The sequence below is a fragment of the Pedobacter sp. KACC 23697 genome, from assembly GCF_045348445.1.
GTDB lineage: Bacteria > Bacteroidota > Bacteroidia > Sphingobacteriales > Sphingobacteriaceae > Pedobacter.
The window spans coordinates 3,921,661-4,037,003 of record NZ_CP157485.1; the positions used below are offsets into that span (position 1 = coordinate 3,921,661).

Here is a 115,343-nt window from a genome sequence, read left to right on the forward strand (position 1 = left end):
GCCTGTTTATAAATGCCGGACGGTAATCATACAGATTATCATTGGCAACAATCATGGTTTTTACTGTATTATCCTGATAAAAATTAAGGGTAATGGTACTGAATTTTACCCGGCTATCGATCTGCATGTTCTCGATTTTCTTATCCACATAATCGTCTTTGATGTAAAGAGATGATTCTACGTTGGCACTTTTCTTAGACGCTACTTTATTGATCTTCTCTACCGCATCAACTCTATTCTGCGCCTTTAGTTTATTGGCCAAATAAGCAATGCTTTGATCGTCCAGCTTCATCGATTGGTGATCGACAAAGACCGCTATTTTTGCAATGGTATTGGTAAATTCATCTAGTTTTTCAGATGGAATCTTCGCCACCAGATAACCTTCAGTGCGATAGGCTGTAATTTCTTTTAAAGAATCTGTAGATTGTTTTACTTTATCCGTTTCCTGGACAGTGCTTTCGATAGAAAACTCCGCAACAGTTCCTCCTTCCGCTTTAATCGTTTTGCTCAGCTGCTCTTTGGTATTTTGGACATTCTTAACCCTAAACCGCATATCAGCAGTTTTGATGATTTTTTCAGCAACAGTACTATCTGTAGGCACTCTTAATTCGTTTGCAACGATGAGGTCGGAGCTGGCATACTTTTCATTCGATTTTTGGCAGCCAAAAATTGTTAAAACTATGGCTATAGCAATAATATTCCTTTTCATGATTGAGTGTTTCTAAATAAATAATCATTTTAAATATTTGCTTCAAATGGCCATGAGAAGTTTTGCGTTTTGGGTTATTTTGTAACCTTCTTTTTCATTTAATACTACAAAGCGTTTTAGGTAACCCAAAAAACAAAATGTTTATATAACGATGTGATATAACCTGCATTTCCATAAAGTAAAAAACGAAAATAAATAATTACCTTATAATCAGAATACTATAAAAAACCTATTTTGTTGAGTGTAGAAAAATCTGCCCAGGAAATTTAAACCTGACAGGAGCAGGCACCGAACAAAGAGCAGTAAAACGGATGGCAGGGATTTCGGGACCGATAGCCACAGGAACCTGCTTTTCAAAAAAGAAAGATCGCATTTTCAACAACACAACTATGCATACCTGAATCTATGTTGTTATTTTTAGGAAAGCAAATGCAGAAGCAGTTGGGTTACTGCAGTCCCGCCTTTTGCTTTAGCCCTGATGAAAAATCAGGGGCTGCCGCTGCAAGTCGGGTTTAGCATAGAAAGGTGTACTTAAGCAATTTAAACCTGACAGGAGCGGGCACGAACGCAGTGAAGTAAAGCGGATGGCAGGGCTTTCGGAACCGATAGCCACAGGAACATGCTTTTCAAAAAAGAAGATTGCATTTTCAACAATACTACTCTTGATACTTGAATCTATGTTGTTATTTTTAGGAAAGCAAATGCAGAAGCAGTTGGGTTACAGCAGTCCCGCCTTTTGCTTTAGCCCTGATGAAAAATCAGGGCTGCCGCTGCAAGTCGGGTTTAGCATAGAAAGGTGTACCTAAGCAATTTAAACCTGCCAGGAGCGGACACGAACGCAGTGAAGTAAAGCGGATGGCAGGGCTTTCGGAACCGATAGCCACAGGATCCTGCTTTTCAAAAAAAGAACACTAAATTTATCTAAGCTATTTTCTTTTGAAATCTGACGGATTTATACCTTAAAACAAAAAAGCCGGTCATGAATAAACATAACCGGCTTTATATTTTGATAGCAGATTGCTTATGCGTCTAATATTTTGAATACACCTTTAATGGCAATAATTGCACCGATGAACAAAACAATCCATGATGCCAATGATACCTGCCAAGAATCGTAAGCGAAACGTGCGTAAGTACCCACCATGCAAACCAGTACACCAAAAATCATTAATTTATAAATTCCTGGCTGGTTAGCCGTTTTCATACTTTCAGTATTGTGCTTTAATTCGTTGTTCTCCATAATGTTTATTTTTATGATGCAGCAAAAGTAATACTTATTGCTGAATAATGATAAAAACTTAGTAACTTTTTAATCGTTCTAACCTTTGTTTCGCTTTATCTTTATCACTAAGTTTTTCGCCCTGATACAAAGGCTTTTCCCAATCCCCGTACATGGGGTTTGGCAATACAATATACTTTGTTCCAAATAAGTTCTGACTGGCATTTACCTGCCCGAAGGTATTTTTATTTTCGCGGTAAAAAATGTTACTGAAATCGCTTAAATTATCGCCACATAACAGTAGAATATTGTGTGTATCGCTAATTTTCTGGCGGCGCGGCTCCTTATTTGAGGTTCCTTTCGAAACGACTAAATGTGCATCATCTGCATAAGGGAAACCAAAATGTTGCAGATTTTTTAACGTAGCCGTATAATCCTTTTCATCACGATTACTTACATAAAAAGTTTCGATATTTTTTGAAGCCGCAAATTTTAAAAATGCCAAAGCGCCGGGAACGGTATCGGCCTGAGCCAAACTGGTCCATTCTGTCCAATCAGCAGGCACATAACTTCGTCCTTTTTTAATTTCATGTCCCTGAAAAGCAGAGTTATCCAAAACGGTTTCATCAATATCAACAATTACGCAGTTTGGCTTTTTACTCGTATCAGCCCACAAAGTTTCTTTTAAAGATAAGCGTGCAAAATTGTAGGCCTGAAAACATAACGCTCGGTACTCGCCCGAAGTTTGCTGCCAAAGTACGGCATTGGTATAATCTCTTGCCGGATTTTGGGCTGTGGCAAAAAACGGAATAAGCGATAGGATGATGAGGATGTATTTTTTCATGTATTAATATTATACTGCAAAGATAAGTTTAACCGTTCAAAAAAGTTCCCCTGTCAGCTTTTGATATCAATAATGTTTCTGCATCGGGATAAGCCTGCGTAAAAGTTGTGGGAATTTTATTTTTGCCTCTTTCGTTCCATTTAAACTCCACAGCTAAAAACCGCTGCTTTGTTTTTTCAATATAATCTATTTCCTGCTGTTGTGTAGTACGCCAAAAAAAACATTCGGCCTCTAACTGGTGCTGATGTAAATATTTCATGCGCTCACCAATCATATAATTTTCGAAAAGAGCGCCTACATCGTTCCTGTTTGCTATCTGGTTAAAATTCCGTGTAATGGCATTTACAATACCCGTATCGTAAAAATAGATTTTCTTATTCTTTTTGATCTCGTTGCGTACATTACCCGAAAATGCTGGCAGGGTAAAAACAACAAAAGATTTTTCGAGCAGGCTAATGTATTTATCAACTGTTTTCTGATCTGCTTTTACCAGTTGTGCCAGTTCAGAAAAGTTAACTTCGCTACCAATCTGTAGTGCCAAAGCCTTCACAATTTTTTCGAACAATAAAGGTTTTTTAACATCTTCTAAAGTGAAAAGATCCTTATAGAGATAACTGTCTGCAAGTAACTTTAAATGTTCTTCTGCATGTTGTGGATCGTTGATGATTTCGGGATAGGAACCATAAATTAAACGTTGTTCCAATGACCTTTCTTCAGTAATAAAATCAGTATCATGTACCAGTTCGGCATAAGAGAAGGGCAAAAGCATCATTTCATACTTACGCCCTGTTAAAGGCTCATTTATTTTTCCTGAAAGCTCAAAAGCTGATGAACCTGTTGCAATCACCTGAACATTTTTAAACCGATCTACAATGATTTTAATCAGTAACCCTACATCATTTATCCTTTGTGCCTCATCAATAAACAGAACTTCATAATCACCAAGCATTTGGCTAATTTGTATAGCATTCGGTTTAGCTAATGTTTCTCTTACATCAGCATCATCTCCATTGAGGTACAGGGTCTTTTTATCAACCTTTGCCAATAACTGTTCAACAAAAGTAGTTTTTCCGGTCTGCCTTGGACCAAAGATGATAAAGGCTTTTCCTTTAAAAAGCCTGGCAAACGCATAATCCAACTGTTTACGAACAATCATAATAAAAAATCCAACACAAAAGTATAATAATTTTGGATTACAATCCATAGAAAACATAATAATTTTGGATTACAATCCATAAAAATTATAATAATTCTGGATTAGAAGTTTAAAAAGCATTAAAAAAGCCCATTTCAATTAAGAAATAGGCTTTATAATTTTTTGGCTGAGGACTAAAGACTTCCGACTTTAGACTGACTTATCCGTTCAATGCTGCTGCACCGCTTACAATCTCAGTTAACTCTGTTGTAATGGCTGCCTGACGTGCCTGGTTATATGAAAGTTTTAATGCTTTCAATAACTCACCTGCATTTTCAGTCGCTTTATCCATTGATGTCATACGTGCGCCATGCTCAGAAGCATGAGAATCTAACACGGCTTTGTACAACTGAATTTTGATTGATTTAGGGATTAGTTGTTCTACAATTTCTTCTTGCGAAGGCTCTAAAATATAATCAACGTTTGTTGTTTTCTTATCCGTTTTTAGATCTGCCGGTGTTTCTTCTGCTTTAGGCAAAGGTAACAACTGTTCAGTTGTAATAAATTGCACTGCTGCGTTTCTAAAACGATTATACACCACTTCTACTTTATCAAACTCGCCTTTAACAAAACCAGCCATGATCGCATCTGTAATTTTGGTTACATTTTCGAAAGTTAAGGCCGAGAATATTTCGTTATTGTTACCGATAACGTTGTATTTGCGTTTCTCGTAAAAATCCTGAGTTTTCTTACCGATAGAAATAATGCTCACATTACCGTTTTTCAACTGTTCGCTATACTTCTCAGCAATTAAGTTATTGGCCGCTTTAATTACGTTCATGTTAAAAGCACCAGCCAAACCACGGTTGGACGATACAGTAACAATTAAAACCTTATTGGGCTCACGCTCCTGGATAAAAGGCGATGACGATCCCTCTAAACTTGCTGATAGATTACCTAAAATCTCCTTGAGTTTAGTTGCATAAGGACGTAAAGCGATAATTGCATTGGTAGCACGCTTCAACTTAGCTGCCGAAACCATTTTCATAGCTTTGGTAATCTGCTGTGTTGACTGTACCGATGCAATCCGGTTTCTTACTTCTTTTAAATTAGCCATTCTTTATTTAGATGTGAGATGTGAGATGTAAGATGTGAGACGTTTCCGGCCCAATCTCAAATCTCAAATCTCATGTCTCAAATCTTATTAATATTTACTTGAAATCTCTTTTGCTACGGTATCTAAAACACCCGTAATGGTATCATCAAATTTACCAGCTTTTAAAGCCGCTAAAGTTTCCGGATGACGTAATTCCAATTGGGTTAAAAATTCCGTTTCAAATTCTTTTACCTTGTTAACCGGAACGCTACGCATTAAGTTTTTAGTACCAGCGTACACAATTGCAACTTGTTTCTCAACAGTAAACGGAGAGAACTGTGCTTGTTTCAGCATTTCTACGTTACGTGCACCTTTATCTAATACCGATTTAGTTGCAGCATCTAAGTCAGAACCGAATTTAGAGAAAGCCTCTAACTCACGGTATTGAGCCTGATCTAACTTTAAAGTACCGGCTACTTTCTTCATCGATTTAATCTGCGCATTACCACCCACACGTGATACCGAGATACCTACGTTAATTGCCGGACGGATACCTGAGTTGAATAAGTTCGACTCTAAGAAAATCTGACCATCAGTAATTGAAATTACGTTGGTTGGGATATAGGCAGAAACGTCACCCGCTTGTGTTTCGATAATTGGTAAAGCTGTTAATGAACCACCACCTTTAACGATGTGTTTAATCGACTCAGGTAAATCGTTCATTGCTTTAGCGATATCATCGTTAGCGTTGATTTTCGCTGCTCTTTCCAATAAACGGCTGTGTAAGTAGAAAACGTCACCTGGATAAGCCTCACGGCCCGGTGGACGACGAAGTAATAGAGATACCTCACGGTAAGCTACAGCTTGTTTAGATAAATCATCATAAACAATTAAAGCTGGTTTACCGGTATCACGGAAAAACTCACCAATTGCAGCACCTGCAAACGGAGCATAAAACTGCATTGGAGCAGGATCTGCAGCCGAAGCAGCAACAACAACGGTATATGGTAAAGCGCCATTTTCTTCTAGCGTACGTACAATGTTGGCAACGGTAGAGTTTTTCTGACCGATAGCTACATAAATACAGAACACAGGCTGGCCTGCTTCATAAAATTCTTTTTGGTTGATGATAGTATCAATACAAACAGCAGTTTTACCAATCTGACGGTCGCCAATAACCAACTCACGCTGACCACGACCGATTGGAATCATTGCATCGATTGCTTTAATACCAGTTTGTAAAGGCTCGTTTACCGGCTGACGGTAAATTACACCTGGTGCTTTACGCTCTAAAGGCATTTCGTATGTTTCACCCAAGATCGGGCCTTTACCATCTAAAGGTTCACCTAAAGTGTTCACTACGCGGCCAAGCATACCTTCACCAACTTTAATAGAGGCAATTTTTTTGGTACGTTTAATGGTATCACCTTCTTTGATCTCGTCTGAAGCACCCAAAAGTACTACACCAACGTTATCTTCTTCAAGGTTTAATACAATACCTTGTAAGCCGTTTGCAAATTCAACTAACTCTCCCGATTGAACTTTAGTTAAACCGTAAACACGGGCAATACCGTCGCCCACTTGCAACACGGTACCAACTTCTTCCAGTTCGGTTTCTGATTTGAAGCCCGCCAATTGCTGTCTGATAATTGCCGATACTTCGTCTGGTCTTACCTCTACCATAATTTTACTTTATATCTTTTTGTAAATGTTTAGTGCTTAGCGCATGGCGCCTGGCATTTATTCGCCATCCGCTTATCGCAATATTTTTGTTTGGCGCCACGCGTTTGGCGTTCTATCGCCTTACACTCACGCTTCACTATTATTTTTTGGGCATTTTGCAAATTAACGCTAAACGCCCTACGCAAAACGCTATCCGCTATTGCGCAAATTCTTTTTTAAGTTTACTTAAACCACTGGCAATACTGGCATCAAATTGCTTATCGCCTACTTTTAATATAAAACCACCGATTAGTTTCTCGTTAACTTTTTCGTTAACAATCACCTGATTGGCGCCTAATTCTTTTTTTACAATTGCTATAATCTGCTCTTTGGCCTCAGGACTTAAAGTAGATGCAGTAGTTACATCAGCAGTAACAATACCTTTAATTAAATTATATTGCTGTATAAACTGTTTTGCTGTTGCAAATAAAATCGCCGAACGACCTTTGCTTACCACAATCTTGAAAAAAGAAATGGTTAGTTTGCTTACCTTATCCGCAAAAATCCCGTTTAAAATACCAGTTTTCTTATCTAAAGGTACAATTGGATTATTTAATATCGCTTCTAGCTCAGGGGTTTCGTCAACCACCTTATCAAACAGAACCATATCATTATAAGCTGATTCTAACGCGTTGTTTTCAACGGCTAGGTCTATTAACGATTTGGCATATCTGCCTGCAACTTTAATTTCTGACATATCTTTTGGGTTGGCGCTCAGCGTTTGGCGTTTGGCACGCTTGCCGCTTTACGCAATACGCTTAGTTTAATTCAACGTCTTTTAACAAGTTAGCTACTAAAGCTTCCTGTTTGGTTTTATCATCCAACTGCGTACGCAATACACGCTCAGCAATTTCTAACGATAAAGTAGAAACCTGGTCTTTAACTTCTGCTAAAGCTGCTTTCTTTTGGTTTTCGATCTCGATTTTAGCTTTCTCGATCAATTTAGCACCTTCAACCTGAGCTTGTTTTTTAGCTTCGTTTAAGATACCATCTTTCAAGGTTTTAGCTTCCTTTAAAATCTCATCACGTTCAGCACGCGCCTGTTGCATCAAATCCTGATTCTGGCTGGTTAAACGTGCCATTTCCTGCTTCGCTAATTCAGCTTTATTAAGGGCCTCATCAATGCTTTGCTCACGTTCGTGAATAGCGCCTAAAATAGGTTTCCATGCAAATTTTCTAAGTAAGATCAATAAGCAGATGAATGCTAAAGCGGTCCAAAAAACCAAACCTATACTTGGGGTTACTAATTCCATTTTATCTAATTTTTTATTCTTTATACTTTAATAAGGCAGGGTAAATAACCAATCGTTAAATACCCTGCCAGAATTTTTCAGTTTGAATTATTGAGGATTGTTACCTAATAATGCAACTACCACACCGAATAAAGCAGCACCCTCGATAAGGGCGGCAGCGATAATCATTGCAGTCTGAATTTTTGATGCAGCTTCTGGTTGACGAGCAATACCTTCCATTGCTTTACCACCTACTTGACCGATACCGATACCTGCACCGATTACTGCTAAACCGGCACCGATTGCCGCGATTGAACCTACCATAACTAATTTAATTTATATTAATTTGTAAAAAATAGTTTTCTGTTAATGATGTTCTTCTACTGCCATACCAATAAATAAGGCAGTTAATAAGGTGAAAATAAAGGCCTGTAAAAATGCCACCAGCAATTCTAACACATCCATAAACAATACGAACGCAACTGAAACCGGAGCAATAGCCAATGTTTCGAAAATAAAGATTAAGGAAATTAAGCTTAATACGATAATGTGACCAGCTGTGATGTTCGCAAATAAACGGATCATTAAAGCGAAAGGCTTAGAAATAATACCAATCAACTCTACAGGGATCATAATTGGATATAACCACCAAGGAACATCTGGTCTGAAAATATGTTTCCAATAATATTTGTTACCATTAACATTAACGATAATCATGGTACCAAAAGCCATTACAAAGGTTAAAGCTATATTACCGGTTACGTTAGCACCTCCTGGAAAAATTGGAACAAGCCCCAATAAGTTGTTAAACCAGATAAAGAAAAACACGGTTAATAAATAAGGCATAAATTTAGCGTACTTATGACCAATGTTTGGCTTAGCAATATCATCTCTAACAAAAACTATAATTGGCTCAATTAAAGATTGTAAACCTTTTGGCGCTTTGCCAACACGTTTTTTATAAGCCCCGGCTACGGAAATAAACACGATTAAGATTACCAAAATCGCTACAAACATTGCCGCAACGTTTTTAGTGATCGAAAAATCTAAAACAGATTTACTTGCTTCTTCATCGATTTTTCCGTCAGCACCAACCACTTTCACATGATCTTCTTCTAAACGGTAGTTATTGTATTTACCGTTATAATCATGTTCGCCGTGGTGAAAATTAGCAGATGAGAAAACCTCTAAACCATTAGGCGTATACAAAATTACCGGAAGAGGCAATGAAGTATGCCCCCAAAGATGCCACATGTGCGAATCGGCAATATGCTCCATGATGACTTTGGTTGGCTCGAATTTTTCTTTGCCATGTCCAGCCGCTTCTCCGTGTTCTCCGGAAGCTGCGTGAGCAGATTCGGCAACGACACTATCAACAGGTACAACAGCGCTATCAACCTGAGCGAAAGTATCAATTTTGATAGATAAAAACGCGATTAAAAGCGTAAAAACAATAGTTAGCCTTTTAACTTTAGACACAAAAACTCGGTTACAATCCATTTATTGGCAGTTTTTTACTTTAAATTTTGGTGGCGCAAGTTACGTAACAAACAGTAAACTTCAAAGGCTGTAAACAATAAATATAAAGAAAAAAAATTAAGCAGAAATACAGGCCCGATTCCCTTCACTTTTATACTGTAAATCAGCACAAAAGCCATACAAAAAATCATTTTCACGGCAATTGATCCCATAATGGCCATAATACCTACTTCCGGATCGCGTTTTACTCCAATATCTACTAACATGTAAGCGATATAGGTGATACCGGCCAAAAAGCCAAACATCAACCAAAAATTGTTCACAAAAAGCAGTGTATTGGGAAATAATAAAGGTAAAACGGCAACAACGCCTATTAATAAGCCTACGAAAATCAAATAGATACTGGTAAATTTGGCTAGAGTCAATGTATAATTTCTTAGCAGATAAAACTTTTTGCAAAGATAAGGTTTTTAGTATCAAGTAAGTACTACAGATTAGAAATATTATGAAGGTTGGCATTGGTTAACCGTTTCAACTGGTTAATCGGTAATTGAAAAATCGTTATGTTGTTAGTTGGGTTAACCGAAAACTGCCAACTGAAAATTGCCAACTGATAACTAACTCCTGGTAGCCTGCCTGATGGCCTGATAAAGGGCAATGCCCACCCCTGCCAAAGCAAAAGCCGCTGTAATGAGATTGGTTTTGCTGTTTCGGTGTTCATCAATTTTATAACCGATAAAAGTAAGCAGACCTATGGTGGCGATCATCTGGAAGCCGATAGCAGAATATTTAGCAGCTGCATTTACCTTTTTCTTTGTATTTTCTTCTTTCGGATTTTCCATTTTTTAATGCAATAATTAAATTAACTTTGAATAATTAAAATTTGTTGCCAAATAAAATATTTTTCTACATATATTGTTTATTGTACATCCACTAAAGAGATTGATCATACTTGAAAAATTACGCTAACAAAAACTTAAATCCCTTCTTCATCTTCATAAGTGTCTTTATTTATGGATGTGTCGCAAATAAAGATACAGCGGTAGATCGTCGGTTTCAAAACTTAACAGCAAAATACAACTATATCTATAACGCCAATGTTTTACTAAGCGAGTACAATGAGAGTCTGTTACAAAGCTATAGCGATAATTACGAAAAGGTTCTGCCTGTATACCTCGATCCGGAGCCACAGATCAATCTGGTACTTACACCGGGTGCTGCCAATAAACAGCTTGATGAGGTGATCACCAAAGGACAAACCATTATCAACGATAAAAGTTTCAGCAACTATATTGATGATGCCTATATGCTTCTGGGCAAGGCAAATTACCTTAAAGGGAATTATTTTATTGCATCAGAATACTTTGATTACACGGCAAAAACCTACAACAGCGACCTGAAGACCTTTATTATGGCCATGAACTGGAAAGCACGTAGCCAAATGGAACTCAATAATATGGTACTGGCCGATAAAATTATCGATACCATGCTGCGCGCTTCCGATCAGTTAAAAAAGGACCTTGCCGAACCCCTGGCTACAGCTGGCCAGATGCGCATTTATCAAAACCGTAATAAAGAAGCCATCTTATTTTTAGAATCGGCCATTGCATTGCCTGCAGAAAAACAGTTGCGCATCCGTTGGCGCTTTATATTGGCACAATTACAGGAAAAGGAGAAAAACATCCAGGATGCTTATGTCAATTTCACCAAAGTTGAAAAAAGCAATGCACCTTTCGAAATGTATTTTCATGCCAATTTAAACCGGATTAAGCTGAGAGCACTACTAAATGGAGAAAAACTTAACAAGGAACAACAACTTTTAGCTTTATTAAAAGATGATAAGAATACTGACTACACCGATCAGATTTATTACCAGGTAGGAGAGCTTTTCTCTGCAGAGGGAAACTTTGTAAAAGCTGAAGAGAACTACCACAAGTCGGTTTTAAACAGCACCAGAAATCAAACACAAAAGGCATTATCTTATTTAAGAATTGCCGATTTAAACTTTAAAGAGTTTAACAACTACATTAAAGCAAAACTGTACTACGATAGTACCGTGATGATATTACCGAAAAACTTTCCTGATTATGGCAACATTGTTAAAAAAGCAGATAACCTGCAATATCTAACCGACAGATATACCATTATCTCCAAAGAAGACACTGCCCAGGCCTTTGCCAAACTCCCGGCTGCCGAGCGTGAAGCTAAAGTAAAAGCTTATTTAACACCAAAGGTTGAAGTGAGCAATACAGGAGGCGTAATGAACAACCAATTTTTAAATGATCCGGATTTTCCAAACAGGAGTTTAAATACACCAAATAATACTGCCGGAAATACCTTTTATTTCAATAATAATGCAGCGATTAGCAATGGCTTTGGCGACTTTAAAAAACGATGGGGAACCAGACAGCTGGAAGATAACTGGCGTCAGAGCATACGCTCATCTGCACAGGAAACCAACCAGGTTTTAGCCGGAGGAAAAGTAGCTACAGAAATTACACCTGCAAATGGCCAAACCAGCCCAACGGCTGCAGACCAGACATCGCTCGAAAAACAGTTTTTAGATGCCTTACCAACCACACCTGCACTTTTGGCGGCATCTGATCAAAAAATTATTGATGCTTATTTTGAAATTGCCAGTTTTTACCAGCAGGAATTGAATGACAAGCCTGAAGCAAATAAAATCTATCTGAAACTGATCAAAAGATATCCGGATAACAACCATCTGGTTGCCATTTATTACAGTTTATACCTGAACTATAAAGGTCTTGATGAGGTAAAATCAGATCAGTATAAACAATTGGTACTAACCAAATTCCCTCAATCCAATTTTGCCAAAAACATTTTAGATCCATCATACTCGGCCAAGCAAACGCAGATGGAAAATATGGCCATCAACAATTACAACACAACTTTTGATGCCTATGCAAAAAAAGATTATGCCAATGTGGTGAAACAGGCCGATGATAATATTACAGCTTTCCCTGAAAATGATCTTGCGCCGCAATATGCTTACTTAAAAGCCATTGCTGTTGGGCGTACCGCAAAGGTTGATCCGCTACTTACCGAATTTAACCTGATTATCAATCGCTACCCTAACGATAAAATTATTACGCCTTTGGTACGCGATCACCTAAAATATATTGAAGCCAACCTTGAAGAATTTAAACAGCGTCCGGTTGCACTGATCGATTTTGATGCAAACGCGCCCCGTTTTGTAAGCCAGGCTGCAACGGTTGCTGTACCCACAAAACCGCTCGTAGCTGAAAATCCTGTCGCAAAAAAGGCTGAACCAACACCTGTCGCGAAGCCTGTTGAGGTTAAACCGGTTGATCCAGTTAAACCTGCCAGCATTTTCAGTACGGCAAAATCAGAAGAATATTATTATGTAATCGACGTAGCCGATGCCACTTTAACCCTAAGCTCATCACGTTTCGGGATCGGTCAGTTTAACCGCGGAAATTACCCCGACAACGATTTGGAACATAAATTGGTAGAATTGGATAACGACCAGTTAATTTACATTACAAGTTTTATCGACCTTGAGGATGCCAAGCTTTACGAATCGAGCATTACAGGCCAGTTAAAGAACATCATGAAAGTTCCGGCAAACCTGTATAAAGGTTTTATCATCAGTAAAGAAAACTTTGAAAAACTGACAGACAGGACACGGATTAACGAATACCTGGAGTTTTTAAAAGACAATTATAAATAAGCTGAAAGTAAAAAGATCAAGGCATAAAACCAGAACAGAAAAATTAAGGTTAAAAACTTTGCTACCCTTAGCGATCTATATAGTAGAATGGCCAAAGTTTTGAGGCTGAAAGTTGATTCTATAAAAAATTAATAAATTTGCATCCGAAATCACCTATCCCGGTGTTTTTGGAAAATAACAACACAAAATGAATAAATCCCTTTCTCCACAGGATACAAAAAGATACAGTTTACTCATCTGGAAATTATTGATTGGTGGAATTGCCCTATTCGCTATTTTCATTTCCATGATTGGATTTGGGCTATTTGGCGCCCTACCTTCTTTCAGGGACATTGAGCACCCGAAAAGCAACCAGGCATCAGAAATTATTGCCGAAGATGGTCGCCCTCTAGGCACCTATTTTGTCCAAAACAGATCCAACGTTACTTATAAAGATATTTCTGAAAATGTAATCAATGGGTTGATTGCGACAGAAGATACCCGTTTTAAGGAACATTCAGGTATCGACTTTAAACGTACATTCTCTATCATCGGCTATAATCTGATCGGCAAAAAACAGGGAGCCAGTACCATTACCCAGCAATTGGCCAAAAATCTTTTCCCTCGCGAATCGAACCTTAATTTTTTCTCGCTGGTATTAACCAAATTTAAAGAGTGGATTGTTGCCGTCAAACTGGAGCGTAACTATACCAAAGAAGAAATTATTACCATGTATTTAAATACGGTCGATTTTGGTAACCAGGCTTATGGTATCAAATCGGCTGCAAGGGTTTATTTCAATACCACGCCCGATAAGTTAACTTTAACACAGGCGGCAACCTTGGTAGGTATGCAAAAAGGCATCACCATGTATTCGCCAACGCGCCATCCTGAGCGCTCCAGAGACCGTAGAAATACGGTAATGGCCTTAATGGTTAAAGCAGATCTCTTAACCCAGTCGGAATTTGATGAACAAAAAGAGAAACCTTTAAATCTGCATTTCAATGCTGCAACTGTTAATGATGGTATTGCACCATACTTCCGCTCCGTACTGAAAAATGATATTAAAAACATTTTCCAGGAGCAATCGATTACCAAACCTGATGGAACCCCCTACGATTTGGACCGTGATGGTTTGAAGATTTATACCACGTTGAACTATGATATGCAGGTGTATGCCGAAGAAGCGCAAAAAGAATACATGAAAGTGTTACAGGCGCAGTTTATTGCGAGTTGGAAGGGCAGAAACCCTTTTAAGGATAAAGCGCTGCAGATTGAGCAGGGTATTAAACGATCTGACCGTTATAAATCTTTAAAACTGGAAGGTAAATCGGACGATGAAATTAAAGATGATTTCAATACCAAAACAGAAATGACCATTTTTACCTGGAAAGGAAATATCGATACGGTAATGAAACCGATCGATTCGGTTCGGTATTATAAAATGCTGCTTAGGAATGCCATGATGACCATGGACCCGACCAACGGACATGTGAAAGCGTGGGTTGGCGGAATTAATTACGAGCACTTTAAATATGACCAGGTTAAAATGGGAACCCGCCAGGTGGGTTCAACAGCAAAACCATTTACTTACGCTGTAGCCATCGAAAATGGTTATTCACCTTGTTATACCGTGCCTAATGTCCCGGTAACGATTGAAGGTTATGGTGAACCGTGGACACCAAGAAACTCGGGTAAACCATTACCTGGCAGTATCACCTTACAAAAAGCATTGGCTTACTCCCAAAACTTTGTGACGGCTTATTTAATGAAACAGGTCGGTCCTGTGGCCGTATCTACACTGGCCACAAAAATGGGTATTCCAAATGTGCCGGCATTTCCATCTATTTGCCTGGGTACGTTCGATTCTTCTGTTTATAACATGGTGGGGGCTTATGGTGCTTTTGCCAATAAAGGCACGTATACCAAACCCATTTATTTATTGAGAATCGAAGATAAAAACGGGGTGGTATTGTTTTCTCAAAAGGAAATACCAAAACCAATTATGAGCGAGGAAGTGGCTTATGTAATGACACGGATGCTTAAAGGTGTGGTAACCAATGGGACCGGGTCCAGATTAAATTATAAATATAAGGTGAATGCACCGATCGGAGCCAAAACCGGTACCACCCAAAATAACTCCGACGGTTGGTTTATGGCCATAACCCCACAACTGGTAACGGGTATATGGACCGGTTGTGAAGACAGGGCTTTCCACTTTATCAGCACTAATCAGGGTGAAGGTGCAAATACTGCTTTACCAATTTTTGCAGGATTTATAAAAAGAGTTTATGCCAATCCGGCTTTAAAAATTAGTCATGCCGATTTCGAGGCGCCAAAATCAGGTGTTTCCATTACTTTTGATTGTAACCAGTATCAGCAACAGGAAGAAGGTACCAGTGAACTGGACGAGAAGTTGGGATTTTAATCCTCAACTCCTGCGTGAAGGATAGCAGTGGAAATCCTTTTGCTGCAACGTTGAGTGTAGCGAAAACGCAGCAAAAGATTGTAACGAATAGCCTGACCCTTTGCGCAGCTTAGGGGCACGCCCAAATTATAAATACATTAAATCGGGGCATTCAAACTAATTTTTCCACCCGAATCCTATTTTTGTAATCATGAGCAGTTTCGACCATAAAACAGCATTAACCGCAATTCCACATAAACCCGGCGTATACCAGTATTGGGATGCCGATGGAAAGCTCATGTACATTGGTAAAGCGAAAGACCTGCGCAACCGTGTAGGCTCGTATTTTAACAGTGACAGAAACCAGTTTAATGGCAAAACCAGGGTATTGGTATCCAAGATCCGCAAAATCACCTTTACTATTGTTGATACGGAAATTGATGCCTGGCTATTAGAAAACAGCCTGATCAAAAAACATCAGCCGAAATTTAACATCAATTTAAAAGATGATAAAACTTATCCATGGATTATCGTTAAAAATGAGAATTTCCCGCGCATTTACTGGACACGTAAAGTGATTAAGGATGGCTCAACCTATTTCGGTCCTTACGGTTCGATAGGCATGATGCATACCATTTTGGATCTGATTAAAGAAACCTATCCCTTGCGCACCTGTAGTTTGCCCCTAACAGAGAAAAATATAGATGAAGGCAAATTTAAAGTCTGCCTCGAATATCAGATTGGCAACTGCAAAGGACCTTGCCAAAACTACCAGACTGAAGCCGATTATGATAAAAATATTGGCGAGATCAAGGAAATCCTAAACGGTAAAATCGGAAATGTTATCCGCGATGTTAAAGGCGTTATTAAATCAGCATCAGAAAACCTGAACTTTGAACTTGCGCATCAATACGCGAGGAGATTAGAAGTACTGGAAAAATACCAGAGCAAATCTACCGTAGTAAACAGTGCCATTACCAATGTGGATGTGGTGAGCATTGCGTCAGACGAACGCTATGCCTTTGTGAACTATCTGAAGGTAATGAATGGAACCATTATCCAAACGCAGACCATTGAGGTTAAAAAGCAGCTGGATGAAAGCGACGATGAGATTTTAACACTGGCGATGTTAGAATTCAGAACTAAATTTAACAGCACCTCAAAAGAAATCATTGTTCCATTTGAGCTTTCACTCGAAGATGAGAATTTAAAATTTACCGTTCCAAAACTCGGTGAAAAGAAAAAACTTTTAGAGCTTTCGCAAAAGAATGTACTGTTCTTTAAAAAAGAGAAGCTTAACCAATACGAAAAGTTAAATCCCGATTTACGCACCGATCGGATTTTAACCACCATGCAAAAAGATCTGCGTTTAACGCAGCTTCCAAAACACATAGAATGTTTTGATAATTCTAACTTTCAGGGAAAATATCCGGTTTCAGCAATTGTGGTATTTAAAGATGCCAAACCTTCTAAAAAAGACTACCGCCATTTTAATGTGAAAACGGTTGAAGGTCCCAATGATTTTGCAACCATGGAAGAAGCTGTTTTCCGCCGTTACAGGAGAATGTTAGATGAAAACCAGGCTTTGCCTCAGCTCATCATCATTGATGGTGGTAAAGGTCAGCTTTCATCAGCGATGAAGAGTTTAAAGGTATTGGGCATTGAGAACAAGGTAACCGTAATTGGTATTGCCAAGCGATTAGAAGAATTGTTCTATCCCGGAGATTCCTTTCCACTATATTTAGACAAGAAATCCGAAACTTTAAAAGTGATACAGCAACTGCGTGATGAGGCCCACCGTTTCGGCATTACCTTTCACCGCAAGAAACGCGACCAGGGGACACTCAAAACCGAGCTTGAACAGATTGAAGGTATTGGCAAAACAACTGCAGATAAACTTCTAACGCATTTTAAATCGGTTAAAAAGATTAAAGAAGCTACAGAAAAAGAACTTTCAGCAGTACTCAACAAAAAACAGTTGCTTACCCTGCTTGCACATTTTAAAGAAGCTTAAATCGGTTATAAAAATAATAACAGATACATCTGTAAAAATGTTAATACTTTGTTAATCTTGATTGCACAATACTCAAATCCTTTTTCTCTAATTTAGGGCCGTTAATACCCGTAAAAAACATCCCTATCTACATGAATAACAACATCTTGGCCACCATAACCAAACTTTTATTGGGCGTGTGGTATTTTACCGAATCTGAAAGCGCCTTTAAAGCAGCAGATTGGGGCACAATTACGCCTTCAGCACTTTTGAAGAAAATTGCTATCCAATATAATGCTGATCCTTCCAATTTAAAACAAATCGATCAGGCGGCCTTTTTCGATAGTCTAATATCAAATGTTGATCAAGGCGATGCGCCAATGGTTGAAAATGCACATAAAATAGCTGCCTTTTATACCTTTTTAAAGCAAAACCTATCCGGTATAACGGTTGTCAGAGTAGAAGGCGCCAGCCGGATTCCCGTGCTTATTGCAGGTTACTTACCAGATGGCACCTGTATCGTGATCGAAACTTTCGCGATCGAAACCTAAAAATCTCCAACATCCATTAAATAATCCCTAAAACAATGAAAGCATTAAAAAAATTAAGCTTACTGGCCATTTTATGTCTGGGCCTGGCTTCCTGTAAAAAAGACAACCAAACCCAACCAGACAACAGCCTATTAGAACAGAAGTTAAATAGTAAAGCATCTACTGCATCTACGCAGGCTGTAGTTGCGGGTTTCCCCGAAACATTCGAATCGGGTACCAAAGGCAGTTACACCGCTGGATCGGTGACTTTAAGTAGCGGAAGCTGGAGCCTTGACGATGCACTAATCGGAAATCTCGCTGCAGACGCCAAAAATGGCAGTCAATCGATACGTATCCGTAACACAGGTACACTTAGCATGAATTTTAATATAAACGGAGCCGATGTGGTAACTGTTGCCCACGCCAAATATGGTAGCGATGCCAATAGTACATGGCAGCTTTGGTACTCTGCCGATAGCGGTTCGAGCTGGCAACAAACCGGCAGCACCATGACCACCAGCTCAACAACTTTAACAACTGCAACCTTTAATGTAGCCATTTCTGGAAATGTCCGCTTCCAGATCCGTAAAATCAGTGGGGGTAATGCCCGTATCAATATCGACGATTTCAGTATTTCAACTGGTGACGGTGGAACGACTCCTCCACCAACCAACCCTGGAGATGATAGCAACCTTTTACTGGGCAATCCAAGTAATGCTGTTTCAAGCACATCTTCTCCCGAAAATTATCTAATGGAACACACTTATTATACCAGTTCTTACAGCAGAAGCAGGGCTACGCCAAATTGGGTAAGCTGGCACATTGGATCGTCTGATTTAGGTTCAAATTCACGTCAGAACGATTTCAGAGCCGATAATACTTTACCTTCAGGTTGGTATCAGGTATCCAGCAGCAGCTATTCAGGTTCAGGTTTCGATCGTGGTCATAACTGTCCATCAGCTGACCGCACCGCTTCTGTAGCTTCAAACTCCTCCACATTTTTAATGAGCAACATGATGCCACAGGCACCTAACAACAATCAGGGTCCCTGGGCCGATCTTGAAAACTACACACGCTCATTGGTTACTGCAGGTAACGAAGTTTATATCATTTGTGGTTCTCATGGTTCTGGCGGTACCGGAAGCAACGGTGGCACGACATATACCATTGATAATGGCCGCATTAACGTACCTTCAAATACATGGAAAGTTATCGTGGTATTGCCGAACGGCAATAACGATTTAAGCAGGATTACATCTTCTACAAGGATAATTGCCGTAAATATGCCAAATACAAATGGTCTAAACACCAACTGGAAAACATTCCGCACTACGGTTAATTCAATTGAATCTGCAACAGGATATGATCTTTTATCGAATGTATCTACATCAATTCAAAATGTAATAGAGGCTGCTACTGATAACCAGTAACCAGCTGATTAATTAAAGTAAAGCGGTAATCCAAACCTATGGATTACCGCTTTTTGCATTATCTTATTATGTCATTCTGAACGCCGTGAAGAACCTTTTAATAAACTTGTTAAAAGAGCCTTCATTACACCTAGGATGACAATTTCTACATAAAGGGTCGTCTCCACAGGAACTCAGTGGAATGCCCGCCTATGCGAACAGGCGGGAAGAGATTATCTCGCATGAAAGACCCTGAAACAAGTTCAAGGGTGACGATATGCCGAAGAGACCTATCTCAAGATAGATTTAGCTTCGCTGAGCACTTCGTGGTTCTCGACTTTGCCCCAAAGACGGTGAGAAGAAAGGAATTCTCCGCAAACAAAAAAGCGCTGATTTTCATCAGCGCTTTTCATCAAATTAGTATTCCCAAAGACCCTGTTCGTAATCGAGAACAGATTTCTTAATCCTTTCTGATTCGTATAAACGCTCTTTAGGATTTGCAATAATATCCCTGATCTTGTTATCACCGGGATTCGATTCTTTTACAATATAGCTGCTAAACAAGCGGCGAATAAAGAAATCATCGAAACTTAATGACGAAGCATCATTGTTAGTATTGATCAAACGTTTCTTTGTTAAAATTTCCCTGGCTTCAGGATAGTATACCCAAAATACAGGCTGCCATTGTTTAGAAACTTCATTGTACTTTAAAGGCGCGATGCCCACAATACGTGGTTCGAAAATAGAACGTTTGGTATCAAAAATCCAATCTTCTTTTATTCTAAACTTCAAGAACAATTCCGGGTTAAAATCATTAACAACGGTAGTAACGGTTCCGGTTTTATTGTTCGAAACCTCTGCTGTTCCTAAAGCTGATTTTGCTGCAGAATCTGCAGACATTGGATTAAGGAAAGCATCATCTTCGTTTAAGGCACTATCAATTGGCGAGTATGCTGTTAGCTCATCTTTTTTAATTGCTGCAATCAGCACATCAATCAATCTCGATTTAGGTGATTTTAAGGCCGAATTAACCGTATCTCGCAAATCAATTTCTCTCCAGATCCGTTTTGCATAAAAAACATCTTCTTCCCTCACATCAGCCAAAGGAACCATTTCAGTACTGTCAATGTCCTTACGGGCATAGAAACCATCTTTAGGTGGTACCTTTAGTTTCTTTTTAGCTGTTTTAACAGGAGCTTTAACCGTATCTACTGCAGGAGCAGCCGCTACTGGTGCAGCTTTCTTCGGTGCTAACTTAGTTGGCTTTTTTTGGGCAAAAGCAAACGCGGTTAACAAAACTAAAATAGCAATACTTAAAATCCTTTTCATTTTCTTTTATTTTACACTAAATGCTAATGAAGGCAAAATTCTTTGACGACCATCAGGCCCCACAGAAACAATATCTTCAAAAAACACCCTTGTTCCGGGAGTAATTGAGCTTATAGCACCTTTAACTGCACCAGCGAAACTTCCACCACTACCTGCAATGGTAACAGCATCTGAACGTGGTTTAATAATGGTTAATTTATACCGTTGTATTTTAAATTTAACATCGAAAGGAAAATCATCCAGATCTGCTTCAATCTCACTTTCGCTCTTTAACTGTACCGAAGCGATATCACCTCCTGCACGTCCGCCAACCTTTGCTACCGGTGCCGGAATAGCTTTCACCCTGAATTTTTGTGAACCCAGGCTAACGGTTTTACCCGCATTATTTGCTGATACATTGATAGATACTTCCTGACCTACCATGCTGCCCGGAACATTTACATTATAATTCCCATTACTACCGGACATTGAACCGCCTGAAATGGAAGCACGCACGCTTTCTAATGGAAAACCTGCTGCCGAAACGGTAAACGGATTGGCAATACCAGCATAAATTACATTCAGTTTCGTTGAAGAAACAGATGCCGATGGTTTTGCTACCTGATAGGTTTGTGGCTGCGTTTTATACTCTTTTACCTGTCCATCAGTTTGGCGAACACGTACCGTACCCACCCAGGTAAACTGGCCAACACTACCGGTACCACCGGTATAAGTTCCTTTACCATCTTTAACCGATAATTTATTTCCGTTAACCGTAATATCAGGAGTTGATCGCGAATCGCTGGCTGTTAAAAATACTTCAGCAGTATAAGGCTGACCTTGAATTACATAAGAAGTAGGTGCTACTGCAACTGCCGCAAACTGATCCAGGTTAACCTGGGCTTTATCCATATTTCCGAACAGTTTCTTTACTACTTCAGCCTCAGCATTTTTGGTATCTGTTTGCAGCTTGGTTAAAATGGTCATCGCAGCCGTTAGTGGTGTTCCCTCACCAAAATAAGTTTCCTGCCAATTCCCTTTTCTTTTTCTTGCCGGATCTTTAGCTTCAAGAGAGAAAGAGACATTTGCCCGATCAGCAGGGTCTAATAAAGAGATTAATTTCTCTCTGGTTGCATTAATTCTCTTCTTTAACTCATCTGCTTTCTTCTGATTGATCATGATATTCTGTGCAATATCCTGATTAGATCTATTTACCAGATCTTCTGTTTCAGGGTCGATCCCGTCACCTGCCTGAGTAAATTCTTTTTTAATACTTTCAATATAATTATTTAAATCATCAGCCGCTTTTTGCGCTTGTTTGGCCTTATCATAAATAGGTTGGGCACGCGCTGGCTCTTCTTTCAACTTCGAATTTTCGAAGGCAGAAAACAACTGATTAATGCTGGTATTTACATTGTTTTTAGAAGTATCCAAACTATCATTGATATTTTTGAATGCATCTAAAATGGTATCTGATACGTTTAAGGCGAGCATGGCCAGCAATACCAAATACATGATATTGATCATCCGCTGCCTTGTTGTTTCTTTTCCGCCTGCCATGTTTGATGTAGCTTTTCTTTAAAAATTAAAAACTAAACAAATTATACACGAGGGCCGTTCATAGCCGATAACATATTGCCATAAATTGCATTTAGCGATGAGAGGTTTTTAGCTAGTTTGTTCACCTCTTCTTTAAACTGTTTCGAATCTTCCATTGATTCGTTAAAGTTTTGCATGGTTAACGATAAGTTTGAATAAAACTTATTCATCGATTTTAGATGCGCACTGGAATCCTGTAATTCCAATTCATAAACCGCGTTTAAAGCGGATAAATTCTTCGCTAAATTGTTAACCTGTTCGTGGTATGCCTGAGAATCTACATTACTTTCGCCCATCGCTTTTAAATTAGCGGTAGCTTTTTCGAATGATGCGCTGAGGTTATCAAAACCAGCAGATGCGGTTTTAATCTTGCCTGTTAACTCATTTGTTGCTGTAGATGCATCTGCAACATTCGAAATGGCCGCAACCTTATCACCAAACGTGCGTAAACCAGTACCTAAACTTTCGATCAATTCCGGACCAATTTTAGCATCAGATAACATTTTATCCAAAGCCGCTGTATTAGATGACGAAGCTACTGCAGCCACAGGTCTGGCTGAGGCCGTTGGTAAATCTCCTTTAAAATCTGCTTTTAATTCAGGATAAACCCTTTCCCATGCTGGTTCTGGTTCTGGCGGAAAGAAACCTGTTAAAAAGAATAAAAATGCCTCTACGCCAAGACCAAGCCCGATCATATAATTACCTAATATTCCACCAATATGTAGAATTTTAAATAATGCTCCGATAATTACAATACTTGCTCCCCATGAAATCGCTACGTGTAACCAGCCTGGTTGTTTTTTTGCTGCCATAAATTTGATGTTTTTCTTTAGTTTTTAGTTTGTTTGGTTTAACGTCTTAAATCGGTACCAGGGTAAGATGAAACGCACCTGAAACCAATATATGACCTTTGAGTATCCTGATATTCGTATGTTGCCACGGCATTTTGTAGAAAATAGCCTGTATCTTTCCAAGAACCACCTTTAACCACTTTACGTTTTTTGTATTTGCTGTCGTTTGCACCGGCATCATAAGTAAAGTTAGGGTTCAAATCATGCAATAATGGGCTGGCACCTTTGTTATATGCGGTTAAAGTCCATTCTGAAACATTACCCGCCATATTGTACAAACCATAATCGTTGGGAAAGTATGATCTCACACCTACTGTATAAATACCACCATCGCTCGAATAATCGCCACGACCGGGTTTAAAGTTAGCTTGTAAACATCCTTTTGTATTCCTGATATAAGGGCCTCCCCAAGGATATTTCGTTTTGGTATTACCACCTCTTGCCGCATATTCAAATTCTGTTTCAGCAGGTAATCTGTAGTCTGATCTTGATCCCACGGGTAGTTTTCTTGCTGTTGCAACACCATCGTATAATCTGGTTCTCCAGTGAGAAAAAGCTTTTGCCTGCTCCCAGCTAACGCCAACTACCGGATAATCATCATATGAAGGGTGGTTGTAATAACCACGTACCATTGGATCGTTTTGTGAGTAAGAATAATCTGTTTTCCAAACCATTGTATCAGGATAAATAGCAATGGTATAGCGATCGATATAATCCTGACGCTTGCTATTCGGGTCTTTATGACCAATAGCGGCCTTCTCCATATTTAATTCAGCATATGAATATTCGAATTTACGAACATCTAATTCTTTCTTACCCGGAAGTGCGTCTAAACCTGAATAATACATACCATCTAACTGGCTCGCTTGAGCTGCTGCTGCGCCTCTACCTTTATTGCGCCAAATGTTAACACCATTTGGACCAACCTTTTTCCAGTCAATGTATTTCTCTCCACCAAGCGCAGCTGCGGCATTTCCTTTTGGAGTTACCATAAATTGTTGCGGGTTGCCCATCATCACAATGGCAATGGAATCGCGTACCCAATTGGTAAACTGACGGTATTCTGCATTAGAAATCTCTGTTTGATCCATAAAGAATGCACTGATAGTGGTCATTCTGCTTGGTCCATTCTGAGAAAATGTAATGTCTTCATCCGATCCTCCCAGCGGTGTATGACCTGGCGGAATATAAACCATTCCTAGTGGGATTCTATCGTTTTTAAATTTTCGGTTATAAGCGCCAACCAGCTCGCCTTGGCCTCCATGACCACAGCTTGCTAGCATTACAGTTATACCTACAATAGCTAGAAGGTAGATTTTCTTCATATTTTTAAGGTTGTGCACAGCACGATTAGGAGCAATTTTATCAAAAATCACTGAAATTATCTACAAAAGCAAATATTTTATATTAAATCATTACCTAAAGGCAATTAAAGTTAGATTAACAGTTTCCCAACAGCCTTAAAAGTTTTTCAATAATATATGTAACCACCTTATTAACAGTAAAGTTACGCAATTATTGTATTGCCTTATAATAAATTATTTGTCGTGTTATTTATTAGATATTTTGATATAATTTTCAATGGCCATCGTCATTGATGGAACGCCTGGAGTTGGCGCAGCAATATCTACGATCAGATCCATATCTGTACAGGCTTTACTGGTATTGGTTCCAAAAGCAGCAATCCTGGTATTATTCTGTTTAAAATCCGGGAAATTTTTAAATAACGATTGGATACTTGATGGGCTAAAAAACGCGATAACATCATAGAATACCTCAGCTAAGTCAGATAAATCACTCACTACCGTTCTAAATAAAACCGCGGGTGTAAAATTATATCCACTTTTTTCCAGAAACTTCATGGTATCTTCTGTAGCCACATCAGAACAAGGATATAAAAACTTCTCGTTTGCATGTTTCTTCAACACTTCAGCTAAATCGGCTGCAGTTTGTTTACCAAAAAAGATCTTGCGCTTCCGGTACTGAATATACTTCTGCAGATATAATGCAATAGTTTCAGAAAGACAGAAATATTTTAATTCTGCCGGCACCTCATAACGCATTTCTTCGCAGATTCTAAAAAAATGATCTGCTGCATTTCGGCTGGTAAAAATCACAGCCGTAAAATCGGCCAGATTAATCTTATCCTTCCTAAAGTCTCTTGCTGGTACACCTTCCACATGAATAAAAGACCTAAAATCAACTTTTAAGTTGTGTTTTTTGGCCAAATCGTAGTAAGGAGATTTTTCTGTTTCAGGTTTTGGTAAAGTAACCAAAATACTTTTCACTTTGCGGATTCTAGAGTCGTTCTTTTCTTGCATTTTTCCTTTTTCCTGCTACAGTCCTATCGTTTTAATTAGTATAAGGACGGGACATATTTCGAGGGCGCAAAAGTACAAAAATAAATGCATTTTAGAAAACTTATTATTAGAAAGTATCGTTATGCCTGCCCGCAAAAGCTGAAAAGCAAAAATGACGCCTAACAACAAGAAGGCCAACACAATATAAACCGAACCGTATTTAAGTGGCGACAGCGCAAAAGCAACCACTAAAGGAATAAAAAGCAATGACGCATTGAAGTAACTGAGGTACAAAATTGAAATATATTCACCTACTGGTTTCTGTACATTGAATAGGTAACCTAAAAAGCGCAGGATGATTAATTTTAACGCATAAAAAACAATAATGGTAACAGATATGCTAAAGAAAAATTTAAACCCGTCTTTCGCCTGATACATATCATTCCACTGCGCAACCAGAAAAAAGAACATCCCAAAAACGAAACCAAACTGCACAAAAAGCAATAAAAACGGCCATGAACTAAACAGGTTATCTTCTTTGTTAATATTATTCAGGATTCTGTTACTGAAAAATGCCTGAACAATTGCCGATAACTGCTTGGAAAAAGCATTTTTTAAAATGGCAAAGATAATGAGCATCCCAAAAATAAAGCCCAGCAAACCTACGTTTCCCTTAGGGATTTTGGTGCCCAACTGGTAAGGATTTGCTTTTTTCTTTAAATGCTGGTATTTCTTATGCCATGCCCATAAATCCAGCTTTGGAGAAAGATATTCTTTTTCAATAGTATCTAAAAGCGCATTTTTATTAATTAAACGATCAGGAAGTACCCAGGTATGACGAATTAAGGAATCGGTAGCATACCGCTGTCTGGCCAACGTTGCCGAATCGGGCCGGTATCGTCGGTATTGATATTGCTTCACGGCTACGCTATCTGTTTGAACAGGAATTTCTTGTGCTGCTAAAAAGTTGGCAGACCATACAAATGCGAACAGAAAGAAAATAAATTTCGGCATGCTGTAAATCAAAACTTAAGGCTGCAAAAGTAGTCGAATAATCATTGTTTACCTAAAGAAAATAAATGGATTAATGAATAACTTAGCAATAATGTAAAAACAGCATCACTTCTGATCATGTCTAATTCAAAAAAGAAAACGCCGATATTTGGAATAACAACTGCTACTTCTGAAAAGTTAGCCAAAAGACGATGGAACAAAACCTTTAGGAGGATTACAAAAATCCAGATTGCTAAACAGAATGAGCCCCCACACCAAATTTCGGCCGTTACAAACATTTGGGATGGAGATAAAGATGGAAAAAGATATATAAAAACCTGTGGCAGCAAAGAAATGCGAAAGTAAATTTCAAACAAACATTGACATAGGGAATAGGTATAAGCAATATATTATGACAATAAAGAAAAATTAACTTCGCTATCTTTGCAGCAATGTCCGGTATCTACATCCATATCCCCTTCTGTAAAAAGGCCTGCCACTATTGCGATTTTCACTTCAGCACTTCTTTAAAACATGCTGATGAAATGGTTGATGCAATCTGCAAAGAGATCAAAATGAAAAAAGACCGGATTAGCGGACAGGTTGGAAGTATTTATTTTGGCGGAGGAACACCTTCTATCCTATCAGAAGCCGCACTGCAAAAGATTTTTGATGCCATAAACCACACTTTTTCGGTTGATGCAAATGCTGAAATTACCATCGAAACCAATCCCGATGATTTAACAGCCCGGAAATTAAAGGAGCTGAAACAATTACCGGTTAACCGCTTTAGTGTGGGCATTCAATCTTTTTATGATGAAGACCTCACCTGGATGAATAGGGCGCACCAGGCCCGTGAAGCTGAAGATTGCATCAGAAGAAGTCAGAATGCTGGCTTTGAAAACTTAACCCTCGATTTAATTTATGGTTATCCATTGCTTACGGATCAAAAATGGCTAAATAACATCCAAAAAGCAATTGAGCTAGAGGTTCCTCATATTTCTGCCTATGCTTTAACTGTTGAGCCTAGAACTGCTTTAGCCCATGCCATAAAAAATAAAAAACAAACTCCCGTAAATGATAACCAAAGTGCTGTGCAGTTTGTAATATTGATGGATAGCTTGTTAGCTGCCGGATTTGAGCACTATGAAATTTCGAATTTCGCTAAACCAGGTCATTATGCCGTGCATAACACCAATTATTGGAAAGGTATAGATTATGTAGGTATCGGTCCATCCGCACATGGTTTTAACGGCCAAAACCGGTACATGAACCCCGCAAATAATGCTCTATACATGGAAACTTTAGGGCATAACAAACTCCCTGAAGTGGTTGAAGAGCTGAGCTTAAACGACAGATTCAACGAATACATCATGACTTCGCTCAGAACCATTTGGGGAACTGATTTACAAAAAATAAATACCGATTTCGGAAAAGATTTTTTGGAAGAGACAAAACATAATCTTAAAAATTTTGAAGATAAAGACTGGCTGGTGATTAACGGTGATAACATTTATCTAAGCCAGAACGGGAAATTATTTGCCGATCATATTGCTTCTGAACTGTTCATAATAGAAAACGAATGAGTAAATTGAGAAGGATTGGATTAGAGAATGACTGATTTAGTGATCAAAACGACATTCACTCTTTCAAAACTCCATCACTCCATAATTAATTAAAATATATGTCAAAAATTGTTTGGATAACAGGCGCATCATCAGGTATTGGCGAAGCCTTGGTATATGCATATTTTAAAGCAGGTGATCAACTGATTATTTCCGGAAGAAACCGAGACGAGTTGTTCCGCGTGAAAGGAAACTGCCAAAATTCCTTTAATGTCCACGTTTTACCGTTCGATTTAAGTGAAACAGCTTTACTCGAAAATAAAGCTGCCGACGCCATCCGTATTTTTGGTAAAATAGATTTATTGATCAATAGCGGCGGTGTAAGCCAGCGGAGCCTGGCCTTGGCAACCAACCTGAAAACTGAACAACAAATTATGGACACTAATTTTTGGGGTACTGTCGTACTCAGTAAAGCAGTTTTACCCTCAATGATCGGTAATGGCAGTGGCCAGATTGTTGTAATTAGCAGTCTTGTTGGGAAGTTCGGCACGAAATTCCGTTCTACTTATGCGGCATCAAAACATGCGCTACATGGTTATTTCGATTCCCTCCGATCGGAAGTTTACGACAAAAATATCGATATCACGATCATCTGCCCAGGTTTTATCAAAACAAACGTAACCTACAATGCGCTTACCGGAGATGGCGACCCACTTAATATGATGGGTGACGCGCATGAAAATGCCATGACACCTGCCGAGTGTGCTAAACAAATTGTTCAGGCGGTTAGCAACAAAAAAGAAGAGGTTTATATTGGTGGAAAAGAAACCAGGGCCGTATTATTGAAACGTTTTTTTCCAAAGATTTTTTCTAAAAAAGTAAGGACAGCGAAGGTGAATTAGACTGGCGTTTTGCGGTGAGTGTTAAGCATGACCAGCGATTTCCCAGCGGCTTGTAGATCCTGTCAAATCGTGAGTCTTGGCAAGAGGAGCCCCCTGTTAAATAAACCCGTATTGAAGCGGTTTCGATTATTCATCGAAAGTAGCAAAAGCGGGAATGTAATTTCCGAAGAACCACTACAGCGGCTTTTCAAAATAAAAAATTAATCATCTAATAATCAGTTCATTAAACAATAATTTTTATTTCAAAAAACCAAGTATCTGTAAGCCGTCGTAAATGGAATCAAATAACAGAAACTTAAAATTAGAAATAATGAAAAATTTAATCTTAACAGCATTTGCTGTAGTGACCATGGCATTTACAACACAAGTTTATGCTCAAAAAAATCCAATGGTTGGCGGTGCAGCCATGTATGCAACCAAAGATATTGTTGATAACGCTGTAAATTCAAAAGACCACACAACTTTGGTTGCAGCAGTTAAAGCGGCAGGTTTGGTAGAAACTTTAAAAGGTACTGGTCCTTTTACCGTTTTTGCACCAACAAATGCCGCATTCGATAAACTTCCAGCCGGAACGGTAAATAACCTGGTTAAACCAGAAAACAAAGCAACGCTGACTAAAATTCTAACTTACCATGTTGTTGCAGGTAAAATGGATAGCAAAGCAATTGCAAAAGCAATTAAAGCTGGTGGCGGCAAAGCAGAATTAAAAACTGTAGAAGGTGGCAAACTTTGGGCTTGGATGGAAGGCAAAAAATTAGTGTTGAAAGATGAAAAAGGTGGAATGAGTACGGTAACAATTGCAGACGTTTACCAAAAAAATGGTGTGATACACGTGGTAGACACCGTTTTAATGCCTAAATAATATTAAAATACATCCTTATTATTAGCACAAACGTTCTGGCGAAAGTCAGAACGTTTTTCTTTTGAAAACAGATTATACCTGGTCGCGGTATACAATTGAATTAAGTTTTAAAATAAACTTATACGATCTGACTTTTTTTGATGAATTGTCAGTTTTTTTTCAAGTTTTCGCATTTGTAATGCTTAGTAAGCCTAACTATTTAATTTTGTGCTATTAATAGTTTCTTAACATGAAATTCAATTTATCTCCTATAGATGTTGTTGAAGATATTTCTAAATCAGATTTCGAACTGCATTATCTTAAACCACGCAAACCTTTGGTAATAAAAAACATGGCCAGGAAATGGCCAGCTTATCAAAAATGGACGATGGAATACATGAAAGAAGTCGTTGGCGATAAAACTGTTCCACTTTACGACAGCGCTAAAGCTGATCCTTCCAAACCTATAAATGCGTCTGCTGCCCAAATGAAATTTGGCGATTACATAGACCTGATTAAAGAAACACCAACCGATCTGCGCATATTTTTGTTCGATCCGATAAAGTTTGCACCAAAGCTATTGCAAGATTACATTGCACCAAAAGATTTGATGGGCGGTTTTTTAGATAGTTACCCTAATATGTTCTTCGGCGGTAAAGGTTCTGTAACCTTTTTGCACTACGACATTGATCTGGCACACATTTTCCACACGCACTTTAACGGACGAAAACATGTAATCTTATTTGATTATAAATGGAAAGAACGCCTGTATCAAATTCCATATGCCACTTATGCCTTAGAAGATTATGATGTGGAAAATCCTGATTTCGATAAATTTCCGGCATTAAAAGGTGTTGAGGGTATCGAAGCCTTTTTGGAACACGGAGATACCTTATTTATGCCTACCGGTTACTGGCACTGGATGAAGTACCTGGATGGATCTTTCTCGATTAGCCTAAGGGCATGGGATAAAAGCTGGGGGGTGAAAGCAAAAAGCTTGTATAACTTAACTTTACAGCGTAAATTTGACGACTTTATGAAAGCAAACTACCGCGAGAAGTACATGCAATGGAAAGAAGAACTGGCAGTGAAAAGAGCCAGTAGAGCGCTTGAGAAGAATTTACCGAAGTAATAATAACTGAATCACCTCCCATAAAATTTAAGTGATTCAATCATTCACTTATTCAATATATGCATCCCAATATTATAAAAATCCAGAAAGAGATAGAGCTGCTTAGGCAAAATATTATTAACCATAAGATTTATTCGGTAATTAGTGAGCTGGAAGATCTCCGCATTTTTATGGAACACCATATTTACGCTGTTTGGGATTTTATGTCGCTGCTTAAAGCTTTACAAATTAATTTAACCTGTACCAGTTTACCCTGGTTCCCGGTAGGCGATCCCGTTACCCGTCAATTGATCAATGAGATTGTTGCGGGCGAAGAGTCGGATGTAGATGCCAAAGGAGAAATAAAAAGCCACTTTGAACTCTATTTAGACGCGATGGAACAATGTAGCGCCAATACAAAGCCTATCCAAATCTTTTTAGCGGAACTCAAAAACGGAAAAAGTTTCAATGAGGCTTTCGAAATGGCCAAAGTACCAGCCACTGCGAGAGATTTTGTTAATGCTACTTTCGAAACCATTAACAGTGGTAAAACTCACTTACAGGCAGCAAGTTTTACCTTTGGTCGCGAAGATTTAATTCCTAACATGTTTTTTAGTATGGTAAATGACTTAAATAGTACCCAGCCTGATCAGGTTTCGATTTTTAAATATTACCTGGAGCGCCATATAGAGGTAGATGGCGATCACCATAGCCATTTAGCACTTTCTATGACAGAGAAGCTTTGTGAAAAAGAGGAAGCCTTTTGGTTGGAGGCCGAAGAAACGGCTAAAAAGGCCCTCCAAAAAAGGATTGACCTGTGGGATGCTGCCTACGCCGAGATTGTTAAAAATAAAGTTGAGGCTTAATTATTAAATTGTTAAGTATTTACTAATTTTAGATTACGTGATTTTGGTCACATTTACCTGCCAGTATCAATTTTATAAAATAAAATTTACACATTTGTTGTTCGGCACAAATAACCGATTTTTAAGCGCATGAGTTTCATTTTAAAGCCTGTTGATATCGTTGAGAGCATCACGCCCGAAGATTTTAAGAAAAATTATCTGAAAACCAAACGTCCGTTAGTCATCAGGGGCCTAACTAAAGACTGGCCTGCCAGAGAAAAATGGACAACTGAATATTTAAAAGAAATTGGTGGGGATCTGGAAGTTCCGCTTTATGATAACTCTAAGGCAGATCCATCGAAGCCGATTAATGCGGCTACGGCACATATGAAATTTGGCGATTACCTCGACCTGATCAAACGTGAGCCAACCGAGTTGCGCATATTCTTTTTTAACCTGTTTAAAAAAGTACCAAGTTTAATCAATGATGTAAAAATCCCTAAAGATTTAATGGGCGGTTTTATCGAAAGTATGCCTGCAATGTTCTTTGGCGGTTCTAACTCGGTAACCTTTTTACATTATGATATTGATTTACCGCATATTTTCCATACGCACTTCGGCGGCAGAAAACACATCATCTTATTCGATTATAAATGGAAAGACAGATTGTATTGCCTGCCAAATGCAACTTATGCACTGGAAGATTACGATGTGGCCAACCCAGATTTCAAAAAATTCTCTGCATTAAATGGTGTAGAAGGTTATGAAGTTTTCTTAGAGCATGGCGATACTTTGTTTATGCCAACCGGAATGTGGCACTGGATGAAATATCTGGATGGCTCATTCTCTTTAAGCTTAAGAGCTTGGGACCAATCGATTACACGTAAAGTAGCAAGTGTTTGGAGCTTATTTACTCATGGCGCCATTGATAGTTTGATTAAAATGACTTTCAAAGAAAAATATGCCCATTGGAGAGAGAAAAAAGCTGTTAAAATTGCTGAAAAGGCGCTAGCCAAAGGCAGACCATAAAAATTGAAAAAAATTAAAATACAACGGGGCATCGGTAAATGATCGCCCCGTTTTTTGTTATTATTGCGAATTACAATTTTAATGCACATTAAAAATCAGACTACCTATGGATACCAACATATATACCGAAAAACAAAAAATGCTGGCAGGCAAAGCTTATCTGGCGAGTGATGCAGAACTGGCAAAAGAAAGACTAAAAGCCCGCGAACTGGTTTACGAGTTTAATCAACTGGCTCCGAAATTCATTAAACAGCGAAAGGAATTACTGAAACGACTTTTCGGCAAAACAGAAAAGATGTTCTATATAGAACCACCATTCAGATGCGATTATGGTTACAATATTGAAATAGGAGATAATTTTTACGCCAATTTTAACCTCGTTATTTTAGATTGTGCAAAAGTGAGCATTGGAAACAACGTTTTTATTGCGCCAAATGTAGCCATTTATACCGCAGGGCATCCCATTCATGCTCATTTACGTGATCAGGAATATGAATGGGCACAAGAAATTACCATTGGCAATAGTGTTTGGATTGGCGGGAATGTAGTGATTAATCCGGGCGTTAAAATAGGATCTAACGTGGTAATCGGATCAGGAAGTATTGTAACCAGAGCTATTCCCGATAACGTTTTTGCCGCAGGAAACCCATGCAGAATAATCCGCCAGCTTACAGATGCAGATAAAGATTATTATTATAAGGATTTTAAGCTGGGTGAATAAATTCATCATCTCCTAACTCAAGAGACCTTAATAAAAAACGGCGTCATCTCGAATGGAACGCAGTGGAATAAAACAGATCTATCTAAACAGATTTAGCTTCGCTGAGCCTTCGGGTGCTCGATTTTGTTGCACTCCGCCTCAAATGACGAACCGGGGAACTTCGTTGCCAACACAACTTTGTCCCCCTCATCCATTCACACATCTTCCATTACTAGCTGCTATGATCAACGATCACCTTCCACTCTCCTTTAATTTTTTTGATCAAAAGTGTAAAATAACCTTTTAATTCATCCTTTTCCCGTTTTACATTCCAGCTGCCCAGTACAAAGGCCAGGTCAGGCCTTAAAAAATCGACCTTTTTTATACCAAACACCAAAAACCCCATGGCAGATTTATCAGGATAACCCTTTTTATAATTATCCAATGTTTTTTGCCAGCCGTAAGTCGGCCCGCTTTTACCAACAAAAAGCAAACTATCGGATTTTTCATAACCTTGCATAAAGGCTTCGACATCGCCTTTATTCCAATCGGTACGCTGCCTTTCAAGTAGATTGAGTATGGCCTGCTTATCTCTGGAATTTTGAGCAAAAGCGCCAAAAGAGGTAAAAATCAGTGCAATTAAAAGTATTTTTCTCATGATTTTGAAATTAACGTAAAAATTAAAGATATGAAACAAATTATTTTGTTCCATGGGTAAAAATTCTTTATTTACAGCTCTATAAATCTGCTATGCAAAATAAAGTAATTACAATTGGCGAAATACTCTGGGATGTTTTTTCAGAAGGCAAAAAAGCAGGCGGCTCGAGCATGAATGTCGCCCTTAATTTACACAAACAAGGCATAGAGAGTCGCTTTATTAGTGCCATAGGCAATGATGAAAATGGCAAAGAGCTGGTTAATTTCCTAACCGGCAATCATTTTGGAACTGATCTGATCCAAGTTAATGCCGAATTACCAACCAGTACGGTTGTGGTACAGCTAGATGAAAATCATCAGGCTACTTATACCATCAAACAACCCGTAGCATGGGATGATATCAAAATTACTGAAGAGAACATAACGGCCGTAAAACAAGCAGATGCATTAGTGTATTGTAGTTTAACCTGCAGGGAAGAAAAATCTAAAAATACCATCCTGGCACTTTTAGAAAATGCCAAAACTAAAATATTTGATATCAACCTCCGCACGCCATTTTATTCAAAAGAGTTAATCGGGGCGCTTTTGGCAAAAGCAGATATCCTGAAAATAAACGAAGATGAAATGGTTTGGGTAAAAGAATCGTTTGGTTTAACTGGCAATACTGATGAACAATTGTTAAAACAGCTTTCCAGTCAGTTCAATATCGAAATCATTTGCCTTACACTTGGCGATAAAGGTGCTTGTGTATTAAAGGAAGGCAAACTATTTAAACATGCGGGCTATAAGGTTCAGGTAGCGGATACGGTTGGTGCCGGAGATGCCTTTTTAGCCACCTTTATTGCCTGCTACCTGCAAGGTTACCCTATGGAAACCATTTTAGACAATGCCTGCAAGGTAGGTGCTTTTGTGGCCTCGCAACCAGGGGCAAACCCTGAGTACAATAAAAAGATTTACCACATGTCCCTTGAATAAACATTCTGCTTCCAGTTGGCAATTTTCAGTTTGCAGATTCCAATTTACCTTTTTATTTAAACCGGTGGGTTTTGCGTTAGGGATTGTAAGGGTTTAGTGCCGGTTCTTCACCGGTACCGAAGCGAAGCGTAGCCCTGAAAAGCCCGCCCCTTGCGTAGCTTGGGGTACGCCCTAATCAGTTTGACAGTTTCCGGCTGGTAATTCCCAGTTGGCTGTTTTCGGTTGACAGTTTTCGGTTTACCTTCTATTAAAACCTCGCAGATTTTGAAAACCTGCAAGGTTTGATGCACGCTCCAAATATGACACCGCGCTTAAATTAATGCAAAGCGAAACTTTTATCTTCGATAAATCGTTAATATAAGCACATGAGAGGTTTTCGTTTTTCTGATTATAAGCCGGGCGATGCGCCAAAGGGTGGGTTTGATGAGTTGCTGAAATTATTCAGCGAACTGCTTAATTATACGGCCGGGGATGCAGCAGAGGCTTTAAGCTGGCTGAATGAGCTCGACAAACAATATAAATTAACCAATAACGATTACGGCGTCGGTAATTTTATCGACGACCTGAAAGATAAAGGCTATCTGACTGAAGACAATCAATCGGGAGCATTTAAAATTACGGCCAAAACAGAACAGACCATCCGTAAATCTGCCTTAGACGAAATTTTTGGCAAACTCAAAAAATCTGGCCGGGGTAACCACAACAGTAACCAATCCGGCATTGGTGAAGAGAAAAATGCCGACAGACGGGAATATAATTTTGGTGACAGTCTGGATCAGATCGATATGACTGCTTCCATACAAAATGCACAGATTAACCACGGCATTGGCGATTTCACTTTAACCGACCGCGATCTGGAGGTAGAGGAAAAGGATTTTAAAACCTTAACTTCTACGGTATTGATGATCGATATTTCGCACTCCATGATTCTATATGGCGAAGACCGGATTACCCCGGCGAAAAAAGTGGCCATGGCACTTGCAGAACTCATTAAAACGAAATACCCGAAAGATACTCTGGATATTGTGGTTTTTGGAAATGATGCCTGGCCCATTAGCGTAAAAGATTTGCCTTATTTACAGGTTGGCCCATACCATACCAATACTTATGCCGGATTAGAATTAGCGGCAGATTTACTTCGCCGAAGGAAAACCCATAATAAACAGATTTTTATGATTACCGATGGAAAACCAACCTGCTTAAAGGAAAACGGCAAATACTATAAAAATAGTATGGGTTTGGACAGGAAAGTCATCAATAAAACCTTAAACATGGCGGCTCAATGTAAACGTTTAAAAATTCCGATTACGACATTTATGATTGCCAAAGACCCCTACCTGCAACAGTTTGTTCGGCAGTTTACCGAAATTAACGGCGGCAGGGCATTTTACAGCTCTCTAAACGGCTTGGGCGAATACATTTTTGAGGATTATATTAAAAACAGAAGAAAAACAGTTAAATAGTCTTGAGTTCGGAGTCAACAGTCCTGAGTCTGAAGATTATCTATTAAAGCAAGCGAAAATTGGAAGGCCGTTATTTACAACCTTTCAACCTGATTAACTTTACAACATTTAAACTACGAAATGCAAAATACAACATTAGGCCATTTAAAAACCACAGGATATCAATCAAGATCTGTAAAAGAAGAGCTCAGAGAAAATCTGATCAAAGTGCTCCGCGATAAAAAGACCGAATTTGAGGGCATTATCGGCTACGATGAAACGGTAATCCCTGAGCTGCAGACAGCCATTTTATCGCGCCATAATATTTTACTTTTAGGTTTACGGGGACAGGCGAAAACGCGTATTGCGCGTTTAATGGTTAACTTATTGGATGAGTACGTACCTTATGTAGCCGGAAGTGAAATTTTTGATGACCCATTAAATCCAATATCCTGGTATGCTAAAAATGAAATTGCCACCAAAGGCGATGATACCGAAATTGCCTGGCTGCACCGCGGCGAAAGGTATACCGAAAAACTGGCCACACCGGATGTTACCGTTGCCGATTTAATTGGCGATGTTGACCCTATTAAGGCTGCTACTTTAAAGTTGACTTATAATGATGAACGTGTAATCCATTTTGGACTAATTCCACGCGCACACCGCAGCATTTTCGTAATTAATGAGCTTCCTGACTTACAGGCCCGTATCCAGGTGGCGCTGTTTAACATGCTACAGGAAAAAGATATCCAGATCCGCGGTTTCAAATTGCGCTTACCTTTAGATATCCAGTTTGTATTTACGGCCAATCCGGAAGATTATACCAACCGGGGAAGCATTGTTACGCCATTGAAAGATAGGATTGAAAGTCAGATTTTAACCCACTACCCAAAAACGGTAGAAATTTCGCGCCAAATCACCTTCCAGGAGGCAAAATTAACGGCTGAGCAGCGAGCCAATATAGAGGCCGATGGATTGGTGAAAGATTTAATAGAGCAGATTGCTTTTGAAGCGCGTAAAAGTGAATATATAGACCAGAAATCGGGTGTATCGGCCAGGTTAACCATTTCGGCCTACGAAAATTTAATCAGCACTGCTGAACGCAGAATGTTAATTTCAGGAGACAAAAATACTTTTGTTCGTTTATCCGATCTTGCCGGAATTATCCCAGCCATAACGGGTAAAATAGAATTGGTATACGAAGGCGAATTAGAAGGACCTGCACATGTAGCCACAACATTGATTGGTAAAGCCGTTAAAACCTTATTCGCACGTTATTTTCCCGATCCGGAAAAAGCAAAGAAAACAAAAACGGCAAATCCATATACCGAAATAACCGAGTGGTTTACAGATGGAAATAATGTTGATGTTACCGATGCTTTAACGAATGTACAATACAAAAAGGCGCTGATGCTGGTACCAGGTTTATATGATCTGGTGAAGAAGTTTCATCCTAAGTTAAGTGAGAACCAAACTTTACTTTTAATGGAGTTCGTTTTACATGGTTTAGCCGAATATTCGCAACTGAGCAAAAACTTTTTAAATGGCGGCTTTGGCTTCTCCGATATGTTTGGCAGTTTATTTAATGCCGAATTTGACGAAGAAGAGGATGAAGACGATTTCAGATAATTTCTAATTCTCTAATTTGATTAGCTTTGACAATTCTTTTTAAAGGAAGAATTGTCAAAGCTTTTTATTTACAAACCCTGAACATAATGGGAAGATTACCTTTCATCATTGCTGCCTGCATCTTCATTATTGCATTTGATATTTACTGCTTTAAAGCTATCATCGCTGTTTTTAAAAAGTGGAAACCAAGTACCAAAAAGATATTTACTATTGCCTATTGGACTTATAGTTCCTTACTGATTATTGGTGTTTTCTGTGGCATTTACCTCAATCTCTTCCTCACCTTAAGGGCTATCATCTTAGTTGCCTTCTTTTTAACCGTAGCCTGTAAAATGGCGATGCTGCCATTTTTAGTGCTGGATGATTTACGCAGGTTGTTCATTAAAATTTTCAGAAAAAAACAAATCATCAAAGACCAGCCAATTAGCGAGGAAGCACCCATATCACGTTCAGAATTTTTGGTAAAAGCTGGCTTGGTGGCCGCAGCCGTTCCGTTAACTTCGCTAAGCTGGGGAATCATTTCAGGCGCATATGATTACCAGGTGAGGCGCGTCAATTTAGTCCTCCCTAACCTGCCCAAAGCTTTTGATGGTATCACAATGGGACAGATTTCTGACATCCATTCTGGTAGTTTTTACAATAAAACGGCAGTAAAAGGTGGGGTAGAAATGTTATTGGGCGAGAAACCCGATTTTATTTTTTTCACAGGTGATTTGGTAAATAACCTCACCAACGAAGTAAGAGATTATCAGGATATTTTTTCGAAAGTAAAAGCACCGCTAGGCGTTTATTCTTCATTAGGTAATCATGATTACGGTGATTATTATTTCGGCAAGGAGTCATCTCCGGCCAAGGTAAAAAACCTGAAAGATATGGTTGACGTACACAAAATAATGGGCTACGATCTTTTAATGAACGAAAACCGGAGATTGAAAGTAGATGGAGAAGAAATCGGGATCTTAGGCATTGAAAACTGGGGAATGGGCCGTTTTCCTAAATATGGAAAAATGGAACTGGCGCTTCAAAATACGGATGATTTACCCGTTAAACTTTTGCTCAGTCACGATCCTTCACACTGGCGTGGAGAGGTTTTACAGAAATATCCACAAATAGATGCCATGTTTAGTGGCCATACCCACGGCATGCAGTTTGGTGTTCGTTTAAAAGAATATCAATGGAGTCCCGTGCAATACATTTATAAAGAATGGGCAGGTTTATATCGGGAGCAAAAACAACAGCTTTATGTTAATGTAGGCTACGGTTTCCTGGGTTATCCAGGTAGAGTTGGAGTTTTACCAGAGATAACGATTTTTACCTTGAAAAGGGCTTAGATAATTTTGAATGAGAGAATGATCGAATGAGAGAATAGGGCGATCCGCCTAAAACATTCTCTCATTCAAAACGCAATCATTTTCTTATCCCGCGTTAAAGCGATAACCTACTCCCCTAACAGTTTGTAATAATTGTGGATTGTCAGGATTCAGTTCTATCTTTTTACGCAAGCGTACAATATGCATATCAAGCGTACGGGTATTTACATCAGAGTTGTAACCCCAAACTACCAGCATCAATTCATCACGGTTAATTACTTTGCCAGGATTGCGCAGAAAATATAGGAGAATACGGTTTTCCAGTATCGTTAACTCGATTTTCTTTCCATCCCTAAACAAGGTATGAATGTTTGGATGGTGTTCCATGTTGCCAAAACGGTGGATCTCGGCCGAATCTTTATTGACTATAAATTTTACTTTACTTTCCAACATGGCAACCAACACATCCATATTAAAGGGTTTGGTGATATAATCAGATGCGCCAAAATTATAGGCATCAATTTTATCTACGTCCTGTGCCTTTGCCGTCATCATAATCACCAGATTTTCGAAACCTTGCTTACGCACATTTTCGCAGACCTCTGCACCCTGTTTGCCGGGCATCATCCAATCTAATAAAACAATATCAGGCTGATCGCCCAAAATCATTCTTTCTCCGGCTTCACCATCATTGGCTTCCAGCACCGTATAACCTTCAGCCTTTAACCGGTGTGCTACCAAAAAACGAAGATTCTCATCATCTTCTACAATTAATATTTTTACTTCTTTAGACATTTAAGTGTGTGTTTACATTGTAATGTTGAAACGTTGCAATGTTTAAAGGTTAATTCAACTTTACAACCTTCAGACCTTTAACTTTTCAAGCTCTAAAATTTAACTATGGTATGGCAGCACGATTTTAAACGCTGTACCACTTCCTACTTTACTTTTTACGGAGATTTCTCCATCCATAAAGTTAACCAGTTCTTTGCAGAATGCCAAACCCAGGCCTACACTACCCATTTGGTTATATTCATTCTGGATCCTGAAAAACTTCTTAAATATATTATTTAATTCAGACGAGGCGATGCCTATTCCTTTATCGGCGAAACGAAAAACCAGTACCCCCTTTATTAGCTTTGCACTAATGTGCAATTTTTTCTGTTCTGGTTTTGAATACTTGTAAGCGTTCTCTGCCAGGTTATCGAACAGACTTCCCAATAACACCGGGTCGGTAATAAAGGTTTTAAAACCCACTACTTCATAAGTAATCTTAAAATCAGGATGTTTTAAGGTGTGCGATTCGATTGTACTTTCTATAAAATCAACAATATTAACTTCTTCCTGATTTAGTTTGATGGCCTTGTTTTCAATTTGCGTAAAAGCCAGTAATTTGTTCATTAAGCCGTTCAGCTTGTCGGCTTCTTCATCCAGTATCTTACCATAAAGCTGCTGCTCCTTTTGGCTTAAAGAAGGAGCACTTTTAATATTGTTACCAGCAATTTTGATTACGCTAACGGGCGTTTTGAACTCATGTGTAAGGTTATTCACGAAATCGTACTGCAACTTAAACATTTTACTATTGATGTTCAGGTTGCGGTAAATCAGAAATGCAACCAATAAAAGCACGCCATATACCAGTAATAACACTAAGGCAATCGGCATGAAGTAAATAAAAATTTCCTTCTTGATATAAGATTTTGATGAAATAAGGTATAATTTAAAATCAGAAAATGCACCTGGCAGGGCAATTTCGGTATTGATATTTTCATCTGAAGTATCTATCGGATCATAAGTTAATGGTTCAATCCTGATCGTTTGATACAATAACGGCCTGGTATTAATAATCTTGATTTGATGCGCATCGAGATTAAAGACCATTACATCCTGTTGATATACAGGTGCCGGATTTAACTTCCGTCTGATCATATCTTTATACACCCTTAAATCTTCCCGGCGGGGAATATTTAAGTAAGTGATTTTATTTTCGTTAGAATTAACGATAGAAAAATTGGTAAATAACTCTTCTTGCGTGGGTACCGATGCGGTATCGAGATCTTCAACAAAAGTGGCAAGTTTAATGGCAATTGAATTAAAATCACTTCCTACGGTAAAAGATTTTGTATCATCTTCTGAATATAACTTGACCGAATCAGGCTTTATCCCTTTCCCAAACTGGAAAATAGATTTTGGGCCGATACCGAGGTGGTTTGCATTGATTCCGTCTTTAACAGGAACATTCTTCACTTCTGTATCGTAAAAAGTAACCTTGGAGATGAAGGGATATTTTAACATCACTGTATCTACAAACTTCGCCGCTGTAGAAGAATCCAAATAACCATTGTAATAAGAAATCTCAGGCATTTTGTTCTGAAAAAAATCATTATATGGCTTAATACTCTGTTCCAGTACATTTACTTTCTCTGAAACAAAATCGTTTTCTATCGTTTTTTTGCTATAGTTAAATGCAAGAAAAAGCGATAGGATAAAAAGAATGGAAATGAGTACAATGAAAGTTATACCCAGGGAGAAATTTTTGCGGTAACTGCTTTTTTTATCTAAGGCCATACCTATTTCTTACCTAGATTTTCTTTTAAAAACGCTTCTAAAGCTTTGTATAGTGCTGTTCTACTCTGTTGGCGGACTATTGGGTCCGGGCCTTCCTCTTTTTCGATATAGGTAACCTGAACATTTCTTTTTTTAAGTTCTTTGATAAACTGTACCCCTTCTGCTACATTAACGGTCGGATCTTTTGGGTTTTGTGCAATAAAAACAGGCGATCTGAACCGTTCTGCATGAAACACGGGTGAAGCAAAGCGCATGTAATCGGTATCGGTTATCGGATTACCTACAATTTCGTAATACATCTGCAATTTGGCCTTTAAAAACGGAGGAAAAGTTTTTAGGTAACTGAACAGGTTAATTACACCAGAATTAGATCCGCCACACTTATAAAGATCGGGATTTTTATATAAACAATTTAAAGCAATGTAGCCACCAAAACCATTACCATAAATGGCAATTTTTTTAGGATTGGCAATTTTTTCTGTAATCAGCCATTTAACACCATCATTAACATCATCCTGTATTTTATCGCTCCATTGCTTAAAACCTGCAGCATAAAATGATTTCCCATAACCGGTAGAACCGCGGTAATTTACCTGCAAAACAGCATAGCCCCGGTTGGCCAAAAACTGTACTTCTGCGTTGTAGCCCCAACTATTCCTTGCTTTAGGGCCATTATGTGGCAGTACAACCACAGGTAAATTAACTGCCTTTTTATTTTTTGGTAAAGTTAAATAACCATTAATGGTTAAACCATCCCTGCTTTTGAAACTGATGGGCTTCATGGCATTCATATCTTCCGGTTTAATGGAAGGACTCACATCGGTAAGCTTTTTAAGCTTTTGATCAACAGCTGTATATAAATAATAAGACCCAGGATTTTTATCGGTAAAAGTACGTATCACAAACACCTTATCCGTTTTATTCCTATCCATAATTACCCATTCGGTACCGGGTAAAAGTTTATCAATGCCAGAGTAAGCCACTTTTGTACTGTCATCAAGATAAAATTTTTCTCTTTTCCACGTTTCGCAGGTTGCGAAAAGCATTTTTTTCCTAAAACGGGAGTAGGTTGCATCCACCACATTTAAGGTATCATTTGCAAAAAGAACCTGTTTTTCTTTACCGCTTTTTAAATCAAGCGCTACCAGTGCATTTTTATCCCGGTTAACACTCGAGATGGCATAAAGAACGTTGGGTTGGTCTTCCGAAAATGCAATCGGCTGCAAAGTAGTTTCAAAATTATTGGTAATTACAGGTGCAAATTCCTCGTTTTCCTTTTCGCGGTACATCAAGGTTTCATTCACCCCATCACTGGCAACGGCAATTTTAAGTACTCCTTTACTATCGGTCATCCATTTGGTAATATTGCCCGGGTTTTTTGCGGCAATCTCCATTTTTCCATCCCGCACGTTTAAGCGGTACACATCAAAAACGGTCGAATCGCGTTTATTGGAGGCTACAATAATATATTTATCATCAATCAGCTGATCTTCTATTACCCTCAACCTGTTTTTCTCGTTGGCACTCAACTGCACTTGCCTGCTGCCATCTTTATTGATCACAAAAATATCAGATCTACGCTCTTTAGATCCATCTTCGGTATAATAAATCAGCTCATTGTTGCTGGTCCAGAAATGGAAACTGATATTCTTCCCGTTCAAATGGGTTAACTGAACGCTATTTCCGGTGGCAAGATCTTCAGCAAAAAGATCAAGTTTTTTATCATGAAGCTTTAAATATGAAAGACTTTTCCCATCAGGAGAAATCCGATAGTAGGCTTTATCCTGCGTTTTAAAAAAATCGTCTACAGGAATAGTATCACGGTTTGTGCCTTTGCAAGCCCAGACCAATGCAACCATTAACAATAGGAAAATCTTTTTAAGCATAAATAAATCCTTTACGGGACAACAAAAATAAACATCGTCTCAATTTAACAGCGATTTACACCAACAATGTTACTCATGCGATCTAATAATAAGTAGTGGTTCAATTTAGTATTTATAAAATATCTACAAAATAAAATACAGGTAACATTTAAAATACGTTTAATATCCATTGGCGGTTTAGCTAAAGATGTATTAAAATATTACATTTAAAACTTAAAATTTAGGATTTATGAACCGTTTTTTTTTCATCATATTCTTATTGCTATCATTTGGAACAAGTGCGCAAATCTCTCGACCCGACCAGCAGATTGCATCTGACGAAAGTAGCCTGGCTATTCAATATTATCGGGATGGCGAATATGATAAGGCAGTGGTGCTACTGGAAAAACGCTATGCCAACTCAAATAATGAAGCCTATTTCGATATTTACTTTCATGCATTGCTAAAATTGAAACGCTATGATGCGGCGGAGAAAGTGGTTAAAAAGGAAATCAAAAAAAATCCACAGAACGATATTTATCCAATAGCCTTAGGCAAGCTTTATCAGGAGAAAGGCGATGTACAGGCGGCCAATAAAATCTTTAATGAGGTAATTGCGAAACTACCAAAAGAAGAGTTCAGGATCAGAAATCTGGCCAACAACTTTTATCAGTTCGAAAATTACGATTATGCGGTACAAACCTTTAAACAAGGCAGAAAGTTATTTGGCGACGATCAAATGTTTGTCTTCGAATTATTAAATATCTACCGTTTTAAAAAGGATAAGCCCATGCTCACGCAGGAGTATCTGGATGCACTTGCAACAATGCCACAACTTTTACCGCAGGCAGAAACCGTACTCTCTTCTGTTTTTGAAGATAAAAATGATTATCAAACTTTTCAGACCGCCATTTTAAAAAAAGTACAAAAAGCACCTGACGCCGAAGTTTACATTCAGTTACTCACCTGGAATTATATTCAGCAACAGGAATTTGATATGGCCCTGCGCCAGCTTATTGCGTACGATAAACGCACGAAGGCTGATGGGGCCACCTTGTTCAATGCCATTTATACCTTTGTTGATAATGGAGCCTACGAAACAGCGATTAAAGCTTACGAATATCTGCTCGCCAAAGGAAAGGACAGCCAGTATTATCTTCCTTCAAAAATAGAAATGCTGAACACCAGGTATAACCTACGTACCAGTGGAAAATATACCGTTGCCGATCTTGCTCTGCTGGCGAAAGATTATCAGGCACTGTTAAGCGAAAATGGCAAGAACAGGAACACACTTTTCGCCATAAAAAAACTGGCCAACCTGCAGGCTTATTATTTAAATCAGCCAGGTGATGCCGAAAAAGAACTGGAAGAAGCCATAAAAATGCCTGGCATTAACGATCAGGACTTAGGTCAGCTAAAACTTGATTTAGGCGACATTTATATTTTAACCAACCAACCCTGGGAAGCTTTTTTAGTGTACGAGCAGGTGAGCAAACAGTTTGAAGGTCAGGCGATAGGAAATGAAGCCCGTTTCAGGAGTGCTAAACTTTCTTTTTATCAGGGCAATTTCGAATACAGCAATAGTCAATGTTTAGTTTTAAAAGCGGCTACCTCACAATTGATAGCCAATGATGCATTAAACCTCAGTTTATTGATAAGTGATAACATCCAGACTCCAGCCGATAGCAATGCACTAAAAATGTATGCTGATGCAGAGATGCTTTTATTTAGAAACCTACCCGAAAGAGCCATAAAAAAAATGGACAGCATTGCGATTGCCTATCCGCAAAATAGCTTAACCGATGCGATAATGATGAGTAAAGCAAGAGTTTTTATTAAAGCAAACGATTTTCAAAAAGCTGCTGATGTCCTTAAAAAAGTAGCGGAAGAATTTAAAGACGGGATCTGGACAGATGATGCCCTATTTACATTGGGCGATCTGTACGAAAAGAAACTGAACGATATTGCGCAAGCTAAAATCTATTTTCAAAAACTGATTACAGATTATCCGGGCAGCATGTTCAGTGCTGAGGCAAGAAAAAGATTCAGGAATTTGCGGGGAGATGGGGTTTAGTTAGGCAATGGTTCATTTGTCGTTAGTTCATTGGTCATTGGTTCATTAGCCATTAGTAACTGAGAATTGTAAACTACATGGTGAATTGTTCAACTCGGTTAACCTCGCTCAAAACACCATTCGCAAAAGCAAAAGAATCTATTGTTTCCAATCCCAAACTACCACATTCCACTCTACGTCGGTACGATCTGTATAAGTGTAAATCACCTCAAAGCCAACACGCTTGTGCGCATTCATTGACCTTAAATTAATACTGGCGATCTCCGTGATTGCGAAGTCATATCTACCGTTAAAATAATCTTTGTAAGCTTGATAACATTCATCAAATAGGCCTTTGCCCCGATAATCATACCCTACACACACCTGGCCGACCACAATATAATGATAATCAGAAACCGGTTTCTCATGGTATAAAATATCATCGAAACTTTCGTACATTTCAACCAGCCTCGGGATATCATTTTTTGATTGATCGGTCATTGCTAACACATAGGCTGCAATCACATCACCATCTTTTGCAACAATATTAGGCTCGTATCGATGCATCTTTTCCAGATCATCAGTCGAGTGCGAAACCGTGACAAAACCTTGTGCTGTAATTTGTGCGGGTGCTAAATTCTGTTTTAGGTTCTGCTTTTGAAGTTCAAGAATCCCTTTTAGATCTTTGGTAGAAGATGTAGTGATGGTGATCATTTTAATATTGCATGTAACTTAGGCATCTAATGCAATAATAGTTAACGTTAATAACAAAATGAAGCAAATTGCGGCTAAGATTAAAATCCTGGCACCGTGTTGTCTATCCATTAAGGAATAAGAAAAAACTTTTTCACCGGTATTTAATGTCCGCTTTTTTTTCATTAAATCCCAGCCGATAACCAGCCCCAAAACGCCACCAAAAATGGCAGTGAGGTAACCTGTATAAATGTAGTTGCGCGTTGAATTATCTATTTTGTGAGAGGCGTTGGTTCGTATCATGCTAAAAAACAATAAGAATCGCCAAATTTAAGTTATTAAGACCACTTTTAAGAATAAAATCTACATCCATCAATTTTTAACATTTATATATTTATCTACCTTTGTGTATGTTTTTATATAATGTTACGCTCATCCTCGAAGATGCAGCAGCCGAAGAATGGTTACAGTGGATGCAGCATATTCATATTCCACAGGTTATGGCTACAGGTTTATTTGTTTCTAACCGTTTATTAAAGGTTGTTGATTCACCTAATGAAGGGGTAACTTACTGCTCACAATACGTTGTGGAAACATTGGATCACTATCATAAATACCAGGAAGAATTTGCACCAGCTTTACAGGCCGAGTTAAACGAAAGGTTTAAGAACCGTTTTGTTGCCTATAGAAGTTTGATGGAATTCGTCGCTTAGACTTCGGACTCCCGGCTAAGGACTCCGGACTTATTTGAGCTTCTCGTTATTCTTGTGCCTTTCTGCATCGCGGATACTCTTTTTCTCCAGGTTCTTTTCCAAGGCATCGGTCAGGTTTATACCGGTTTGATTGGCCAGACAGATCAGCACAAACATGACGTCGGCCATTTCATCGGCCAGGTTTACGGCTTCGTCGCTTTTTTTAAACGATTGCTCGCCATATTTACGGGCCATAATCCTTGCAACCTCCCCAACCTCTTCCATCAAAATGGCCGTGTTCGTTAATTCATTAAAATAACGGATCCCTGTAGTTTTTATCCACCTGTCTACTGTTTCCTGTGCTTCGTTAATAGTCATTTTTTTCCTCTTTTATTTCTGATTTTATGATACCGGTAACTTCTTTTTTTGCGCCTTCCAGTAAAAAAACTGCCGCACCTTTTTCTCTGGCATAAGGATTTTTCAATTCGCCAATTTTAGTAATTTTATCAAATAATGGTTGCTCGCTCTTCCTTTGAGGATCTTCATCGCCAGCCCATTCGATTAAAATTAAATCTTTTATGGGCTTATCCATTTTAAACCAGTACAGGTAATCGGCATTGTACGATACAGCATTAATGTTTTTATACTTTGAATAATAATTGACCGCACCTGCTTGTCCATAATTATCGGCACGTATCAATACAGCAGATTTATCTTTAACCTTACCGTAAGCAATATCAACAATTGCGGCCAGTTCTTTCCAGCCCTGCATATCTGCATAATCCTGAGGCAACTCATGGTTCTTGCCATCTTCCCAGCGTAATGCGCCTACCCGCTCGAACCTTTTATGGTGGGCAATAATTTGTGCAGGACTATAAACCGGCATCAAAAGTGGGAGCAGGTAAATAAATGTGCCAATATTAAAAGCGAACAGCAAGGCCGATAGAATATGTTTCTTTACTAAAACCCGACTTAAATAAACCGCACCAAAAGCCAGTAAAACCGGATATAAACCTAAGGCATAGTAATCTTTTGCTTTAAAATAGCTAAATATGATTAGGGTAATAATGTAGGTCAGAATAATCCAGCTGTATTTCCTGAAATCTTTATAAAAAATCAAACTGCCGATCCCCGCTAAAAGAATAAAAATTGAACTGATAAAAAAGAGAAACTGCCCGATGAAAAAATCGAACCGGTTTACATGCACCAATTGTGTTGCCCGCAAGAGTTTCATGTGTTTAAGCACTGGGAAATGATTGTCAATCTGCCAGATTACATTAGGCGAAATGATTAAAACCACCAGTAATATAGACAGGTAAAGGTGTTTATCGGTGAATATTTTTCTATTTGGGGTAATAATGATGGCTGGCAACAAACCAATGATCAGAAACAGGACATTGTATTTGTTTAAAAAACCTAACGCCACAAAAACAGCAAAAGCATACAGATATTTAGCCTCTTTTTGATCGAAATACCTCAATAAATAATAGAATATGGCTGTCCAGGCTAAAACATCAAAGGAGTTGGGCTGATAAAGGGTATTTAGCCTTAGCAAAGAAGAACATATACAGGCTACGGCAACCAAACATTTGGCCAATAAGTTCCCTTTTAAAAAACCAACGATTTTCCAGCAATACAGTATGGTTATGGCCCCAATTATTGCGGGTACCAGCTTTACCACAAAAACACCATTTCCAAAAGCTTTGATCAGCCATGAAAACAGCGAGGTTAAAGGCGGAACGGAAGTAAAACCTGCAGCGAGGTGATTGGCCTGGTCTAAATGGAGAAACTCGTCGCGTTGTAATTCATAAACCGAATTAACCAATACAAAAGATAAAATTAGTTTTAGTCCTAAAAAAAATACCAAAAAACCATATGCAGTTAAACGGTTCGGATTTTTATCTTTCATATAAGCTTAGGTTAAAAGTTTGGAATAAATTAATATTACTTTTTTGACCATTCCAGACCTGATAAGTTACGTGGCTGTTGTTCAAACTTGAATTATTCCTTATTTTTTGTATCAATCAGAATCGTAACCGGTCCGTCGTTTAAGAGTGCAATTTTCATATCAGCGCCAAAAATTCCTGTTTTTACTCTCTTGCCCAATAAATCCGATAGCTTTTCGATCATTTTCTCGTAAAGTGGAATCGCTACATCTGGTCGTGCTGCCCTGGTAAAACCCGGGCGGTTTCCTTTTTTGGTAGATGCAAACAAGGTAAACTGGCTGATCAGCAAAATATCTCCACCCACATCGCCAAGTGCCCTATTCATCATTCCGTTTTCATCACCAAAAACGCGCATACCGATAATCTTCTGTGCCAGCCACTCTAAATCTTCTAAAGTATCAGCCTCTTCAATACCTAATAATATTAAAAATCCGTTTTCAATGGCTCCTGTTATCTCACCATCGACTGTACAACTTGCCTGTATAACTCTTTGTAAAACTGCCCGCATTTTATACTATTTTTGCTCAAATCAATTGTATGCGCAAGATAAGTATTTTAGTCATCTCTGTATTTCTCTTCTTCGGTTGTAAGCAAAAACCGGTTGTTCACCCTACTTTTTATTATTGGAGAACGGATTATCAGAACAAAAAAGCAGAAACTGATTATCTTGATCAATTTAAGTCAAAATCCTTGTATGTGCGGATGATGGATGTAGATTTTAATCCGGATCTGCAATTGCCTGTACCCATATCGCCAATTAAATTTTCGGATCCGATACCCCAACAGACCGACATTATACCGGTAGTGTTTATCGTTAACCAGGTTTTTAATAAGATTGATACCACGCAGACCATAGTAATGGCCGATCGCATTGCCAAATTTGTAGCCGCAAAGGTAAAACAGGCCGGAAAACAAAATTACCACGAACTTCAGATCGATTGCGATTGGACTAAAGGCACCAGGAACAGGTATTTTAAATTCCTCGAACAGTTAAAGGCAAGACCGCTTTTAAAGGGAAAAACCATTTCGGTAACCTTACGTCTGCATCAGGTTAAAAACATCGTATCGAGTGGTGTACCTCCAGTAGAAAAGGCTATCTTAATGTGTTACAACATGGGCAACCTGCGTAAATACGGCGATCAAAACTCGATATTGGATCAGCATGAAATGGATCAATACCTCAAAGATTACCTGGAACAATACCCCTTGCCACTTGATGTTGCACTGCCTCTTTTTGAATGGGCAGTAGTATTCAGAAACAAACAATACTCAGGTATTTCCAAACGGATCGGCAAAACCCAGATTGAAGACAAAAGGCTCTTTAAAAGGCGCGAAAATTCCATTCTTTACGACTTGCTGATTGATTATCCTGCTGCTGGATTAAAAAAGGGAGACGTGATCAGATGGGAACAGGTTTCTGCTAAAGATTTACTTTTAACCTCCAAATTTTTATCCCGATATTTAGCCCCCAGAGAACGTAACCTCGTTTTTTACCATTTAGACATCGACCTTTTAAAACATTTTAAGCATGAAGACCTTCAAAAAGTTATCGCTGATTTTTAGTGTATTCCTGATTACTTTTTTCGGCGAAATTGCTGTAAATCTTGCCTGTGGCGGTGAGATAGACCCTTACGATTATTATATTTCTTATTTTCATAACAATATTGAAGGAGATGAATATTCGCCCTTTGCCTACAACCAAATGGTTTATCTTAACAGCGAAACGGATGTAGAAAGCGAGCCGGAGATCAATAGCCGTGAATGGGCTAAATTCCTCGATGTTAAAAAAGAGGATGTACTAAAAGTAATGTACAGAACCGATAGTGCTACGGATGTAAAACTGTTTAATTTTGACGGTAATATTTCGCAATTGCCTGATAGCCTCCAACAAAATAGTTTTATCCAGGCATTAGGCAAACGCAAAGCGCCTTTAAAATATTATCAGTTTGCCAAAAGTTGTGAGCCATTGGCCAATGTGGCATTTAACCTCTGGGATGCAACACCGCGTGATACCGCAACAATGGCTGCCAAAGCCCGGGAAGGTTTAAAATTAACAGTAGCTGAAAAAGACGATTTTCTGAAATTACGTTATGCTTACCAAACGGAACGGATGTTCCATTTTGCAGGCCTGCATACAGAGAGTAAATCAACTTATGAAACCTATGTTAAAACCAGCAAGGTAAATAGTGCCGTTAAAGGATGGGCGTTGGCTTTATATGCCGGTTCCATCCGCAGGTTGGGCAATCCGGATGAATCTGCTTTTTTATTCTCAAAGGTTTTTGCCAGTAACCCGGAGCGGAGAATACAGGCCTACAAAAACTATTACTACACCAGTTCTCCGGTTCAAGGTGCTTTAAAATATGCCAAAACCAATAATGAAAAAGCCAATATATGGGCAATTAATGGTTTTGGCAATGCCGATTCGGGCATAGAAAGCATCAGCAAAGTTTATAGTTATGAACCCAAAAGCCAGTTGAATGGCACATTACTGGTACGCGAAGTAAATAAATTGGAGCAAGATCTTATTGAAGCAAATGACATTGCAAAAATTGGTTATAATTATTACTTTTCGGATAGCGGCAATCCAAAATATAAAGACAGTTTAAAAAATGTTCATCTAAAACACCTAAATGAAATCAGGAATTTTGCTGTTAAGCTTGCCACCGAAAAGAAATATCCGCAGCCAGAACTAGGTAATTTAACCGCGGCCTATTTATCCTGGATGGAGAATAACGATCCTCTGGCATCAAATTACCTGGCCATTTTAAAACCAGATAAACTGCCTGAAAGACTGCGCGACCAATACCGCATTATCGATCTGTTGATCAAGGCAAAAAACATCAAAAAAGGTAACGTATTTAACGAGAACGACTTATTACCCACACTAAAATGGCTGGATGAAAAACGTTTTGCAGAAAATAAAAACCAACCCAACGGGCAATATGATTATGACAATCAGGCCAATAAACGTTTCAGCAGAACGACGAGGAATTTTTATCAGCAGATATTGGCCCCGGCCTATCTGAGCATGGGCGATACGGCAAAAGCAGCACTGGCAATGGTTAAAGGCGATCTGGAACACAAAACACTAAAAGAGAATTCGCTTTTCCAGAATATGAGCTATCAGAGCATTAATTTTTGGCAGAACAACCTGAGTCCGAAAAGTATGCAGGGCTTAGCGCTTTATAAAACCAAAGCAGGGGGCAATGATGTTACCGGTTTACTGGCTTCGGCTCTAAACCAACTCAAAAACGACGATTTTTATGAGCTTTATGGTACTACTTACCTGCGTACACACCAATACGACAAAGCTGTTCAAATGTTTGCAAAGGTTTCGGCAGGTTATAAATATTTTGCTCCTGAAAACTGGTACGGAGATGGGGAGAATACTAAACTTTATGCCAACCCATTTATCGAAACCATTAACGATTTCCCTAAAAAGTATGTAACAGCGAAAGCATCTATTACTAAAAAAACTTTTGCTGCAGAAATGCTCCGTTTACAGAAATTAACAGTTAGTGACAAAAAGAATGCTGCACTTTATTATTATAAAATGGCGAATGCGGTTTACCAAACAGGTTATTTTGGCAACAGCTGGTTCCTGATCAGTTACGATTGGTCATCTTATGATAACAGTACACCAGCGAAATATGTATACGATGGGGATTATAAAAAGGCGAAAACCGCAAAAGCATGGTATTTGAAAGCGAGGGCCTTAAGCACCAATGCTGATTTTAAGGCAAAATGTACTTTTATGCTGGCTAAATGTTTGCAAAAACAGATTATTATGAACGCGAATCCATTATCTTTTTACTATTATGATAAAACAGATGTAAAATGGAAAAATTTTATCAAGGCCAATTATAATAACCCATATCTTAAAGAATTAAGGCTTAACTACAACAAAACGCCTTTTTACGCTATTGCAGCAGGAGAATGCAGTTATTTAGGAGATTTTATCAAGCCAAAAACGCAATAAGTAGCGTCATCTCCACTGAAGCGCAGCGAAATGGAGAGATCTATCAAAGCAGATTTCCCGGCTTCGCTGCGCTCCGCTCAAAATGACGAATCTACAGCTACCACCTGATCAGCGCACTGGCCCAGGTAAAGCCCGATCCAAATGCAGCGAGACAAACCAGATCACCATCTTTAATTTTACCAGCTTCCCAAGCTTCGCATAAGGCAATCGGCACGGAAGCTGCCGTGGTATTGCCATATTTTTGGATATTATTAAAAACCTGATCGTCTTTTAAACCTAATAATTGCTGCACATATTGACTGATACGCAAGTTTGCCTGGTGTGGCACCAGCATATCAATATCTTTTTCGGTTAAATGATTAGCGGCCAAAGCCTCTTTAATTACCTCTGGAAATTTCACTACCGCTTTTTTGAAAACTGCCGGACCATCCATATAAGGTAAGGCGGCACCGCTCTCTAAAATTTCATTTGTCATAAACAAACCACCCAGTTCCTGTTCCGGGTAGGCAGGTTTATCTTTTAACCATTTATTGGCATGAGAACCGGGATAATACATGGCCAAAATTTCGGCATCGGCACCGTCACTATGTAAATGTGTACTTAAAATTCCTTTTCCCGGCTCATCCGTAGGCTGTAATACTACTGCACCAGCACCATCGCCAAAAATTACCGATACATTACGGCTCCGGGTTTCGAAATCCATGGCAAATGAGTGTTTTTCGCTTCCCACTACCAAAACATTTTTATACATGCCGGTTTTTACAAACTGATCGGCTACCGAAAGAGCATAAACAAAGCCAGAACATTGATTCCGGATATCCAAAGCACCAATTTCACCCATGCCCATTTCGCGTTGCAGCAGTACCCCACATCCCGGAAAATAATAATCAGGACTAAGTGTTGCAAAAACAATAAAATCTACCTCTTTAGCCGTAATCCCGGCTCTTTCGATGGCAATTTTAGCCGCTTCGATACCCATAGTAGTAGTGGTTTCCTCATTACGGTCGGCAAAACGGCGTTCTTTAATACCGGTACGTTCCTGGATCCAGGCATCGTTCGTGTCCATAAAACGGCTCAAATCATCGTTGGTATATACATTTTTCGGAACGTAATAACCTATTCCTGCAATTTTAGACTGGTGCATGCTCGTGTTTATATTAGTTGATTAACAAATGTATTAAAAGAGATGGAAGAATAGATAAAATGTACGATGTAAGAGGCAGTACGGACTTCATTCATTAAAAACATAATCGATTGAATGTTGCGAATGTAAACCCAAGAGAGGATATTTAGCTATAAGTCAAATGATCATCCATTTTACCTATTACATCTTACATAAAAATAGTTATTTTTGTACCATGTCTACAGAAACCAAAGAAGAGACCTTTACGCTCGAAGAAATTTTAACTTCCTTAAAAACTGTACATCGCCTTATTTTATGGAATGATGATATCAATACTTTCGACCATGTGATTTACTGCATGATGAAATACCTGGATTATAACGAATCGCAGGCCGAAAAAATTGCATGGAAAGTGCATAATGAAGGTAAATGCCCTGTTTTAGAAGGATCATTTACAGAAATGGAAGTGTACCGCAAAATTTTGCAGCAAGAAGGTTTGACGGTTTCGGTTGATTAGGGCATTTTCTAGCCAATCGTCATGCTGAACTTGTTTCAGCATCTATTTAAGTAAGAAGAAGACCCTGAAATAAATTACCTTCGGTGAGCTCGCTAAGGCTCGGTTCAGGGTGACGATCGTGTAAAAGAGACTATAATATTACCCCTCCAATCCTTTCAAAAGCGCAGTTAACCCAACCTGTGTAGTTTGTGTTTTATCTTTAGCATACCAGCCGTGAAGTTTTTCCGCCAAAACCGGCATTTCGGAAGTTTCCGTCCTCCATTCTTTTAAAAGTTCCTGTAAAACCTGTGGCCGTGGACCCCAGGTTGCCAAAACCTGATCGGCCGATTGATTTAAAACAATTAAAACCGGAATAGCCCTACCCCCATTGGTTAAATGTGCGTCAATCAGTGGCAGGTTTTTATCCCGAAGTACAAATTTCAGGTCAATTTTACCTAAAGAGGCTGTTGCGATTTTATTGAAAAGCGGAACAATCTGCGCAGCATCGCCACACCAACCTTCGGTAATCACCAGAAACTTATAATTTTCTTTAAGCTGTTCAATAGTTGATATCAAGTCATCATTTAAGCTAATCGTTTTATCTACGCGGTTCATGCGCTGCACATTCATTTTAGTGTAGTGCAAATCATAAGTTACATCGCCGGTAGCCTTTCCCTCTAACAGAAGTTGATCAATCAATGCACGATAGGTTTGATAATCCATTCCTTGTTCGCTGAAAATTTCGCTGTAATTAACCATGATGTTTAAAATTATGCAGCAAAGAAAGGGAGAAATTAACTTAAAACAATCATGATTTTGCAAGAAAACGCAAGCGTATGATTGCACAGATTTTGGGATTACACAGATTTTATAACGGCAACAGAATGGTATTTTTTTACAATTATCGTTCCTTGCAATTACAGTACTTGTATTAATTAAACCCGATCCGATAGCTATCGGATCACGGACGGCGATTGTACCACTAAACTGTCATCAGTTTACTTACATGCTTTGTTAAAGCCACAAAATCTGCAACAGTTAACTGTTCGGCACGCTTTTCAAAATAAATATGATCGTCCATTTTATCTTTAGGCATCACCGCAGAAACGGCATTGCGCAAGGTTTTTCTCCGCTGGTTAAAACCGGCCTTAACCACCCGCCAGAATAACTTTTCATCGCAGTCTAAAGTCTCCACTTCATTGCGGGTTAGACGGATCACGGCAGAGTGTACCTTCGGCGGCGGATTAAACGTACCTGGCTTAACCGTAAACAGGTACTCAATTTTATAATAAGCCTGGAGAAACACACTCAAAATACCATATTCCTTACTACCTGCCGGCGCCGCACAACGCTGTGCCACCTCCTTTTGGAACATCCCCACCATTTCTACAACCTTATGGCGGTTATCTAAAATCTTAAATAAAATCTGCGAGGAGATATTATAAGGAAAATTACCAATAATGGCAAATTGTCCGGGGAAAATAGCGTCAAACTCAAGCTTTAAAAAATCGCCGTTTATCAACCGATCGCCAAGCTGCGGGTATTTTTCATTCAAAAAATGGAAAGATTCCATATCAATATCAATCAGATATGTTGTTAAATCTTTACGCTGCAGCAAAAAATCAGATAAGATTCCCATTCCTGGCCCAACTTCTAAAACCTGACTATATTTATCGGTATTCACCAAAGCCTCAACAATGCGGTTAGCAATGCCCTTATCGGTTAAAAAATGTTGTCCTAAATGTTTTTTTGCTTTTACTAAACTCATCTTACGCTTTATTTACCGCATAGGCACAGAAACCATAGAAAAATTTTCTGTAGAATAAGAAAACCCTTTCCCCCTCCGTGCAAACCGTGTTTCCGTGGCTACTCTATTTTGCACAAAATAACTAATTTTTATCCGTTAAGCGCCTCTTTAATCGAAAATCAGTAATTTGCGCTAAAATTTTCCAGTAATTATGAGCAATAAACTTAAAATTGGCATCAGTATAGGCGACGTAAACGGCATAGGTTTAGAGGTAATCATTAAAACATTATCCAATCCTGCCATTTTAAATTATTGTACTCCAATTGTTTATGGCCATACCAAAGTTTCATCTTTTCATAGAAAGGCGAACAGCTTAGGTGATTTCAGCTTTAATGTGGTAAATAGTGCCAACCAGGCATTGCCAAAAAAGGCCAACATGATCAACTGCTGGGAAGAAGATGTAAAAATTGAATTGGGTCAGGTTACCGCAACAGGTGGCAAATATGCACTATTATCATTAGAGCGTGCAACAGCCGACCTGGTAAACGGCGATATCGATGCTTTGGTTACTGCTCCAATTAATAAACATAATATCCAATCCGAAACTTTTGCTTTTCCGGGCCATACCGAATATCTGCAGGAAAAAAGTGGCAGTAAAGATGTCTTGATGTTTCTGATCAGCGAAAATTTACGAGTTGGCGTGGTAACCGGCCACATTCCGGTGAAAGATGTTCCAACGTCAATTACGAAAGATAAAATTGTAAATAAGTTAAAACTGATTAACGAAAGTTTAAAAAAAGACTTCTGGATCGAAAAGCCAAAAATTGCTGTTTTGGGCTTAAACCCACACGCCAGCGACAATGGCTTATTGGGTACAGAGGAAGCAGAAATTATTACGCCGGCCATTCAGGAAGCTTACGATAAAGGAATTGTATGTTTTGGTCCATACCCTGCAGATGGATTTTTCGGCAACGGCAGCTACAAACAGTTTGATGCCGTTTTGGCCATGTACCACGATCAGGGATTAATTCCTTTTAAAACATTGGCTTTCCATAATGGTGTAAACTATACCGCCGGTTTAAACTTTGTCCGTACCTCTCCCGATCATGGAACAGGTTACGATATTGCAGGTAAAAATTTAGCTGATTCAACTTCATTTACCGAAGCTTTGTTTTCGGCCATCCACATTGTCAAAAATCGTCGCGAGCAAGAGGAGATGTTGGGCAACCAATTACGCACAGGTGGAAAAGTGGTTGAAACGCAGTTTGATATTAAAGATGATGCTTCTTAAGGTAGAAGGTTTTTAAAGAACTTGGGGTCGGAAGTCCGAAAGTCAGCAGGACCGAGGATTAGATGTTTAAAGAGCGGGCCCAAAATTGCAGGAATTATAAAAATAATAAAATGAAATCCCTATCACCCATCATCAAACCCGAAGAATTAACCTGGTTAAACCAGGATGATGAAATCGTCATGATCGATGCCAGCGCAGGATCAAAAGCCAGGTATGATGAACAACATCTGGCCGGAGCACTTTTTGCCGATGTAAATGAAGATTTAGCCAACATTGGAGATTTTGCAATTGGTGGCCGCCATCCTTTACCAACCCCTGAACAGTTTTCCGCTGTGTTGCAAAAACTCGGGATTACTGAACACAGCCATGTTATCGTTTACGATGATAAAAACGGTGGTAACGCAGCAGCGAGGTTATGGTGGATGTTGAAGGCTATCGGTCATGAAAAGGTGCAGGTAATTGATGGAGGATTTCTGGCAGCTGTTAAAGCAGGTTTTCCGACTACAGATAAAATAGAAATTCCAAAATCTGTTTCGCCTTACGCAACAAAAGAATGGGCTTTACCGCTGTCTGACATCAATGAAGTTGAAAAGGTAGCCAAAACGGACGATTATATTGTAATTGATGTGCGCGATGCAAATCGTTTTGCAGGCCTCACCGAGCCTATCGATTTAGTTGCCGGACATATTCCGGGCGCAGCCAATATTCCTTATACGGAGAATCTAGCCCCATCAGGCGCTTTCCTTGCCCCTGAAATATTAAAAGAAAAATACGAAGAAGCCATGGCGCAGGTGAGGCCCGAAAATGTGATTGTACATTGTGGCTCAGGTATTACCGCTTGCCATACCATTTTAGCCATGGATTATGCAGGTTTACCAATCCCAAAACTTTACGTGGGCTCCTGGAGTGAATGGAGCAGAAATAATAAGGAAATGGTTTTGGCCGGCTAATACCGTAATACTTTACAGCTTTTAATGGATAAGGCCTAAAAATCAAGAGTTAACATCAACAATTTTTAAAAAAACATTTTAAATCTAATATTTTATCCCTACATTTGCAGGCTAAAATTTTACAGTACTTTGAACTCATTAAAACAATTTTCATTACCGTTTACCGGCTTAAAATTGGGAACTCATCAGTTTGATTATGAGCTTGATGACCGCTTTTTTAACGCATTTGAGTATTCGTTAATTAAAAGCGGAAATTTAAAAGTAGACCTGGAACTTGATAAACAAGAGACCATGTTGCTGCTAAAATTCAAAGTTATCGGTACAGTTAATTTAGATTGCGATAAATGTTTATCCGAGTTTCCCTTGCCGATAAATCTTTATGAAAGGCAAATTGTAAAGTTTGCTGAAGATGAACTGGAGAGCGATGATGAAGAAATTATTTCGTTAAGCCGTAAAGAAACCGAGATTGACATATCTGGTCCTTTATACGAAATGATTAATGTTGCGGTACCTTACATCAAAAACTGCGAACAGGCAGGTAAAGATTGTGATCAGGAGATGATTGACCGGTTAAATCAATTATCGATCGAAAACCAGGCTGAAGAAAATGAACAAACAAGCGACCCACGTTGGGAAGCCCTTAATAAGTTAAAAAAATAATTAGATTATACACCAATGGCACATCCAAAACGGAAAATCTCGAAACAGAGAAAAAATAAAAGAAGAACACACTATAAAGCTGTTACCCCTTCTTTAGCAACATGCTCGGCAACAGGTGCTATCCACGTACCTCACCGTGCTTACAACGTTGATGGTAACTTATACTACAACGGCAAACTGGTTATCGAAAATACTCAGATAGGGTAATTTTCTTAAAAAATTGTTTGTGTTTTCAGCGGCTTTAGTCATACCTTAGTCAACTGAAAATTCAGGATTACACCTGACTAACACAAACAGATTTTTTCTATGAAAATAGGCCTCGACATAATGGGCGGAGACTATGCTCCCAAAGCAATTGTTTTGGGAGCAATAGCTGCTCATCAATCGCTTAACGCCGGAGAGCATTTAGTTCTTATTGGCGATACCGAACAGATTAAACCCATTCTGGCAGAAGAGGGGTTCAATCCAGATCATTTTGAATACGTTCATACTGATGAAGTAATTGGTATGGGCGAACATCCCACCAAAGCAATCGTTCAGAAACCAAACTCGAGCATAGCTGTTGGTTTTAACCTTTTAAAGGAAGGTAAAATCGATTCTTTCGCAAGCGCTGGTAACTCTGGAGCCATGCTGGTTGGCGCAGTTTTTAGCGTTAAAACCATTCCGGGCATTATCCGCCCTTGTTTATGTACAATTCTTCCGAAAATTAAAGGCGGTACGGGCCTCTTATTAGATGTAGGCGCAAATGCCGACTGCAAACCTGATATTTTATTACAATTTGGCGTTTTAGGCAGTTTATATGCAGAAAACCTTTTGCAGATCAATGATCCGAAAGTTGCCCTGATGAATATTGGTGAAGAAGATGAAAAAGGAAATATGCTAAGTATGGCTACTTTTCCGTTAATGAAAGAAACCAGCCTCTTCAACTTCGTTGGAAATGTGGAAGGTAGAGATTTATTTAACGATAAGGCCGATGTAATTGTGTGCGATGGTTTTACCGGAAATGTGATGCTAAAATTAGCCGAATCATTTTACGTGCTTACCATCAAAAAGGGACTAAAAGATGAGTTTTTCGATCGTTTTAATTATGAACAATACGGTGGAAGCCCAGTTCTAGGTGTTAACGCTCCTGTGGTCATCGGGCATGGAATTTCCAGTCCGCTGGCTGTTAAAAATATGGTTCTACAATCCAGAGAAATGATTACTACCGGATTGGTAGAAAAAATTAGAATGGCATTTAAATAATTTATTAAAATTCTTAAAATGAGTAAAATTCACGCTGCTATTACAGCAGTAAATGGTTATGTCCCAGACTATGTGCTTACAAACGCAGAGTTAGAAACCATTGTTGACACTTCGGATGAATGGATTACCAGCAGAACGGGAATTAAAGAACGTAGAATTTTAAAAGGAGAAGGTTTAGGCACTTCCGATATGGCTGTTCATGCTGTAAACGGCTTGCTTAAGAAGAGAGGAATTGATGCAAAAGAAATTGAACTGATTATCTTTTGCACCACTACTCCGGATTTTACTTTCCCTGCAACAGCAAACGTTTTAGCAGATAAAGTTGGCGCTACCAATGCCTGGGGTTATGATTTACAGGCCGCTTGTTCTGGGTTTTTATTTGGTCTTTCTACAGGTGCATCATTTATCGAATCAGGCAGACATAAAAAAGTTTTAGTAGTTGGTGGTGATAAAATGTCTTCAATCATCAATTATGAAGACCGTACCACCTGTATCATTTTTGGCGATGGCTGCGGCTGCGCTTTGTTAGAACCGAATGAAGAAGGCTTCGGTATCCAGGATTCTATCCTGAGAACTGATGGTGCCGGAAGAGATTTTTTGGGCATGAAAGCAGGTGGTTCTGTTAAACCTGCCACACACGAAACCGTTGATGCAAGAGAGCATTTTGCGCATCAGGAAGGGCCAACCGTGTTTAAATTCGCGGTAACCAATATGGCCGATGTTGCTGCCGAAATTATGGAGCGCAACAGCTTAACTGCTGATGATGTTGCCTGGTTAGTACCTCACCAAGCTAACAAACGCATTATAGACGCCACTGCGAACCGTATGGGGGTTACAACCGATAAGGTGATGATCAACATCGAACGTTACGGAAATACAACCAACGGAACAATTCCCCTATGTTTATGGGAATGGGAAAGCAGATTGAAAAAAGGCGATAACATCGTTTTAGCTGCATTCGGTGGTGGCTTTACCTGGGGTTCGGTATACCTTAAATGGGCTTACGACACAAAATAGTCAGAAGTCTTTAGTCGGGATTCCGAAGTAAAGGTACCGCCCTAATAAAAAAATCAAACAAAAAAAGTATAACTTAGTTAATTCAATAAACACTATTTTTTACATAACTAGCCTAAAAAATGGATATCAAACAAATACAGGAACTGATTAAATTTGTTTCTCGTTCTGGAGTAAATGAAGTTGCTATTGAGCAGGAAAACTTCAAAATCACGATCAAAACAAACCAAGCACCAACAGTTGTGCATGCTACCGTACCACAGGCTCCGCTTGTACAGGCTGCTGCTCCTGTTGCCACAGCTCCTACTGCCCCAAGTGCTGCAACACCTGCTGTACCTGTTGCAGAAGACACTTCAAAATACATTACCATTAAATCGCCAATGATCGGTACTTTTTACCGTTCAGCTAGCCCAGAAAAACCAATGTTTGTTAATGTTGGTGATGAAATTAGCGCAGGTAAGGTAGTTTGTATTATCGAGGCAATGAAACTTTTCAATGAAATTGAAAGCGAAGTTTCAGGCCGTATCGTTAAAATATTGGTTGATAATGCATCACCAGTAGAGTACGACCAACCGTTATTTTTAGTAGAACCTATTTAGAAGCTGATTTTACAGATTATTGATTTGATAGATTTTGATAATGCTTACGCTTCGGATGTGACCTAGCTAACCGAAATAACGTAAAATTATGATGATCTTACAACAAACTCAAAAAATATAAATGGTTCGTGGCTACACGAACCATGGCATTTAATTTAAATTTGGTTATGCCGGTTACATTATGCTAAATAATCAGCGTAACCATATCATCGGCATAATCATCAATTAAAAAATTATGTTTAAAAAAATTCTAATTGCCAACAGGGGTGAAATCGCTTTGCGTATTATCCGTACCTGTAAGGAAATGGGCATTAAAACGGTTGCTGTTTATTCTACCGCAGATCGCGAGAGTTTACACGTACGTTTTGCTGACGAGGCTGTTTGTATTGGCCCGCCGCCAAGTAAAGATTCTTATTTAAATATCCCAAATATTATCTCGGCTGCAGAACTAACCAACGCCGATGCCATACATCCAGGTTACGGCTTCCTGTCAGAAAATGCCAAGTTTTCTAACATCTGCAGAGAGTATAACATCAAATTTATCGGTGCAACCCCAGAGCAGATTAATGGTATGGGCGATAAAGCCTCGGCAAAAGAAACCATGAAAAATGCCGGTGTTCCAACCATTCCAGGATCGGAAGGTTTGCTTACCAGCGTTAAAGAAGGTATTGCAATTGCCAACGAAATGGGCTACCCGGTTATCCTTAAAGCTACTGCTGGGGGTGGTGGCCGTGGTATGCGCGTAGTTTGGAAAGATGAAGACTTCGAAAACGCCTGGGATAGTGCGCGTCAGGAATCTGGTGCAGCATTCGGCAATGATGGTTTATATTTGGAAAAATATATCGAAGATCCACGCCACATTGAAATCCAGGTTATCGGCGATCAGTTTGGCAAAGCCTGTCACTTATCAGAACGCGATTGTTCAATCCAGCGCCGTCACCAGAAATTGGTAGAAGAATCTCCTTCTCCATTTATGACTGACGAACTCCGCCAGAGAATGGGTGAAGCAGCAATTAAAGGAGCAACGGCTGTAAATTATGAAGGAGCTGGCACAATCGAATTTTTGGTTGATAAACACCGTAACTTCTACTTTATGGAGATGAATACCCGTATACAGGTAGAGCATCCGGTTACCGAAGAGGTAATCAACTTCGATTTAATTAAAGAACAGATTAAAGTTGCGGCCGGTATTCCGATTTCCGGTAAAAACTATACACCTGAAATGCACGCGATCGAGTGCCGTATTAATGCTGAAGATCCGGCAAATAACTTCCGCCCTTCTCCAGGAAAAATTACCAATTTCCACTCTCCGGGTGGTCATGGCGTTCGTGTTGATACGCATGTTTATGCAGGATATTCAATTCCATCCAACTACGATTCAATGATCGCTAAGTTGATCTGCGTAGCACAAACACGCGAAGAAGCCATCTGCACTATGGAACGTGCTTTAAGTGAGTTTGTAATTGAAGGGATAAAAACCACCATTCCTTTCCATTTACAATTGATGAAAGACCCTAATTTCAGAGCAGGAAATTTCACTACCAAGTTTATGGAAACCTTCGAGTTTTCTGAAGGATAATAAAGTTTTTCACATTTTTAATTATAAAGGCTGTTCAAAACACTTGAATAGCCTTTTTTATTTCACAAAGATTTTATTTCAACAGACAAATATCTGATCATTAAAAAGTTACCACGTTGCTGTAGCGTTTAATTAATGGGTTACGTTTAATCACAAAACATTCAAAACATGAAAAAAAATCTAACTAACGCACTACTTATTCTACTTGCTTTTGGGCTATTTACTTCTTGCAAAAAAGATGAGTATGAAACCATCCAAATTGTAAAAATAATTTCCGCGAAAGAAATGAGGGCTTTGCCTACAGGGCTTACCAAAGCTACCCCAGCTAAAAAAACCGGAAAAATATACATTTACAATGATTATCTTTTTATAAATGATCCTAATGAAGGCATACACATTTACAACAATGCCAATCCAAATGCGCCTGTAAATATGGCTTTTCTGAAAATCCCTGGCAATGTAGATTTGGCGATCCACAACAATATTCTTTATGCCGATAATTTTATTGATTTACTGGCTTTTGATCTATCTAACATGAACAATATTAAATTGATTAAAAGGGTAACCGATGTGTTCAGTCAATTCTATAATCCAGGTACCGAAAAATATATTTATACCTATAAAGATACAGTTGTAAAAAAACAAACTTATAAGAAAGAGATGTACTATACTGTTAACAGTACTTCTTCATCTCAAGGTGGTTCGGGACAAGGCGGTTCGATGGCCAGGTTCACCCTGATGAACGATTATTTGTATACCGTTGGCATGAATAACTTAAAACTATTTAATGTTAAGACCGCATCAGACCCAACATTTTTAAAGGCAATCAGTTTAGGTTGGGGAGTAGAAACCATCTTTCCTTATGATAATAAGTTATTTATAGGCACCAATAGAGGCATGCATATCTTTAGTGCCAGCGATCCGGCCAATCCTGTTCAACTATCTACCTATAGCCATATCTTTGCCTGCGATCCGGTAGTTGTACAAGGTAAATATGCTTATGTTACCTTACGTACGGGCAATATGTGCAGGCAAGCCAGTAATCAGTTGGAAGTTGTAGACATAGAAAATCCTACCAAACCGAAACAGATAGCGGTTTATCCGATGCAAAACCCGCATGGCCTAAGCACCTCTGGTGATCATCTGTTTCTCTGCGAAGGTAACTATGGAATAAAAAGCTTTAATATTGCAGATAAAACCAAAATAAGCGACAACATATTGCAGCATCTGAACAATATTAAAAGTTTTGATGTTATTGCCGGCCCTAAATCTTTAATCGTGACAGGAGAAGACGGGGTATATCAGTTTAATTATAACAATGCGGCAAATTTAAGGCAAATGAGCATCATTAAAAACCAATTGTAAGACCGTTTCCTTACCAAGACTTCTCCTTTTTACAACGTATTTCTCATAATAATATAAACTATTTCTATATTTAACACGTAAATACCATTCTATTCAAATAGAATGGTATTTTTGTTTTCAACATGAGCGACACTAAAAAAACTTTACTTACAAAAGCTATCGGTCAAAAGAGCACCAATTTAGAGGCAGAAATGTCTTTTTTCGATCATTTGGATGTTCTCCGTAAACATTTAATCAGAGCCGTAATTGCCATTGCCGTTTTTACGGGTATCGCTTTTTACTTCAATGAAGAGATTCTGGATAAAATAATTTTTGGACCTAAAAAACCTGATTTTTGGACTTATCGTATGATGTGTAAACTGGTAGAGCAGTTTCCATCATTGGGTAAAGATATGTGTATCACCAAAATTAATGGTGAAATTATCAATACCGAGATGGCTGGCCAGTTTAATCTTCAGTTAAATGTTTGCGTAATGTGCGGTATTGTGGTTGGTTTTCCTTACTTGTTATGGGAAATATGGCGTTTTATCAAACCGGCACTGCACGAAAATGAACGTAAATCGGCCAGTGGCTTTGTATTCTTCGCCTCTGTACTTTTCATTGTTGGTATCTTTTTCGGATACTTTATAGTATGCCCGCTATCGGTTAACTTTTTAACGGGTTATACGGTAAGTGCCGAAATCAAAAATACATTTACAGTCGATTCTTACCTGTCTTCTGTTGCAACCCTTACTTTAGGCACGGGGATTATCTTCGAACTTCCGGTTATCATTTTCATTTTATCCAAGCTCGGTTTAATGACCCCAAAACTGATGCGTGCAAGCAGAAGGTATGCCGCCGTAATTATTTTAATTATTGCTGCTATTGTAACACCTACACCAGATATCATGACAATGTTGATTGTAGCTACTCCATTATTCCTGTTGTATGAGCTGAGTATTTTTGTTTCAGCCTACATCGAAAGGAAGAAGAAAAAGGCTGAAGCTGCATTCTACGCAAACTAACAAAAACATTACGAATAGAATTCACAATCTCTATACATTTGACAATGTCTGGTACAAAAATAAAAATTGCCATTGGCGCGGATCATGCCGGATTCGAATACAAAGAATTATTAAAAGATTTTTTACAAGATTACGAAGTAAAAGATTTTGGCCCTTATACTGCAGATTCTGTGGACTATCCTGATTTTGCACATCCCGTTGCCAGTGCTGTTGAAAATGGAGAATTTACCTATGGTATTTTACTTTGCGGCTCGGCCAACGGTGTGGCCATAACAGCCAACAAACATCAGGGCATTAGAGCAGGTTTGTGCTGGGAAAAAGAAGTGGCTTCACTGGTACGCCTACATAATAATGCTAATGTACTTTGTATCCCGGCCCGTTTTGTTTCTGTAGCCGAAGCTAAACAAATTACCGAAACCTTTTTAACTACAACATTTGAAGGTGGCCGCCACCAAAATCGGGTTGAAAAAATTTCCTGCTAACCAGATCTCTACTAAAATTATCATCATGAACAAAAAGTTTTTAACCCTAGGCTTGGCAACACTTGTTACAGCAAGTTGTTTTGGCCAGATTAAACCACTCCCGGCCAATAAAGATGCCATCAAATTTAGCAAAGCCATTAATCCTGAGCAAGCCTATAAGCACCTTTCAGTTTTGGCATCTGACGAGTATGAAGGTCGCGAAACAGGTACTAAAGGCGCCTGGATGGCCGCAGATTATATCCGTGATTATTTTAAATCGATTGGCTTAAAAGGTCCGGTTAATGGCAGTTATTTTCAGAAAATCAACTTAGTAAATGTTACTTTAAAAGAAAGTCACGTAACTGTTAACGGTCAGCCGAAAGAATATCAGAAAGATTATATTGTATCACCAAGTTTAATCAGCGATAACGGTTTCACTTTTTCTACTGATCAGATTGTATTTATTGGCTACGGGATCAAAAAAGACAGCTATAACGATTTTGCCGGAACTGATATTAAAGGCAAAGTGGTGATGATGTTTAACGGCGGCGACCCAACCATTAAACCTGGTACACGGGTTGACAGGGCTGCTTACCGTGCCATGTTAGAAAGCAGGGCAAAATATTTTGCGGAAAATAATGTTAAAGCCATTATCCTGATCGACCCAAGTGTAGATAGAATTACCGAAAACACGAAACAGGCTCAAAATAACGGCCGTGTTATGGTTAAAACAAATGCGGCTATTGAGGCGCAGAAACAAAATGAAACGCCACGTATTTCCATCTCTGTAGCCCTTGCAAACGATTTGTTAAAATCAGCCAATACTACAGTATCCGATGTACAAAAGAAAATTACTGAAAGCATTACACCTGCTTCGCAAGTATTAAATGTTCCTTTTTCAGCAAGTGCTGCCAAAAACGAAGCATCGGTTAGGTGTGAAAACGTTTTGGGTTACTTAGAGGGATCTGATCCTATACTCAAGAAAGAAATATTAATCTTAACTGGTCACTACGATCATATTGGTTTAGAAACTGATCCAAATGCAAAAGATAAAGTTAACAATGGAGCAGATGATGATGGGTCGGGTACTACCGGTGTTTTATTAATGGCAAAAGCTTTTACTGATGCCAAAAAAGCAGGTAAAGGGCCTAAACGCAGTATTTTGTTTATGACAGTGGTTGGAGAAGAAAAAGGCCTTTGGGGTTCTGAATGGTATTCTGAGCATCCTGTTTTCCCGGTTGCCAATACCATTGCCGATTTAAATACCGACATGATTGGCCGTACAGGTGAAGAGTATTTAGGTAAACCCGATTCGGCAAACTACATTTATTCGGTAGGTTCAAGGATGTTAAGTAGCGACCTGGCAAATTTGAGCGAGCAGGTAAATGCTACTTACACCAAAATGAAACTGGATTATAAATATGATGATCCGAAAGATCCTGAGCAGATTTATTACCGCTCAGACCACTACAACTTTGCCAAATTAGGCATTCCGATTATTTTCTATTATGATGGGATGTTACAACAGGATTACCACAAACCAGGTGACGAAGTAAGTAAAATTAATTTCCCCTTACTCGCCAAAAGAGCAAAATTAACCTATTATACGGCATGGGAGCTGGCCAACCGCACTAAACGCCCGGTAGTAGATATGGATGGAAAAGGAAATCCGAAGAAATAATATTCAAAATACTCAGCCTCAACGGAATGTTGGGGCTTTTTTATACACATTACTTTTGGTGCCTGCATAAATTCCTATCTTTGGTTTTTAACGAAGTAATACCAAACTAAAAGCGGTTATTCTTCGTTACCCCTATAATAAAATTGCCATTGATGAAAACTGCCGAGGAATTTTTAGAGAAGTCTGATGAGAAAGCTTTCGATTTACCACATCGTAAAACCATAAATTATAATATTGGTAAATACAATACAGCAGTTGAACGTGGCTTATCTAAATTCGAAAACCTCGAAGCTTCTAAAAAAAAGGCCCACGTTATTAAATGGCGGGTAATGGAAAACCTCGATAAGTTCTTACCGGAATTTGAATCGAATTTTCAGCGCCGGGGCGGTAAGGTAATCTGGGCAAACGATGCTGCAGAAGCCCAGGCAGAAATTCTCAATATCATTAAACGAAACAATGGTAAAACGGTCATCAAATCTAAATCGATGACGACAGAAGAGATTCACCTGAACGATTTTCTGGAGCAAAACCATATCGAATCGCTGGAAAGCGATCTGGGTGAATATATTGTTCAGTTATTGGGCCAGGCGCCATACCACATTGTTACCCCTGCCATGCACTTAAGTGCTACAGATATTGCCCGGTTATTTCACGATAAATTTGGTACCCCGATTGATGCCACGCCACCGCAACTGGTACAAAAAGCAAGGGAACTACTCAGAGATAAATATTTGAATGCTGATATTGGCATTAGTGGGGGCAATTTCCTGATTGCCGATACCGGAAGCATCGCCATTACCGAAAATGAGGGCAATGCCAGGTTAAGCACTACTTTCCCTAAAATACATATCGCCATTGTTGGTATAGAAAAGATAATTCCTTCTATGGCCGACCTTGATCTGTTCTGGCCTTTACTGGCCTCGCACGGTACCGGGCAAAACTTAACCGTTTACAATAGTATATTAAGTGGTCCCCGTCAGCCAAATGAAACGGATGGACCCGAAGAAATGTATGTGATCCTGCTCGATAATGGCCGCACCAATTTACTGGCACAAAAAGAACAGCGGCAAGGTTTGTACTGCATTCGCTGTGGCGCCTGTTTAAATGCCTGTCCGGTATATAAAAATATTGGCGGGCACACTTATAATACGACATATAGCGGCCCTATTGGTTCGGTAATTACGCCACATTTAAAGGGTATGGAAGAGTTTAAGCATTTGAGCTATGCTTCCAGTCTCTGCGGAAAATGCTCGGAGGTTTGTCCGGTAAAAATCGATATCCATAAAATGTTATTGCTCAACCGCAGAGATGCTGCAGCTGGTCATGAGAATGGCAGGAAGGAAGAAATAGGCTGGAGCATGTTTAGCAAAATGATGCAAAAACGTAATTGGATGGACTTCTTTGGCGGAAAATTTAAAAACTTTATGCTCAAAACCTTCTTCAAAAAGAGTTGGGGCAAATATCGCGAAATGCCAAAAGTTGCAGATAAATCTTTTGCAAAACAGTGGGAAGAATTAAAGAAAAGTCGGGAGTCCTGAATCAAGAGTCATTAGTTAAATCAACCAGATATGCATTTTAACCGAAGAGATAAAGACGACGAATTCTTATTGAATTTATATAAGAAACTGCTTTATCCCCGGATGGTAGAGGATAAAATGCTAAAATTATTACGCCAGGGCCGCATAGGTAAATGGTTTTCGGGGATTGGCCAGGAAGCCATTGCTGTGGGCAGTACAATGGCTATGCAACCTGAAGAATACATTTTACCCATGCACCGCAATTTAGGTGTGTTTACCTCACGCAATATTCCGCTAAAAAAATTAATGGCCCAGTGGCAGGGCAAGTTAACCGGCTTTACCAAAGGCCGCGACCGATCCTTTCATTTCGGTACACAAGATTATAAAATTGTAGGGATGATTTCCCATCTGGGCCCACAGATGGCGCTTGCCGATGGCATTGCCCTGGCTGATTTACTATCGAACAGACAACATGCCACCCTCGTTTATACCGGCGAAGGCGCCACCAGCGAAGGCGATTTCCATGAAGCCATCAATGTTGCAGCTGTATGGAGTTTGCCAGTGATCTTTTTGATCGAAAATAATGGTTATGGGTTGTCAACGCCAAAGGCAGAGCAATACAGGTGTAAAAACCTGGTTGATAAAGCTATTGGTTATGGCATTGAAGGCCGGCAAATAGATGGCAACAATATTCTGGAGGTATATAATACCATAAACCAGCTGGCCATGGAAATCAGAAAAGATCCCAGACCTGTTTTAGTTGAATGCATGACTTTCAGGATGCGCGGTCATGAAGAAGCATCAGGCACCAAATATGTTCCGCAAGAACTTTTTGATGAATGGGAAAAGAAAGATCCTTTAAACAACTATGAAGGTTATTTAATTGAGCAGGGCATTTTAACAACAGATACCATTGCCGATATCAAAATCCAGTTTAAAAAAGATATTGAAATAGCTGTAGAAGAAGCTTTTGAAGAGCCGGAACCCGTTACAGATCCTGTTCGGGAAGAAATGGACATGTATTTTCCTTACCAACCCGAAATTATTCAACCAGGCGAAGCTGCTACCGAAAAACGATATCTGGATGCGATTAGCGATGCACTCGATCTCGCCATGCAAAAATACCCTAACCTGGTTATCATGGGGCAGGATATTGCCGGCTATGGTGGCGCCTTTAAAATTACGGATGGCTTTATGGCCAAATATGGAAAAAGCCGGGTGCGCAACACCCCTATTTGCGAGTCGGCCATAGTGGGCACAGGTTTGGGCCTGTCCATTAATGGTTATAAAGCTGTTGTAGAAATGCAGTTTGCCGATTTTGTAAGCGTTGGCTTTAACCAGATTGTAAACAATTTAGCCAAAACGCATTATCGCTGGGGCGAAAAAGCCGATGTGGTGGTGCGTATGCCTACTGGTGCCGGAACGGGTGCAGGTCCCTTTCACTCACAAAGCAACGAGGCATGGTTTACAAAGACACCAGGCTTAAAAATTGTCTATCCCGCATTTCCTGAAGATGCAAAAGGATTGCTATTGGCCGCCATTACCGATCCCAATCCGGTGATCTATTTTGAACATAAATACCTGTACAGAAGTTTAACTGCGCCGGTGCCAGATGGTTCTTACACTACCGAAATAGGGAAAGCCGTTACCATAAAAACGGGTGACCAGTTTACCATTATCACCTATGGTTTAGGTGTGCATTGGGCTTTGGAACATTTAAACAATTATATTGAACAAGAAGCAACCCTGGTTGATCTGCGTACGCTTCAGCCCTGGGATCAGGAAACAGTAAAAGAAGCTGTAAAAGCTACCGGACGGGTGCTGATTTTACACGAAGACACCCTGACCAATGGTTTCGGTGCCGAAATTTCAGCTTGGATCGGGGAGCATCTTTTCCACTACCTGGATGCACCTGTAATGCGTTGTGCAAGTTTAGACACTGCTATTCCGATGAACAAGGTGCTGGAAGATGATTTTTTGGCTAAGGCGAGATTAGCGGAAACAATTGATAAATTATTAAAATACTAATGCCAATCGTTATGCTGAGTTTATTTCAGCATCTCTCAGTAGAACCCTGAAACAAATCCAATAGCTATAGGATCAGGGTGACGGTGATTAAACATAAAAATAAATGGGTACTTTCAAAGTCAGCGGAAACATTGTCAATATCATAGAACAGAATATTTTCTTTGGTGAAATAACTGTTGAAGCCGGAAAAATAAAATCGATTATCAAAATTTCGGAAGAACAAGCCGGCAGCCCGTTTATTACGCCGGGCTTTATTGACAGTCATGTGCACATTGAAAGCAGTATGTTGATTCCTAGCGAATTTGCCCGCTTAGCGGTAGTGCACGGAACCGTAGCCACCATCAGCGATCCGCATGAAATTGCCAACGTTTGCGGCATGGAAGGTGTTGAGTTCATGATCGAAAACGGCAATACCGTACCCTTTAAGTTTAATTTCGGTGCACCAAGCTGTGTACCGGCTACTACCTTCGAAACTGCAGGCGCCGAGTTAAATCACGATGATGTTAAGGCGCTTTTAGCACGACCTGAAATTAAATACCTCAGCGAAATGATGAATTTTCCTGGAGTGCTATACAAAGATGAAGAAGTTTTAAAAAAGATTGCTGCTGCCCATCAGCTCGGTAAACCCGTTGACGGGCACGCGCCAGGCTTACGTGGCGATACCGTCCAAAAATATATTGATGCCGGCATTTCTACCGATCACGAATGTTTTACCGCAGAAGAAGCGCTGGACAAACTACAGCGTGGCATGAAAATATTGATCCGCGAAGGCAGTGCAGCCAAAAATTTCGAGGCTTTGATCCATTTACTGCATGACTGGCCTGAGATGATGATGTTTTGCAGTGATGACAAACATCCCGATGGTTTAGTCGAAAGCCACATCAACGAAATTTGCGCCAGGTCCGTAGCCAAAGGAATTGATGTATTTAAAGTGCTTCGCGCGGCTTGCATCAACCCGATCTTACATTATAAACTGGATGTTGGTGCTTTACAGGTAAACAATGATGCTGATTTTATCGTCATGGAAGACCTGATTAATTTTAAGGTAAAACAAACCTATATTAATGGCCTTTTATTAGCAGAAAACGGCAAAATGACAGGCAACTGGATCAAACACATAGCCAGTGCAGAATCTATTAACCATTTTGATTGCAGCCTGAAAAAGGAAAAAGATTTTGTTTATCCCTTTACCGGACAAGAAGAAATCCCTGTAATAGAAGCCTTAGATGGCCAGTTGATTACTAATAAAATACAGGCAAAGCCAAAGATTGAAAACGGCAATATCATTAGTGATGTAGCGAACGATATACTCAAAATGGTAGTGGTTAACCGCTACCACGATGCGCCCATTGCTGTATCTTTTGTAAAAAACTTTGGCTTAAAACAGGGAGCCATTGCTTCAAGCGTTGCACATGATAGTCATAATATTATTGCTGTTGGTGTCGATGACAAGAGCATCTGTGAAGCAGTAAATTTGGTAATTAAAGAAACTGGTGGTGTGGTAGCTTTAGGCCATGGAAAAGAAGAAGTGTTGCCGCTGCCGGTTGCCGGTTTAATGAGTAACCACAATGGTTACAAGGTTGCTGCATGCTATACCGCTATAGATCAATTTGCAAAAGATTTAGGTTCAACACTCCTCGCTCCTTTTATGACGCTTTCCTTCATGGCACTCCTGGTTATTCCACGCCTGAAACTAAGCGACAAAGGGTTATTTGATGGGGATGAATTTAAGTTCGTGTAGTACCTTGTCATTCTGATCGCAGCGAAGAATCTGTTCACTATTAATACTTCAAATGACGTTAACCTAATGATCTAAGGTATTTTCAAACGCAAAATGTAACTGCAGAGCTATGTTGCAAAAGATTCTTCATTGCATTCAGAACAACAGCAAATCAATATTATTCTATCACAAAAACCTCCGCCAAGGGATTAAATAAATACAACCGTTTATCATCTAAACAAATACAACGGTAACGTTTCCTGATACGCTCGCCTTTAGTAAAACGACGGCCATCTTTGATTTTAAAAGTGGTATTAATTGGCAATTGCTCTAAATGTAAAGTCTCCGTTTTATTGCTATCGTATTTTTTTAAAGCCCGCGATAAATGTAAATCAGAACAACTTGAGGCGGCAGGGTTCGACATATAACTATCTATCGCTTTATGAATATCCGCGGGAAATATATTCATATCAAAGAAAGGAACCATCATCCGCTGAAAGTTTTTCTTCCATTCAACTCCATGTGGTTTTACCTTATTCTTAAAATCATTCCAGGTTAACAAATGTGCAAATTCGTGCACAGTGGTTACCAGGAAAGCATAATGGTTGAGGTTAAAGTTAACCGAAATACGGTGGCCTTTGCCCTGGTAAGGATGACGGTAATCACCCAGTTTGGTAGAGCGGGTTTTAGCGATTTTAAATTCGCACTGAAAATAATCAATCCACTTGGCAATTAGCGGCGCCGCTGGTTCTGGCATGTACTGCGCTAAAACTTTAACTTTCTCCACGATTGCTAAGATAAATATTTTTGAGATTTAACCATAAAAGGCTCAAAGTTTTAAATGCAAAAAACAAAATTACCTTAGTTTTTTTACCACAGAGTGCATTGAGTTTGCACGGAGAAAATAGAGCGGTTTTTTCAACAATATTCATCTAAGAAATTTCAAGCATTATATAGCTTCTTTTAAATATTTTAATCTTCGAACGCATTACAGAACATCAGTATCCATTTACTATTCGTCTTATTCCATCCTTTAATCTTAGCACATTAAAATTCATTAATAATCCGAATCTATAACCACCAAGTTTCATATAGGTTAAAGTTTGAGCTAGATGAATATCACTGAGGCCCTCTATGCTTTTCAACTCAAGAACTAGCTGATTCTCCACTAAAATATCTATTCGGTAACCACAATCCAGTTTTACATCTTCAAAAACCAAGGGCATCATCTTTTCTTTTTCAACCTGAAAACCTGCATGATCAATTTTATAAAACAAGCATTCTTTATAGGCATTTTCAAGCAAACCCGGCCCAAGGGCATTATGAACATCAATTGCCAGCCCAATGATAGTCCTAGTTAATAAATCTTCTGCCATAAAAATCTGTGTACTCTGTGTTTAGCCTCTTTTTCTCTGTGGTAAAAAAAATTGATCCTTTGCGGTTAATAAGTTATTCTTCGGTTGGAAACAGCGACGCCAATACCATTTTTATCTCGCCGAAAGAATAATCTTTACCTAAGAAATCCCTGATCGTGGTCATCGATTTTGTTTTCTGACTTTCAACAGCTTCAGTTATGTTTTTGATTTTATTAGGTTTAACCAACTTCGTTACATCAAGTTGTTGTGTTGATACATAGTAAGCTAAATGGCCCTCAATGGTACCCTGCGAAAGGCCCCGCTCCTTTGCAATTTCAGTTAATGTTTTACCCTCGTTATACAGTTCAAAACTCAGAAGTTTAGTATCAGGCTTCGGCTCTTTCTTTTTCTTTTCCGTTGCAGTTTTCACTTTTAGCGCCATGCCTTTAAGGGTAATGGCCTTTTTCAATTGCGCCTCTCTTTCCACCACGTTCAAAAGTGCATCGGTATCGGCTTTACTAAATTCTTTGCCATCAATAATGGCTTCGAGCAATGCTTTACTTTTGTGGATTTTCTTCAACTGTTCATAAATCACAATCTCCAGTTCAAGCAATTCAGTCAGGTAAGTTTTAATCTGCTTTTCTTCTTTGATGGCTTCAATTTGTGCTAAAAATTTATCTGATACCTCTTTAATTAACGGACTGAAATATTTTACCGCAGCCTGCACCCGCTTGGATACATTGAACAAAGTATGCTCGGTTTGTTGGGCAAACAGGTTTTTAAGCTGATTGACAAAAGTATCAGCTGTCGCAGTAATTTTCTGAAAATCTTTATACAGATCCATCGTCCATTCGTCATAGCGCTGTTTGGTCGATTTAGCCTCACTTTTATCAAAAGTTTGCATGTGTTCCTTAAAATAATAGCGCACCATATTCAGATCAAAAGCTGATAACAGATAGGTTCTGATGAAATCGTAACTCTCTGTACTGATCTGTTGGTCAAGTACTTCGGTCGGCTGTTTGGTTTTAGAAAAATAATGAATGTTCTGGTCTTGCTGCAAACCACTTTCGCGCAAGTGCGAAGTTAACACCAGTCCTTTAAGCGACCGCAGGCGCGAAAGCGCAACATAAGCCTGCCCCGGGGCAAAAGCTTCCCCGATGTCGATAATTGCTTTATCAAAGGTTAAACCCTGACTTTTATGCACCGTAATGGCCCAGGCCAGCTTGATTGGATATTGCACAAAAGAGCCTGCTACATTTTCTTCAATTTCGTTCGTAGCCTCATTGAGTTTATATTTTACGTTCTCCCAGGTGTAAGGCGAAATCTGGATTACCGTTTTATCGTCAGGCAATTCAATTTCTACTACACCTTTTTCTATATGGTGCACAACACCTATTTTACCATTGTAGTAACGTTTTTCGGCAGTCATGTCGTTTTTAATAAACATAATCTGCGCACCAACTTTCAGTTCCAGACTTTTATCATTGGGATAAGCATATTCATTAAACTCACCTGTTACCTTCGCTTCAAAAAAATACGATTTAGTTTTCAGTTGGGTTAATCTTTCTCGGTTAATGCTATCGGCCTTATGATTATGTGTGGTTAAAGTGATGTAATTTTCATCAGCTGCAGGCTTAAAATCCTGTTTAAAATGCTGCTTAAGCAGTGCAGTATCTCCCGGAGTAATTTTATTGTTCCGGAGATTGTTCAGCAAGTCGATAAATACCGAGTCGTCCTGGCGATAAATTTTATCCAACTCGATATATACGGGCGGATTATTTTGCAGCGCCAATGCATCGAAGAAATAAATACTTTTATAAAACCCTGCCATGACCCGCCATTCGTCGTTTTTAACCACGGGCGGCAACTGGTGCAAATCGCCAATAAACAAGAGCTGTACACCTCCAAAAGGCACATTTTTACTCCTCCTGATGTAGCGTAGCGCAAAATCGATGGCATCCAGCATATCTGCCCGCAGCATACTCACCTCATCAATAACCAAAAGTTCCAGTTCCTGAATCAGGCGCCTTTTATTGCCCTGCATGTTTAAATGCCTGGCCAGCGTACGTGGCGTATTAAAGTTAAAACTAATCTGCTGGTTAATGATATTCCCCGCCGCATCAGGAAAAAAAGCGCCAAAGGGCAGCTGAAAAAGGGAATGTATGGTAACCCCGGCAGCATTGATGGCGGCTATACCTGTTGGCGCGCAAATCATCGCTTTTTTATGCGTCAGCTGAATCAGTTTCCGCAAAAAGGTAGTTTTACCTGTCCCCGCTTTTCCTGTTAAAAAAACGTGTTTAGAGGTATAATTCACAAATTTAGCCGCGATCTCAGCGGGCATAGAAGTTTCTTCTAATGTAGGCATCTGCAATAAAATTTTAGTTTGCTAAACAGGGAGGATAAATAAAGCTAAACATTTTAGCACAAAACTAAAGAATGATTAGGGAGAAAATTTAATTTTAAGCGGATATTTTTGATCTGACCGCTCCGGATCAATTTAATCCATTCACCCCGGCAATAAAACAATACAACATCCTAACAATTAATGATAAAGCTTTTTATTATCTTTGCAGCCTGATGAAACAACAATATTCAAATCTTATCGCTGTTAAATTCCTTTAACCAGGTTTCATCATCTTTTACATCCAAAATTTTATTATGCTTAACCCTGAAATAGAAAAACGTAAAACCTTTGCCATTATTAGCCACCCCGATGCCGGTAAAACTACATTAACAGAAAAGTTTCTGCTGTTTGGTGGTGCCATCAATACAGCTGGTGCGGTAAAAAGAAATAAAGCCAACCAGAGCAACACCTCCGATTTTATGGAGATTGAAAAGCAGCGTGGGATCTCTGTTGCCACTTCGGTAATGGGTTTCGAGTACAGCGGTAAACGTATTAATATTCTGGATACACCTGGTCACAAAGACTTCGCCGAAGATACCTACCGTACGCTATCTGCTGTTGATAGTGTGATTTTGGTGGTTGATTGTGTAAAAGGTGTGGAGGAACAGACCGAGAAGCTCATGTCGGTTTGCCGCATGCGGAACACGCCGGTAATTATCTTCATCAACAAAATGGACCGGGAGGGTAAAGAAGCTTACGATTTATTGGATGAAATTGAAGAGAAACTAAACATCAGTCTGTGTCCACTTTCGTGGCCTATTGGACAAGGGCATACTTTTAAAGGTGTTTATAGCATTTATAACAAACATTTAAATTTATTTAACTCTGATAAAACCAAAGTAACCGATTCGGTTGTGGCGGCAAGCGATTTAAATGATCCTTCTTTATTAAACTACCTTAAAGAAAACGAAATCAATACGCTGAAAGATGATGTTGAACTGGTTGATGGTATTTATGGTAAAATTGATAAGGATTTATATACCGACGGTTTGGTTGCGCCTGTATTTTTCGGCAGTGCGATTAATAATTTCGGGATAAAAGAGCTTTTAGATACTTTTATCGATATCGCACCCAGCCCAAAACACCGTGAAGCTGAAGAGCGCGATGTGTTGGTAGAAGAAAAAAACTTTAGCGGCTTTGTATTTAAAATTCACGCCAATTTAGATCCTAAACACCGCGACAGGATTGCCTTTTTGAGAATTTGCTCCGGTAAATTTGAACGTAATAAATTTTATTACCATACCCGTCAGGATAAAAAACTGAAATTCTCTAACCCGATGGATTTTATGGCCAATGAGAAAAGTATTGTTGAAGAGGCCTGGCCTGGTGATGTGGTGGGTTTATACGATAGCGGCAACTTTAAAATTGGCGATACTTTAACTGAAGGTGAAAAACTGCAGTTTAAAGGCATCCCGAGTTTTTCTCCATCTATTTTTAAAGAGGTAGAAAACATGGACCCGATGCGCACCAAACAGCTGGAAAAAGGAATTGAACAATTAACGGACGAAGGGGTAGCACAATTATTTGTGATGCAGCCCGGAAACCGAAAAGTAATTGGTGCGGTAGGTGAACTCCAGTTCGAGGTAATCAATTTCAGGTTAGAGCATGAATACGGGGCGAAATGTCGTTTCCGCACGCTGAGTTATACACGCTCAAGCTGGGTGACTTCTATTGATAGAAAGAAACTGGATGAGTTTGTGAAACGTAAGCAACAACACATCGGCTTTGATAAAGAGGCAAACCCGGTTTACCTGGCCGATAGTGAGTATATGATTAATTTAACCAAGCAGGATTATCCTGATATCGAATTTCATAAAACCAGCGAGTTTAAGAGTTAGTTTTAGTCCGGAGTCTGGAGCAGACTTCCGTCATTGCGAGAAGGCTTTTTCAGCCGACGAAGCAATCTTTACAGGAACAATCGTTAGCTTGAAAGATTGCTTCGTCGTTCCTCCTCGCAATGACGATCAGTGCTAATTATCATTCCCTACTTAAATCCCAGATCTTTAAACTACTTAAAGTGCTTTTTCCATCTTTCGAAAATGCCGTAATCCCGGTGGCCTTTTCATCTGGAAAAATCATGGTCGAAATGACCTTTTCACCACCATTCCCAAAAACTTCAAGCGATGATTGATCAATCAGGATCTGAATTTTCACTTTACCAGCCACAGGATTTATTTTGGCAGTTTGAATGATATTTTTATCGTTTTTAATATCTTTTTCTGAACGTGAACAATCGACATAAAGCTCATTTTTATCACCGTGGTAACCCACTTCAATTTCTTTAACTACTTTTCCTTCTCCATCTTTCAATTGTGCCAGTTTGAAACCTGCATTTTTTGAATTACTTAGCTCAAATTCGGCCTCAATCCAGTTTGCATTGCTAATATTATCCAATTTCAGTTCACCATCAACAAGTAGACCCTGTTTGGAAACTACCCGGTTTTGGGCAAGTTTTTTAAGATTATCAGCGATGACCGAACTCGGCTGCTGAAACAACCTTACTCCCTCAGTTGTAGTTTTTAAAGTTAAATCTCTTGGAATAGACATCTGCCCCTTCCAGGGGAAGGTTTCTTTGCCACCAGGCTGCAACCAGCCTAAAAGGATGCGCTTATCATTTGGTGCATTGTTCCAGGTAATCGCTGCATAAAACGAATCGCCATCATCTACGAGTAAGGTTAACTGGCCGTCATTGTCATTTTTAAAGGTTTTGCCATCAAAATCGCCCACAAAATATTGCATGGTTGGCCCTTTTGGTCCAAATAGCGAGATCATCAGCACCCACTTGGTGTTGCTCTTATTTCCATCCACTGCCAACGGAATGATAAAAGGGCATTCCCAGCCACTGCCTTGATTGCCCTGCTTTCCAAAATCGCTGAGCATGGTCCAGTCTTTCAGATTTTTTGAACCATAAAACCGGGCCTGATGCTCATCAACCATTGCAACGGTCATGATCCATTGCTTAGAAGCTTCATGCCACCATACATTTGGGTCGCGGAAATCTTTTTTGTTTAAATTGATAATGGGATTTCCTACGTAGTTGGTAAAAGTTAAACCGCCATCATTGCTATAGGCCATATACTGCGATTCGTTATGCTGTTTTGGCAAATCAGCTGTGTAAAAAGCCAGAATTGGCGCTTTGCCCTGGCCTAAACCACTTACATTTTGTTGATCCAAAACTGCCGAACCAGAAAAAATCATGGTGGTGGTATCTTTGGTTACTTTTTCGGCAATGGCAACTGGCAGGTGTTCCCAATTGACCAAATCTTTACTTTTTGCATGGCCCCAGCTCATGTGTCCCCATTTATTTTCGAACGGATTGTACTGGTAATACAAATGATATTCACCGTTCAGGTAAATTAATCCATTTGGATCATTAAGCCAATTGGTAGGTGCGGTAAAATGATAACTGGGACGCCATTGCGGGGTAGCTTGCTGCGCAAATGCGCCTAAACAAGAAGCCACAAGGATAGATAAGATATATTTGGTTCTGCTCATCGCTGGTTATTGAGCCTTCAAAATACAAATAAGAACCCAATTACTAAAACGTTTAATCCAATGATCATGCTCAAACCCCATCCTTTTGTTTATCTTCTGCTATTTCATATTGTTTGTAAGTCTGTTCTAAACGGCGCTTAATTTTAGCAATCAGCAACCTGGGCGATCGTACTTTTACACACTCGCCAAAGCCAAGTATTTCACGCTCTAGCTCGTAGTTTAGCACAACATCAATTCTGATTGTAGTCGTACTGGCATTTTTGTTCAACACTACCTGCGAGGTATGCAAAGGCTTGGTGATGACATAAGGTGCATGATCGTTGGTAAATTCCAGAATCACTTTTTGCGCCCTGTCTCTTTCGCTTTTGGTCACCCCGATTAAATCATCATAATAACGATCGAAATCTATACCTTCATAGGCAATAAACTCTTCATTAGGCAATTCCTGGAATTCTACAATACGATCCAGAGCCAGATTTAAGATCCCAGGCCGCTTTTTAGCCTTGCAGATCACAAACCAGCGGTTGCGGTATTCTTTTAACAGGTACGGGAAATAAATGCCTTGCTGGGCCTGTTGTGCTTTGAACGATTTATATTCAATTAACAGGGATCGCTTATTTAAAACCGCCTGGTAAAGTGGCGGAATACATTCGAGCCCTTTTACCAGCTTATTGCTTTCCAACTGGATGTTATTGCCACTTTGTTTGGTCGATTTATACAGGTTATTCTCCAAACGGGCAATCATATCGCTCATTTCATCGAAATAGTTGAAGGCATTAAACTGCTTTAGCACGCCTACAATTTCTTTCATTTTATCTACATCGGCATGATTAATCGGTGCTTTTGTAATACTAAAACCGGGATCTTCATAGGCATAAAAACGCTTGTCTTTTACCACAATGGGGGCATTGTAGCCCAATTTATCACTCCGCATCAACTGAATATCGGCCTGTATGGTGCGTTTGCTTACCCCGCTGGTTATACCTTCCAGTTCGTAAAGGGTTTCGGCAACCTTTTCAATCAGATCATCAAGTGTCCATTTACGGAACCGGTTTCTCAAACAATCGTCGATGGTTTTGTAACGGATGAGTGCTAGTTTATTGATGGCCATTTTACGTGTTTTATTGTGGTGGTTAAAAATCTGGCATATAAGTCTCTGTTAAAGATACCTAAGTTCTCCACAACTACGCAATACAATTGCGCAATTAAGCACTAAAAATACTAATACCATAGAAAATAAAACTTTATCCAATTAAAAACCAACGAATTAACTAAAATTCATTTAAAAATTTTCAACTGCGCAATTCCTCCGCGTAGCGGCAGTCGCATCTTTGTAATGTCGCCGGTCGATAATGAAGTTCTTTGAAAAATATCAATAATAAATAACTGATTTACAGTAAAAGTTTCAAGAATACGCGCTCTCCCGGTGCTACTCATGTTCAGAGCAGCACGCTATAAGAAGCCCCCTGTACCGCAGATGCGGAACAGGGTTAACGGCAGCACTTGAACAGTTTAGTAATTCAGTACGATATAAAGAAATTCCGGTGAATAACCGGGATGGCAACACTACATAAAAACTGATCCAGGTTGCGGGTTTCGGTATAGCCCCAAAGTATTCGTGCCATTGCATGGAATATACTGATCAGGATGGTGATAGTCTTGTCCGAACACGTTGTGTGCCGTGGGTTCGAATCCCACTTCCGATATATTCGGAATAACTCAGGGGTTAGAGTAACAACCAGATATGCAGGTTCGAATCCTGCTTCCAAGGTATTGGAATAGCTAATTGGTAAGCGTTTAGGGCTCAAAATCCAAAACAAAAAGATGAGCAACTTTTCAAAATGCTCAAAAAAACGACCTTGTAAAACCACATTCCACTTAAGGATTCCTTAGTGTTTCCTGACAAGTAAATTTGCTTTTGCTTTGAAAATAAAGACGATGAACGAACGATTTAAAAATCAGATTATAAAATGTTAGTAATAATCTCCGGATTTCATCTAACTGAAAAATAATTTCATTTTTAAACACATCAGGATTCAATTTATTTCCGCAAAAACCCAGATGAATGTGCTTTTACAAGGCTTTGTAAGCAAAACAATTAAATAATTATAAATCTTAACATCAAAAAACATGAAAAGAGTAACCATTAACACCAATTATGTTGGATTGGTGTTTAAAAGAGGAAAATTAAAAAACGTATTAACAGCAGGAACTTACTGGTTGGGCTTTGGTGAAGAGATTACGCTATACGATATGGGAAAGGAATATTTTTTCACCCTTGCCGAATTGGAAGTATTGTTAACCAACACTGCTTTTACCGATCTGGTGCACGTAGTAGATGTGGCCGATAATGAATTGGCACTGGTTTACCGAAACGGGAACTTTAAAAATGTTTTAACTGCCGGTAAACATGCCATTTGGAAAGGTTTGTCGAGCTATAATTTCGAAACGGTAAACATCAGCGACATCGAAATTGAAGGTAATATTGATCGCAACTTACTGGAAAAAGCACCATTGGTAAATTATATTAGGGCATTTAAAGTAGAGTCATTTGAGCAAGCTTTATTATTTATCAATGGAAAGTTTGATAAAATACTGGAAGCCGGAAATTACATGTACTGGAAAAACGCGACTACCATCAATGTTGTTAAAACCGATATGAGACAATTGAACCTGGAAGTAGTGGGACAAGAAATCTTAACCAAAGATAAAGCGCAATTGCGAATTAACTTCAGTGTGCAATACAAAGTAGCCGATATCATTAAAGCTTTGCTGGAAAACAAAGATTTTGAAAAGCAATTGTACATTACCATGCAATTGGCACTAAGAGAATCAATCGGCTTAATGACTTTTGATGAATTGATGGAGAGCAAAGAGAAAATTGCCGCACAGGTAATGGATTTAACCCTTGCCAAAGCAGCAGATTTGGGTATAAAACTAACAAACTGTGGAGTTAAGGATATTATTTTGCCAGGCGATGTGAAAGAAATTATGAACCAGGTTTTAGTTGCCGAAAAAAGAGCCCAAGCCAATATCATTACCCGACGAGAAGAAACAGCCTCGACCAGAAGTTTGTTGAACACAGCCAAATTAATGGAAGACAATGCCATGTTGTATAAGTTGAAAGAGATGGAGTATGTGGAGAAAATCGCAGAAAAAATCAACAACATCAGCTTATCTGGAAGCGGCCAGATTGTGGATCAATTAAAGCAAATCTTCGTAAAATAAATTAAATTTAGAAGCCCCCGGCCAGGCGAATGTTGCCTGCCGGGATTAATGAAAATGAAATGAAAACAACCATCATAAACAGGCTTGCAGCAATCGAACGATCAAACGACATCAAAATATTATTTGCCTGCGAATCAGGAAGCCGCGGATGGGAATTTCCGTCACCGGACAGCGATTTTGATGTGCGTTTTATTTATGTACGTCCGATTAACCACTATCTTTCTATTTCAGAAAAAGATGATCAATTGGGTTTTCCGATTAACGATGAACTTGACATTTACGGCTGGGATATAAAAAAGGTGCTTAAACTGATCCGGAAATCAAATACAACTCCATTTGAGTGGCTACAATCGCCAATCATTTATGGAGAACAGCCTCATTTCAGAGATGAATTATGGGAATTGTGTCAATCTTATTTCTATAGGAAAACAAATATCAACCACTATTTAGGAATAGCACATGGCGCATTGAATACGGTGATAAATGGTGATGAAATTAAGATCAAAAAGCTTTTTTATGTCCTGCGACCTTTACTTTCAGCAAAGTGGTGTTTAGAGAAAAATGAGATAGCTCCAATGACCATCGGTCCACTTTTAACCTTAATGCCAAAGTATCTTCAAACAATGGTTAAAGATCTTATTGTGCTAAAATCTAGTTCGGCAGAGGGGTTTATCATCAAAATAGACCCAAAATTGCGCAGGTATATCGATGATGAATTTAAAAACTGCACTGAAGAGGCTAAAGATCTACCGAAAGAAAGCTTTGATACAGAAATGCTAGATACCTTCTTTAGAAACACTATAAACCGTCATGACAATTAAAGATTTAAAGGATCGAAACCTGATTTTATTTGAATGCTTAAGCGGCAGCAAAGCTTATGGACTGGATACCCCGCAATCAGACACTGATATTAAAGGGATATATTATATGCCAAAAGAAATGTTTTTTGGGCTGAAGTATATTCCACAGATCAGCAATGAAAGTAACGATGAGGTATATTATGAAATTGGCCGCTTTGTGGATTTACTGATCAAGAACAACCCGAACATCGTAGAAATTTTAGCGACTCCAGAAGAATGCATCTTATACAAGCATCCCATAATGAATAGGCTAAATATCGATATGATTTTATCGAAACTATGCAAGGATACCTTTGGTGGGTATGCATTAACACAGATCAGAAAAGCAAAGGGCTTGAACAAGAAAATATTAAACCCGATGTCAAAAATGAGAAAAACGGTCTTGGATTTTTGTTTCATTACAGAGAATTATTCATCGGTTAAAGCGAATAAATGGCTTAAAAAACACAATATTTCTAAGGCAGATTGCGGCTTATCGAAAATTCCAAATGCAAAAAACCTATATGCGCTATTTTATGATGCAGAAAAGAGATTTGGTTACAAAGGGATTGCAAATAAGGAAAACGCTAACGATGTATCAGTATCCTCCATACCTAAAGGAGAAAAAGAAATTGGGTATTTGTTTTTCAATCAGGATAGTTATTCCTCCTATTGCAAGGAACATAACGAATATTGGGAATGGGTAGAAAAGCGTAATGAAGAACGCTATAAGTTAAATAAGACACATGGAAAAGATTACGATGCGAAAAACATGATGCATACCATAAGGCTTTTGCAAGTAGCACTTGAAATTGTGTGTGATGGGAAACTTACCGTGAAACGGCAAAACAGAGATGAACTTCTTTCGATAAAAAGAGGCGACTTTGATTATGATCAAGTATTAAAAATGGCAGAAAAACTGATGCTAAAAATTGAGCAAGAAACACTTACAAGTAAACTTCAGGATAAACCAGATGAGCGACAAATTGAATGTTTACTAGTAGAAATGCGATCAACACTTTATGCCAATTAAAAAAACAAAACAATGAACAACAATATAACAGGTAACAACCTGATCGAAATCGGTTATACCGAAGGAAAAATAGTAGGCTTGGCTTTAGCTATCGTGAAAGAAAATTTTGCGGATATTGAAGAAAAAGAATTATTGGCCTTATTTAAAAAAGTAAAAGATTACCCGGAAAGTTTTTTGGATGATCCGGTTTTAAATACATTGGCAACAGCCATGATTGAAGAAGCCAATGCACCAAAAGACGAAACCATCGCGCTCGTAAATAATGCGAAAACCTATGCAGTATTTGGCCCTGATTACATTGAAGAGGGCGCCAGAAACCAAATGGATATTGCCATGAAATTGCCGGTATCTGTAGCAGGTGCTTTAATGCCCGATGCACACCAAGGTTATGGCTTGCCTATTGGCGGTGTGCTGGCCACCAGGAATGCTATTATTCCCTACGGTGTAGGTGTTGATATTGGTTGCCGAATGGCACTTAGCATTTTCGATATCCCCGAAAAACATTATTTCGGGAAGGATGCGATGTACAAACGCGAATTGATTGCATTTACCAAATTTGGTGCCGGGCAAAACTTTAAAGGAACTGAGAAAGCAGATCATGAGGTTTTGGAAGATGAAGCTTTTAACAGCACACCTTTTTTAAAAAACCTGCATGGAAAAGCCTGGGCTCAATTGGGTACTTCGGGCGGAGGTAACCATTTTGTAGAATGGGGGATTATCGATTTTGCCGAACGTGATGAGGTTTTAAATATTGATAAGGGCCGTTACGTGGCTTTATTAACCCACTCCGGTTCGCGCGGCTTAGGTGCTACCATTGCCGGTCATTATACCAAACTGGCAAAAGACATTTGTAAACTTCCTAAAGAGGCCGCAAACCTGGCTTATTTAGATCTGGATACTGCCGAAGGACAAGAATATTGGATTGCCATGAATTTGGCTGGCGATTATGCCTCTGCCTGTCATGAGGTGATTCATAAAAGATTAACCAAAGCCATTGGCGCCAAAGTTTTAGCCAGGGTAGAAAACCACCATAACTTTGCCTGGAAGGAGTTGATCAATGGGGAGGAAGTAATTGTTCACCGTAAAGGTGCTACGCCTGCAGGTATGGGCGTGATGGGGATTATCCCCGGCAGTATGACTGCACCAGGTTTTTTAGTACGCGGAAAAGGTGAAACCAGTGCCATCAATTCGGCATCGCATGGTGCCGGTAGGCAAATGAGCAGGACGAAAGCGATCCAATCGATTACCAAATCGGATATGAAAGCGATTTTGAAAGATCATAATGTAACCTTAATTGGTGCAGGGTTAGACGAAGCCCCAATGGCTTATAAAGACATCCATAAAGTAATGGCTGCACAAACTGAACTGGTTGATGTGGTGGCTAAATTCGAGCCTAAAATGGTAAGAATGGCTGATGACGGGAGCAGGGAGGATTAGTGTTGAGCTGGGAGTTTGGAGTCCTAAGTTTAAAGTCTAAAAACCTCGTTGGTTTTAAAACCTGCGAGGTTTTTTTATGCTATTTAGAAGAAAATTGATTCTTACCTATGGTCCAAAAGAAAAGAACTTCAATCCTATCGGCTTTAACCTCATAAAATACAGAAGAAAGCTTTTTAATTAATCCTTCCCTGATCTGCTTTAAGAAATGCCTTTAAAGCTTTTTCTTGCATTTTATCTGAGTGTATAAGGTAAGTTCCCATATCAACGTGATTTTAAACTAGTATACAAATTTAAAGATTATTAACCTGAATTCGATTGCTATTATTTGTAGCAAGTATCTACTTTTTATCGCTTCTAGGCTAGGCGTCGCGTCATGCTGAATTTATTTCAGCATCCTTTTATCCGGAATAGACCCTGAAATAAATTCAGGGTGACGACAGCTTTTTGAAATCTCTTCTTAAAAATTTTTGCAATTAAATATTTGCATTCTGAAGCGGATAATATTTAACTACACTTTTTACTTTTTTATCTTTTTCTTTACCAGTGAGATTGGTCACATTAATTATATTAATATACTTTGTTGGGTCTCCGGTAGATTCGAAAACAATTACTTCAGCATAATTTGTTTCGCTATGCAAGGAAGGATGATCATTCAAGACCGTAAAATTTCTTTTACCAAGTTCACTTAAAATCTCTTCTTTACTTACAACTACAGGAATACGGTTATGTATTTTACGTCTTTTCATCCACTGGTCGTTTATTTCCGAGTATGGCATACTTACCTGACCATTTAAAACGCCAAAAATTGCACCCCCAAGAATAACGACAAACTCTCCAGCCCAAATAACCCATAACAATACGCCACTAATGGTACCAGTACTTTCGATGCGGAATGTACCTATTTTATTCAGATTAATAATTTCCTGAATTAAAATATTAGGATGGGTAAAAAGGAAAAAGAAATCAGAAGCCAAAACCTTTAAATCTGCACTATCCAGATTAAAAGTAAAACCCTTATTACTGTAGGCTAAGGTATCGAAGAATACCCATTGAATATAAAAGGCCAATAATCCACAGAAGACGGCAATAATGGTAACGATCTTTTTATTCCTGACTTTTCCGATCTTAACACCAAGATCAATAAAAAACCCTAAACCCAAGCCTAAAAGCAAAGCGATAATAGCGATGAACCAAATATTCGGAATAAGCCTTCCGAGGATAATGTAAAAAAGTGGAAGAATAAAAGACGCCAAAATACCGATGGCAAGTGTAGTAAGAATAGCTGACGGCGAGGCGTAACCTTGAGGCTTATACTTGGGTTCCATAAAGCGTGAAATGAGATTTTTTATTTGAACACTCCATCATGCAATTTGTTTGGTGGAGTGTTCAAATTCTCTATTTCAATTTGCTCAAAGCTGTTTTTATCCTAGGCAGCATGTCTTTAATGTCTTGTAGTGTACAAGCGCCCACCGATGCCCTAAACCATGGCATGCTATCTTCATTTCCGAACGCAGAGAAAGGTACTAATGCAGCGCCCGCTTCTTTAATTAAATAGAAATTTACATCTGCACTGTCTTTTAAAAGCTGACCATCTTCGGTAGTTTTACCAATATAATCTATTTTAATGGTCAAGTAAATGGCGCCCATCGGTTCTACTGCATCTACATTAAAACCTTCGGCTTTCAAAGCATTAAAGCCATTATAAAGCGCGTTTAAACTATCCTGGATCTTTGCTTTAAAGCTGGTTAAAAAAGTATCAACCTGTGGCTTGTTATTAAAATAGTTAGCCATGGCAACCTGCTCGGCTTTTGGTGCCCAGGCCCCCATGTGGCCAACCAATGCTTTCATCCTGTTGATAATATCTTCCGGACCAAAACCCCAGCCTACACGTACACCCGTTGCAGCCAGACATTTAGAGCTACCATCAACAAAAATGGTAAAAGGTTTCATTTCCGGGCGTAGCGAAACCGGATTTACATGTTTTTTATCAAAAGTTAAAAGCGAGTAAATCTGATCGTACATCAGGTAAAGCGGTTTTTCATCAGCACCTCTCGTAGCATTTTCTTCCAAAACAGCATCACAAATCTCCGCCAAAGCATCGGCATCGAACATGGTACCGGTAGGATTTAATGGCGAGCACAGGGCCAATAATGTTGCCCCCTTTAAATGCGGTTTTAACTGTGCCGCAGTTGGCATAAAATGATGGGCCGCATCGGTTTCTACGGCAATGGCATTTGCCGATGTTAAATGGCAATAATGATTATTATTCCAGGATGGCGCAGGAAACACTACCGTATCGCCCGGATCAATCAATGCCAGAAAAGTAGCATAAATTAAAGGACGGGAACCGCCTGAAACCAAAATGCTGTTGGTATTATATTCCAGGCCAAACCTATCTTTCAACAATTCTGAAACGGTTTCGCGCAAAGGTAAAACACCATCTGCAGGTGGGTAATTGGTTTGATTGGCATTGTACGCTTCCACAATCCCTGCTTTTAACTCAGCTGGGATCGGGTAAATATTCGAATCGAAATCGCCAATGGTCAGGTTAGCAATCGATGCGCCTTTACGCTTCATTTCGTTAACCTCGTTACCAATTTTTATAATTTCTGAGCCAATTAATGAGTTGGCTATTACTGAAACTTTCATATTATGCTATTAAATCTTCTATCGCTTTATTCACTTTTTCGAAACCAAACTGTGCTAAAACAGCATTCATTGAAGCATATATCTGCTCGTTACAAAGGTTGCCTATGCTGCCTTCGTGTGTATGGTGTATTTGGCTCGATGGTGCAAAAGTACCACTTTCAATCTGTTCGCCAACTATTTTGTAGGCCTCTCTAAACGGCACACCTTGTAAAGCTAAATCGTTTACAACTTCGACACTAAACAGATAATCGTATTTTTTATCCTTTAAAATATCGTCCTTTATGGTGATGTTCTGAAACATAAAGGTGGCAATTTCCAAACACTCATTTAGTGAAGTAATGGCCGGAAAAAGATTTTCTTTTAACAATTGTAAATCGCGGTGATAGCCCGAAGGCAGATTCGTAATCATCATGGCAATTTCATTTGGCAAGGCCTGAATTTTATTACAACGCGAACGGATCAGCTCGAACACATCCGGATTCTTTTTATGTGGCATAATGCTCGAACCTGTGGTCAGCTCGGGCGGAAAACTGATAAAGCCAAAATTCTGATTAATGAACAGGCAAACATCCATGGCCATTTTAGCTAAGGTAGCTGCAACGGCACTCATGGCTTGCGCTAAAATTCTTTCAGTTTTTCCGCGGCCCATTTGTGCATAAACCACATTGTAGTTTAAACTTTCAAAGCCCAATAATTCGGTTGTTAAAGTTCTGTTTAACGGGAATGATGAGCCATAGCCTGCTGCAGAGCCTAATGGATTTTTATTGGTAATTTTCCAGGCGGCCAGCATCAGCTCCATATCATCGGCAAGGCTTTCGGCATAAGCACCAAACCACAAACCAAACGATGAAGGCATGGCAATCTGTAAATGCGTATAACCCGGCAATAATTTGTCTTTATGGGTATTGCTCAGCTCGATTAGTTGGTTGAACAAGGTGGAAGTTTGGTTAACCATGTCTTCAATACAGGCACGGAAAAAAAGTTTGAGATCGACCAAAACCTGATCGTTACGCGAACGGCCACTGTGGATTTTTTTTCCGGCTTCGCCAATACGCTGGGTAAGCAGCCACTCCACCTGAGAGTGTACATCTTCCACGGTATCTTCGATGGTAAAGTTACCAGCTTCAATCTCAGCATAAATATTTTTAAGTTCCTGCTGAATGGTTTTTAACTCCTCTGCGGTAAGCAAATTAATGGTTTCCAACATTTCAGTGTGCGCCAGAGAACCCAACACATCAAACTTTGCCATTTGCAGATCGAGTTCACGGTCTTTACCAACAGTAAAGGTTTCCACAAATTTATTTACATCTATATTTTTTTGCCAAATTTTCATTTTAATTTATTTAACCGCGAGGAGTGCTTGGTTTTTCGCAAAGCACACTAAGTTTTTATTGAATTTCTAAACAAGAAAATTCTGCTTGTTTTATAAATTCTATTATTAATTCTTTTTTTGTTAGAAGTATCTGTGATATTGATAGCGTTGTGTTGTTGCCCGTTCTGAGCCAAATTATTTTCGGCGGGTGCCCGTACAAATTAGAAAACCCATAAAAATCGGCATCAAAAGTAACAATCGTAAAACCATTTTGGCCAGCAAATGTCCAGATCTCCTTATCCGATTTATTCTCCAGATTTAATTTCCTAATCTGCTCACTCTGCGGGAAAGCAAGCTTAATAATTCGGAAAGAAATATTCTGATCAAATAGTAATTTCACTAGGCAACCCGTATTTTGTGTTCCCGATCGGCAGCGTAGGCCAAACAAGCTAAAACTTGTGCTTCGGTCAATTCATCAAAATCTTCCAAAATCTGTTCCAAGGTCATTCCGTTCGCAAACCAGTTTAAAACATCGTAAACAGCAATTCTAGTCCCGATTATACATGGCCGACCGAACCGTTTATCGGCATTAATCTCGATAAAATTAGCGTAGGTGTTCATATCCCAAATATAAACATTATTTAAAGCATTTTCGTTTAACGCATAGAGCGCTGAGTTATACTGTTTTTACCTCAGTGTTCTTTGAGCTTTCACAGAATCAAAACCATCAACCTTAAAACCCTCTACCTTCAACCTTGCACAACTGGTTTCAACATGTTCACATATCCTTCCACTCCTTCTGCTATTTCTCTAACAAACAAAAACTCATCGGCCATGTGCGAGCGGCCTGAAAAACCAGGGCCACATTTTACCGATGGAATATCCAGAAGGGCCTGATCGGATGTAGTTGGCGAACCATAAGTGGTTCTGCCTAATGCTACCCCAGCCTGAACAAGCGGATGGTTTTTATCAATAGATGAAGGTTTTAAACGGATGGACCGTGGAGTGACATCACAATCTACATTTGCGCGGATAATTTCTAACACCTCTTCATTGGTATATGCATCGGTTACGCGTACATCAACTGTAAAAGTACAATTGGCCGGCACCACATTATGCTGCGAACCCGCATTAATGATCGTTACCGTCATTTTCAGCGGACCAAAAACTTCTGATACTTTTGGGAACTGGAAATTGCGGAACCATTCTATGTCTTTCAACGCTTTGTAAATAGCATTCTCCCCTTCTTCACGGGCAGCATGTCCGGCCTTTCCGTGCGATACGCAATCCAACACCAGCAAACCGCGCTCAGCGATAGCTAAATTCATTTCTGTTGGTTCGCCTACAATACCAAATTCAAGCTCACCTAAATCAGGCAGTACCAGTTCCAGGCCATTATTGCCTGAGATTTCTTCCTCGGCTGTGGCGGCCAAACAGATGTTATATTTTAAATTTTCCTGCCCGTAGTAGTACAAAAATGTCCCGATTAACGAAACCAGGCACCCACCGGCATCGTTACTCCCCAGGCCAAAAAGCTTATCTCCTTCTATTGCGGCATCGTATGGATCGCGGGTATAACCCGAGTTCGGTTTAACCGTATCGTGATGTGAGTTTAACAATAAAGTTGGCTTATTGGCATCAAAATGCTTGTTGTAGGCCCAAACATTATTCATTTTTCTCTGAGTTTTAACCCCTCTCTCCTCTAAAAACTGGGCTATTAAATTAGCAGTCCGGTCTTCTTCCCTACTGAAAGACTGGATGCGAATCAATTGCCGCAATAATTCCAGGCTTTCCTTTTGTATATTTTCTAAAAACATAGTATCAAGTAATTAGTAGCAGGTATTAAGACAGAGTTTCCCTTATGCCTGCCACATTTTTTGTTTCAGTTTGATGTATGCGATTAAGACCTCATGCCCTAAACCCTACACCTCTAACCTTCTTTGGTATACAAATTCCCAGCTTTTAAAGCCGAAAGTTTAATGCCTTTTATCAATGATGAACTAAAACCATTGTGTTCCATTTCATTTAAGCCGGCAATGGTACAACCTTTCGGCGAAGTTACCTTATCTATTTCTGATTCCGGGTGTGTTCCATGTAATAAAAGCAAATCAGCGGCGCCTTTAGCCGTTTGAACAGCCATTTTCAAAGCCTCATCAGCATGGAAACCAATTTCTACACCACCTTGCGATGCTGCCCTGATGGCCCTTAAGAAAAACGCAATCCCACAGGCACATAATGCCGTTGCAGAAGTCATTAAATCTTCATTGATTTTTACCACAGAACCAACCGTTTCGAACATTTTCGTCACATCTGCAATATGCTCTGCTGAAGCATTATCGCTGGCCATACAGGTCATGGATTGCCCGATAGCAATCGCCGTATTAGGCATTACACGAATCACTTCAACGTTTTCACCTAATTTTTCCCTAACCGCAGCGCAGCTTACACCTGAAATTACCGAAATCACCAAATGCTTAGCCTGGATAATTGAAGTTTGAATTTCATCTAAAACCGCATTTAACTGCTGGGGCAGAACGGCCAAAATTACAACATCTGCATCAACCACAGCTTGTTTGTTATTATGGCTAACCTTAAAACCAGCTTCAGCAAAAGACTTTAAATGGTCGGTATTTCTACGGGTAAGGGTAATGTCGGCAGCTTGGGCAAAGTTGGCTTTAACCAATCCTTTCGCTAAAGATAAACCGATATTTCCGCTACCAATAATGGCTATTTTTTTATTCATCGTTGATTATAGTTTGTTTCAGATTGTTAATATAGCTGTTTCATTTTGCGAAAAGCAGTTTCAGTAAAGCTATTTAAATGGATTTCCTGCTATCCGCTTTACTCCGTTGCACTGCATGTTCGCTATTATCAGGTTTATTATGCAAAACAGTATATTATCGGCCACTTTTCCTTGTAATGCGCCAAGCCTTCCACCATCTACCTTTTGCCCTTCCCCCTTATTTCAGCATTTTGGTACCAAAAGTACCTGTAGCCAGTTCAGCCAGCTCATCAGCTTTTCCAATGTACACTGCTGAAACACCTTTTTTGATCGCTTCAAAAGCATTGTGCAATTTTGGGATCATTCCACCTGCTACCGTTCCATCTGCTTTTAAGCCCTCAAATTCATCCGCTTTAATTTCTCTCACCACAGAGCCATCATCATTCACATCCCTTAGTACACCTTTTTTCTCGAAACAATATACTAACCTCGTTTCATATAGAGCAGACATTGCCACCGCAACAGATGAAGCAATGGTGTCGGCATTGGTGTTTAACAATTGGGTTTCCCCATCGTGTGTAATGGCACACAATACCGGTACTAGGCCAGCTTTTAACAGGCTATCTAAAGTTGTCGAAGAAACCGAGTTTTCGTCCAAATCGCCCACAAAACCATAATCAATTACTGCACCGGCCATAGGTCCGGCTTCTGGCCCATAAGTTTTAGTACTCACCGGCCGTTTTTTTGCTTTGATCACATTACCGTCGGCTCCACTTAAGCCAATGGCGTTGCTACCTTTGGCCTGTAATTGGGCAACCATATTTTTATTGATCAAACCTGCGTAAACCATGGTTACAATGCGAAGGGTCTCCAGGTCAGTAACTCTTCTGCCCTCAACCATTTTGGCTTCAATACCCAGCGATTCGCCCAGTTCGGTTGCGATTTTTCCACCGCCATGCACTAAGATTTTATCTCCTGGCAGCGCCGTAAAATCCAGTAAAAACCGATGCAGGTTTTCTGAATGATCAATTACGTTTCCGCCTATTTTTATGATCGTAAGTTGTTTCATTTTATTGAGCTTGAAGCTTAAAGCAAAATGCTGAAAGCTTTGGTCTTTCTGCTTTTACAATTCCTCCAGCATCGCTTTAATTACGGCTTGTGCAGCCCATAAGCGGTTTCCGGCTTCGTGGATTACCAATGAGTTTGGACCATCCAAAATTTCTGATGACAATTCCAGGTCACGACGCACAGGCAAACAGTGCATTACCTTGGCATTATTTGTAAATTTCAACTTTTCGTTGTTCATCATCCAGCCATCAGGGTAAGTTAATACTTTACCATATTCCTTGTAGCTGCTCCAGTTTTTTACATATACATAATCAGCATCAGCCAGTGCTTCTTCTATATTATATTGGATATCGGCACCTGGTGTAAAATCTTCTGAAAGTTCGTAACCCTCGGGCTGAGCAATAGTAAAATCAATCATACCTTCTGCCTGAGCTTTACACATCCACTCGGCAAAAGAATTAGGAACGGCCTGTGGCAATGCCTTAACATGAGGTGCCCAGGCTAAAACTACTTTGGGTTTGCGGCCACCGGCTTTCTTAGTCCAGGTTTCGTGAATGGTAATAATATCAGCAAAGCTTTGTAAAGGGTGGCGTGTTGCACTCTCCAGGCTCACTACCGGCACCGCACAGTATTTCACAAACTTGTTAAAAAAATCTTCACTGTAATCTTCGTCCCGATTATTTAATTTCGGGAAAGAACGCAGTCCCAAAATATCACAATACTGTCCCATCACTGCTGCCGCTTCACGAATATGTTCAACCGTCGAGCCATTCATCACTACACCATCCTGTGTTTCTAATGCCCACCCTTCTTTATCCAGGTTCATCACCATTACATTCATCCCCAAATTCAAGGCTGCTTTTTGCGTACTTAAACGGGTGCGTAAGCTTGGGTTCATAAAAACCAATCCCAGGGTTTTGTTCTTACCTAACTGCTGATGTGCATAAGGGTTGGCTTTTAGTGCCAATGCATCAGTTACAAATTGCTTGATGTTTGGAACATCGTGTACAGAAGTGAACAAGTTCATCTTTTTTATAAAGTTAAAGGTTGAGGGCTGAAAGGTTGAGGGCCTGCTACCGCTCAATCTCTCAACGCTCAAAATTTATAATTGCGATTATAATACCGCTTGATTTAATATTTTTTATTTACCTACTCTCTGCCATTGCATCCAGATCTTTCAGCCTTCCCACCTTCCTGCCATTTACCTATTTCACCAACTTCCCAAACGCCTCTAAAAATTCGTCAGCATGTGCTTTGGTTAAGTTTAGTGCTGGCAATAAACGAATTACATTGGGTTTTGCCTCACCTGTAAAGATGAAGTGCTTAAACAGTAACTCTTTTTTAACATGTGCCAGTTCCTCAGGTAACTCGATGCCAATCATTAAACCACGGCCACGAACTTCTTTTACCTGCTCAAATTTCTTTAATTCAGTAATTAAATAATTTCCAACTTCTCCGGCATTTTTGATCAGGTTATCTTTTTCCATCACTTCTAAAACAGCTAATGCTGCAGCGCAAGCTAAATGGTTACCGCCAAAAGTTGTCCCCAACTCGCCATGCCAAGCTTTAAATTTAGGTGCAATAGCAATCCCGGCTACCGGAAATCCGTTTCCCATACCTTTAGCCATCGTATATACATCGGCTTCTACACCTGCCCAATCATGCGAGTAAAATAAACCTGTTCTGCCATAACCACATTGTACCGAATCGGCAATATAAACAGCATTGTGTTCATCGCAAAGCGAACGGATTTTTTGCAGAAAACTTTTTGATGCTTCTTTAATTCCGCCAACACCTTGTATGCCTTCAATAATTACTGCACAAATGTCGTTGCCCTGTGCTTTAAAAGTTTCTTCTAAAGCCACCTCATTATTATGTGGCAAAAAGATAATATTTTCGGTCTGATTAACAGGCGCTACAATTTTAGGGTTGTCGGTTACAGCCACCGCCAAAGAAGTACGGCCGTGAAAAGCACCGGTAAAAGCAATTACCTTTTTTCTGCCGTTGTAAAAAGAAGCGAGTTTAAGTGCATTTTCGTTTGCTTCTGCTCCTGAGTTACATAAAAACAACTGGAAATCTGTTTTGCCCGATACTTTGCCAAGTTTCTCTGCCAATTGTACCTGCAAAGGAATTTTAACAGAATTCGAATAAAAGCCAACTTTGTTTAACTGATCAGTTAAGCGACTTACATAGTGCGGGTTGGTATGTCCGATTGAAATTACAGCGTGTCCGCCATATAAATCTAAATATTGTTGTCCGTTAGCATCCCAAACATTACTGCCGGCTGCTTTGGTAATTTCTATATCGTTAATTGGATAAACGTCGAATAGTTGCATATTTTAATAAGGTTTGAAGGTTGAGGGCGGGAAGGCAGAAGATTGATGTTCTCTAACCTTTTGCACCGTTTCTCAAAAATTTAATAAATGCGATTAACATCGCCTTAATTTCATTAACACTTTTATTTACGGCTTCGTAAACTTCCAAACTGACGTAAGCTAAGTCGCGAAGGAGAATAAAAGCATATTCTATTTCTTTGGTAGATCCAAGTGCATTATCAAGATAATGGACAAAATCCTTATCTGTGTTTTTACCACTTCCTTCTACAATATTTAGAGGTATTGAATAGGCGGCCCGCCGAATTTGTTGGGTTAAAGCAAATTTTTCTTCAACAGGCATGATAGGCAGGATTTCCTTATAAACCTGCAAAGTAAATAAGTGAGCCTTTTTCCAAACATCTAATTTTTGATAATCTCTCATAACTCATAAATATTTTGTATGTCTGCACCCAGGCCTTCCAGCTTCCACCCTCCAGCCTTCCGCCTAGAAATTAGCAGCTTTAAGCTTCAAGCCGGCACCTTCCTCCAGTCCAAACATCAAGTTCATATTCTGAACGGCTTGTCCGCTGGCGCCTTTTAACAGGTTATCGATAATACTGATGACAAATAATTTACCACCGTGTTTTTCGATGTGTACCAGTGCCTTATTGGTATTTACCACCTGTTTTAAATCGATATTTTTCCGGCTTACGTGTGTAAAAGGATGCGCACTGTAATAATCTTCGTAAAGGGTTTGGGCTTCTTCTAAAGTAAGATCGCTTTCCAGATACATAGCGGCCAAAATACCTCTGGTAAATGCGCCACGTTGCGGAATGAAATTTAAAGCATTAGCAAGTGAGGGTTGCAGCTGCAGTAAGCTTTCACTAATCTCATTTAAATGCTGGTGCTCAAAAGCCTTATAAATAGAAAGGTTATTGTTTCTCCAGCTAAAATGAGAAGTTGTAGCTAAGCTCTGGCCTGCACCGGTAGATCCGGTTGTGGCATTGATGTGAACCTCATTTTGGATCAACCCTTTAGCAGCTAATGGCAATAAACCCAACTGGATACAGGTTGCAAAACAACCTGGATTAGCAATATTTTTAGCTGATTTAATTTTATCGTGGTTTAATTCAGGAAGCCCGTAAACAAATTCACGGTTTTCGAAAGTAGATTTCTCCTGCAACCTGAAGTCTTGCGATAAATCTATTACTTTGATGTTTTCCTTAATTGGATTTGCGGCTAAAAACTTCTTTGCATCACCATGACCAACGCAAAGAAAAAGCACATCAATATCCTGCGGAATATCACTTACGAAACGTAAATCGGTATCGCCTATCAAATCTGTATGTACATCAGAAATCAGGTTTCCGGCATTACTGGTACTGTTTACGAAAGCAATTTCAACATTCGGGTGGTTAACCAAAATACGCAGCATTTCGCCTCCGGTATACCCCGCGCCACCAATTATCCCTGCTTTAATTTTCATATTTAAAAAAATTTAAGTTTGGGGCTTAAGGCTAAGTTTGGCGCGTTTAACCTTACGCCCTCAACCTTATACCTTAAACCTTTGAGGCTATGCCTCGTTATTCACTTTATGCCAGATCATTACCTGGTTACCAAAGATTTTAGAAAAACCTTTTACATCTTCACCGCTCCAGGCATTGTTCATTTCTCCGTAGCTACCAAATTTATTGCTCATTAAATCGTGGTTAGATTCAATACCGATAATCTGGAAGCGATATGGCAATAACTCCACAAATACCTTACCGCTCACACATTTCTGCGTATCGGCTAAGAATGCTTCAATATTCCGCATAATCGGATCATGGAACTGACCTTCATGCAACCAGTTTCCATAGAAAGAAGACAATTGTTCTTTCCAGCTGAGCTGCCATTTGGTTAAAGTGTGTTTTTCTAAAGTATGGTGGGCTTTGATAATCAATACCGGACCCGCAGCCTCGAAACCAACGCGGCCTTTAATACCAATAATGGTATCGCCCACATGGATATCGCGACCAATGCCAAAAGGTTGCGCAATGGCCTGTAATTTCTGGATGGCTTTCACCGGGGATAATTTTTCGCCATCAAGCGCTACCAATTCACCCTTTTCGAAAGTAAGTTCAATTTTACGTGATCCGGTTTCTGAAACCTGGGTTGGCCAGGCACTTTCTGGTAAGGTTTCGTGTGAGGTTAACGTTTCTTTACCGCCTACCGAAGTGCCCCATAAACCTTTATTGATGGAATATCTTGCTTTTTCGGCACTATATTCAACACCATGCCCTGCTAAATATTCAATTTCCGCTTCGCGTGATAATTTTAAATCACGGATGGGTGTAATGATTTCAACACCTGGAATCAGGATATTAAAAATCATATCGAAACGAACCTGATCGTTACCTGCACCTGTACTGCCATGTGCTACATAATCAGCACCGATTTTCTTTACATAATTAGCAATCGCAGTAGCCTGACTTACACGTTCTGCGCTAACAGAAAGCGGGTAAGTTGCATTTTTTAATACATTGCCGAAAATCAGGTATTTAATACAATCATTATAGTACCCGTCTGTTTCATCTACCACGGCGTGCGATTTTACCCCTAAAGCGTAGGCCCTTTTCTCAATTTCCTGTAATTCCTCATCAGAGAAACCACCCGTATTTACAATCACCGAGTGCACTTCCAACCCACGGTCTTTTGCCAGGTAAATACAACAAAATGAGGTATCTAATCCTCCGCTAAATGCTAAAACAACTTTTTTCATGCTATTTAAATAAAAGGGTAAATAAAAATAAAAGCGCCTTTAAGCCGGTTTTTGGCTTTGGTTTAACAACCAAACGCTGTTTAATACGCATAAAGCGCTCATATAATTTGGGTTTTTTCTGCAGTTCTTCGGCAAATTGCTTAGCTACCTCGTGTTTTTTCTCTGCCGGATCGTAAAGCATGGCGGTACACATGCAGTTCTTACGTTCCTTCATTTTTAAAATTTCGAAATTGACACAACTCTGGCAGCCTTTCCAAAATTCTTCATCCTGGGTAAGTTCGCTATAGGTTACAGGTTCGTAGCCCAGGTCTGAATTGATCTTCATTACAGCCAAACCCGTTGTTAAACCAAATATTTTTGCTTTGGGGTACAGCCTTCTCGATAAGCCGAAAATTTCATTTTTAATGGCTTTTGCCAATCCGGCTTTACGGTATTTAGGACTTACGACCAAACCACTGTTGGCCACAAATTGCCCGTGACTCCAGGTTTCGATATAGCAAAACCCTGCCCATGAACCATCTTTGTGAAAAGCAATAACCGATTTGCCTTCTTGCATCTTATTAGAGATGTATTCTGGCGAACGTTTTGCGATACCCGTACCACGTGCTTTCGCAGATTCGGCCATCTCGGTTACAATTTCTTCTGCAAATACACGATGTTCAGGAAGTGCAACCTGCACTATAAATTCGTTAATATCCATTCGTTTTCTAACGAAAAATTATAAGTATTCTTGTTAATTGGGTTTTTAGAGAGGATCAATTCCTCGTTACGTTTAGGGTGGGTACTAAATACGTGGAGTGAAATTTTGCCGGCTTGTGGGAAAATAAAATACGGGTTGAAAATGATTAATAAACAAACCTTTCCCAGACACCATCTGTGTTGAGGAAACTGAAAGTTTATGTAAAATTGGTTTAATCATTTCTTGCGTATTAAAACGGCTTTAACTCTATTGAGGTGCAAAGGTTTAAATAAAAATCGAGTTACGCAATAATATTGTATTTTTTTTATGTTAAGCTTTTCATTTTATTGGATTATTCTGACTTAGACAAGTGCCTATTAAACTTAAAAATATCCGGGCATTTTACATTTCAGATTATTGGTCGATGGTCAATTTCAACTTTGTTAAAAAAACCACTAAACTTTAACATCTGCTTAACATCATTTAACATCTTCCAATACAGTTTAAATCCAATATTTACACGCCTGTAGCGAATACGGCTCAACTATCGTTTTATGGGTACCCCTTAAATATTAAATCAAATTTAACTGTATGAACAATTTTAAACCATTTCATTTCAAACCGATCACATTATTTATGCTAATGGCCTTTACAGCACTAACTTCATGTAAAAAAGCCGAAACTGTCGATCCGAGCATATCGTATTTAAGGGTAATCAATGCATCACCTTCTTTGGCAACTTACAATGCTTACTTTAATGGTAATATGGTTAATTCGGCAGCTTTACCATTTGGTGGCGCCGTTAATTATCTTTCATACGCCGCCGGAACTTACAGCTTAAAATTTACAACAGCCAGCAGTGCAGAAAGCTTGTTAACAAAAAACATTACTTTGAACGCAAGTACCTATTACTCCTCCTATTTAATTAATAAACCTGGTGCGTTAGATGTTTATACCATTGGTGATGACCTCTCTGTCCCATCAGCTGATAAAGCTTATATCCGTTTTATCAACTTATCGCCTGATGCCCCTGCTATGGACCTGGCAAAAACCAGTGCAACCACCTCATTGGTTACCAATAAAGCCTACAAAACTGCAAGCGGCTTCGTTGCAGTAGATGCCGGAACGTATACAATGGATGCGAAAGAAACTTTATCAGGCTCCGTTAAAGCTACTTCGGCGAGTACCAGCTTTGTTGCAGGTTATCATTATGATATTATTTGTGGCGGTTTGGTAACACCTGCCAATGATACGGAACGACCACTGAGTTTGCAGGTTGTGATGATCAAATAAGAAGGAACTGCGTTTACCAGTTCATAAAAAAAGGCAATTTTCGATATGAAAATTGCCTTTTTGGTTGTATTAAAAATTATAACTGTATCATGATTAAGAAGGTATATGATAGATCCTTCAACAGGCTTGGGATGACACTTCTAAATTTATTCCACAGCTCCTATTTTTCTTTATTTTCTAGTTACATCAGTAAATTTTACCTGGATGACGTAAGTACCTTCCAATTTGAGTCTCCAAGACCACCTTGGGTTTACTGAGAAACCTGGTGATGATGGAAAGCCATCTATTGATTTTATATAGGTACTCGGTATTCTGTAATACATTAAGAAACCCCAATCGGTAGTCGGTGTAACATATTTTGTTAAAGGAAATGGTGCTACCTCAAAATCGCAGATCATAGCGGTATCAGTCTGAATAACCGGGTTGAATTTCGCATAGTTTTCAAAAATTGGCCTATCTCCCCTTGCTATAATTTCCTTTGCTTTAGGATTAAAAACATTTCCATTTTTATCCACCATTTTCAGTATAGCTCTTGCACCTGTAGATGAAATTTTTGTACAGGTAATGATTGGGTTTTTCATTGGCGTTACCGCACCGGTAACATCATTAAAGCCGTTTGCTACATTATCAGTAATCTCAAACAGGTCATCTATAGTGGGATCTACCACATTAATTGTTGCTAATTTAGGAAATAACTTGGTACCAGTACCATTAGTCATTTCTACATCATATACATATCTTCCCAAGGGTAAGAAACCAGATGCTTTGTTAAAGGTAAGCTGTCCGCTCAATTCATTAAACTCCATTGGTTTCTTTTTAACCACTTCCCTTTTCTTATTCAAAAGCTCGAGGGTTACATCTGTTTCAGGATCAAAATTGGCACCGGTCTTAAAAACAGTAATTTCATATTCCTTCGAAAACTCTGCAGGCGCAGGAGAACCATCTTCTTTTCTCAAATTGAGCAATTTATAGGTAAAAGGCGGTGTAGAGCCATCTGCATTGATTCGATCTGATTGAAAAAGAGTTAAGCCTCTTTTTGCATAAATATTATTGTCTTTATATCGAATGGAATCACTTAGAAAACCATTCTGTATTTTTTTACAGGCCACTACACTTAACAAGAGTAATAAACCTAAAATGTATTTCATTTTCATAATTGTGATTAAATTAATTGCCCAAAGACTGTGCATTAAAAAATAACCTGTGGTATCCACTTAATACATGAACTATACCATTGGTTGTGACGATTCCTGATGTTTGACAATCCACAGCCTTATCTTTTTGTGAATCGGGAATAGTACTTTGATCCGTCTCCTGATCATCGCGGGTTCCGATTACTTTGGTATACGTTACATAATCCACATAATTAAGGTACTGTGTATATTCATAAGAACGTCTTAATTTGATCAGGTATTGAACATTTGGAATAGCCCCCAATAAACTGTTATAAAGCTTACCGCTAACGGTCATCTGGTCTCTGTTGATTTTACCCGCAAACAAATAAGTCTTTAATGAATCATTCAGCTCCTGCGACGGAATATCTTTGATCCCAAAATCGAAATTTTCCTTCCCAAGCTGGAGAGATTTCTGATATTTCTTGGCCTTTACATACTCTGCTATGCCATAATTTGTAGTTGCAAAAAAGGTTACATTGCCATTTACAGCATCTTTTAAACCTGCTCTGTCTATCACTTTCACCAAGGAATCGAAGTTGCGGTTAGATTTTAAGTAATCGTAAGTACTTAAATTTACATTGGGATCACTTGGGCCGCCATCCCTTTTATAATCATTTTTTTTACAGGCCGTTAGTGCCAGTAATATTAATGAAAGATATACTAATATATTATTTTTCATATTTTTTAATCTATAATAAAAACAACTTACACTTTTCCTAACCAATATGGTGTTTGTTTCAATAACGGATTGTTTCTAAACAATGCAGGGTCTACAGGCCAATAAAAACCTTCTCGTCTGAATCTGCTTTCTGTAAGCCAATCTACGATAAGACCGTATCTTCTGGTTCTGAGCAAATCATAAAACAAATGTCCTTCCAGGTACATTTCTTTTCCGCGCTCATAGGCGTATTCATCCATTACCTGATCTACGGAGCTTCCAGCTGGAATTAATACCGGATTGGGGTCATTTCTTTTCCTGAAATCATTGATAATACCGATAGCTGTTGCTGCATCTTTTTTGTAAAGTGCAATCTCTGCTTTAAGCAGTTTCATATCACTCAATCTGAAAATGATAATGTTATTGCTTAGATAAGGGTCTAATTTTTGCCCAGGGTTTCTGTACGTTACATTACTGTATTTTATACTCATTGGTTTATCCGGGTTAGCAAGGTCAAAGCCCTTTTTATAACGGATATCAGTGGTGGTTTCGAAATGATTATTAAGGTACAAAGGCGTGGTATAAAAACGTGGATTGTTTCCATAACCTTTAATATAATTCTCATTTAAAAAATAAGAACCGATAGAACTATTAGAACCTTCCAATGTATTCTCGCTAATGTTGATTTCAAAAATTCCTTCAGAAGACCGACCAATAAAGGTGTTTTTATAATTGGCAGTATCAACTAAGGCATAACCTCCTTTGCTAATCAATGTATTTATGGTGGTATCAGCACTGTTTACATCAGTCAAATTAGGCGCATCAACTGAAATGTCTGACATCGTTGCTCTCCAAAGATACAAATGGGCTAAAAGGGCATATGCCGAACCTTTATTTGCCGTAACCTTTGCATCCCCAGTATTGGTGTAATTCCAGCTTAATAAATTAATGGCTTTGCGGCAATCATTTTCAATCAGTTTCATCACCTCCGATTTTGAACTTCTTGGCAATTGAGGCGCATTGATCGGATCATCATAAGCTTCTGTAACCAATGGTACATCGCCCCATACCCTTACCATCATAAAGTAACTTAATGCACGAAGAAAATAGGCCTGACCAATTACTGAATTCCGGAACTGTGTAGGATCGTCCTCAGCAGACAATTGTGTATCGCTCATAGCATTAACTTTCTTCAAAATCAGATTAGACATGGCAATGCTTTTATAATATAAAGTATAATTTGCCAGCGTATTCAGATTGTATTGAAAGGTAAAATCTCCACCCTGAATCCCTTCTAAACCATCTCCTGCATATTGTATCGTAAAATAGTTCTTGGCAACAGCGTCACCATACATAAAATAACGATTGTTTTTATTGGTAATCGCGCTACGCATCAAGGCATAATTACCGGCGATTGCACTTCTTACATCCCTGGATGATTGCCAGAAGGTTTGCTCATAAGGTGCATCTTTAGGTTCCTCATACAATAATTTTTTACAGGAACTTACGGTAACCGCTGTAGCCACTGCGATAAGTACACCGATTTTTGTGATTATATTTTTCATTTATTTAACGACATTAAAATTGAACTTGTACACCTAAAGTATATTTTCTTGGAATAGGATATCCTGTTCCATTATACTCCCCATATCCGCTAACAGCTTCTGCGTCTGGTAATTTTTTTGATTGCTGGAACATATATACGTTATCAGCAATAGCGTATAATTTCAGCTGACTTAAGCCTAATTTTCTTACGATTTTAGGGCTGAAATCATAACCGATATTAATACTTCTTATCCTTGCATAACCACCTTTTTCAAGGAAAAAAGATTGTGCAGCTGTATAGTAATATCGATAGGATCCCAAATCGAGTTTTGCATATTCGGCTTGATCTCCAGGGTTTCTCCAGATGTTCAGGCGACTGAGATCCGGTGAAGAAACACTGGCAAAATTATATACTGCATTAGCATCAGTTGCGTTCGTAAAACGATCTGAATCAAATAGGTTGAGTACGTCACGTTTAAGTGTAAAGTTTACAAAAATACTTAAGCTAAAGTTTTTGTAAGAAAAGTTGTTCGTCCAACCACCGGTAAAACGTGGATTGGGATCGCCGATTGGTGCTTTATCCGGGTTGATACCATCATTAAAAACATCAATAAAATAATCTCCATCCAAATCTGCCAGATAGAAATCACCTGCACTATACGTTCCGTTACTATTTCTATACCTTTCTCCGGTATAAGGATTCTGAGGAATATCTGCTGAAGTAGAAAATACGCCTTTTGTACGGTATAAATAAAAAGCATTTAGTGGACTACCTACAGAAAGCACGTGGTTTTTATCAAAACGATCTCCACTCAAAATAATATCACGTCCACCATTCGGCAAACTCATGATCTGATTTTTATTATAAGAAATATTAAAAGAGCTATTCCACTTAAACTCCTTACGGATTGGATTTGCAGTTAAAGTCAACTCCAAACCTGCATTACGAACCGCAAATGCATTGGTAAAGGCATTGTCATAGCCTGATGTAACCGGTAAATCAACATTGAAAAGTTTTTGTTTTACTTCTTTATTATACACATCAAATGAAATGGCATATCTACCGTTATCAATTTCCATATCGGTACCAATATTCCATTGTGTAGATTTCTCCCAGCTTAAATCCTTTTGAGCCACACCATTTCTAAAGTTAGGTGTAATTGCAGTTACACCATTATATGAGGTTGCTCCTCCATTCCCACTAAAATAGCCATTGTTAACCTGGTAGGTATTGTATTGTACATAAGCATTTCTTTTATCTTCATTTCCTGTCACACCATAACTTCCTCTTATTTTAATGAGTGTAAAAGGATTATTGGATAAGTTTTTCATAAAGTTTTCTTCTGAAAGAAGCCACCCTGCTGAAATGGAAGGAAATACCCCATATTTATTGTTTTCTCCAAAACCAGATGAGCCATCCGTTCTGATCGTTCCTGATAAAAGATACTTGCCATCATAATCATAATTAAAACGACCGTAATAAGCTATTAGCCCATGGGCGATGTAATTAGAATAGGCAAAAATATTCTGCTGTTTAAAACCAGTAACCGTTTGAATGTTATCTGATGCTCCTCCAGAACCCGATGCCTGCGTAGACTGAAACAAACTATACTCGATATCCTGACCCGCTACTGCACTGAAAGAGTGTTTTTTAACTGAACCATTATAAGCTAAATAGTTCGATGTTCTTAAACCTATAGCACTTGAAGAAAAACTGGAAGAACTGTTACCAAAACCATTGTTTAACAAATTGCTCATACTTACATCCCTACGGGTATTGTCATTGGTATAAGAAGATTGGGAATTTAAGGTAAAGTGTTTATTAAATTCATAGGCCAGGTTGAGGTTCGCTCCAAATTGGTTAGATACATTTCTGTTTAAATTTTCACCGTCCTTACTCACAAAATAATCCAGTTTTTCGGGAGATATATTGAATAACGAAGAAGGTAAATTACCGGAACCAATTTTAGTAGGCTTAGACGGGTCATTTGGATCTTCATTACCTCTACCCCTGCTAGAACTTGAATAATAAAATATGGGGTTGATCATTAATTTTTTATTCATTGCTCTTGAAGTAAGGTTCAAACGTGTTGTATACCGTTTAAAGCCCGTTCCCTTTACAATACCATCTTCATCATAATAGCCGCCACTGAAGCGATAAGTTGTTCCATTATCAGTACCACCGCTTATACTCAGGTTATTATCATTGATTTTACCCGTCTGATAAAATAAATCCTGCCAGTCAGTATGGCCGTTAAAGGCTGGATTTAAACTGTCTGTAAGGATGTAAGGCAATTGTACACGCTGGTCGTAACTCAGTTGTCTTTGAAGCACCTCCATTTTTTGTCTACGCTCCGTAGTACCCATGGTGGCCTGCCTTAAGTTAGGGCGTTGCACCATACCATAATAAGAGTTAAAACTTACTCGAGTATCACCGCCAACACCTTTCTTTGTTGTAATTAAAATTACGCCATTGGCAGCCCTTGAACCGTAAATAGCAGCTGCTGATGCATCTTTTAACACATCAATAGTTTCGATATCACTCGGATTAAGGCCGGCCATGTAATTGGTTCCTGTACCTGTTCCCGGTGGCACAAGATCATCAGATGATTGAGGAACTCCATCTACCACATAAAGTGGCGATCTAATTACATTAAACTGATCATAACCTGTGCTACCTGTAGAGTTACCCCTAACAGATACAGTTGGTGCCACACCTGGCTGGCCAGTAAAGTTTTGAACGTTTACACCTGATAAACGACCTTGCAACAACTGATCAAAACTTGCAGCAGGTAAGTTGGCCAGTTCTTTACCAGAAATACTGGAAATAGCTGCAGTCGTTTTCTTCCTGGTAATTTTCTGGTAACCGATAGTAACCACCTCGTTCAGTGTATTATTATCCTCCTCTAAAGAAAAGTTTACTGTACCACTTGCGGTAACCGTCTTCTCTACCGAGCGATAGCCTACAATCCTAGCACTGATAATCGCACCCTCTTTTTGAACAGTTAGGGAGAATTTTCCCTCAGCATTGGTGGCCGTACCATTTTTGGTACCCTTTTCAATAATCGAAACGCCGGGTATCGGTTTGTTGGTTTGATCTACAACTGTTCCCCTAACGGTTTTCTGCGCGAAGGCCAGCCAGGGAATGAGTAGATAAAATAATGTTGCCATTAAAAATTTCACATAGCAATGTTTTGTAGAATTTTTTTCCATTGATGGTTAGTTAGTTAGTTGTGTTTGACTATAATCTAAAGTATCAACATTTTTACCTGTGGATTAACTGCTTTTTAGCTAACTAAAACCATATTTTAACTTAAAATTTTAACACTATTTAACATTTAATTCTTCAAAACAATATTTCCACCATTTAAAATGTGCCTTTTCAGCACCTCAAGAGCACTTTTCATTAAAATAAGTCTTATTTAAAGCCTTTTTCGGAATACATAAGACTAATTAATTAGCAATCATATTTTGACAGGTGAATACCAGAAAGAACCTCCTTATTGTGGCTGCTAAAACGATAAACTAATGTTTTAGTGCATCAGCCTTATCCAGACGAGAAACACGATAAATACCTATCCTTTTTTCTAATTTAGAATAATTCAAAATAATTTGGATTATACCGATTTCTAACGTTATTTAACATCTGTTTAGAATCAATCCATAAATACTGTAATGCTTAAAATCAAACTTTTTAGTTTCACTTTCCTATTCACTTTTACCAGCCTGCTCTCTTTTGCCCAACAATTTTCCACCATTAATGGTACTGTTACAACTTCCGATGGAAAACCAGCTGCTTATGTATCGGTAGGTTTAAAAAGGAAAGGTCTTGGAAATGTTACCAATGATTACAGCAGATAGAAAAATCAGTTAACATTAATGCAGTGGCAAACGAAATAGTCGATTTTGAGATCAGCCAGAATTCAAACAGCTTAATAAGGTAGGTTTTTACCAAAAAATGTGAACGAATATAAGGCTAAAAGAATTATCACCCACCTAAATCGATTATGCTTAGAATAAAAAACACTTTTTACAAATTATAATAAATACTGAAAACAGGCCTAAAGTATGTTAATAGTCAGAAGTTCATTGTTGAATTAACCTGCATATAACAATCAAATGAAGCAATAATATGCTCAATAAAGCATCCATAAAGTTTAAATGCATTGTTAATTAAAGCATTATTATTATTTTAAAATAAAACCATATTTTTTTGATATTGTATCAACATTATCGAGATATAGCCAATCCTTATAGAAAAGTTCAGACTTCTTAAATTCAAAGAAGGCATTTCTCTGAAAATTTACGCCGTATTTTTCCAACTCAAAACCTTCATCAACAATAAATTGGATATTCGTATTTTTCATTGAATCCAAAACTTCAGCATTATTACTGGGAATGATAACGATCTTTTTATAATCGCTAAATTTATTGTTTTTTTTATCGCCTAATTGCTTTAGAAATTTGATGGTTTTTTCAGTGCATGAGCCACAGTTGCCTGATATCACAACAATAAAATAATTATCCAGTTTTGATAAATCAGTGTGATGCTTTTCATTAAAATACATGTTAAGATGTTCTTCATCTTCGGTTAATTTACGCTTATTACATGCTATGACAATTAATAAGAAGATAAAAACAATATTATATTTTTTCATTGGAATTTACTTTGTCAATTTTGATAATGTCGAATCTCAAATGTAGCGGATCCATGAATTTATTTTTTCTATGGTTCGGAGAAATAAATAAACCCTCTTTAGTAATAAACCACGTATTTGGGGAATATCTATACTTAGGTAAATCCATTTCTTTTATCACCTCAAATTTTTCATTAAAAATCATCAAAACCAAAGGTTTATCCAAAATAGAATTAAAATATTTACCATCTTTTTGATTTATATTTCGCAAACTAAATCGATAATAAATATGCCTAAACTTATCATACATCACATTAAAGAATTGGGTATTCTCGATATGATGAGTCACCCATTTTTTGGGATCTTCTCCCTTAGTGTAAGATATAGAATCAGCTAATTTTTTGCCTTTCGAAGGAGTTGCGCCATAGCAGGTAATTGTTGAATGTTTAGGATCATATTGATAAATGTTTGATTCACCCAAGTAACTATATGTTAGGAACCCTTGTTTTTGATGTTCGCTTGTAACAATCGACGTTAGGAAACCTGCGCTACCTTTGATCTTATACAAATAATCAGAATATGAAATAGGCAAAAAATGCAAGTTGCCATTAACTAAATTTAAAGAAGCAAATGTTGGCACTTTCTTGGTCCAGTCAAAATTGTAGTATACTTGATTCAATATAAGCTGATCATTATAAAAAAACATTTTAAACTCATGACTATAAGAAATTAACTTCCCTGATATATTATTTTTGACTGAGATACTATCTAACGCGATTTCTTTCTTTTTTCGAAGATTTGTATCTATTATAATCAACCGCTCATTTCCATAATTCAGGACAATTGAATCAAAGTTTATGATACTAATATCTGCTAAACTTCTGCTTTTGTCCAGATCCTTTTTGTCTAAATTTTTAAATGACAGACTTTTGCCAATTAAGCTTAATTGCTTATGCAAAGTTCGGGTTGTTAAATTAAAAATATCAATATTCGATGTCGTAGGATTATAACCTAAAAGATAATCTATGTTACCCTCGCTATATTGCGTATAGGTAAAATAAGTATTGGCATCCTTCTGTCTTATAGGTATCTGGATAGAATCCATCTTAATTTCGTATTCTAAGGCATCTTTGGCAAATTTTGATTTTATGATGTACTTATCTTCATCTGTGCTTTTGCATGAGCTAATACAATAACTGCTTAAACACAATAAGCAGAAGACAAATAAATTCTTAAACATATGATTACTTAATCTGAAGGGATTTGATCATTCACTAAAATGCCATGGCCTAGTCAATCAATTAGATCTCCTGTAAAACAATATTTCTGAAATTGCATAGCGAAAATCTCTTTCTTGGGGCATTCTCAGTTATAACTTAATGAAAGTTCCTGAATACATAGAAGTAGATCCGGGAAAATTATATAAGCTATATACTGGCTCTTAAAACTGGTTAATTTAGTAAAATTGAAAGAAAATAAGAAAAGTTAATTAGCGACACAAGTAATCCATCAGGACAAGCTTTCCAATATTTTCAGTGCTGTTACTAATTATAATATTAAATGATGATACATTTAAAGTACAGCGATACCAATATTCTTTATTTTTTTATTTTCATCGCTTTTTTAAATGGAAAAAATTAAATACCAATTAATGAGAAAATTAAATGACATTAAGTTTTCTCATTAAACTATGATTAAATTGAGTTTCTTTCTCCATTGAATAACCTAACTCTAATTGTTTTAATTAGAAAACGTAACTAAGATCAATCTGGTGGGGTTTCGCAATTAACTAATGTAGCGCAACTTGGTCCGCTTATGGGAGCGCCTGCAAAACAACCAAAGGCAATACCTCCATAATTACAAGGTGATGGATGATTTTCTCCAGCGCATGCCTGTGCAGTTTCACATATAGCGCCTGTTTGAAGACCAGACTTACAACCATATAAATTCGAACCAGGACAAGGATATTTTCGGAGTATAACTACCGGTATCACGCATGGTTGTTGTGATGATTCACATACAATTCCTGATGTAGCTCCGCAACCCGTATACCCATTTGGGCAGACTTTCACATAATTTCCTGTTGTACTACTTGCTAAAATGTTAAGTGATTTGGCGTTTTCAAATAAGGAAACAGCCTCTGTAACTTTGTAATTTACATCTTCTTCTTTTTTACAGGAAAAGAAGAAAAAACAAATCAAGGAGAACGAAATAATAGATGTTAATTTCATAAAGATTGTGTTTGAATAAATGCTAGTTAATGCATTTACTGAGTTGTGACTTTTTTTTTAAATTTTAAAATATTTATATTAGGAATGTCTACTGAGGTTCACATTGTCTCCATCAAATTAAAGCTTTTTTCGACATATATTTCACTTCGATTTTAACTCAAACTAATTATATATTAACATATTAACACACTAATTATCTTTTAAATTATACATTTAAATGTTTGTTTGATTATTAATAAACCTCTTATTATTAACAGGTATCTACTGATTAATTCGTGATAATCTCCAGAAGGCTTCTTTTCTAATTTAGAATAATTCAAAATAATTTGGATTATACCGATTTCTGACGTTATTTTGCAATCGTTTAGAATTAATCCAAATAAATATTGCAATGCTTAAAATCAAACTTTTTAGTTTCACTTTTCTATTCACTTTTACCAGCCTGCTCTCCTTTGCGCAACAATATTCCACCATTAATGGTACTGTTACAACTTCCGATGGAAAACCAGCTGCTTATGTATCGGTAGGTTTAAAAGGAAAAGGTCTTGGAAATGTTACCAATGATAAAGGTTTTTTCGAAATACACAGCGTTAAACCTGGTTCTTATATTATACGTATATCAGGTGTTGGCATTCAGAGCATAGAAAAATCTGTTACCCTAACCGCGGGTGAAAACAAAACAATTGATTTTGTGATCAGCCAGAATTCAAACCAGCTTAATGAGGTTAATATTAACAAAGGTAAAGCCAATAAATATGGTGCCCAAAAGAGTGATTATGTAGCTAAAATGCCAATAAGCAACCTGGAAAATCCCCAGGTTTATACCACCATTACCAAAGAAACATTTAACGATCAATTGATTTTCTCAGTTGATGATGCGACACGTAATGCAGTGGGTATTCAAAAAATGTGGGAATCAACCGGGCGTGGCGGAGATGGTGGTGCCTATTATGCATCAAGGGGATTTATTGTACAGTCGAAATTAAGAAATGGAATTGCAGGTAATGTAACCAGCCGTAATGATGCAGCCAACATCGAAAGTGTTGAATTCATTAAAGGTCCATCGGCCACTTTATTTGGTAGCACCTTAACTTCTTATGGAGGTTTAATTAACCGCATCACCAAAAAACCTTTCGAAGGTTTGGGCGGAGAAGTAACCTATTCGGCTGGTAGCTATGATTTAAACCGGGTAAGTACCGATTTTAATTTCCCTGTTGATAAAGCCAACCACATTTATGCCCGTATCAATGCATCTTATAACTATAAAGGCTCTTTCCAGCAAAATGTATTCGACAGGGGTTTCTTTGTTGCACCAAGTTTAGCCTATAAAGTAAACGATAAATTGGATTTTACTTTTGATGCTGAAATCGCAAATGGTAATAACACTTTAAAACCATTTGTTTTCTTCTATTTTCCGGTAAAAGACCTTGGTTTTGACCGGGCAGATCAGTCGGGCATACCGTACGATAAATCGTTTACAGGTGATGTGATGAAGCAAAAGTATAACAGTACTACTTTCTTTGGCCAGGCAAATTATAAATTTAACGAAAACTGGTCATCACACACCAGCTTTTCATCCAGCTATAGTTTTTCTAATGGCCGTGGAACATACCTGTTTCTGGTTCCAAATAATTATCCGCCACTGGGCAACCCAACTGCTGCACCAGGCGCTGATTTTATCTCAAGGGCAGATCAATCAACAGATAACAGCAAACTTTACAACTACGAAATTCAACAAAATTTTAATGGTACTTTTAACCTGGGATCAATCAGGAACAGGCTGGTTTTAGGTTTAGATTATTTACGTCAAAACTCCGATCAATTGTTTTATGGTATCGATAGCTTTGATTTAACAAATAAAAACGGAACAGGCAGCAATTATAACAACTTCACAGAGTACAATTTAGCAGCCATTTATGCAGCAAATGCCTATTCCAAATATCCGATTAATTTTAAATCGAACACTTATAGTGCCTACGCTGCTGATGTGATTAACCTAACCGACAGATTAATTGCTTTAGCTGCTATTAGGGTAGACCGATTTGACAACAAAGGTAATTCTGACCGTGCAGGTTCAGCGCCAAAAGGTGCTTATAAACAAACCGTTTTCTCGCCAAAATTCGGCCTGGTCTTTCAGCCTGTTAAAGATCAGCTATCGCTGTTTGCAAACTACCAGAACGGTTTTAACAACATTAATGGTATAGATTTTAAAGGCGATGCATTTAAACCGGAACAAGCTAACCAGATAGAAGGTGGTGTTAAAAGCAACCTGTTTGGAGGTAAATTAACCGGATCGGTATCTTATTATTATATCAAAGTGAAAGATATTGTAAGGGGTTACAATGGCGATCCTTCTAATCCGAATGCACAAATCCAGGATGGCAACAAAATTAGCAAAGGTATAGAAGCAGAAGTTGTAGCCAATCCATTAAATGGCTTAAACATTATTGCGGGCTTTGCTTATAACGATAACCGCTTACAAAATGCTTCTCCGGATGTTGAAGGAAGACGTGATGCTTATTCTGCTTCGCCATACTCGGCAAACTTATGGATCAGTTATAAATTTGCCGCAGGCTCATTAAGGGGCTTTGGTTTGGGTGCCGGTGGTAACTATGCCAGCGATAATAAAATTGTGAACAGTGTAAGCCAGGGCGTATTTATCCTACCTGCTTACGAAGTTTTTAACGCATCGGTATTTTATGATC

101 protein-coding genes (2 of these 101 only partly in view) are annotated in these 115,343 nt (G+C 38.7%); 45 read left to right on the top strand and 56 right to left on the bottom strand.

All coding sequences use genetic code 11. The features are described from left to right. From ABEG20_RS15700 to ABEG20_RS15755, 12 genes are all read right to left on the bottom strand, one after another. Positions 1-709, bottom strand: partial view of a DUF4349 domain-containing protein gene (locus ABEG20_RS15700; RefSeq protein WP_406824230.1) — the 5' portion only. Its footprint begins 182 nt before the window's first position; only the first 709 of its 891 coding nucleotides appear in the window; the start codon lies at positions 707-709; the stop codon falls past the left edge of the window. 1,021 nt (positions 710-1,730) lie between these two features. Continuing rightward, a complete protein-coding gene (locus tag ABEG20_RS15705) occupies positions 1,731-1,949 on the bottom strand; it encodes a hypothetical protein (RefSeq protein ID WP_029278686.1) in 219 nt (72 codons plus the stop codon). Positions 1,950-2,007: 58 nt separating this feature from the next. Beyond that, the gene (locus ABEG20_RS15710; RefSeq protein WP_406824231.1) at positions 2,008-2,772 is read right to left on the bottom strand and encodes a 5'-nucleotidase, lipoprotein e(P4) family; all 765 of its coding nucleotides are present in this window, start codon (positions 2,770-2,772) and stop codon (positions 2,008-2,010) included. A 28-nt stretch (positions 2,773-2,800) separates the two neighbouring features. Next, positions 2,801-3,928, bottom strand: coding sequence for an ATP-binding protein (locus tag ABEG20_RS15715; RefSeq protein WP_406824232.1), 1,128 nt, complete (start codon positions 3,926-3,928; stop codon positions 2,801-2,803). Between the two features lie 199 nt (positions 3,929-4,127). Continuing rightward, positions 4,128-5,024: an ATP synthase F1 subunit gamma gene (gene atpG, locus ABEG20_RS15720; RefSeq protein WP_406824233.1), complete on the bottom strand. Its 897-nt coding sequence runs from the start codon at positions 5,022-5,024 to the stop codon at positions 4,128-4,130. Positions 5,025-5,111: 87 nt separating this feature from the next. Beyond that, on the bottom strand, positions 5,112-6,686 hold the full coding sequence (gene atpA, locus ABEG20_RS15725; RefSeq protein WP_138818677.1) for a F0F1 ATP synthase subunit alpha: 1,575 nt from the start codon (positions 6,684-6,686) through the stop codon (positions 5,112-5,114). A gap of 196 nt (positions 6,687-6,882) precedes the next feature. Next, positions 6,883-7,422, bottom strand: a complete 540-nt coding sequence (gene atpH, locus ABEG20_RS15730; RefSeq protein ID WP_406824234.1) for an ATP synthase F1 subunit delta — start codon at positions 7,420-7,422, stop codon at positions 6,883-6,885. Positions 7,423-7,483: 61 nt separating this feature from the next. Further along, positions 7,484-7,978, bottom strand: coding sequence for a F0F1 ATP synthase subunit B (locus tag ABEG20_RS15735; protein ID WP_406824235.1), 495 nt, complete (start codon positions 7,976-7,978; stop codon positions 7,484-7,486). Between the two features lie 87 nt (positions 7,979-8,065). Beyond that, positions 8,066-8,281, bottom strand: coding sequence for an ATP synthase F0 subunit C (gene atpE / locus ABEG20_RS15740; RefSeq protein ID WP_056087863.1), 216 nt, complete (start codon positions 8,279-8,281; stop codon positions 8,066-8,068). A gap of 42 nt (positions 8,282-8,323) precedes the next feature. Continuing rightward, entirely contained in the window at positions 8,324-9,457 is a 1,134-nt protein-coding gene (gene atpB, locus ABEG20_RS15745; protein ID WP_406824236.1) for a F0F1 ATP synthase subunit A, read from the bottom strand. 14 nt (positions 9,458-9,471) lie between these two features. Continuing rightward, entirely contained in the window at positions 9,472-9,861 is a 390-nt protein-coding gene (locus ABEG20_RS15750; RefSeq protein WP_406824237.1) for a hypothetical protein, read from the bottom strand. 192 nt (positions 9,862-10,053) lie between these two features. Next, complete coding sequence (locus ABEG20_RS15755; RefSeq protein ID WP_406824238.1) at positions 10,054-10,278, bottom strand: AtpZ/AtpI family protein; 225 nt, start codon at positions 10,276-10,278, stop codon at positions 10,054-10,056. A gap of 110 nt (positions 10,279-10,388) precedes the next feature. On the opposite strand from ABEG20_RS15755, the gene ABEG20_RS15760 reads away from it, so the two are divergent. The 5 genes from ABEG20_RS15760 to ABEG20_RS15780 all read left to right on the top strand — a co-directional run bounded on the left by ABEG20_RS15760 (position 10,389) and on the right by ABEG20_RS15780 (position 19,490). Beyond that, on the top strand, positions 10,389-13,151 hold the full coding sequence (locus tag ABEG20_RS15760; protein ID WP_406824239.1) for a gliding motility protein: 2,763 nt from the start codon (positions 10,389-10,391) through the stop codon (positions 13,149-13,151). Between the two features lie 187 nt (positions 13,152-13,338). Further along, complete coding sequence (locus ABEG20_RS15765; protein WP_406824240.1) at positions 13,339-15,558, top strand: transglycosylase domain-containing protein; 2,220 nt, start codon at positions 13,339-13,341, stop codon at positions 15,556-15,558. A 190-nt stretch (positions 15,559-15,748) separates the two neighbouring features. Then, a complete protein-coding gene (uvrC, locus tag ABEG20_RS15770; protein WP_406824241.1) occupies positions 15,749-17,551 on the top strand; it encodes an excinuclease ABC subunit UvrC in 1,803 nt (600 codons plus the stop codon). A gap of 131 nt (positions 17,552-17,682) precedes the next feature. Beyond that, positions 17,683-18,081: a nuclease A inhibitor family protein gene (locus tag ABEG20_RS15775; protein WP_406824242.1), complete on the top strand. Its 399-nt coding sequence runs from the start codon at positions 17,683-17,685 to the stop codon at positions 18,079-18,081. Between the two features lie 35 nt (positions 18,082-18,116). Further along, positions 18,117-19,490, top strand: coding sequence for a DNA/RNA non-specific endonuclease (locus ABEG20_RS15780; protein ID WP_406824243.1), 1,374 nt, complete (start codon positions 18,117-18,119; stop codon positions 19,488-19,490). Positions 19,491-19,886: 396 nt separating this feature from the next. On the opposite strand, the gene gldN is transcribed toward ABEG20_RS15780, so the two are convergent. From gldN to ABEG20_RS15810, 6 genes are all read right to left on the bottom strand, one after another. Continuing rightward, on the bottom strand, positions 19,887-20,798 hold the full coding sequence (gene gldN, locus ABEG20_RS15785; protein ID WP_406824244.1) for a gliding motility protein GldN: 912 nt from the start codon (positions 20,796-20,798) through the stop codon (positions 19,887-19,889). A 6-nt stretch (positions 20,799-20,804) separates the two neighbouring features. Continuing rightward, on the bottom strand, positions 20,805-22,337 hold the full coding sequence (gldM, locus tag ABEG20_RS15790) for a gliding motility protein GldM (RefSeq protein ID WP_406824245.1): 1,533 nt from the start codon (positions 22,335-22,337) through the stop codon (positions 20,805-20,807). Between the two features lie 41 nt (positions 22,338-22,378). Further along, positions 22,379-23,188, bottom strand: coding sequence for a gliding motility protein GldL (gene gldL, locus ABEG20_RS15795; RefSeq protein ID WP_406824246.1), 810 nt, complete (start codon positions 23,186-23,188; stop codon positions 22,379-22,381). Between the two features lie 38 nt (positions 23,189-23,226). After that, positions 23,227-24,552, bottom strand: a complete 1,326-nt coding sequence (locus ABEG20_RS15800; protein ID WP_406824247.1) for an SUMF1/EgtB/PvdO family nonheme iron enzyme — start codon at positions 24,550-24,552, stop codon at positions 23,227-23,229. 225 nt (positions 24,553-24,777) lie between these two features. Then, positions 24,778-25,548 carry a uroporphyrinogen-III synthase gene (locus ABEG20_RS15805; protein ID WP_090983220.1) on the bottom strand — a complete coding sequence of 257 codons (771 nt, stop codon included), beginning with the start codon at positions 25,546-25,548 and terminating at the stop codon, positions 24,778-24,780. Positions 25,549-25,563: 15 nt separating this feature from the next. Continuing rightward, on the bottom strand, positions 25,564-26,541 hold the full coding sequence (locus ABEG20_RS15810; protein WP_406824248.1) for a DUF4271 domain-containing protein: 978 nt from the start codon (positions 26,539-26,541) through the stop codon (positions 25,564-25,566). A gap of 117 nt (positions 26,542-26,658) precedes the next feature. Here ABEG20_RS15810 and ABEG20_RS15815 point away from each other — a divergent pair, with 117 nt between their 5' ends. From ABEG20_RS15815 to ABEG20_RS15850, 8 genes are all read left to right on the top strand, one after another. Continuing rightward, complete coding sequence (locus ABEG20_RS15815; protein ID WP_406824249.1) at positions 26,659-26,886, top strand: hypothetical protein; 228 nt, start codon at positions 26,659-26,661, stop codon at positions 26,884-26,886. 86 nt (positions 26,887-26,972) lie between these two features. Then, the gene (hemW, locus tag ABEG20_RS15820) at positions 26,973-28,106 is read left to right on the top strand and encodes a radical SAM family heme chaperone HemW (RefSeq protein WP_406824250.1); all 1,134 of its coding nucleotides are present in this window, start codon (positions 26,973-26,975) and stop codon (positions 28,104-28,106) included. A gap of 98 nt (positions 28,107-28,204) precedes the next feature. Continuing rightward, complete coding sequence (locus ABEG20_RS15825) at positions 28,205-28,987, top strand: SDR family oxidoreductase (RefSeq protein WP_406824251.1); 783 nt, start codon at positions 28,205-28,207, stop codon at positions 28,985-28,987. A gap of 310 nt (positions 28,988-29,297) precedes the next feature. Next, positions 29,298-29,849 (top strand): fasciclin domain-containing protein, encoded by a 552-nt coding sequence (locus ABEG20_RS15830; protein ID WP_406824252.1) that lies wholly within the window; start codon positions 29,298-29,300, stop codon positions 29,847-29,849. Between the two features lie 229 nt (positions 29,850-30,078). Continuing rightward, positions 30,079-30,960 (top strand): cupin-like domain-containing protein, encoded by an 882-nt coding sequence (locus ABEG20_RS15835; RefSeq protein WP_406824253.1) that lies wholly within the window; start codon positions 30,079-30,081, stop codon positions 30,958-30,960. A 59-nt stretch (positions 30,961-31,019) separates the two neighbouring features. Next, positions 31,020-31,805 (top strand): DUF3050 domain-containing protein, encoded by a 786-nt coding sequence (locus ABEG20_RS15840; RefSeq protein ID WP_406824254.1) that lies wholly within the window; start codon positions 31,020-31,022, stop codon positions 31,803-31,805. Between the two features lie 129 nt (positions 31,806-31,934). Next, positions 31,935-32,813 (top strand): cupin-like domain-containing protein, encoded by an 879-nt coding sequence (locus ABEG20_RS15845; protein WP_406824255.1) that lies wholly within the window; start codon positions 31,935-31,937, stop codon positions 32,811-32,813. A gap of 106 nt (positions 32,814-32,919) precedes the next feature. Further along, positions 32,920-33,534 (top strand): sugar O-acetyltransferase, encoded by a 615-nt coding sequence (locus ABEG20_RS15850; RefSeq protein WP_406824256.1) that lies wholly within the window; start codon positions 32,920-32,922, stop codon positions 33,532-33,534. A 211-nt stretch (positions 33,535-33,745) separates the two neighbouring features. Here ABEG20_RS15850 and ABEG20_RS15855 read toward each other — a convergent pair whose 3' ends face one another. Beyond that, positions 33,746-34,171, bottom strand: coding sequence for a YybH family protein (locus tag ABEG20_RS15855; protein ID WP_406824257.1), 426 nt, complete (start codon positions 34,169-34,171; stop codon positions 33,746-33,748). Between the two features lie 92 nt (positions 34,172-34,263). Here ABEG20_RS15855 and ABEG20_RS15860 point away from each other — a divergent pair, with 92 nt between their 5' ends. The 4 genes from ABEG20_RS15860 (at position 34,264) to ABEG20_RS15875 (ending at position 39,547) form a co-directional block, all read left to right on the top strand. Continuing rightward, the gene (locus ABEG20_RS15860; RefSeq protein ID WP_406824258.1) at positions 34,264-35,145 is read left to right on the top strand and encodes a carbohydrate kinase family protein; all 882 of its coding nucleotides are present in this window, start codon (positions 34,264-34,266) and stop codon (positions 35,143-35,145) included. 365 nt (positions 35,146-35,510) lie between these two features. Beyond that, on the top strand, positions 35,511-36,608 hold the full coding sequence (locus ABEG20_RS15865; RefSeq protein WP_406824259.1) for a vWA domain-containing protein: 1,098 nt from the start codon (positions 35,511-35,513) through the stop codon (positions 36,606-36,608). 120 nt (positions 36,609-36,728) lie between these two features. Next, complete coding sequence (locus ABEG20_RS15870; protein WP_406824260.1) at positions 36,729-38,216, top strand: magnesium chelatase; 1,488 nt, start codon at positions 36,729-36,731, stop codon at positions 38,214-38,216. Positions 38,217-38,302: 86 nt separating this feature from the next. Further along, positions 38,303-39,547 carry a metallophosphoesterase gene (locus tag ABEG20_RS15875; protein ID WP_406824261.1) on the top strand — a complete coding sequence of 415 codons (1,245 nt, stop codon included), beginning with the start codon at positions 38,303-38,305 and terminating at the stop codon, positions 39,545-39,547. Between the two features lie 84 nt (positions 39,548-39,631). On the opposite strand, the gene ABEG20_RS15880 is transcribed toward ABEG20_RS15875, so the two are convergent. The 3 genes from ABEG20_RS15880 to ABEG20_RS15890 form a co-directional block, all read right to left on the bottom strand. Further along, positions 39,632-40,321, bottom strand: a complete 690-nt coding sequence (locus ABEG20_RS15880) for a response regulator transcription factor (protein WP_406824262.1) — start codon at positions 40,319-40,321, stop codon at positions 39,632-39,634. A gap of 99 nt (positions 40,322-40,420) precedes the next feature. Next, complete coding sequence (locus ABEG20_RS15885) at positions 40,421-42,094, bottom strand: sensor histidine kinase (RefSeq protein ID WP_406824263.1); 1,674 nt, start codon at positions 42,092-42,094, stop codon at positions 40,421-40,423. 2 nt (positions 42,095-42,096) lie between these two features. Beyond that, positions 42,097-43,980: a S9 family peptidase gene (locus ABEG20_RS15890; protein ID WP_406824264.1), complete on the bottom strand. Its 1,884-nt coding sequence runs from the start codon at positions 43,978-43,980 to the stop codon at positions 42,097-42,099. Positions 43,981-44,209: 229 nt separating this feature from the next. Here ABEG20_RS15890 and ABEG20_RS15895 point away from each other — a divergent pair, with 229 nt between their 5' ends. After that, positions 44,210-46,033 carry a tetratricopeptide repeat protein gene (locus ABEG20_RS15895; protein ID WP_406824265.1) on the top strand — a complete coding sequence of 608 codons (1,824 nt, stop codon included), beginning with the start codon at positions 44,210-44,212 and terminating at the stop codon, positions 46,031-46,033. A 138-nt stretch (positions 46,034-46,171) separates the two neighbouring features. On the opposite strand, the gene ABEG20_RS15900 is transcribed toward ABEG20_RS15895, so the two are convergent. Together ABEG20_RS15900 and ABEG20_RS15905 are read right to left on the bottom strand one after the other, a co-directional pair. Continuing rightward, a complete protein-coding gene (locus ABEG20_RS15900) occupies positions 46,172-46,726 on the bottom strand; it encodes an N-acetyltransferase family protein (protein WP_406824266.1) in 555 nt (184 codons plus the stop codon). Positions 46,727-46,744: 18 nt separating this feature from the next. Then, a complete protein-coding gene (locus ABEG20_RS15905) occupies positions 46,745-47,008 on the bottom strand; it encodes a hypothetical protein (protein ID WP_406824267.1) in 264 nt (87 codons plus the stop codon). A 107-nt stretch (positions 47,009-47,115) separates the two neighbouring features. Here ABEG20_RS15905 and ABEG20_RS15910 point away from each other — a divergent pair, with 107 nt between their 5' ends. After that, the gene (locus ABEG20_RS15910) at positions 47,116-47,418 is read left to right on the top strand and encodes a DUF4286 family protein (RefSeq protein ID WP_406824268.1); all 303 of its coding nucleotides are present in this window, start codon (positions 47,116-47,118) and stop codon (positions 47,416-47,418) included. Between the two features lie 30 nt (positions 47,419-47,448). Here the strand turns inward: ABEG20_RS15910 and ABEG20_RS15915 are convergent, their stop codons facing one another. The 3 genes from ABEG20_RS15915 to dtd form a co-directional block, all read right to left on the bottom strand. Further along, a complete protein-coding gene (locus ABEG20_RS15915; RefSeq protein ID WP_406824269.1) occupies positions 47,449-47,775 on the bottom strand; it encodes a nucleotide pyrophosphohydrolase in 327 nt (108 codons plus the stop codon). Continuing rightward, positions 47,765-49,306 (bottom strand): glycosyltransferase family 39 protein, encoded by a 1,542-nt coding sequence (locus ABEG20_RS15920; protein ID WP_406824270.1) that lies wholly within the window; start codon positions 49,304-49,306, stop codon positions 47,765-47,767. The genes ABEG20_RS15915 and ABEG20_RS15920 overlap by 11 nt, the downstream gene beginning before the upstream one ends. 92 nt (positions 49,307-49,398) lie before the next feature. Beyond that, positions 49,399-49,851 (bottom strand): D-aminoacyl-tRNA deacylase, encoded by a 453-nt coding sequence (dtd, locus tag ABEG20_RS15925; protein WP_406824271.1) that lies wholly within the window; start codon positions 49,849-49,851, stop codon positions 49,399-49,401. A gap of 29 nt (positions 49,852-49,880) precedes the next feature. On the opposite strand from dtd, the gene ABEG20_RS15930 reads away from it, so the two are divergent. Further along, complete coding sequence (locus ABEG20_RS15930) at positions 49,881-50,906, top strand: hypothetical protein (RefSeq protein ID WP_406824272.1); 1,026 nt, start codon at positions 49,881-49,883, stop codon at positions 50,904-50,906. Then, positions 50,872-53,322 carry a hypothetical protein gene (locus ABEG20_RS15935; protein ID WP_406824273.1) on the top strand — a complete coding sequence of 817 codons (2,451 nt, stop codon included), beginning with the start codon at positions 50,872-50,874 and terminating at the stop codon, positions 53,320-53,322. The genes ABEG20_RS15930 and ABEG20_RS15935 overlap by 35 nt, the downstream gene beginning before the upstream one ends. A 97-nt stretch (positions 53,323-53,419) precedes the next feature. Here ABEG20_RS15935 and ABEG20_RS15940 read toward each other — a convergent pair whose 3' ends face one another. Next, a complete protein-coding gene (locus ABEG20_RS15940) occupies positions 53,420-54,466 on the bottom strand; it encodes a 3-oxoacyl-ACP synthase III family protein (RefSeq protein WP_406824274.1) in 1,047 nt (348 codons plus the stop codon). Between the two features lie 214 nt (positions 54,467-54,680). Between ABEG20_RS15940 and ABEG20_RS15945 the strand changes: the two genes are divergently transcribed. Continuing rightward, the gene (locus ABEG20_RS15945; RefSeq protein WP_025143968.1) at positions 54,681-54,962 is read left to right on the top strand and encodes an ATP-dependent Clp protease adaptor ClpS; all 282 of its coding nucleotides are present in this window, start codon (positions 54,681-54,683) and stop codon (positions 54,960-54,962) included. A gap of 138 nt (positions 54,963-55,100) precedes the next feature. On the opposite strand, the gene ABEG20_RS15950 is transcribed toward ABEG20_RS15945, so the two are convergent. Continuing rightward, positions 55,101-55,700, bottom strand: coding sequence for a thioredoxin family protein (locus ABEG20_RS15950; protein WP_406824275.1), 600 nt, complete (start codon positions 55,698-55,700; stop codon positions 55,101-55,103). Positions 55,701-55,923: 223 nt separating this feature from the next. Further along, on the bottom strand, positions 55,924-56,709 hold the full coding sequence (gene rsmA, locus ABEG20_RS15955) for a 16S rRNA (adenine(1518)-N(6)/adenine(1519)-N(6))-dimethyltransferase RsmA (RefSeq protein ID WP_406824276.1): 786 nt from the start codon (positions 56,707-56,709) through the stop codon (positions 55,924-55,926). Positions 56,710-56,899: 190 nt separating this feature from the next. Here rsmA and pdxA point away from each other — a divergent pair, with 190 nt between their 5' ends. The 15 genes from pdxA to ade all read left to right on the top strand — a co-directional run bounded on the left by pdxA (position 56,900) and on the right by ade (position 73,823). After that, positions 56,900-57,979 (top strand): 4-hydroxythreonine-4-phosphate dehydrogenase PdxA, encoded by a 1,080-nt coding sequence (gene pdxA / locus ABEG20_RS15960; protein ID WP_406824277.1) that lies wholly within the window; start codon positions 56,900-56,902, stop codon positions 57,977-57,979. 110 nt (positions 57,980-58,089) lie between these two features. Then, positions 58,090-58,929, top strand: a complete 840-nt coding sequence (locus ABEG20_RS15965; RefSeq protein ID WP_406824278.1) for a sulfurtransferase — start codon at positions 58,090-58,092, stop codon at positions 58,927-58,929. A gap of 129 nt (positions 58,930-59,058) precedes the next feature. Then, positions 59,059-59,589 (top strand): YceD family protein, encoded by a 531-nt coding sequence (locus ABEG20_RS15970; RefSeq protein ID WP_406824279.1) that lies wholly within the window; start codon positions 59,059-59,061, stop codon positions 59,587-59,589. Between the two features lie 15 nt (positions 59,590-59,604). Beyond that, positions 59,605-59,796: a 50S ribosomal protein L32 gene (gene rpmF / locus ABEG20_RS15975; protein ID WP_025143959.1), complete on the top strand. Its 192-nt coding sequence runs from the start codon at positions 59,605-59,607 to the stop codon at positions 59,794-59,796. 99 nt (positions 59,797-59,895) lie between these two features. Then, on the top strand, positions 59,896-60,834 hold the full coding sequence (gene plsX, locus ABEG20_RS15980) for a phosphate acyltransferase PlsX (RefSeq protein WP_184465512.1): 939 nt from the start codon (positions 59,896-59,898) through the stop codon (positions 60,832-60,834). Between the two features lie 18 nt (positions 60,835-60,852). Then, on the top strand, positions 60,853-61,851 hold the full coding sequence (locus ABEG20_RS15985) for a beta-ketoacyl-ACP synthase III (protein ID WP_406824280.1): 999 nt from the start codon (positions 60,853-60,855) through the stop codon (positions 61,849-61,851). 119 nt (positions 61,852-61,970) lie between these two features. Then, complete coding sequence (gene accB / locus ABEG20_RS15990) at positions 61,971-62,447, top strand: acetyl-CoA carboxylase biotin carboxyl carrier protein (protein WP_090498268.1); 477 nt, start codon at positions 61,971-61,973, stop codon at positions 62,445-62,447. A gap of 235 nt (positions 62,448-62,682) precedes the next feature. Further along, positions 62,683-64,026: an acetyl-CoA carboxylase biotin carboxylase subunit gene (accC, locus tag ABEG20_RS15995; RefSeq protein WP_406824281.1), complete on the top strand. Its 1,344-nt coding sequence runs from the start codon at positions 62,683-62,685 to the stop codon at positions 64,024-64,026. Positions 64,027-64,194: 168 nt separating this feature from the next. After that, positions 64,195-65,391, top strand: coding sequence for an LVIVD repeat-containing protein (locus tag ABEG20_RS16000; protein ID WP_406824282.1), 1,197 nt, complete (start codon positions 64,195-64,197; stop codon positions 65,389-65,391). 122 nt (positions 65,392-65,513) lie between these two features. Beyond that, positions 65,514-66,395 (top strand): twin-arginine translocase subunit TatC, encoded by an 882-nt coding sequence (gene tatC, locus ABEG20_RS16005; RefSeq protein WP_406824283.1) that lies wholly within the window; start codon positions 65,514-65,516, stop codon positions 66,393-66,395. Between the two features lie 44 nt (positions 66,396-66,439). Next, entirely contained in the window at positions 66,440-66,877 is a 438-nt protein-coding gene (gene rpiB, locus ABEG20_RS16010; RefSeq protein WP_406824284.1) for a ribose 5-phosphate isomerase B, read from the top strand. 25 nt (positions 66,878-66,902) lie between these two features. Then, a complete protein-coding gene (locus tag ABEG20_RS16015; protein ID WP_406824285.1) occupies positions 66,903-68,537 on the top strand; it encodes a M28 family peptidase in 1,635 nt (544 codons plus the stop codon). A gap of 149 nt (positions 68,538-68,686) precedes the next feature. After that, entirely contained in the window at positions 68,687-70,075 is a 1,389-nt protein-coding gene (locus ABEG20_RS16020) for a LutB/LldF family L-lactate oxidation iron-sulfur protein (protein WP_406824286.1), read from the top strand. A 30-nt stretch (positions 70,076-70,105) separates the two neighbouring features. Next, positions 70,106-72,082: a thiamine pyrophosphate-dependent enzyme gene (locus ABEG20_RS16025; RefSeq protein ID WP_406824287.1), complete on the top strand. Its 1,977-nt coding sequence runs from the start codon at positions 70,106-70,108 to the stop codon at positions 72,080-72,082. 103 nt (positions 72,083-72,185) lie between these two features. Continuing rightward, positions 72,186-73,823: an adenine deaminase gene (gene ade, locus ABEG20_RS16030; RefSeq protein ID WP_406824288.1), complete on the top strand. Its 1,638-nt coding sequence runs from the start codon at positions 72,186-72,188 to the stop codon at positions 73,821-73,823. A gap of 157 nt (positions 73,824-73,980) precedes the next feature. Here the strand turns inward: ade and ABEG20_RS16035 are convergent, their stop codons facing one another. The 3 genes from ABEG20_RS16035 to ABEG20_RS16045 form a co-directional block, all read right to left on the bottom strand. Continuing rightward, complete coding sequence (locus ABEG20_RS16035) at positions 73,981-74,589, bottom strand: SprT-like domain-containing protein (protein ID WP_406824289.1); 609 nt, start codon at positions 74,587-74,589, stop codon at positions 73,981-73,983. 211 nt (positions 74,590-74,800) lie between these two features. Continuing rightward, a complete protein-coding gene (locus ABEG20_RS16040) occupies positions 74,801-75,178 on the bottom strand; it encodes a GxxExxY protein (protein ID WP_406824290.1) in 378 nt (125 codons plus the stop codon). 73 nt (positions 75,179-75,251) lie between these two features. Next, positions 75,252-77,522 carry a helix-turn-helix domain-containing protein gene (locus ABEG20_RS16045; protein WP_406824291.1) on the bottom strand — a complete coding sequence of 757 codons (2,271 nt, stop codon included), beginning with the start codon at positions 77,520-77,522 and terminating at the stop codon, positions 75,252-75,254. Between the two features lie 293 nt (positions 77,523-77,815). Here ABEG20_RS16045 and ABEG20_RS16050 point away from each other — a divergent pair, with 293 nt between their 5' ends. Further along, on the top strand, positions 77,816-79,399 hold the full coding sequence (locus ABEG20_RS16050; RefSeq protein ID WP_406824292.1) for a peptide chain release factor 3: 1,584 nt from the start codon (positions 77,816-77,818) through the stop codon (positions 79,397-79,399). A 139-nt stretch (positions 79,400-79,538) separates the two neighbouring features. Here ABEG20_RS16050 and ABEG20_RS16055 read toward each other — a convergent pair whose 3' ends face one another. Together ABEG20_RS16055 and ABEG20_RS16060 are read right to left on the bottom strand one after the other, a co-directional pair. Continuing rightward, positions 79,539-81,056, bottom strand: a complete 1,518-nt coding sequence (locus tag ABEG20_RS16055) for a glycoside hydrolase family 32 protein (RefSeq protein WP_406824293.1) — start codon at positions 81,054-81,056, stop codon at positions 79,539-79,541. Positions 81,057-81,126: 70 nt separating this feature from the next. Continuing rightward, entirely contained in the window at positions 81,127-82,167 is a 1,041-nt protein-coding gene (locus tag ABEG20_RS16060; RefSeq protein ID WP_406824294.1) for a helix-turn-helix transcriptional regulator, read from the bottom strand. A 1,019-nt stretch (positions 82,168-83,186) separates the two neighbouring features. On the opposite strand from ABEG20_RS16060, the gene ABEG20_RS16065 reads away from it, so the two are divergent. Genes ABEG20_RS16065 through ABEG20_RS16080 form a run of 4 tightly spaced genes read left to right on the top strand, consistent with a single transcriptional unit; the run spans position 83,187 to position 87,593 of the window. Continuing rightward, positions 83,187-84,284: a slipin family protein gene (locus ABEG20_RS16065; protein WP_406824295.1), complete on the top strand. Its 1,098-nt coding sequence runs from the start codon at positions 83,187-83,189 to the stop codon at positions 84,282-84,284. Positions 84,285-84,343: 59 nt separating this feature from the next. Beyond that, positions 84,344-85,105 carry a DNA polymerase beta superfamily protein gene (locus ABEG20_RS16070; RefSeq protein WP_406824296.1) on the top strand — a complete coding sequence of 254 codons (762 nt, stop codon included), beginning with the start codon at positions 84,344-84,346 and terminating at the stop codon, positions 85,103-85,105. After that, positions 85,095-86,156, top strand: a complete 1,062-nt coding sequence (locus ABEG20_RS16075) for a DNA polymerase beta superfamily protein (RefSeq protein ID WP_406824297.1) — start codon at positions 85,095-85,097, stop codon at positions 86,154-86,156. The genes ABEG20_RS16070 and ABEG20_RS16075 overlap by 11 nt, the downstream gene beginning before the upstream one ends. 12 nt (positions 86,157-86,168) lie before the next feature. Further along, positions 86,169-87,593 (top strand): RtcB family protein, encoded by a 1,425-nt coding sequence (locus ABEG20_RS16080; protein WP_406824298.1) that lies wholly within the window; start codon positions 86,169-86,171, stop codon positions 87,591-87,593. A gap of 473 nt (positions 87,594-88,066) precedes the next feature. Here the strand turns inward: ABEG20_RS16080 and ABEG20_RS16085 are convergent, their stop codons facing one another. The 14 genes from ABEG20_RS16085 to ABEG20_RS16150 all read right to left on the bottom strand — a co-directional run bounded on the left by ABEG20_RS16085 (position 88,067) and on the right by ABEG20_RS16150 (position 101,120). After that, a complete protein-coding gene (locus ABEG20_RS16085; protein ID WP_406824299.1) occupies positions 88,067-88,918 on the bottom strand; it encodes a hypothetical protein in 852 nt (283 codons plus the stop codon). A 70-nt stretch (positions 88,919-88,988) separates the two neighbouring features. Beyond that, positions 88,989-90,242: a pyridoxal phosphate-dependent aminotransferase gene (locus ABEG20_RS16090; RefSeq protein WP_406824300.1), complete on the bottom strand. Its 1,254-nt coding sequence runs from the start codon at positions 90,240-90,242 to the stop codon at positions 88,989-88,991. Position 90,243: 1 nt separating this feature from the next. Further along, positions 90,244-91,575: an argininosuccinate lyase gene (gene argH, locus ABEG20_RS16095; protein ID WP_406824301.1), complete on the bottom strand. Its 1,332-nt coding sequence runs from the start codon at positions 91,573-91,575 to the stop codon at positions 90,244-90,246. A 55-nt stretch (positions 91,576-91,630) separates the two neighbouring features. After that, positions 91,631-91,954 carry a DUF5615 family PIN-like protein gene (locus ABEG20_RS16100; protein WP_406824302.1) on the bottom strand — a complete coding sequence of 108 codons (324 nt, stop codon included), beginning with the start codon at positions 91,952-91,954 and terminating at the stop codon, positions 91,631-91,633. Next, on the bottom strand, positions 91,954-92,175 hold the full coding sequence (locus ABEG20_RS16105) for a DUF433 domain-containing protein (protein ID WP_090765191.1): 222 nt from the start codon (positions 92,173-92,175) through the stop codon (positions 91,954-91,956). The genes ABEG20_RS16100 and ABEG20_RS16105 overlap by 1 nt, the downstream gene beginning before the upstream one ends. Before the next feature lie 128 nt (positions 92,176-92,303). Further along, the gene (locus ABEG20_RS16110; protein ID WP_406824303.1) at positions 92,304-93,371 is read right to left on the bottom strand and encodes a M20 family metallo-hydrolase; all 1,068 of its coding nucleotides are present in this window, start codon (positions 93,369-93,371) and stop codon (positions 92,304-92,306) included. A 113-nt stretch (positions 93,372-93,484) separates the two neighbouring features. After that, positions 93,485-94,297, bottom strand: a complete 813-nt coding sequence (gene proC, locus ABEG20_RS16115; protein WP_406824304.1) for a pyrroline-5-carboxylate reductase — start codon at positions 94,295-94,297, stop codon at positions 93,485-93,487. 217 nt (positions 94,298-94,514) lie between these two features. After that, on the bottom strand, positions 94,515-95,345 hold the full coding sequence (argB, locus tag ABEG20_RS16120) for an acetylglutamate kinase (protein WP_406824305.1): 831 nt from the start codon (positions 95,343-95,345) through the stop codon (positions 94,515-94,517). Positions 95,346-95,399: 54 nt separating this feature from the next. Continuing rightward, on the bottom strand, positions 95,400-96,371 hold the full coding sequence (locus tag ABEG20_RS16125; protein WP_406824306.1) for an acetylornithine carbamoyltransferase: 972 nt from the start codon (positions 96,369-96,371) through the stop codon (positions 95,400-95,402). Between the two features lie 178 nt (positions 96,372-96,549). Further along, a complete protein-coding gene (locus ABEG20_RS16130; RefSeq protein ID WP_406824307.1) occupies positions 96,550-97,680 on the bottom strand; it encodes an aspartate aminotransferase family protein in 1,131 nt (376 codons plus the stop codon). A 52-nt stretch (positions 97,681-97,732) separates the two neighbouring features. Beyond that, a complete protein-coding gene (locus ABEG20_RS16135) occupies positions 97,733-98,101 on the bottom strand; it encodes a four helix bundle protein (protein WP_406824308.1) in 369 nt (122 codons plus the stop codon). Between the two features lie 63 nt (positions 98,102-98,164). Further along, the gene (gene argC, locus ABEG20_RS16140; protein WP_406824309.1) at positions 98,165-99,145 is read right to left on the bottom strand and encodes an N-acetyl-gamma-glutamyl-phosphate reductase; all 981 of its coding nucleotides are present in this window, start codon (positions 99,143-99,145) and stop codon (positions 98,165-98,167) included. An 87-nt stretch (positions 99,146-99,232) separates the two neighbouring features. Then, positions 99,233-100,420: an argininosuccinate synthase gene (argG, locus tag ABEG20_RS16145; RefSeq protein WP_406824310.1), complete on the bottom strand. Its 1,188-nt coding sequence runs from the start codon at positions 100,418-100,420 to the stop codon at positions 99,233-99,235. 1 nt (position 100,421) lies between these two features. Beyond that, the gene (locus tag ABEG20_RS16150; protein ID WP_039480975.1) at positions 100,422-101,120 is read right to left on the bottom strand and encodes an N-acetyltransferase; all 699 of its coding nucleotides are present in this window, start codon (positions 101,118-101,120) and stop codon (positions 100,422-100,424) included. Between the two features lie 570 nt (positions 101,121-101,690). Between ABEG20_RS16150 and ABEG20_RS16155 the strand changes: the two genes are divergently transcribed. Beyond that, positions 101,691-102,392 carry a DUF4397 domain-containing protein gene (locus tag ABEG20_RS16155; RefSeq protein ID WP_406824311.1) on the top strand — a complete coding sequence of 234 codons (702 nt, stop codon included), beginning with the start codon at positions 101,691-101,693 and terminating at the stop codon, positions 102,390-102,392. 170 nt (positions 102,393-102,562) lie between these two features. On the opposite strand, the gene ABEG20_RS16160 is transcribed toward ABEG20_RS16155, so the two are convergent. Genes ABEG20_RS16160 through ABEG20_RS16175 form a run of 4 tightly spaced genes read right to left on the bottom strand, consistent with a single transcriptional unit; the run spans position 102,563 to position 108,983 of the window. Continuing rightward, positions 102,563-103,540, bottom strand: coding sequence for a DUF5007 domain-containing protein (locus ABEG20_RS16160; RefSeq protein WP_406824312.1), 978 nt, complete (start codon positions 103,538-103,540; stop codon positions 102,563-102,565). A 19-nt stretch (positions 103,541-103,559) separates the two neighbouring features. After that, positions 103,560-104,246, bottom strand: coding sequence for a hypothetical protein (locus tag ABEG20_RS16165; RefSeq protein WP_406824313.1), 687 nt, complete (start codon positions 104,244-104,246; stop codon positions 103,560-103,562). Between the two features lie 26 nt (positions 104,247-104,272). Continuing rightward, positions 104,273-105,790, bottom strand: coding sequence for a RagB/SusD family nutrient uptake outer membrane protein (locus tag ABEG20_RS16170; RefSeq protein WP_406824314.1), 1,518 nt, complete (start codon positions 105,788-105,790; stop codon positions 104,273-104,275). 13 nt (positions 105,791-105,803) lie between these two features. Next, positions 105,804-108,983 (bottom strand): SusC/RagA family TonB-linked outer membrane protein, encoded by a 3,180-nt coding sequence (locus ABEG20_RS16175; RefSeq protein WP_406824315.1) that lies wholly within the window; start codon positions 108,981-108,983, stop codon positions 105,804-105,806. Positions 108,984-109,445: 462 nt separating this feature from the next. Between ABEG20_RS16175 and ABEG20_RS16180 the strand changes: the two genes are divergently transcribed. Beyond that, positions 109,446-109,631, top strand: coding sequence for a hypothetical protein (locus ABEG20_RS16180; protein ID WP_406824316.1), 186 nt, complete (start codon positions 109,446-109,448; stop codon positions 109,629-109,631). A 326-nt stretch (positions 109,632-109,957) separates the two neighbouring features. On the opposite strand, the gene ABEG20_RS16185 is transcribed toward ABEG20_RS16180, so the two are convergent. The 3 genes from ABEG20_RS16185 to ABEG20_RS16195 all read right to left on the bottom strand — a co-directional run bounded on the left by ABEG20_RS16185 (position 109,958) and on the right by ABEG20_RS16195 (position 112,638). Beyond that, positions 109,958-110,428, bottom strand: a complete 471-nt coding sequence (locus ABEG20_RS16185; RefSeq protein ID WP_406824317.1) for a hypothetical protein — start codon at positions 110,426-110,428, stop codon at positions 109,958-109,960. Further along, complete coding sequence (locus ABEG20_RS16190; RefSeq protein WP_406824318.1) at positions 110,415-111,647, bottom strand: DUF4221 family protein; 1,233 nt, start codon at positions 111,645-111,647, stop codon at positions 110,415-110,417. The genes ABEG20_RS16185 and ABEG20_RS16190 overlap by 14 nt, the downstream gene beginning before the upstream one ends. Before the next feature lie 523 nt (positions 111,648-112,170). Then, positions 112,171-112,638 carry a hypothetical protein gene (locus ABEG20_RS16195; protein WP_406824319.1) on the bottom strand — a complete coding sequence of 156 codons (468 nt, stop codon included), beginning with the start codon at positions 112,636-112,638 and terminating at the stop codon, positions 112,171-112,173. Between the two features lie 391 nt (positions 112,639-113,029). On the opposite strand from ABEG20_RS16195, the gene ABEG20_RS16200 reads away from it, so the two are divergent. Further along, on the top strand, positions 113,030-115,343 hold the 5' portion of the coding sequence (locus ABEG20_RS16200) for a TonB-dependent receptor domain-containing protein (RefSeq protein ID WP_406824320.1). The gene runs 125 nt beyond the window's last position; the window shows 2,314 of its 2,439 coding nt (coding positions 1-2,314); it begins with the start codon at positions 113,030-113,032; the stop codon falls past the right edge of the window.

Bases quoted from the DNA above. Each gene is read 5' to 3' on its own strand.
- proC (WP_406824304.1), bottom strand. From the start codon at position 94,297: ATGAATAAAAAAATAGCCATTATTGGTAGCGGAAATATCGGTTTATCT.
- ABEG20_RS15810 (WP_406824248.1), bottom strand. From the start codon at position 26,541: ATGCCGAAATTTATTTTCTTTCTGTTCGCATTTGTATGGTCTGCCAAC.
- ABEG20_RS15940 (WP_406824274.1), bottom strand. From the start codon at position 54,466: ATGCACCAGTCTAAAATTGCAGGAATAGGTTATTACGTTCCGAAAAAT.
- argC (WP_406824309.1), bottom strand. From the start codon at position 99,145: ATGAAAATTAAAGCAGGGATAATTGGTGGCGCGGGGTATACCGGAGGC.
- ABEG20_RS15755 (WP_406824238.1), bottom strand. From the start codon at position 10,278: ATGGAAAATCCGAAAGAAGAAAATACAAAGAAAAAGGTAAATGCAGCT.
- ABEG20_RS16195 (WP_406824319.1), bottom strand. From the start codon at position 112,638: ATGAAATTAACATCTATTATTTCGTTCTCCTTGATTTGTTTTTTCTTC.
- ABEG20_RS16025 (WP_406824287.1), top strand. From the start codon at position 70,106: ATGCATTTTAACCGAAGAGATAAAGACGACGAATTCTTATTGAATTTA.
- atpG (WP_406824233.1), bottom strand. From the start codon at position 5,024: ATGGCTAATTTAAAAGAAGTAAGAAACCGGATTGCATCGGTACAGTCA.
- ABEG20_RS15815 (WP_406824249.1), top strand. From the start codon at position 26,659: ATGTCTAATTCAAAAAAGAAAACGCCGATATTTGGAATAACAACTGCT.
- ABEG20_RS16130 (WP_406824307.1), bottom strand. From the start codon at position 97,680: ATGCAACTATTCGACGTTTATCCAATTAACGATATAGAAATTACCAAA.
- rpmF (WP_025143959.1), top strand. From the start codon at position 59,605: ATGGCACATCCAAAACGGAAAATCTCGAAACAGAGAAAAAATAAAAGA.
- ade (WP_406824288.1), top strand. From the start codon at position 72,186: ATGGGTACTTTCAAAGTCAGCGGAAACATTGTCAATATCATAGAACAG.
- ABEG20_RS15895 (WP_406824265.1), top strand. From the start codon at position 44,210: ATGAACCGTTTTTTTTTCATCATATTCTTATTGCTATCATTTGGAACA.
- ABEG20_RS15915 (WP_406824269.1), bottom strand. From the start codon at position 47,775: ATGACTATTAACGAAGCACAGGAAACAGTAGACAGGTGGATAAAAACT.
- argG (WP_406824310.1), bottom strand. From the start codon at position 100,420: ATGAAAAAAGTTGTTTTAGCATTTAGCGGAGGATTAGATACCTCATTT.
- ABEG20_RS15910 (WP_406824268.1), top strand. From the start codon at position 47,116: ATGTTTTTATATAATGTTACGCTCATCCTCGAAGATGCAGCAGCCGAA.
- ABEG20_RS16185 (WP_406824317.1), bottom strand. From the start codon at position 110,428: ATGAAAAAATATAATATTGTTTTTATCTTCTTATTAATTGTCATAGCA.
- tatC (WP_406824283.1), top strand. From the start codon at position 65,514: ATGAGCGACACTAAAAAAACTTTACTTACAAAAGCTATCGGTCAAAAG.
- ABEG20_RS15765 (WP_406824240.1), top strand. From the start codon at position 13,339: ATGAATAAATCCCTTTCTCCACAGGATACAAAAAGATACAGTTTACTC.
- ABEG20_RS15710 (WP_406824231.1), bottom strand. From the start codon at position 2,772: ATGAAAAAATACATCCTCATCATCCTATCGCTTATTCCGTTTTTTGCC.
- ABEG20_RS15845 (WP_406824255.1), top strand. From the start codon at position 31,935: ATGAGTTTCATTTTAAAGCCTGTTGATATCGTTGAGAGCATCACGCCC.
- ABEG20_RS16175 (WP_406824315.1), bottom strand. From the start codon at position 108,983: ATGGAAAAAAATTCTACAAAACATTGCTATGTGAAATTTTTAATGGCA.
- ABEG20_RS15890 (WP_406824264.1), bottom strand. From the start codon at position 43,980: ATGCTTAAAAAGATTTTCCTATTGTTAATGGTTGCATTGGTCTGGGCT.
- ABEG20_RS16105 (WP_090765191.1), bottom strand. From the start codon at position 92,175: ATGAACACCTACGCTAATTTTATCGAGATTAATGCCGATAAACGGTTC.
- ABEG20_RS16050 (WP_406824292.1), top strand. From the start codon at position 77,816: ATGCTTAACCCTGAAATAGAAAAACGTAAAACCTTTGCCATTATTAGC.
- atpB (WP_406824236.1), bottom strand. From the start codon at position 9,457: ATGGATTGTAACCGAGTTTTTGTGTCTAAAGTTAAAAGGCTAACTATT.
- ABEG20_RS15830 (WP_406824252.1), top strand. From the start codon at position 29,298: ATGAAAAATTTAATCTTAACAGCATTTGCTGTAGTGACCATGGCATTT.
- ABEG20_RS15735 (WP_406824235.1), bottom strand. From the start codon at position 7,978: ATGGAATTAGTAACCCCAAGTATAGGTTTGGTTTTTTGGACCGCTTTA.
- ABEG20_RS15800 (WP_406824247.1), bottom strand. From the start codon at position 24,552: ATGAAGAAAATCTACCTTCTAGCTATTGTAGGTATAACTGTAATGCTA.
- ABEG20_RS15775 (WP_406824242.1), top strand. From the start codon at position 17,683: ATGAATAACAACATCTTGGCCACCATAACCAAACTTTTATTGGGCGTG.
- ABEG20_RS15835 (WP_406824253.1), top strand. From the start codon at position 30,079: ATGAAATTCAATTTATCTCCTATAGATGTTGTTGAAGATATTTCTAAA.
- ABEG20_RS15825 (WP_406824251.1), top strand. From the start codon at position 28,205: ATGTCAAAAATTGTTTGGATAACAGGCGCATCATCAGGTATTGGCGAA.
- plsX (WP_184465512.1), top strand. From the start codon at position 59,896: ATGAAAATAGGCCTCGACATAATGGGCGGAGACTATGCTCCCAAAGCA.
- ABEG20_RS16065 (WP_406824295.1), top strand. From the start codon at position 83,187: ATGAAAAGAGTAACCATTAACACCAATTATGTTGGATTGGTGTTTAAA.
- ABEG20_RS15880 (WP_406824262.1), bottom strand. From the start codon at position 40,321: ATGTCTAAAGAAGTAAAAATATTAATTGTAGAAGATGATGAGAATCTT.
- ABEG20_RS15905 (WP_406824267.1), bottom strand. From the start codon at position 47,008: ATGATACGAACCAACGCCTCTCACAAAATAGATAATTCAACGCGCAAC.
- ABEG20_RS16070 (WP_406824296.1), top strand. From the start codon at position 84,344: ATGAAAACAACCATCATAAACAGGCTTGCAGCAATCGAACGATCAAAC.
- ABEG20_RS16000 (WP_406824282.1), top strand. From the start codon at position 64,195: ATGAAAAAAAATCTAACTAACGCACTACTTATTCTACTTGCTTTTGGG.
- atpH (WP_406824234.1), bottom strand. From the start codon at position 7,422: ATGTCAGAAATTAAAGTTGCAGGCAGATATGCCAAATCGTTAATAGAC.
- accC (WP_406824281.1), top strand. From the start codon at position 62,683: ATGTTTAAAAAAATTCTAATTGCCAACAGGGGTGAAATCGCTTTGCGT.
- ABEG20_RS15860 (WP_406824258.1), top strand. From the start codon at position 34,264: ATGCAAAATAAAGTAATTACAATTGGCGAAATACTCTGGGATGTTTTT.
- ABEG20_RS15850 (WP_406824256.1), top strand. From the start codon at position 32,920: ATGGATACCAACATATATACCGAAAAACAAAAAATGCTGGCAGGCAAA.
- gldL (WP_406824246.1), bottom strand. From the start codon at position 23,188: ATGGCAGCAAAAAAACAACCAGGCTGGTTACACGTAGCGATTTCATGG.
- ABEG20_RS15855 (WP_406824257.1), bottom strand. From the start codon at position 34,171: ATGAGAAAAATACTTTTAATTGCACTGATTTTTACCTCTTTTGGCGCT.
- ABEG20_RS16085 (WP_406824299.1), bottom strand. From the start codon at position 88,918: ATGGAACCCAAGTATAAGCCTCAAGGTTACGCCTCGCCGTCAGCTATT.
- ABEG20_RS16180 (WP_406824316.1), top strand. From the start codon at position 109,446: ATGCTTAAAATCAAACTTTTTAGTTTCACTTTCCTATTCACTTTTACC.
- argB (WP_406824305.1), bottom strand. From the start codon at position 95,345: ATGAAACAACTTACGATCATAAAAATAGGCGGAAACGTAATTGATCAT.
- ABEG20_RS16080 (WP_406824298.1), top strand. From the start codon at position 86,169: ATGAACAACAATATAACAGGTAACAACCTGATCGAAATCGGTTATACC.
- ABEG20_RS16045 (WP_406824291.1), bottom strand. From the start codon at position 77,522: ATGCCTACATTAGAAGAAACTTCTATGCCCGCTGAGATCGCGGCTAAA.
- ABEG20_RS15885 (WP_406824263.1), bottom strand. From the start codon at position 42,094: ATGGCCTTAGATAAAAAAAGCAGTTACCGCAAAAATTTCTCCCTGGGT.
- ABEG20_RS15875 (WP_406824261.1), top strand. From the start codon at position 38,303: ATGGGAAGATTACCTTTCATCATTGCTGCCTGCATCTTCATTATTGCA.
- ABEG20_RS15715 (WP_406824232.1), bottom strand. From the start codon at position 3,928: ATGATTGTTCGTAAACAGTTGGATTATGCGTTTGCCAGGCTTTTTAAA.
- ABEG20_RS16190 (WP_406824318.1), bottom strand. From the start codon at position 111,647: ATGTTTAAGAATTTATTTGTCTTCTGCTTATTGTGTTTAAGCAGTTAT.
- ABEG20_RS16075 (WP_406824297.1), top strand. From the start codon at position 85,095: ATGACAATTAAAGATTTAAAGGATCGAAACCTGATTTTATTTGAATGC.
- gldM (WP_406824245.1), bottom strand. From the start codon at position 22,337: ATGGCAGGCGGAAAAGAAACAACAAGGCAGCGGATGATCAATATCATG.
- ABEG20_RS16125 (WP_406824306.1), bottom strand. From the start codon at position 96,371: ATGAACTTGTTCACTTCTGTACACGATGTTCCAAACATCAAGCAATTT.
- ABEG20_RS15930 (WP_406824272.1), top strand. From the start codon at position 49,881: ATGCGCAAGATAAGTATTTTAGTCATCTCTGTATTTCTCTTCTTCGGT.
- ABEG20_RS15985 (WP_406824280.1), top strand. From the start codon at position 60,853: ATGAGTAAAATTCACGCTGCTATTACAGCAGTAAATGGTTATGTCCCA.
- ABEG20_RS16165 (WP_406824313.1), bottom strand. From the start codon at position 104,246: ATGAAAAATAATATATTAGTATATCTTTCATTAATATTACTGGCACTA.
- pdxA (WP_406824277.1), top strand. From the start codon at position 56,900: ATGAGCAATAAACTTAAAATTGGCATCAGTATAGGCGACGTAAACGGC.
- ABEG20_RS16090 (WP_406824300.1), bottom strand. From the start codon at position 90,242: ATGAAAGTTTCAGTAATAGCCAACTCATTAATTGGCTCAGAAATTATA.
- dtd (WP_406824271.1), bottom strand. From the start codon at position 49,851: ATGCGGGCAGTTTTACAAAGAGTTATACAGGCAAGTTGTACAGTCGAT.
- ABEG20_RS15945 (WP_025143968.1), top strand. From the start codon at position 54,681: ATGTCTACAGAAACCAAAGAAGAGACCTTTACGCTCGAAGAAATTTTA.
- rsmA (WP_406824276.1), bottom strand. From the start codon at position 56,709: ATGAGTTTAGTAAAAGCAAAAAAACATTTAGGACAACATTTTTTAACC.
- hemW (WP_406824250.1), top strand. From the start codon at position 26,973: ATGTCCGGTATCTACATCCATATCCCCTTCTGTAAAAAGGCCTGCCAC.
- ABEG20_RS15865 (WP_406824259.1), top strand. From the start codon at position 35,511: ATGAGAGGTTTTCGTTTTTCTGATTATAAGCCGGGCGATGCGCCAAAG.
- ABEG20_RS16040 (WP_406824290.1), bottom strand. From the start codon at position 75,178: ATGGCAGAAGATTTATTAACTAGGACTATCATTGGGCTGGCAATTGAT.
- ABEG20_RS15950 (WP_406824275.1), bottom strand. From the start codon at position 55,700: ATGGTTAATTACAGCGAAATTTTCAGCGAACAAGGAATGGATTATCAA.
- ABEG20_RS16155 (WP_406824311.1), top strand. From the start codon at position 101,691: ATGAACAATTTTAAACCATTTCATTTCAAACCGATCACATTATTTATG.
- ABEG20_RS15805 (WP_090983220.1), bottom strand. From the start codon at position 25,548: ATGCAAGAAAAGAACGACTCTAGAATCCGCAAAGTGAAAAGTATTTTG.
- ABEG20_RS16160 (WP_406824312.1), bottom strand. From the start codon at position 103,540: ATGAAATACATTTTAGGTTTATTACTCTTGTTAAGTGTAGTGGCCTGT.
- ABEG20_RS16150 (WP_039480975.1), bottom strand. From the start codon at position 101,120: ATGGATATTAACGAATTTATAGTGCAGGTTGCACTTCCTGAACATCGT.
- ABEG20_RS16060 (WP_406824294.1), bottom strand. From the start codon at position 82,167: ATGGCCATCAATAAACTAGCACTCATCCGTTACAAAACCATCGACGAT.
- ABEG20_RS16015 (WP_406824285.1), top strand. From the start codon at position 66,903: ATGAACAAAAAGTTTTTAACCCTAGGCTTGGCAACACTTGTTACAGCA.
- argH (WP_406824301.1), bottom strand. From the start codon at position 91,575: ATGAAAATTTGGCAAAAAAATATAGATGTAAATAAATTTGTGGAAACC.
- ABEG20_RS16055 (WP_406824293.1), bottom strand. From the start codon at position 81,056: ATGAGCAGAACCAAATATATCTTATCTATCCTTGTGGCTTCTTGTTTA.
- uvrC (WP_406824241.1), top strand. From the start codon at position 15,749: ATGAGCAGTTTCGACCATAAAACAGCATTAACCGCAATTCCACATAAA.
- ABEG20_RS15965 (WP_406824278.1), top strand. From the start codon at position 58,090: ATGAAATCCCTATCACCCATCATCAAACCCGAAGAATTAACCTGGTTA.
- ABEG20_RS15900 (WP_406824266.1), bottom strand. From the start codon at position 46,726: ATGATCACCATCACTACATCTTCTACCAAAGATCTAAAAGGGATTCTT.
- ABEG20_RS15705 (WP_029278686.1), bottom strand. From the start codon at position 1,949: ATGGAGAACAACGAATTAAAGCACAATACTGAAAGTATGAAAACGGCT.
- atpE (WP_056087863.1), bottom strand. From the start codon at position 8,281: ATGGTAGGTTCAATCGCGGCAATCGGTGCCGGTTTAGCAGTAATCGGT.
- ABEG20_RS15840 (WP_406824254.1), top strand. From the start codon at position 31,020: ATGCATCCCAATATTATAAAAATCCAGAAAGAGATAGAGCTGCTTAGG.
- rpiB (WP_406824284.1), top strand. From the start codon at position 66,440: ATGTCTGGTACAAAAATAAAAATTGCCATTGGCGCGGATCATGCCGGA.
- gldN (WP_406824244.1), bottom strand. From the start codon at position 20,798: ATGAAAAGGATTTTAAGTATTGCTATTTTAGTTTTGTTAACCGCGTTT.
- ABEG20_RS16170 (WP_406824314.1), bottom strand. From the start codon at position 105,790: ATGAAAAATATAATCACAAAAATCGGTGTACTTATCGCAGTGGCTACA.
- ABEG20_RS15935 (WP_406824273.1), top strand. From the start codon at position 50,872: ATGAAGACCTTCAAAAAGTTATCGCTGATTTTTAGTGTATTCCTGATT.
- ABEG20_RS16135 (WP_406824308.1), bottom strand. From the start codon at position 98,101: ATGAGAGATTATCAAAAATTAGATGTTTGGAAAAAGGCTCACTTATTT.
- atpA (WP_138818677.1), bottom strand. From the start codon at position 6,686: ATGGTAGAGGTAAGACCAGACGAAGTATCGGCAATTATCAGACAGCAA.
- ABEG20_RS15920 (WP_406824270.1), bottom strand. From the start codon at position 49,306: ATGAAAGATAAAAATCCGAACCGTTTAACTGCATATGGTTTTTTGGTA.
- ABEG20_RS15780 (WP_406824243.1), top strand. From the start codon at position 18,117: ATGAAAGCATTAAAAAAATTAAGCTTACTGGCCATTTTATGTCTGGGC.
- ABEG20_RS15870 (WP_406824260.1), top strand. From the start codon at position 36,729: ATGCAAAATACAACATTAGGCCATTTAAAAACCACAGGATATCAATCA.
- ABEG20_RS16110 (WP_406824303.1), bottom strand. From the start codon at position 93,371: ATGTTTTTAGAAAATATACAAAAGGAAAGCCTGGAATTATTGCGGCAA.
- accB (WP_090498268.1), top strand. From the start codon at position 61,971: ATGGATATCAAACAAATACAGGAACTGATTAAATTTGTTTCTCGTTCT.